Here is a 114256-nt window from a genome sequence, read left to right on the forward strand (position 1 = left end):
TGAGCTACCGATTCCCGACCGATCGCAAACCCCATCTGCGCCTGCCGGCGCCATGCTGCACGCGGTCGACCAATCGTAGAAGCAACGCGGAAGCAAGCGAAAAAGGAGCGACCATGTACGAGGTTCAGAAGCGCGACGGCAAGATCGCGGAATTCGACATCGCCAAGATTTCAAGCGCCATCGCCAAGGCGTTCGACGCCTTGGGCAAGCAGTACCATCCGTCGACCATCGACCTTCTGGCCCTCAACGTGACCGCCCATTTCGAACCGAAGATCAAGGACGGTATTGTCAGCGTGGAGGACGTGCAGGACAGCGTGGAGGAGGTGCTCTCCACAGCCGGCTACGCCGATGTGGCGAAGTCCTACATCCTGTACCGCAAGCAGCGCGAGAAGGTGCGCAACGCCAACGCCACGCTGCTCGACTACAAGGACCTCGTGGACCAGTACGTCAAAGTGGAGGACTGGCGCGTGAAGGAGAACTCCACGGTCACGTACTCCGTGGGCGGCCTCATCCTGTCGAACTCCGGCGCCATCACGGCGAACTACTGGCTCTCCGAGATCTACGACGACGAGGTGGCGAAGGCGCACCGCGACGCCGACATCCACCTGCACGACCTGTCCATGCTCACGGGCTACTGCGCGGGCTGGTCGCTCAAGCAGCTCATCCAGGAGGGCCTCGGCGGCGTGCCTGGCAAGATCACATCGAAGCCGGCGAGCCACCTGTCCAGCCTGTGCAACCAGATGGTGAACTTCCTCGGCATCATGCAGAACGAGTGGGCCGGCGCGCAGGCGTTCAGCAGCTTCGACACCTACCTCGCGCCGTTCGTGAAGGCGGACGGCCTGTCCTACGAGGAGACGAAGCAGTGCGTCGAGTCGTTCGTGTTCGGCGTGAACACGCCGTCGCGCTGGGGCACGCAGGCGCCGTTCAGCAACATCACGCTCGACTGGGTGTGCCCGGCCGACCTGCGCGACCAGCCAGCCATCGTGGGCGGGCGCGAGCAGGGCTTCACCTACGGCGACTGCCAGGCCGAGATGGACATGGTGAACAAGGCGTTCATCGAGATCATGATCGAGGGCGATGCGAACGGCCGCGGCTTTCAGTACCCCATCCCCACCTATTCCATCACGCGCGACTTCGACTGGAGCGATACGGAGAACAACCGCCTGCTGTTCGAGATGACCAGCAAGTACGGCACCCCCTACTTCTCCAACTACATCAACTCCGACATGGAGCCCTCCGACGTGCGCTCCATGTGCTGCCGCCTGCGCCTCGACCTGCGCGAGCTGCGCAAGAAGTCGGGCGGGTTCTTCGGCAGCGGCGAGTCCACGGGCTCCATCGGCGTCGTGACCATCAACATGCCGCGCATCGCCTACCAGGCGGTGGACGAGGCCGACTTCTACCGACGCCTCGACCATCTCATGGACGTGTCCGCGCGCTCGCTGCACACGAAGCGCGAGGTCATCACGAAGCTGCTCGACGCGGGCCTCTACCCGTACACGAAGCGCTACCTGGGCACGTTCGAGAACCACTTCAGCACCATCGGCCTCGTGGGCATGAACGAGGCGTGCCTGAACGCCAGCTGGCTGCGCGCCGACATGACGCAGGAGGCGGCGCAGGCGTTCACGAAGGACGTGCTCAACCACATGCGCGCCCGCCTGGCCGACTACCAGGAGGAGTACGGCGACCTGTACAACCTCGAGGCCACGCCGGCCGAGAGCACCACGTACCGCTTCGCCAAGCACGACAAGGAGCAGTTCCCGAATATCGTCACGGCCAACGAGAACGGCAAGCCGTACTACACGAACTCGTCGCATCTGCCGGTGGGCTTCACCGACGACATCTTCAGCGCGCTCGACGTGCAGGACGAGCTGCAGACGCTCTACACGTCCGGCACCGTGTTCCACGCGTTCTTGGGCGAGAAGCTGCCCGATTGGAAGGCGGCCGCCACGCTCGTGCGCAAGATCGCCGAGAACTACAAGCTGCCGTATTACACCATGTCGCCCACGTACTCCGTGTGCAAGAACCACGGCTACATCGCCGGCGAGGTGTACGAGTGCCCGTGCTGCCACGAGGAGACCGAGGTGTACTCGCGCATCACCGGCTACTACCGCCCGGTGAAGAACTGGAACGACGGCAAGTCTCAGGAGTTTGCCGACCGCGTGGAGTACGACCTGGGGCATTCGCATCTGACGCGCGAAGGCGCCGTGGCCGTGACGGCGGCAGCCGAGACCGCCGGCCAGGCAGGCTCGCACGTGACGGTTTCGGGCATCGAAGAGCCGGCGACCGCGCCCGAGCACAGTGCGCTGCCTGCTGGTTTGTACCTGGTGGCAACGCGCACGTGCCCGAACTGCAAGTTCGCGGCGGCCGAGATGGATGCCGCCGGCATCGCCTACGAGGAGCTGTTGGCCGAGGAGAACGTGGAGCTGGCGCAGCGCTATCGCATCATGCAGGCGCCGACGCTGCTCGAGGTGGGTGCGGACGGTACCGTGGAGGTGACGGCTGGCGCGGCGGCGGTGTTCCAGAAGGTCAACGCGATGCGCGCCCAAGTGGTGGCGTAAGGCGCCGAGCAAGCAAGCAGGTTGAGGGCCGGGTCGATGCGATCCGGCCCTTTTTGATGGAGGGCGATGTTCGCTACACTGTGTGTAGCGAACTCGGAACACGCTGAGTTCCGAATTGTGCGTACAGCGCGCGCACAATTCTCAAACTCGAGGAGAGGGTTCTTCGCATGTTGTGTACCGAATTCGGCACTCAGCGAGGGCCGAATTCTAAATGAACAAAATTAACGTACAAACGTTCTTTTTATGTGGTAGAATAGCTTCAGAAACGAGCCAGTGCAAGCGCATTCCGAATCCGCTCGTCGTCGGGATGCCCATAGATGGCGGTGGGTTCCGCGCCGCCCGTACCACGCTTGCAAGATCCTCGAAGCCAACGGAATGCCCTTCGCGCCGCCGCGCTTGCGCGCGCATGCGCGGCGCGCGCCGGAAGGGGACGAGAGGAGCGAGGCATGGACGATCCGATGGCGAGGAAAGACGCGGCAGTGTACGACTCGGTGCGCGGCGCGCTCGAGGCGGCGCGGAAGAAGGCCGCGGTCGCCGTGAACGATGCCATGGTGGAGGCGTACTGGGAGATCGGCCGCCAGATCGTGGAGGCGCAGGGCGACCGTGCCGAGTACGGCAAGCATCACATGGAGTACCTGTCCGAACGGCTGACGAAGGAGTTCGGACGGGCGTACACCAAGCGGAACCTTCACTACATGCGGCAGTTTTACTTGGCGTTTCCAATTGTGAACACACTGTGTTCACAATTGAGCTGGTCTCACTACCGCCTGCTCATGCGCGTGGAGGACGAGAAGAAGCGCCCGTTCTACATGCGCGAAGCGGTCGATCAGCGCTGGACGGTGCGCCAGCTCGATCGCGAGATCCACTCCTTCTATTACGAACGCCTCTTGGCGACGCGCGAGGAGAGGCGCGAGTCCGTCCGGCAGGAGGTCAAAGTGCTCGAGCCGCCCACCAAGGCTGATGGCCTGCTCAAGGACCCCTACGTGCTCGATTTCCTCGACATGGGCGGCCGCACCGACTACCGCGAGGACGATTTGGAGCAGGCGCTCATGAACCGGCTGCAGGAGTTCCTCCTAGAGCTCGGCAGGGGCTTCGCATTTGTCGCGCGCCAGCAGCGCATCGCCGCGGAGACGGAGAGCTACTACGTCGACCTCGTGTTCTACCACTGCATCCTGAAATGCTACGTCCTCATAGACCTCAAGACGGGCAAGATCACGCCGCAGGACGTCGGTCAGATGGACTTCTACGTGCGCCTGTACGACGACCGCTGCACGCAACCGGACGACAACCCCACTATCGGCATCATCCTCTGCGCGACGAAGGACGCAACCGTGGCACGCTACTCGGCCCTCGCCGATGACAAAGGCCTGTTCGCGGCGCGCTACACGCTGTGCCTCACCACCGAGGAGGAGCTAGCGCGTGCCCTCGAGCCCACAAGCGCGTTGTTCCTCGAGTAGGGTGCGGGAGACGGTATGAACGGCCTGCTCCTGCGCCCGGCGCCTTCGCTTCGGCTGTCTAGTTGCCGGTTATTTCGGTGAAGGTAAAGCTGGTCGGGTTGCCCAGGTCGGGGGCTTCTATGAGATACGACTTGGTTTGGGTCGAGCCGTCGGCGAACGTGGCCGTCGCGCTGAGTACCGAGCCTGTCAGCTCGCGTGCGGCCCCTTCTTCGACGGCGGCATCCAGTTGTGCGGCAGCCTCGTATGAGTGACCCTCGGCCATCAGGTGGCGATACGCCTCGAGGCCCGATTCCGAAAGGGGGAACCCAACATATATTTCAACGATGCGCGTGTTGTCGATCGATTCTTGGTGGCTGAAGTCGAACGTGGCGGTCTTAGGATAATGGTATACATGGACGCCCTCCGCTCGCTGCTCCTGCGTGACGGTTGTGTCGATGATCTCGAAATAGCTGCGTTCTCCCTCGATCTCGTAGGTTATGGTCTCGATGTTGTTTCCGGTGCAGCGTATGTTGAAATGATACTTGTACCCGGCCCATTCGTAGCTCCAGAACGAGTCGTCGGCGGGGTTGTACCACGGCCCGCTGTAGCCTCCGCCGCCTTTGAATTGACTCGTATCGAGCTCCAATGAGTTCTCTTTCGCTACAGGTTCTTTTGCAGCGTTCTCGTCCGGCGACGGGGGCTCTGCCATGAGGTCGTTGACGATGCCGAACCCGCCCGGCGAGTTGAGGGCGAGCGCGGTCGTGCCCGCACCGAGCAGCAAGGCAGCGCAGGCGGCTATGACGAGGATCCTGGCCCGATGATGCCTGAAAAACACAGACGGGCGGCTGGGGCCCTTTCCCGTTGCTGCGGTGCTCGCACCGCCACGACGCGCGTGGGCTTCCTTGAGGACGGCCTCTCTCAACTGCTTGGGAGCACGCAAATCGCTCATCATGGCTTGGTAGTCGTCGAGGGTGGGAGGTTGAGGACGGTTATGCTGTTCGGCCATGGTCCGGCTCCTTTCTCGACTCGATGCTGCCAGCTTGCTCAAGCTGCTCGTCCAGCAACGTTGTCCGGAGGCGCTCGCGCGCCCGGTGGAGGCGGGTGCGGACGGTGCTCGGCTTGCAGCCTGCAATGCGGGCGATCTCCTCGGTCGAATAGCCTTCTGCGTAGTGCAGGTGCACGGTGGTGCGCAGGTCGGGCGGCAACGCGCCGACAACTTCCCAGATATCCGCCCGGAAGGCATCGGGCGCGGGAATGTCGATGTGCTCCTGCTCCAACCCGCCGGTGCGGCGGTTCCAGCTCAGCCGCGCGATATCGTGGCAGCGGTTGATGGTGACGCGCAGCAGCCACGCCTTCAGGTGTTCGTCGCTCTCGAAGGCGGCCGTGTGCTCCAGCAGGCGCATGAACACGTCTTGGTACACGTCGTCGGCGTCGCTCGGCGAACCCGTCTGCGCGAGCGCCACTCGATACACCGTGTCGCCCAACGCATCCATGGCGCGTTTCAGGAACGCGTCCGAACGAAGCGGGCAAGGGTTGTCGGCCGCATCGGTACGGCCCGTTTTGCGCTTAAACGGAATGTGCATGCATTCACCTCTCTGCAGACAATACGGGAGAGGCGTCCCGATTGTTCCGAAGAAAGGCAAATAATTGCTCCACGCGCTGGCCGTTCAGTTGCTTTCAGTAAGAACCCGATGGCTTAGCTTAAGGATGAAGAGGCAAGCTATCCTCGAATCGAGAGCATGCTGCAAGAGGCGGGCCGATCGAGTCCCCCGGCACGTCGTTTTCGAAACGGGGGACTCGGGCTCGTCGGTCCACCTCATTTCGCTCATCCCCCGACGATCTCGGTGATAGTGTAAAGCGTGGGCCGATTTGCCGTCGGGTTGACGGTCATCTCGGCCTGGAAGGCGGCGAGGCGCTGGTCGAAGTCTTCGACCGGGGCAATGCGGTATGCCTTGGTCTCGGTAGAGCCATCGTCGAACGTTACGGTCAGCGTGAAGGGTGACTGGGACAACATGTCGCCGTAGCTGCGCAGGATTATCCGCCCCAGTTCGTCCATGAGTTCTTTGTGCGCTTCGTCTGAGAGCAGCTCGGGGTGCTCACTGCGCGGGATGCGCAGGCTTTCACCGTCGTGGGCCAGCTGCTCGTAGATGGCTTGCTGCCTTGCAGCATCCTCATCGAGGATCTCCTGGATCTCGCAGGCCCGCTCGTTCACGGGGAAATAGGCAACCAGGTTGCGCTGCATTTTCGCCTTGTCGGAAGCTTGGTCGTCGTAGGCTATGGTGAAGCTGTCCTGTTGCTCGAAGTTGACATTCTCGTCTCCGAACGGCCCATAGGTGCGGTTTTCGCTGGTGAAGTGCACTCTCTCACCGTCTATTGCATAAGTGACGGTTTGGATGTTGTTTCCGGTGCAGGTGAGATCCAAGGCGTAACGTACCTGGGCGTAGTAGGTGCCGTCGCGGCCGACCGAGGAGGGCGAGTCTCCTTCTTCGTGCGACAAGCCGGTTTCAACGTCGTAGGTTCCGCACCCCCAGCCACCTAAGGAGCCGAAGTTTTTGAACTCCAGCGTGGCCGACTGTCCTGACGCTCCCTCTCCCTGCTCGGCGGCGTAAGCGGCCAACGTGAAGAAGTTGCCGGTTTTCGGAAGCGAGGCGTTTACCGTGTTTCCGGTGGGTGTCTGGCCAGGCAAGGGGATTGCACTGCCGGCGAATAGGAGAGCTGCTGCAATGACGGTTGCGCAGGCACCGGCAAGGGCGACTCGCGCCCAAGGTCGGCGATGCCTTGCTTCGGGCCGTGCCGGGAAGTCCGGGAAATCGCAGGAGGCTGCCTTGTCCTGAGGTGCTTCCGATGCTTGTGCGACGGCGTGCGTCACGCAATCTTTTACGTGCTTGGGGAGCTCAACGTTGTCCATCAGCGAGCGGTAATCGTCCAAGTTCGTCCGTTTCATGTTCGACCTCCTGTTCCAGATCGAGTTTGAGCCTCTTGCGGGCCCGAAAGAGGCGGGTGCGAACGGTTGCGGGCTTGCAACGTGCTAGGCTGGCGATCTCGTCAACCGAGTAACCTTCGTAATAGCGTAGGTGCACGATGAGCCGCAGCTGCTTGGGAAGGCGGCTGACAGCTTCCCATACGTCGCTTTTCACCAGCTCTTGCACGGGCGCCTCGAGGTTCGCGAGTTCGGGTGCCGCGATATCGGTAGCGCTGACGCGTCGCTTCCAGGCTGATCGGCGCAGCTCTCTGCAGCGGTTGACGGTGCAGCGGATCAGCCAGGCTTTCAAATGCTCGTCATCGCGAAATGCCACAGAGACGCCTATAAGGCGCATGAACACGTCCTGTGCCACATCGTCCGCATCATGTGGAGAGCGCGTTTGGCTCAGGGCAAGCCGATACACCAAGGCGCCCCAAGCGTCCATAGCGTGCTCGACAAGCTCGGCGGTTCTTCGGTCTACGCTCATTTCCTCACCACCCCCTTCGCCTAGTAACATGAAGCATGGGGGTTCGATGTTCCGAGAATGGGGAAAAGGCTCGATTATACGGTACGGAGACGTCAAATGCCGCGCAGCTGGGTGTTGGGGATGGCTTTGCGCAGTTCGGGAAGGAGGGCCTCGAGGTCGGCGGGATCCCAGGCATGCAAAGCGCCGGGGCCGGCAAGTACGGTGTCGGCATCGGCGAAACTCTGCAGGTGCCAGGCGCGGGCGCCGGCGATCCAGCAGGAGAGCGCGATGAGATCGGCGGGCTCGTGAAGCTCGCGCACGACGGTGGTGCGGAACTCGTAGGGCACGGCGTCGGAGTGCAGGTAGTCGATCGATGTGGCGACGGGAGCCACGTCGAAGCCGGGCACGCCGATGGTTTCCGCGTAGCGACCGGGCGCATTCTTGACGTCCATGGCCACGAAGTCCACGAGCCCGCTTTCGACGAGCTCGCGCAGTCGGTCGGGAAAGCTGCCGTTCGTGTCCAGCTTCACCGCGAAGCCCGCACGCTTGATGCGCGCGCAGAAGTCGGCCAAATCAGGCTGGAGCAGCGGCTCGCCGCCGGTGATGCACACGCCGTCGAGCAGGCCGTGCCGCTTGTCCAGGAACGCGAAGAACTCCTCGACCGGTGTATCGCCGGTTGCATCGCTCGGGTCCAGCACGAGCGCGGCGTTGTGGCAGAAGGAGCAGCGGAAGTTGCAGCCCGGAAGGAACACGGTGGCCGCCGTGTGCTCGGGGAAGTCCAGCAACGTTAGCTTCTGCAATCCGGCTATTCTCATGGGTCGGCTCCTTGGACAAGAGAACGGGGGCCCGAATACCGATCGGGCTCCCGACATCATAGGACGCGCGGCTGCATTCCGCAAATTTGCTATGCAACTTCGGTAATGGTGAAAAGCGGCGTGGTGAGGGCCGGGTCGGCTTCGTCGTGGTCAGGCATCATCATTATGGTTTGATAGGCAAGAAACTTTTCTTCGAAACCATCAACGGGAGCGATGCGGTAGTTCTTGGTTGTCGTGGTTCCGTCGGTGAACGTGGCGGTGATGGACAGCGTTGCGTTTGCGAGTTTTTGAGCAGCCGCGGTCACCTTGGACGTAATCCAGGCATTGTTGTTCTCGGGGTTATCCATGACTTCTTTGTAGTAGGCGTTGTTGAGCTCGATATCCCGGGCGTTTAACTCGCGCCATTGTGCTTCGATGGCAGCGCGTTTGTCGGGGTCCTCGGTTGCGCTGCGTTGCTCACTCAGCTCTGCCATCTGTTGCGAAAGCTCCATCATAGCTGGATCGGCCATATTGACGAGTATCTCGCGATGAAGCCCCTCGGGGTTTTGGTTGTCGTAGTCTACCTCGAACCGTTCGGGTGATTCCATGTCGGGGTGTAATGCGTCTTGAGACATGTCGAGGCTCATGAAGCTCACATCACCGCCATTGATGGTGTAGGCGAGGTGCTTGATACCTTCTCCGTTGCAGGTGAGGTTCATGCTGAAGCGCATGTTGTATCCGCCGGTGCCCGCAAAAGTAATTCCCGATTCGTCGGCAGACAGCTCCACGCTTTGCCCGATTTCAGCCGCTTCAGCTACTTTGAGGCCGAACAAATCTGCAAAGGAGGGTGTTGCTGCCATTTCTGCTTCTCCGTTCCCAACCAAGCCGGGCAGTCCCAGCGCGATGGCCGTGCCGCCCAAGCCCAGGGCCAGCACGGTGCAGGCGGCTAGGGCGAAGCCCTTCATGCGGCTGCGCTTCACGGAGAACACGGGACTTGCGGTTGCCTCGCGTGCCGGGGCGGGAATGCTCGGCAGCGGCGAACGGGTTGCGCCGGTTTCACGGGCGCTGCAGCTTGCCGCTGCGGCTGATTCGACCTTATCGGCAGCCAGCCGGACGCGGGCCTGTTCGAGCACCTGGTCGGACAGATGGGCAGGCACATGGGTGTCGTGCATCATGGACTGGTAGCGGTCCAAGGGGTCAGTACTCATAGGGTGCCTCCTTTCAAGGGGAGGATGGAGGTGGTCAATCGGGGGGGGGGGCTATTCGGCGGTCAGGGCTGCGGCGTTGGGCGGCCGCGGCAGGGTCGGCGTGCCGCTGGTCGCGGACGCGTTTCCGCTGCTCGGGAGCGTTGCGGGCGCGCCTTCGGCAACGTCGGCCTCCATCAGCTCCCTGATGCGCGCCCGGGCGCGGAACAGCCAGGTACGCGCCGTCGCGGGCCGGCAATCCAGTGCGCTCGCTATCTCCTCGGTCGAGTAGCCCTCCACGTAGTGCAGGTGCACGGCCGTGCGCTGCTGCTCGGGCAGCTGGCCCACGGCGTCCCAGACGGCGGCGTCCTCGTCGTCGCGCGCGGGGGAGTCGGGCGCGTCCCATTCGGGGTCGAGTGCGACTGTGCGGCGCTTCCAGCCCGACCGTGCCAGGTCGCGGCACCGGTTCACGGTCACGCGCAGCAGCCATGCCTTCAGATGCTCGGGGCTCTCGAAAGCCGTGCCGCTGTCCAGCAGCCGCAGGAACACGTCTTGGTACACGTCCTCCGCGTCGGCGCGCGATCTGGTCTGGCCGAGCGCCAGCCGGTATACCGCATCGCCCCAATCGGCCATGGCCTGCCCGAGTAACGCCTCGGGATGCGGGTTCGCCCCGCTTTGCCGCAGCGCCGCGGGCTCTCGCAACGCCCCGTCTTCCGCTCGTTCATGGTTCGGCATGGTTTCACCTCCTTGAAGAAGCATACGATCAAGGGGGAGTGAATGTTTCAGAGAAAGGAAAAGCCGCACTAAAAAGAACCGTGTGCTCGGTTCTGTGTATCCATCTTAGTATCATAATATAGTATGATTGCAGCAAGCGCCGCAAGCGCACGCGGCGACAGAGAAGGGCAGCGCACATGGACGAGTTTCGCATCGACCCCAAAAGCCCGGTTCCGGTATGGGCCCAAACCAAAAGCAGGTTGCTCTACCTTATCTTGAGCGGCCGCTACCAGGAGGGCGACAAGCTCCCCACGGTCCGCGACCTGGCTGTCGAGCTGAACATCAACTACAACACGGTCAACAAGGCCTATCAGGACCTCGAGCGCGACGGCTACGTGCTCACCACGCGAGGCAAGGGAAGCTACGTGACCGACAAAGCGCGCGAGGGCTTCTTCGCCATCGAAAGCGACGTGGATTTTCTCATTCAGGAACTTATAGAAAAGGCCACGGCGAAGGGCATGACCGGCGAGGAGCTGGCTATGCGCCTCGTCGGGCGCCTAAGGTCCGAGGGCAGGATAAGCGCGAAGGCCGTCGAGGAAGTGCAGGAGAGCATGCAGGAGGTGGGGTAATGACCGCTTCCGAGAATCTCGAACCCGTCATCCAGCGGAAAGACGAGCTCGAAGAGGAGAAGACTCCCGCCCGCAAGAAGCCCACATGGCTCAAGCGCCGGGGTGCCCTCGTATTCAACCTGGCTGTTTTCGCCGTGGTGGCGCTGCTGCTCGGCGGCGCAGGCATGCTCGCCTTCGGTCCCTGGGCCATCCCCTTCGCGTTGGTGCTCGGTGCATTTGCGGCGAATGCCGTGCATATCGCCTTCGTATGGGAGAGGGCGGTTATCTTGCGGTTCGGCAATTTCTCCCGCATCGCGGAGCCCGGCCTGTACTTCACCATTCCCATCGTCGAGCAGATCGCCCTCCATGTCGACCAGCGTATCAACGCAACCTCGTTTCTGAACGAGCGGGCGCTCACGTCCGACCTCGCCCCGGTAGACGTGGACGCGGTGGTGTTCTGGATGGTGTGGGATGCCAAGCAGGCGTACACGCAGGTTGCCGACTATCCCAGCGCCGTGTCGTGGTCGGCGCAAACGGCTTTGCGCGACGCCATCGGACGCATCAGCCTGACCGACATGCCGGTAAAGCGCCTCCAGATCGACCACGAGGTCCAGGAACGGCTCGATCGGAAGGTGGCCGATTGGGGCATCAGCATCATCTCCGTGGAGATCCGCGACATCGTGCTGCCCGACGACCTGCAGGGCGCCATGTCGAAGGCGGCGCAGGCCGAGCGCGAACGCGACGCGCGCATCATCCTGGCCGAGGCGGAGAAGGAGGCGGCGTGCATGTTCGTGGAGGCCGCCGAAACCTACGAGGAGAGCGAGGTGGCGCTTCAGCTGCGTATGGCCAACCTGCTGTACGAGGGAGTGAAGGATCACGGCGGCCTGGTGATCGTGCCCTCATCGTTCGCCGAAAGCACGGCGGTCATCGAGAAGCTGGCGCGTTTGGCTAAGTAGCGAGGAGCCCGCTACGGCCGCAAGGTTCGTTGTCGAAAGGACGGATGTTCGCGCGCATCCGTCCTTTGCTTTTACTACAGCACTTAAATGACCTTCGCAATCATCTTAGAATCTTACAGTTGTAAGACAATATGATTATGTGATACTATGCTCGATACAGAGCCAGGTAGCACCGAGGGGAAGAAGGTGCGCCAGGCGGGCCATCGTCATCTTGTTCGGGGGAGCCATGATGCGAGCAGAAGCCTTTACCGTGCTGTCGTGGTGCTTCGCGCCGATAGGCCGCGAGGAGTGGGAAGCTGCGACGAACGCCCAGACGTGGACGGAGTTCCTGACGTTCCTGGGAAGCGAGACCGACCCTTCCGCGCAACGGGATGCCGCTCTCGGCCATCTTGCCGTCCCCCCGACCTACGAGGAGAAGACGCGCTTCGCGGCGCGCCACTTCACCGGCGGCCTGCCCGCATCGGCGCTTCCAGTGGAATCGCTGTACGTTCCGTCGTTAGCCGGGCAGGCGTGCGGGGAATACTGTCGGGAGCCGGCTTGGTATATGCGCGACCTGGCTGCGTCGCTCGGCCTTGAGATACCTGCCGCCTTCGCGGCGTATCCCGACCATCTCTCCATCGAGTTGGACATGGCCGCATTCCTGTGCGCTGCGAATTCCGACTATGCGCGCGATTTCGCGGCGCAGCGCTTCGGGTGGCTGGCCGACTACGCCGCCCGGTTGAAATCCCTTAACGCCAACGCATCGTTTTACGTTGCTGCCATAGAGGTGCTCCAGTGCGTCATCGATGCGTGGTGCAAGGATCGGTAAGCAAGGAAAGCGGGAAAGGGAGAAAAGGGAGGAGCGTGGCTATGTTGGACGCTAAGCTTTCAAGGCGCGGCTTTCTTGCCGGTGCGGCGGGGGCCGCGGCGGCGCTGGGCGCTTCGGGCTATCTGAGCTACGGTGCGTGGGAGAAGGCCCATGCGGCCGAAGCGGAAGCCGAGCCCCAGTTCGCCGGACACAGCGCGTGCGGAGGGTGCTATTCGAAATGCGCTTATTCCGCCTACGTGAGGAACGGCCGCTTGGACAAGATCGTGGGCGACAAGGAGCATGCCTTCGGCGTGGGCAAGCCGTGCGCCCGCGGCTACGGTTGGTCGCAGCTGGCGTATTCCGCCAACCGCCTGACCGACCCGCTGAAGCGTAGGGACGACGGCAGCTTCGAAGCCATCAGCTGGGACCAGGCCTACCAGGAGATAGGCGACAAGATCAAGGAGATCATCGCCACGTCGGGCCCCCAGGCGCTCGCGCTTGTGGAAACGGGCTCGGTGTCCATGGACTTCTACGTGCAGCGGCTGTTCACGGCGCTCGGGTGCGCGAACATGTACCGCCACGGCGTGGCGTGCAACCTCGCACGCAACTCGGGTTTGCTACAGACCATCGGCACGGGCGACTTCGGCGCCGACTACGGCAATGCCAAGGCGGTCATGTTCATCGGCCGCAGCTTCGCCGACGGCATCCGGCCCGTGTTCGTGGACGAGGTCAAGGCGGCACGCGACAACGGCGCCTACCTGGTGATGGTGGATCCGCGCTACAACTCGTCCATGGGGTTCTGCGACGAGTGGGTGCCCATCAATCCCGGCACCGACTTGGCATTCATCTTGGCCATGGCGCATGTGGTGGTGCGCGACGGCCTGGAGGACAAGGCGTTCATCGCTTCGGAGACCGTCGGGTTCGACACCTGGGCTGAAAGCCTCAAGCAGTACACGCCCGAGTGGGCGGAGAAGATCACGGGCATCGCCGCCGCTGACATCGAGCGTTTGGCCAAGCTGCTCGCCGAGAACGCCCCCGCCGCGTCCATCGACTCCGGGTGGCGTGCGGTGACGGGCTGCTCGTACGTCAACTCCGGCGAGACCGCCCGTGCCATCGCGGCGTTCAACGGTCTTTTGGGATGCTGGAACAAGCCGGGCGGCGCCCTCCTGTTCCCCTCCGCTCCCGCGTTCGGCAAGCTGGACGACCCGCGTTTCGCCAATCCGCCGGCGGTGAAGGAGAAGAAGCTGGGAACCAAGGAGTACCCGGTGTCCCTCTACAGCATGGTGTCGGCGAACTTCCTGATGGAGCAGGTGCGGGACGGCAACGTGCGCGGCATCATGTTCTGCCAGTCCAACATGGTGGGCGGCTACTCGAACCCCAAGATCCTCGAGGAGATACTGACCGGCGCCGAGTTGAGCGTGGATATCGACGTGCAGATGACCGACACGGCGCGCTGCTGCAAGTATGTCCTGCCCGACACGAGCTTCCTCGAGCGCGACGACCTTCCGTGGAGCTTCTCGTACACCGTGCCGTGCCTCACGCTGCGCAGCCAGGTCATCGACGTGATCCATCCCAACACGCGCCCCGTCCACCAGATTGCCAAGGAGCTGGCCCAGGCGTGCGGCGTGGGCCAGTACTTCGACTTCACACTCGACGAGCTGGCGGAGGCGCAGCTGAACACGCTCGGCCTGACCTTGGCCGAGATGCGCGAGAAGGGCTCTATCTCGTATCCCGAGAAGGGCGTGGACTTCGACGCCCCCATTAAGTGGGGGACCGCATCCGGTAAGTTCCAGTTCGCCAATGAGGACATGGCAAAGGTGGGGCTGACGCCCGACGTCAATTGGATCGAGCCCTTGGTCATGCCGTCCGGCGACGAGTTCCGGCTCATCGGCGGCAAGCAACCCATCCATTCCCAGTCTTGGACGACCGACATTCCCGAGCTCATCCAGATCACCCACGACTACGATCTCACGCGCATCTGGATGAACGCTGCGAAGGCGGCCGAGCTGGGCATAGCCGACGGCGACGAGGTGGAGGTGTACAACGATCTGAACAGCGGCAAGGTGCGCGTGAAGGTCACGGAGCGCCTGAATCCCACCTGCATCTGGATGCCGAGCGGCTACGGCTGCAACTCGCCCGACCTCACCAACGCCTACGGCGTGGGCTTGAGCTTCATGAGCTTCGTGCCGTTCCAACGGGACCCGTATTACGGCGCCACCATGAGCCAGGAGGCTCTGGTGAAGGTCAGGAAGGTAGGTGCGTAAATGACTCGCTACGGAATGCTCATCAACACCCTGGACTGCATCGGATGCTACACCTGCCGCGTGTCGTGCCAGCGGCAGAACGGCCTCGTTCCCACGGAGGCTTTCATCCATTTTCTCGATTCCGAAAGCGGCACGTACCCGCACGTGAAGACGGAGGTTGTGCCCGTCCAGTGCATGCACTGCGACGACGCGCCCTGCGCGAAGGCGTGCCCCACGAGCGCAACGTACGTTACCGATGAGGGCATCGTACGAGTTGACCAAGAAAAATGCATTGGCTGCAAGTACTGCATGGCCGTGTGCCCCTACCAGGCGCGCGTGATCAACGAGACCACGGGCACGGTTGACAAGTGCCGCCTGTGCGCAGCGGAACTCTCCACGCAAGGCACGCCCAACTGCAGCTGCGTGTCGGCCTGTCTCACCGGCTGCCGCATGGTGGGCGATCTCGACGACCCCGAGAGCGACATCGCGCAGGCTGTCGTCAGCCTGAACGCCCGCACCCTTACGGGCGACCCTCAAGCCACGATCTACTATGTGAGGTGATTGGAATGATCTGGGGTCCCTTGATTGCCTGGTATCTGTTCCTTGCCGGTTTGTCGGCGGGTGCGTTCGCGGCAACGGCCTATATTGGGCGTAAATATCCTCAAGCGCGCAGGATCTGCTTCCTCGGGCGTATCGTCGCGCTCGCGGCCTTGTGCGTCGGCCTCGTATTCCTCATGGTGGACGCAGAGGCGGGCCTGTCCGATCCGGGGCGCTTCTTCCTGCTGTTCGGCAACCCGGCATCGGTCATGACCATCGGCGTGTACATCATCTGCCTGTATATGGTGGTGCTGGTCGTCTCGATCGTGTTCGATGCGATGAAGAAAGCCCAGCCGCGTGCTCTGGCGGCGGTGGGATGCGTGCTGGCGCTGTGCCTGGCGGCCTATACCGGCTTTCTGCTGGGCGCCGCCACGCCGTACCCGCTGTGGAGCAACGCGGCGCTACCGGTGCTGTTCGTGGTGTCGGGCGCTTCGGCGGGCTTGGCCGCGGTGCTCATCGTAGGGCGCATCGTGAACGCCGGCCAGGTTGCCCGTATGCGCGAACTCGGCCGTTTCGGCGTCGTGCTGCCGCTGGTGGAGGCGTTCGTCCTGTTCTGCATGCTCGTGTCGGTGGCGACGGGTTCTGCCGATGGCGCGGCCTCGGTTGCCTCGCTCGTCAGCGGAGAACAAGCGCTGGCGTTCGTGGGCGGGGTGGTGGTGCTGGGCCTGCTGGCGCCGTTCGTGATCGAGCTGGTGCAGTCGCGGCTGAAGGCCCCCCGTGCAGTGCTGGGCTACCTCGCCGACGCCGGCGTGCTGGTGGGAGGCTTCTGCCTGCGCTACACCGTCGTGGCCGCCGCGGTGTTCACGCTTTGCGTGTGAGCCGCGGGCAAGGCGCTCGGTGCTGAACGTTCTCAATGGGGAGGGGCGAGGCCCCTCCCCATTGAGAACGACCGGCGCCTATCCGAGTGTTCCGATGCGGAAGGCCAGCACGCCGGGCATGTCTTCGTGGCCGTAGTACACGAATGAGAATCCGGGGTTGGCCAGCATCTCATCGCTGATCACATACAGCACCGATACCTCGCGCGTCTCGCCAGGTTCCATCATCTGGAAGTAGTAGTGCGATTCCCAGGCGGGTCCATCGTGGCCGCTGCGCCAGATCGCCTCGGAGAGCATGTCTCTCCCGGAAGTGTACCGATTGTCGCCGTCCGGCTGGAGCGTGACGAAGAACCCTTGGGTCAGGAACACGTCGGCCTGCTCGCTGGAGTTGTTCGTCACCGTCTTTGTGAGCTGCACGTACGAGAAGCCGGGCGACAGCGTTCCGTCGGCCGCGATGGAAAACTCGCCGCGCACGTCGATGCTGCCGGTCTCCTCGTCGCGTTGGCCGCCGCTGCCTTCGTAGTACAGGATGAGGTCCTCCACCGCCACGCCCTCGGGCAACCCGTTCAGGCGTTCGACGCGCTCGAACGTGGTCGTGGTGTCCGCCTCGTGGTACGGCTGCATGGACGCGAGGTCGGCGACGTTGCCCTTCTCGATGGTCGGGCCCGGCGGCACGTTGGACTTGCTGTTGGATGCATTGCCATCGGGCGAGGTCTCGGGTGGCGGTTCGAGCTCCCGCGGCTGCGTGAGCGGTTCGGTGAGGAAGGGGTACGACGCCTCGCCGCAGGGGAACGGCTCGTCCGTCTCGCTCGCGACCGTGCCGTACAGCGTGTGGATGGAGGCGATGCCCTGGTTGTAGGCCTCCCAGAACTCGTCTGTGGTCTTCTTCGCCTCGGTGGTGATCTGTGGCACCAGCTCCAGCACGTGGTTCACTCCGTCGGCGGTCTCGACGATGTTGGCCTTGAAGTCGGCGGCGTGCAGGTCCACCACCTGCGTGGCCGTGCGGCCGTCCGTGAACGTGACGGTGATGGTGAGCTGTGCGCCGTCGAGCGTGTCGAGGGCGGCGTTCATGCTGGCCAGCCCGTCAAGTTCCCCGCGATCGTTCTCAACGGCATCGAACGGCTCGTTCGTCCACAGCCCGAACCGGTACTCGCTTGCGCTCGCTTCGGGCGCGTCCATGGCGGAGGTGTCGACCGTGGACCCGAGCCGCTGGTAAAGGTTGGACTTGCCCGTTCTGCTGGGGTCATTGCGGTCCTTCCCCACGTTTTCGTCGCCGGGTTCGATGGTGCCGTAATACAGAACGCCGGCCACGTAGTCGTACTTTCCCAGCAGCTCTCCCTGCCCGATCTTATAGGGTTTCCAACTGCTGACTTCCTTTACAAACTCCGGGTCGCTCTCGCGCGACCATACCTTGCTCGTCACCCGGTACAGCTCGCCGCGCGACACGTTCGCCTGGACGCGGGCGATGTTGTCGCCCTCCACGCTGAACACGCAGCCGGTGTAGAAGCCCTCGTTGGCGTACTCGTCGCCTTCGGGCGGGATCATGCGCTGCGTCTCCGTCTCGCAGTTGAAGACGATGGTGCCGTTCGAGCCGGTGGGGAACAGGGTGTCGTCAACCGCGCCGTAGGCCTTCACGGCGAACGCGGTGGGGGATATCCCTGCAGGCAGGGAACCGCTTCCCTGCGGCCACGCGAGCGAGATGCCCACGACCGCCGCGAGTGCGGCCAGGCAGGCGGCCAGGGCGAGCCTGCGGATCGCGGGCCGTTTGGCGCGCGGACGAGCGCTGGGCTTGCGGGCGGATCCGCTGTGCGAAGATGCGCCCGGGCCCGCGCACGGCCGTGCCTCGTTGCAAGCTGCGCCGCTGCCTGCGGGCATCTTCCCGGTTGCGTCTGCGGTCCGTCGTTCGGCCGCCGCCTTCTTCAGCACTTCGTCACGCAGGCGGTCGGAGGTTCTCACCTCCTGCATCTTCGCAGCATAATCGTTGAAGGGGTCGTGGCTCATAGTCGGCCTCCTTTCCGGAAGACGGGGAATCGGTGGTTGCGGGGCGCGCTGGTGAGCGCCGATCGTCTGGGGGCCGGGTGCTCGCGAACGCGCTGCGGGCGGGGCGCGAAAAAGCGGAGCCGTCCTTTGCGGGCGAAACGCCTGCAGGTTGGCAGGGCGCAGGGCGGCCTGCGAGGTTCGCGGTCTCGAGGGCGGCCTTCAGGTGCTTGCGGGCGCGGTGAAGGCGCGTGCGCGCCGTGGAGGGGCGGCATCCCACGAGGGCCGCCGCCTCGTCGGTGGAATAGCCCTCCACGTAGTGCAGATGCACCACGGCGCGCAGGTCGGGCGGGAGGGCGCCGATGGCGTTCCAGATGTCTGATTCCAGCAGGTCGGGCGCCTCGATGGCCAGGGCCGTATGGCGTTCTGCAAGCGGCTCGTTGCGGCGTTTCCATCCCGAGCGCCCGATGTCGCGGCAACGGTTGATGGTCACGCGCAACAGCCACGCCTTCAGGTGCTCGTCGTCGTTGAATGCCGTGCGGTCCTTGAGCAGGCGGACGAATACGTCTTGGAACACGTCCTCGGCGTCGGAGGCGTCGCGCAGCTGGCTTAGCGCCAGCCGCAGCACCGTGTCGCCCCAGCGGTGCATGGCATCTTCGAGGAACGCGTCGGGCCGCAGGTCGTCGGCGCCCGCCGAGTCGTGGTTGCGGGGGATATGTTCGGGCATGGATTTCACCTCCTCGACCATAACACGAACGAAGCGCCGCGATTGTTCGCGGTCACGGAAAACGTTCCGGCGCGCCCTCTGCAAGCAGATGCCGATCATGCGGATGCGGCCTGCAGAAGAGCGGCCGCCTTTTGCGCTTGCCGAGAATAGCCCGGCGCCCAGCGGACGCGAGCGTTTCTGCACGCTCTCCGTTTTCTTCTCATGCACGGTTCGTTCCCTGCGGTGACAGGGCCCGCCGATTGTGGGACAATGGGGCGTGAAATATTACTCTTCGCATGTGAGGTATGAGCGCCCATGTCTGCCCAGTTCAACATCAAGGCGGCCGACCCTGCCGCCGTCGCGCGCATCGAGCGCGGACTCGGTCTGCCACGTTTCGTGGCCGCGACGCTCGTCGCGCGCGGCATATCGGAGCCCGCCGAGGTCCGCAGCTTCCTGGAGCCCTCGCTCGACCGCGATTGGCTCGACCCCTACACCATACCCGGGCTGTCCGAGGTGGCTGACGCGTTGGAGCAGGTCATGCGCGTCGACGGCCGTATCCTCGTGTTCGGCGACTTCGACCTCGACGGCATCTCGGCCACCTCCGTGCTCACGCGCGGCCTGCGGGCGCTCGGTGCGCACGCCGACCCGTTCATCCCGCGGCGCTTCGAGGAGGGCTACGGCCTGACCGAGGCCGCCTTCGAGCGCGCCCGTATGCTCAACCCCGACTTCATCGTCACGGTGGACTGCGGTATCGCCTGCAAGGCGGAGGCGGCCGCCATCGTGGCCGCCGGCGTGGGCCTGGCCGTCACCGACCACCACGAGCCGGTCGACCTCGTGCCCGAGGGCGTGCCGGTGGCCGACCCGAAGTGCGACGAGAGCTGCGAGAGCGCCATCCTGGCCGGCGTGGGCGTGGCCCTGAAGCTCGTGCAGGTGCTGGGTGGCCGTTTCGGCTACCCGCATCTGTGGCGCAGCTACACCGACCTGGCCACGCTTGGCACGGTGGCCGACCTCATGCCCATGCGCGGCGAGAACCGTGCGCTTGTGGCCGACGGCATCCGTCGCATGAACGATGCGCCGCGCCCCTGTATCGCGGCGCTTCTGGGCTCGAGCGGCGCCGCCGACAAGCCCGTCTCCGCCACGAACCTCAGCTTCTCGCTCATCCCGCGCCTGAACGCCGCCGGCCGCATGGGCGACGCGCAGCTGGCGCTCGACCTGCTCATGACCGATGACTTCGACGCCGCCTGTCGCCTGGCGGCCGAGCTGGAGGCCGTGAACGACCAGCGCCGCACCATCGAGGCCGAGCTCTCCGAGATCGCGAAGGCCCAGGCCGCCGACGTCTACCGCGGCCAGCGCGCGCTCGTGGTGTCGGGCGACGGCTGGCACGAGGGTGTGAAGGGCATCGTGGCCAGCCGCTTGGTGAACACCTACGGCGTGCCCAGCCTGCTGTTCACCATAACCGGCGACGAGGCGCGCGGCTCGGGCCGTAGCGTGGGCCAGGTGAATCTCTTCAAGGCCGTGGAGGCCGCATCCGACCTGCTCACCCGCTTCGGCGGGCACGAGGCCGCCGTGGGCGTCACCCTGCCCACGTCCAACCTGCCGGAGTTCGAGCGTCGCCTGTGCGCCTACATGGACGAGCTGCCCGAGGGCGCGTTCCACCCGCTCATCGAGATCGATGCGTGCGTCGCACTTGGCGAGCTCACGCTGGAGAACGTGGAAAGGCTGGACGCGCTGGCGCCCTTCGGCCAGGAGAACCCCGTGCCGTGCTTCCTCGCGCGCGACGTCACGCTCACGAACTGCCGTGCGGTGGGCGCGGAGAAGAACCACTTCTCGTGCACGCTTTCCGACGGGCGCAACACGGTGGCCGGCATCATGTTCCACTGCACCGACATCGAGGCGCTCATGCACACCGACAGCGTGGTGAACGCCGCGTTCGAGGTGCAGATAGACGAATGGCGCGGTCGCCGCTCGGTGAAGGCCATGCTGCAGTCGCTCGCGCCCGCGCGCACGTGCTGCGCGCTGGAGGCGTGCCTCGACCCGGTGGAGCGCTCGTTCGTGGCCGACCTGTACGCCACGAGCGATGCGGAGCTCTGCGCCGACGTGGCGCACAACCCCGAGGACATCGAGGCCTACGAGGCGGCCCGTGCGGCGAACCGTGCGTGCTGGGAGCGCCGCGCGCAGGAGGACCCGGTGGGCCTCGAGGCCGACATCGTGCGGGCCATCATCGGCGACGGCTCGCTCCACGCTTCGCAGCGCACCGTGCTCGACCACCTGGACGCAGGCCGTTCCGTGCTGGCCGTCATGGCCACGGGACGCGGCAAGTCGCTCATGTTCCAGGTGCATGCGGCCGAGCGCGCGCTGCGCGACCGCACGGCCAGCCTGTTCGTGTATCCGCTGCGCGCGCTCATCGCCGACCAGGCGTTCCACTTGAACGAGGCGCTGGAGCCCTTCGGCATCGCCGTGGCGGTGCTCACGGGCGAGAGCACGCCCGAGGAGCGCCGCCAGACGTTCGCGGGGCTCGCGGACGGCTCGGTGGACATCGTGCTGACCACGCCCGAGTTCCTGGGCTACCACGCCGACGAGTTCGCGCGCCCGGGCCGTGTGGGCTTCGTGGTGGTGGACGAGGCGCACCACATCGGCCTGGCCCGCGCGGGCCAGCGCCCCGCCTACGCCGCCATCGGGCAGGCTGTGGAGCGCCTGGCCGCCGGCGCCCGCGAGGCCGGCCGTCCCGCGCCCACGGTGCTCGCGCTCACCGCCACGGCCGACGACGGCATCGCCGACGCCATCCGGGGCGCCCTGCCGCTGGACGAGCTCGTGCTCGACGAGACGGAGCGCGCGAACCTGGGCGTGGACGACCGGCGCAACCTGAAGAACCGCGACGACTACCTGGCGAACCTCGTGGCCGGCGGCGAGAAGACAGTCGTGTACGTGAACTCGCGCGAGCAGTCGGTGGCGGTGGCGCGCACGCTTCGCAAGCGGGTTCCGCAGATGGCGCCGCTCATCGGCTTCTACAACGCGGGCCTCACGCGCACCGAGCGCGCGCGGGTGGAGCGGCTGTTCCGCACCGACGCGCTCAAGGTGCTCGTGGCCACGTCCGCGTTCGGCGAGGGCGTGAACATCCCGAACATCCGGCACGTGGTGCTGTACCATCTGCCTTACAACGAGGTGGAGTTCAACCAGATGAGCGGCCGCGCGGGACGTGACGGCGCCGCCGCGCAGGTGCACCTGCTGTTCGGCCGCGGCGACGCGGGAATAAACGAGCAGGTGCTGCGCGACATGACGCCCGACCACGACTGCCTTGCCCAGGTGTACCGCCGCCTGCGCGCCCTGCAGCGCGACCATGGCGACGGGTTCTTCACGTTGGGCAACGTGGATTTGGCCAAGCTCGCCAGCGAGGGCGGGCATGCGGTGAGCCCCCAATCGGCGGCATGCGGCGTGGCCGTGTTCCGCGAGCTGGGCCTCATCGAGACGCACACGGCCTACGCGTCGGGCGAGATCACCCGCTCCATCCGCGTGGTGGACACCGCCAGCAAGGTGGAGCTCACCGACAGCGTGCGCTACCGCGAGGGCTTGGGAGAGCGTGCCATATTCAGCGCGTTCCGCGACTGGGCGATGGGCACCGATGCGGCCAGCTTGCACGTGCGCGTGTCGCGTCCCATCCTGCCGGGTTCCGCGCCCCGCAGGATACGCTAGGCCAAGGGAAAGGAGGCGCACCGCAATGGGTAAAGCCGATCACAAGCGCGAAGAGCTGCTGGGCGAGCCGCTCGAGCAGGCGTCGCATAAGCAGACGGTCGAGGACGACCTTCTGGGCCGCCCTCACGTGGCCCAGAAGGCGTTCGCCTCCGAGGGGCGCGCCGACGCGCGCAACCCGCACCGCACGGAGACGCCCGAGGAGCGTTTCGCCGAGCTGCAGCGGCTCACGTCCGCGTACCTCTCCGAGCCCGACCAGGCGCTGCTCGCCAAGGCGTTCCAGTTCGCCAGCGAGGCGCACGAGGGCCAGTGCCGCAAGAGCGGCGAGCCGTTCGTGGCGCACCCCGTGGAGGTGGCCATCATCCTGGCCGACCTGCGCATGGACGTGGAAACGCTCTGCGCGGCGCTTCTGCACGACACCGTCGAGGACACGTGCGTCACCGCCGAGCAGGTTGCTGTCGAGTTCAACGAGCAGGTGGCCCAGCTGGTGGAGGGCGTGACGAAGATCACGCGCATCGAGGTGGAGAGCCTCTCCGACGAGCAGGCCGCCACCATCCGCAAGATGTTCGTGGCCATGAGCAAGGACATCCGCGTCATCGTCATCAAGCTGGCCGACCGCCTGCACAACATGCGCACCCTGGGCGCCCTGCGCGAGGACCGCCGCATCTTCAAGGCGCGCGAGACACTGGAGATCTACGCGCCCATCGCGCACCGGCTGGGCATCAACAACATCAAGTGGGAGCTTGAGGACCTGTCGTTCTACTACCTGGAGCCGAACAAGTACAAGCAGGTCAGCCGCATGGTCACGGAGAGCCGCGCCGAGCGCGAGGGCTACCTGGACCAGATCATCGGCATCCTGCACGACGAGATGGAGAAGGTGGGCATCCAGGCCCAGATCATGGGCCGCCCGAAGCACCTCTACTCCATCTACCAGAAGATGACGCAGAAGGGCAAGGGCTTCTCCGAGATCTACGACCTCATTGCCGTGCGCATCATCGTGCCGTCGGTGAAGGACTGCTACTCGGCGCTCGGCGCGGTCCATACGCTGTGGCACCCCATGCCCGGCCGTTTCAAAGACTACATCGCCATGCCGAAGTACAACATGTACCAGAGCCTGCACACCACGGTCATCGGCCCGGCGGGACGCCCGCTCGAGGTGCAGATCCGCACCGAGGACATGCACCGCCAGAGCGAGTACGGCGTGGCCGCGCACTGGCGCTACAAGGAGAAGGGCGGCAAGAGCGGCGATGCCATCGACCAGCAGCTGGCGTGGCTCCGCCAGATGGTCGACTGGCAGGACGAGACGCAGGACTCGCGCGAGTTCCTGAAAGACCTGAAAGTGGATCTGGCGCCGTCCGAGGTGTTCGTGTTCACGCCGAAGGGCGAGGCCATGAGCCTGCGCGCCGGCTCAACGCCGGTTGATTTCGCCTACGCCATCCACACCGAGGTGGGCAACCACTGCGTGGGCGCGAAGGTGAACGGCGCCATCGTGCCGCTTACCTACGAGCTGCAGCTGGGCGACCGCGTGGAGATCCTCACGCAGAAGAGCGCGAGCCCTTCGCGCGACTGGCTGAACCTGGTGAAGACGCCGAGCGCACGCAGCAAGATACGCTCGTACTTCAGCAAGGTGAGCCGCGGCGACGATCTGCAGAACGGCCGCGACAAGCTCACGCGCGAGATGCGCAAGCATGGCCTGGGTATCTCCAGCGCGCAGTCCATGCGCGCGGTGAAGTCGGTGTCGGAGCATCTGGGCTACAACGATCCCGACGACATGCTCGTGAACATCGGCACGGGCAAGGAGAGTGCCCAGCACGTGGCGAACCGCCTGCTCAAGATACTGGTGGACAAGGGCAACGAGGCGGCCGAGACGGTGGGCCTGGGTGCGGGCGACATGTCCACGGGCAAGCTGCCGCCCATGCTCACCAGCGTGAAGCGCCCGAAGAAGCACGAGGCCCACAGCTCCAACGGCGTGGTGGTGAAGGGCATCGACGACGTGCTGGTACGCCTGTCCCGGTGCTGCAACCCGGTGCCGGGCGACGAGATCCTCGGGTTCGTCACGCGCGGCCGTGGCGTGTCGGTGCACCGCGCCGACTGCCCGAACGCGCAGGACCTCATGACGGAACCCGAGCGCATCATCGAGGTATCGTGGGAGAACGAGCCGTCGAAGAGCACGTCGTACCAGATCGAGGTGTTCGTGGAGGCGCTCGACCGCATGAACCTGCTGCGCGACGTGGCCGTGACGCTGTCCGAGGTGGGTGCGAACGTGCTGTCGTCGTCCACCACGTCGCATCGCGACGGCATGGCCGAGATGCGCTTTTTGTTCCAGGTTTCGGACATCAAGCACATCGACCTCATCCTGAGCAAGCTGCGCGGCATCGAGGGCGTGTTCGATGCCCGCCGCATGCTCCCCGGCGAGAGCGGCAAGAAGAAGAAATAGGGAAGGAACACCCCCATGGCTTACCAGGCAAAAGGAACGTGCGTGTCGGTGGAGTACCTCGTGCTCGGCATGCTTGAGAACAACGTGTACCTCATCTCGGACGGCGAGTCCACCTTGGTGGTCGACCCCTCCTGCAAGGCGGATGCCATCTTGGAGGCGCTCGACGGCCGCAAGGTGGACGCCATCGTGCTCACGCACCGGCATTTCGACCACGTGGGCGCGGCGCGTGCCCTGCGCGAGAGGACGGGCGCACCCGTCATCGCCTCCGCCGTCGACGCCCCGGTGATCTCGGGCGACGAGGAGCTGCCGCGGGACGACCGGCCTTTCGAGACATGCCCGGTCGACCATACCGTGAAGGATGGCGACAAGGTCCAGGTGGGCGGCATGGCGTGGAAGGTCATCGCGACGCCCGGCCATACGAAGGGGGGCATCTGCCTGTACCTCGACCCGGATTGCACCGGGAACCCGGCCGCCGCTCCCGTGCTCGTGTCGGGCGACACGCTGTTCTGCGGCACGGTCGGCCGCACCGATTTCATCGGCGGCAGCATGGACGACATGCGCCGCTCCCTGAAGCGCCTGGCCCAGCTGCCCGACGATACGGTCGTCCTTCCCGGCCACAACGCCCTCACCACCATCGGCGCCGAGCGAGGCCGCGTGTTCAAGCTGTACGCATAGCTCTTCCTTGCGCTCTGGGAGGGGTCATGCCTCTCGGAGCGCTCTCCTTCCGGCACGATTCGAGGCGTGCGGCAGAAGGGGCGGGACGAAATCGGAGGCTATGGCATGTTTTCGACGGGGAATCCTTGGGACGGCTTTTCGCCATCAGGGGTTTCCCGGTTTCGCGCCGACAGAAGCTCGTCCAAGCATGCCAAGCCTCAAATCTCGTCCAAGAGTGCGTTCCCCAAGCCTTGCGGTGCCCGCTACCTGCTTCGCCCTATCGGCGCCGCCGCACGCTCTGGCCCGTTGCGCCGCCAGCACCGACCTGTCTGTGCCCATGTGGCCGCGCTGCGCATGTCCGCATCCCGTGTTCGTGCCTCGCGCAGCGCTGCGTGCCTGCTCCGCCCCATTGGCACGCAGCGTTGGGTTTGCGAATCAGCTCCCTCTTACCGGCGCCTCCCCATCCACGCCGCCACGACCAGACATACCGCGCAGAACGCGCCGAACAAGGACAGCCCCGGCAGGTTCGAGCCGAAGACGGCCGTGCTCGCGGCCAGCACGAGTGGAGGAAAGAAGCCGCCCAGGCCTCCCCACATGGACACCAGGCCGTTCACCGGGCCGGCTTGTCCCAGGAAGTACGTGGGCACCAGCTTGAACACCGCGCCGTTGCCGATGCCGCATGCCGCGCTGATCAGATAGATGCCTGCCAGGTACACGGGCAGGCCAGGTGCCAGCGCCAGCACCGCGGCGCCCACCGCGAGCGCAGCGAACACGACCGCCAGAAGCCGTAAGCAGTCATACCGGTCGGCCAGCCAGCCGCCCAAGACGCGCAAGGTTGCGGCCGCCACGATGAATGCGCTGGTGAGCATGCCTGCCGTCACGCCGTCCAGCCCATAGTGCATCACAAGGAAGTTCGGCAGGTACACGGTGAGCGCCACGAACGCTCCGAACGTCACGAAGTAGAACAGCGACAGGGCCCACAGGCGCCCATCGCGCCACACGGTTTTGATCTGGGCCACGATGGGCGTCCTCACGCGCGGCTCGGCGCGGTCGCCCAGCACGAGGTTCACCGCTATGGCCGCCACGAGCAGCACCAGGTACAGCTTCACGGCCACACGCCAGTCCCAGGCCGCCGCCGCGAGGGGTGCGAGCCACGTGGTAAGCGCCGTGCCCATGTTGCCGAACCCGTACACTCCGTTCACGAAACCGTGACGCTCGCGCGGGTAGTATTTCGGCAGCGACGTCACGCCCACGGAGAACACGGAGCCGCCTATGCCCAGGAACACCCCGCCGGTGATGAGCGCCTCGTACGTGGTGGCCTCGCTGATGAGCCACACGGGGAGGAGCAGGCAGACGAAGCTGGCCAGGAACACCGTGCGTGCACCCAGCCGGTTCGTCAGGTAGCCCAACGGCACGCGCAGCACCGAGCCCAGGATCACGGGGACGGCCGTGACGAGCGCCACCCGATCAGGCGGAATGGCAATGTCCTGCAAGATGTACGGCAGCAGCGACGACATGATCACCCACACCATGAAGCCCACGATGAGGTCGCCCGTCTGCAGCGGCAGCTGTATGCTCTTCTTCATGCGTTTGCTCCCCTCGAGCAAAGATGTCCCCCTCGTGCCGCCGGAGGCATCGGCCTCCCTGCGCGGCCCTCGCCTCCAATCCATAGCGACATGCTTATATATTAGCAGTCGGCGCACGCGGCCCTTTGCCGAATGCCCGGTATTTTCTTTTCGTATGGGCCCCTTTACGCGAATTTTACCAAACGGTTCGTCCGCCGACGTAAAAAGCAGGTTGCTCCCCTAGCTCTTTGTTAGATTTACGTTAAACTGGTGAGCTGCTGGCCTTTTTGCTGTTTTGTCGAGAGGGAACCTGTGACCATAGAGTGGGCTACGTTCATTGCCGAGCTCGCCTCCAACCCGGTGCTGGTGGCCGTGACGCTGCTCAATATCGGCGTCATCGTCGTCAACGGCGCCACCGACGCCCCCAACGCCATCGCCACGGTCGTCTCCACGCGGGCCATGAAGCCCAAGCTGGCCATCCTCATGGCGGCGGTCTGCAACTTCCTGGGCCTGCTGCTCGTCTCGCTCGTCACGTCCGCCGTCGCGCACACCATCTTCAACATGGTGGATTTCGGCGGCAACTCCCAACAGGCGCTCATCGCGCTTACGGCCGCCATGATCGCCATCATCGTGTGGGGCGCGGCGGCCTGGTGGTTCGGCATTCCCACGAGCCAGTCGCATTCGCTCATCGCCGGCCTCACGGGTGCGGCCATCGCGCTGCAGGGCGGCTTCGGCGCCATCAACGGCGGCGAGTGGATGAAGGTGGTGTACGGCATCCTGCTGTCCACGCTGCTGGGGTTCTTCCTGGGTTGGGCCAATTCCAAGATCGTCGGCCGCGTGTGCCGCAACATGGACCGCAAGCGCACGACGAAGGTGTTCCGCTGGGCCCAGGTGGCCTCGGGCGCGGGCGTGGCGTTCATGCACGGCGCCCAGGACGGGCAGAAGTTCATGAGCATCTTCGTGCTGGCCATCACGCTGGCCACGGGCGTGGGCCAGGCCGACCAGATGGTCCTGCCCATTTGGCTCATGTTCTTCTGCGCGCTGAACATGGGCATCGGCACGGCTGTGGGAGGCGAGCGCATCATCAAGAGCGTCGGCCTCGACATGGTGAAGCTGGAGCCGTTCCAAGGGTTCGCGGCCAGCGCCGCCACGTTCTTCTGCCTCATGCTGTCCACGTTCGCCGGCTTGCCGGTTTCCACGACGCACACGAACACCACGGCCATCATGGGCGTGGGCGCCGCCAAGCGCAAGAGCGCCGTGAAATGGGGCATCGCCGTCGACATGGTGAAGACGTGGGTGCTCACGTTCCCCGGATGCGGCCTGCTCGGGTTCGCATTCGCCCACTTGTTCCTGTTCTTCTCGTAAAAGGAGAGTTCAATGTCCAAGAAGCACAAGTTCGATTACTTCGACGCCTTTGAAAAGCAGTCCGCGATGGCCGTGAAGGAGGCCGAGCTGCTTATCGAGGCTATCGAGAACTTCACCGAGGCCGAGGACCTGCGCGGTATCATGGAGCGTGCGCACGAGCTCGAGCACGAGGGCGACGAGGTCAACCACGCCATCTTCAAGACGGTGGCCACCGACTTCATCACGCCCATCGAGCGCGAGGACATCATCGAGCTGTCGCAGTACCTCGACAACATCATCGACTACATCGAGGACGTCATGCAGCGCTTCTACATGTACGACGTCCACTTCATGCACCACGATGCCGAAGAGTTCGCCTGCCTTATCAAGAAGAGCTGCGAGGCGCTCGACAAGGCCATGGTGGACTTCCGCAACTTCAAGAAGTCGAAGACGTTCAAGCAGCTCATCGTGGACGTGAACACCTACGAGGAAGAGGCCGACCGGCTGTACCTCAAGGTCATCCGCAAGCTGCACACCGAGGACAACGACAACCCCATGCGCGTGCTGGTGTGGTCGCAGATCTTCGACCGCATGGAGAAGTGCTGCGACGCCTGCGAGCACGTGGCCGACACCATGAGCACCATCCTGCTGAAGAACGTATAGCGTTTCGCGGGCCTTCCGGCCCGCGAAACCCCTGCCGACGCTGCGGAGCCCCCTGGCACCCGAGCTTGTCACGATCCCGTAGGTTCGCGTACCGCAGTACGCTTCACCTCCGCGATCCTGCCAATCTCGGGTGCCAGGGGGCTCCTCGCTGACTTACTACGCCAACCTGGGCGGCTGTTATGCGCCCTCCGGGCGCATGGGCGGGTCGCTTCGCTTCCGCCCGCCAACCTGGGCGGTTGTTCTCGCGCTTCGCGCGAGGCGCAGGTCGCTTCGCTCCTGCGCGGAGGCTCCTCGGCTGACCGCCCCTTACGAGTGCGGCTCGAACGGGTCGCGGGGCTCGTCGTCCTCGCCGCCCATGATGCGGCGCAGCTCCTCGCGGTCCACGTGGATGCGGTCGCTCGGGTCGCTGGGCGCGGCGTCGGCCGGGGCGGCCTGCGGGGTTGCGGGCGCGTCGTGCTGCGCGGCCGCCTCGGTCCCGCGCATCTCGACCGGCGGCAGGGGCGACGTGCTGCCGGGCGAGCGCCACAGCCAGCGCAGTCGCTCGTAGGCGCGGCGGCGCTCGCGCTCGCGCTCCACCTTGCCCTTGGGCGGGCGCACGCGCCGCGCCACCGACTTCACGGGGCGGGCCACGGCGCTCGTCACCACGTCCGTGTAGTCCTTGGGCGGCGTGGTCTTCCAGCCGAAGAACAGCGACGCGTAGCGCAGCCCCAGCACGATGGCCACGCAGGCGTAGGGCGCGTACTGGTCCAGCACGTGGTTCTGCGCCATGAGCGCGTACACCGTGGAGCCGATGAGCGCGGCCGAGCCGTACATGGCGCCGGCCTGGAACGCTTCCGGCTCGCGGTTCATGAAAACGTCGCGCAGGATGCCGCCGCCCACGGCGGTCACGGTGCCCAGGATGATGGAGGGCACGACGTCGAGCCCGGCCGACAGGCCCTTGCCCACGCTGATCACGGCCCACAGCGCTACCGAGAGGTTGTCCAGCAGCGCCACCACCGGGTCCAGGTACGTGGCCAGCTTGCCGAAGTAGAACACGATGACGCCTGCGCCCGCGCAAGCCAGCAGCAGCTCGGGTTTCTGGAATGCGTAGATGCCGTAGTTCTGCATGAGCAGATCGCGCATGATGCCGCCCGCCAGGCCGGCGGTGAGCGCGATGCACACCACGCCGAAGATGTCGTAGCGGGCGCGCACGGCGCTCATGGCGCCCGACAGGCCGCCCGTCAGCGCGGCGGCCAGCTCCAGCCAGAACGGGATGGTGAGGACGACTTCCAGCATGGCGCGCTAGGCGCCGCGGGGGGCGGGGGTGTTCGGGGCGGCCGCGTTGCGGCCAGAGGGCTCCGTTGCGTTCGCCGTCTCGCCCTCTGCGCCGTGCGCCGTGCCGCCGTCCTCCACCGACACGAGCGTGGCCACCACGGGTCGGCCCGAGAAGTCCAGCTCGCCGGTCAGGGCGCGCGCGGCCCCCAGGTCGAAGTCGTCGCGGTCGAAGGCGTCGATGTTCTCCTCGGCCTTCTCGAGCGCCCGGCCGTACAGGTCCCAGAAGCTCGCCGTGCTCACCTCGCCCGTGTACGGGTTCTCCCAGGCCTCGTGGGCGCGGTTGTCGTAGATGCTCTCGGTGAGCGCCACGGGACGATGGCTCATGGACTGGTAGAACGAGTAAGGGCGCACGAATCCCTCGATGCGTCCCAGCAGCGCACGCTTGGCGCCGGTCCTGGAGTAGAACAGCCGCTGCACGCGGCGGAAGTTGCGTACGGACCGCGCGAACAGGTCGCGCGGCACGATGCGCCCGTACACCGTGAGCGCTGCGTAGGAGTACATCTTCGACACCACGCCCAGCACGAAGTCGCTGGCCTGCAGGATCTCGCGCCACGGCTGGAACGTTGCCACCGTCTCGCCGCGCTTCTCGAACAGCACGAGCTCGTCCAGCTCGCTTTCGATGACGGCGTGCACCTCATGGGCGTCGTCGCGCGAGAGGCCCGGTTCGCCGGCATCGGTGAGCAGGTACTCGTGGAAGAACACGAGCGGGTGCATGGTGGAATCCAGCGTGTAGTGGCACAGGAAGCCGAACGCGTAGGCGCGCCCGACGGGCAGTTCGTCGTCATCGAGGATGCCGAGGGAGTCTTTGAATGCCTTGATGAGCTCGCTCGGCTTCTCGCCGTGCATGACGTTGCCCAAGCGGTTGTGCTCGTGCAGGCGCGGGTCGGCAACCGCGTAGAACAGGGGGTCCGGACCTTGGTTGCCCAGCAGGAACGCCTCGGCCTCGTCGCGGGTTCCGCCGACGTTGCGGAAGATATGGTCGTAGACGTCTTGGCCGAAGAAGTCGTGCGTGATGAGAGCGGGCATGGCGCGGTACCCCGTTTCTGACGTGAAATTTACCCGTGTCGCTTAGCGCTATCATATACAATGAGGCGGTGCTTGTTAACCGTCGGTTTCCCAGTTGTGAAGAACGTTTCCAGCTGAACGGCGGTGGCGAGGCGCGCGGGGGCGCGCGGGACGAGAGGAAGGCGCACCATGGCGCGAGCGAAGTTGACGAGGCAGGAACGCAGCTGGGTTCTGTACGACGTGGGAAACTCGGCGTTCGTGCTGCTGGCCACGGCCCTTATTCCGGTGTACTTCGCCTCGATCGCCGAGGAAGGCTCGTCGGTGGTGGTGGCCTGGGGCTACGCCGAGACGGTGGCGTCGCTCATCCTGGCCCTGCTCATGCCCGTCCTGGGCAGCCTCGCCGATCTCAAGGGCAACAAGAAGAAGTTCTTCGTCGGCACGGTGGGCACGGGCGCCATCGCGCTGGCGGCCCTTGGCATTCCCACGGCTGCCATGGCGTTCCTCGTGCTGTATGTGATCGCGTCCATCATGCTGAACGGCTCCATGGTGTTCTACGACGCGTTCCTCGTGGACGCCACCTGTGACGAGCGCTACGACGAGGTGTCGTCGCAGGGCTACGCATGGGGTTACATCGGCTCGTGCGTGCCGTTCATCGCATGCTTGGCCGTGGTGTTGGGTGGGCCGTCTATCGGCATCCCCATGGATATCGGCATGAAGATAGCGTTTCTCATCACGGCTGCGTGGTGGGTGGCGTTTAGCATCCCGCTCATTCGCGACGTGCACCAGACGCACTACAAGGAGCGTGCCGAGCACCTGATCCGCGACACGTTCGGCGGCCTGTGGAAGACGGTGAAGCGTATCTTCAAGGATCGGCGGCTGCGCTTGTTCATGCTGGCGTTCTTCTGCTACATCGACGGCGTGCACACCATCATCAAGATGTCCACGAGCTATGGCACCGATCTGGGGATCGATGCGACGCAGCTCGTGCTGGCGCTGCTGGTGACGCAGTTCGTGGCGTTCCCGTCGGCCATCGCCTACGGGCGATTGTCCGGCAGGTTCGGCACGAAGCGCATGCTGCTCGTGGCCATCGGCGCGTACTTCTGCATCACGCTGTTCGCGGCGTTCTTCCTGCGCGAGGCGTTCGAGTTCTGGATCCTCGCCATCTGCGTGGGCCTGTTCCAGGGCGGCATCCAGGCGCTCTCGCGCAGCGAGTTCGGCAAGCTCATTCCCAAGGAGCATGCCAACGAGTACTACGGCTTCTTCGACATCTTCGGCAAGTACGCCGCCGTCATGGGCACGTTTCTGGTGAGCGTGTTCACGCAGCTCACCGGCAACTCGTCCATGGGCGTGCTGTCCATTGCCGTGCTGTTCGTGGTGGGCTTCGTGTTGCTGTGGCGGATGCCGGAGAGGGAATAGGGAGGCTGCGGCGCGGGCGCACCGTCGGTCGGCAGGGGAGAGACGCGACTGCCGCCGGTCGTCAGCTCCGTTATCGTCAACCGGGAAAGCAAGGCCTTTTGCCCCCGTTTTGTCCAATGGCACAAAACGGGGGCTTGCGATTGTCCCGCTTGTCCAAAAGAGGGCGGGGGCGTGCAGGATATCCTCTTGGTACGAGAATTCGACCGAGAGGAGCATCCCATGTTGGAGAAGTTGGACGAGCAGGCCACGTCGGCCCTGCTCTCGCTGGATTCCGGAGACTTGGCGTACTGCCTGAAGCTGACGAAGCGCTTCGAGCAAATGGGCGTGAGCCCCCAGCATGCCAGCAACGCGCTCTGCACGCTGGTGGATAACGGCAACTTGGAAGATCTTTACCAGGCTGGATAGGCAATGCTTTCCCCGGTAAAGCGCAGACCGGCCCGCAGGATGCCGGCCAGCAACGGTGCCCGCTGGCGCGCAGGGGTGGCGCGCGGTCCCGCTGCCGTCGGGGTGCATCGCCCTGCCCGTAGGACGGCGCACCCCGACGGCAGCGACGCATTTGGTGTAGTATGGGCCCATCGTCGAGAGGGGTTCAGGTGTGATAACCGTTGCGGACATCATCGCGTTGCCGGCGTTCGAGCGCATCGAGCTGGCGGCTCCGTGCGCGGGGGCGGGCACGCGCGAGGTGCGCAACGTGGGCATTCTGGATCTCGCACCAGACGAGCAGGCGTATGCCGATTACCTGCCAGGTGAGTTCATTGCGTCGAACCTCGGTTTCGCACGCGACGACGCGGCGCTTGCCGAGGCTTCGCTCCTCGCGCTCATAAAGAGAAACGTGGCGGCGGTGGCCGTGAAGAACGTGCACCACCCTCATCTGAGCGAGGCGGTGCGCACGGCCAGCACGTCGGCCGGCGTGCCGCTGTACCTCTACGACGGTGCCTACCACGAGGTGCTGGCTTATCAGGCGCTCGACCTCATTCGCCGCGACGGCGAGGAGTCGGACAAAGGGCGCATGGTGGATGCGCTTCTGGCAGCTCGCGATAGCCAGGGCACGCGCGCCAAGCTCTATCAGCTCACCGGAGCCATGGGCGCCACGCTGCAGTGCCTCGCCGTGGCGCCGCGCAACGCCGACGAATGCTCGCTGTACGCCGCGCTCGATGCGCTTGCGGAGGTGCTGCGCGCGTTCAAGGCCGATTGGGCCAGCGTGGACACGGTGTTCGCCTGCCGCTACCACGACCTCCTGCTTGCGTTCGTGTCCTATGCGCAGCCTCCAGCCTCCGTTCGCGCGGCCTCCGAGGCCGACTTGGTGGCGCGCATCCAGGGCATCGGCCCTCTGTGGCTCGGGGTGGGGGAGGAGGGTCCCTTGTCCGACGGCGACCTGAGCGTGCGCGAGGCCCTGGCCGCGCTCAAGACCGCTCGCATCGAGGCCGATGCGGTGATGTGCTGGGCCGACCTGCATCACGACGCCTTCCGCGCCGCGGCGGCCGCCAGCCGCCTGTTCGGTCGCACCGCCGCGTTTCATCGCGCTCTGCTGGAGGAATACGACGCGGAAAACGACGCCGAGCTGGCCCCCACGGCCGAAGCCCTCGCCCGCGCCTACGGCGACGTGCGCGCGGCCGCCGAGCAGCTGCACCAGCATCCCAACACCGTGCGCTACCGCCTGCGCAGGGCGAAGGCGGTGCTCGGCATGCCCGACGCCCCGGACCGCGAGTTCGCCTTCCTGCTGGGCCTTATCTTCCTCGACCGCACGAATCCGCTGCTCGGGCGCTGACGCCCGACAGGTCGGGCGCACGCATCCCCACCGGATAGTATCTTCGTTCCAGTTCCCCCTTTCGCTTTCCCCGTGAAAAAACGCCTGCTCGCGGGTGTTCGGTGCGCGTGGAGGCCGGCTCTTTGGTATAGTGGAGAGCCAACTGGGCCAATGACGAGAAAGAACGCCATGTCGCTAATCGTAGCAAAATTCGGGGGAACCTCAGTTGCCTCGCCCGAGCGCATCCAGATGGTGGCGAAGAAGGTCATCGCGAAGAAGCAGGCCGGCCACGACGTGGTGGCCGTGGTGTCCGCCATGGGCAAGACCACCGACGAGCTGGTGGGCCTCGCCCGCGCGCTCAACCAAGATCCGCCCGCCCGCGAGATGGACCGGCTGCTGTCCACCGGCGAGCAGGTGTCCATGACGCTTCTGGCCATGGCCATCGAAGCGCGCGGCTACAAGTCCATGAGCTTCACGGGCCGCCAGGCCGGCATCGAGACCGACGGCATGCACGCGAAGGCCAAGATCGTGAAGGTGCACAACGAGCGCATCATGGAGGCCATCGCCGCCGGCGCCATCCCCGTGGTGGCCGGCTTCCAAGGCATCGATGCGAACGGCGACATCACCACGCTCGGCCGCGGGGGCTCCGACACGACGGCCGTGGCCGTTGCCTGGGGCATCGGCGCGGACGTGTGCGAGATCTACTCCGACGTGGACGGCGTGTACACGGCCGACCCGCGCGTGTGCCCGCGCGCCAAGAAGCTCGACGCCGTGTCCTACGATGACATGCTGGAGCTGTCCGGCTCGGGCGCGGGCGTGCTGCAGATGCGCGCCGTGGAGTTCGCCCGCAAGTACGACGTGGTCATCCATTCCCGCTCGGCGTTCTCCGAGGCCGAGGGCACCTACATCAAGGAGGAAACCGACATGATGGAAGAAGCCGTCATCACCGGCATCGCGCACGACACGTCCGAGGTGAAGGTGACCATCCGCGGCGTGCCCGACATGACGGGCGTGGCGGCGAAGGTGTTCAGCGCGCTGGCCGGGAACAACGTGCGCGTGGACATGATCATCCAGAACATCTCGGAAGACGGCTTCACGGACATCAGCTTCACGTGCGCCGGCGCCGACCTGGCGCTTGCGCGCGAGACCATCGAGCGCATCCTGCCCGACATCAGCGCCCGCGAGTTCGACGTGGACGAGGACATCGCGAAGGTGAGCCTCGTGGGCACGGGCATGAAGTCGTCGCCCGGCGTGGCGGCGCGCGCGTTCACTACGCTGGGGGAGAACCAGATCAACATCCTGGCCATCTCCACGTCGCCCATCCGCCTGTCCGTGGTGGTGGACGGCTCGCAGGCCGCCGAGGCCGTGCGCTGCCTGCACACGGCGTTCGACCTGGACAGCGACAGCGTGTTCGAGGAGACGCAGCTTTCCGCCGAGGAGATCGCCGCGAAGATGAACAAGGGGAGGTAGGGGAATGGGCGATGCATCCGTAAAGGCATTGTATATCATGCTATGATGGAAAGGGTCAGCGGACGTAAGTCCTGAGCGTCGGGCGGCACCTTCTTTTAGAAAGGAGGTGATTCGCTTGGGTGTCACGCTTGCATTCCTACAGCTTGCAGCTTCGGCTGTTGCGCTGGCGACTGCGGTCGTCGGCCTGCTGCGGGAGGCGATGGCGCTCGCCAAGGCGCTGATGGCGCACCAAAAAGATGACCGCTAGCAGGAACTAGCGGTCATGCTCCCTTAGCGGTGCCGCCTGGTTCCTACCTCAGGCAGTCCGCTGACTTCTGCAGTATAACCGCAACGAGGGTGTTTTTGCAAACGGTTCGGGGCTTGTGCAGCAAAGGAGCAAAAAATGGTTTGGACGAAGGAAATGCCGGCGAATCCGGTGGTGGCGGTGGCGGGAGCTACAGGAGCCGTGGGCAGCGAGTTCCTGAAGGTGCTGCACGACCTGGACTTTCCGGCGAGCGAGGTGCGGGCGCTGGCGTCGGCGCGTTCGGCGGGCAGGAAGTTGCCGTTCGCGGGCTGCGGGCAGGTGCCGGCGGGCGAGCTCACGGTGCAGGAGATGTGCCCGGAGTCGTTCGAGGGCGTTGACATCGCGCTGTTCAGCTGCGGCGCGGGCGTGTCGAAGGAGCTGCGCGAGGCCGTGACGGCCGCCGGCGCGGTCATGATCGACAACTCGAGCGCGTTCCGCATGGACGAGGACGTGCCGCTGGTGGTGCCCGAGGTGAACCCGGGCGACGTGGCCTGGCACAACGGCGTCATCGCGAACCCGAACTGCTCCACCATCCAGATGGTGGTGGCGCTGAAGCCGCTCTACGACCTCTCTCCCATCACGCGCGTGGTGGTGTCCACCTACCAGGCGGCCAGCGGCGGCGGCGCGCCGGCCATGGCCGAGCTGTACGACCAGACCAAGGCGTTCCTCGACGGCACGCCGGAGGACGAGCTGGAGGTGAAGGTGTTCCAGCACCGCATCGCGTTCAACTGCATCCCGCATATCGACGTGTTCCTGGACGACGATTCCACCAAGGAAGAGTGGAAGATGGTCGTGGAGACGAAGAAGATCATGGGCGACCAGGGCATCAAGGTGGCCGCCACCTGCGTGCGCGTGCCCGTGCTGCGCTGCCATGCGGAGTCGGTGAACGTGGAGTTCGCCGGCGACGTGGGCGTGGAGGCCGCGCGAGCCGCCCTCGCGGCGACCGACGGCATCACGGTCATGGACGACTGCGCCACGAACACCTATCCCATGCCGGGCATCCTGGCCGGCACCGACGACACCTACGTCGGCCGCCTGCGCCGCGACGACACGGTGGAGCACGGGCTGGCCATGTGGGTGGTGGCCGACCAGATCCGCAAGGGCGCCGCGCTCAACGCCGTGCAGATCGCCCAGCTGCTGCTGCCGTAGAGCGGCGCCCGCCTGCGTCCGCCCAGCGGAGCCGGCCCGCCATGCGGCCCGGCTCCGTTCTTCGCGGAACCTTCGCGCCCCGGAGGCGCTGTCACCGCTCCCGAAGGCATCGCGCGGGGCGGCGACGTTCAACTTAGGCTCGAATCGCACGCATGTCGATCGCGCGCAGTCGTGTTCTGCGTGCGCGGCGGGCAATTTTGCGCTACCATATCAGGTAGATGCCGTTTGGCGAAAGACGGGGATTTGACGCATACACCGAGCAACGACTGGGGAACCTTGCCCTCGCGGGGCGCCGCTCTCCGTGCGGAAGCGCCCACTGCGGCCGGGCCTGCCTCGCCGCTCACGCGCCGCCGCTTCCTGGCCGTCTCTGCTATCGGCTTGGCGACGGCCTTCGCCTCTTTCGCGCTTTCCGGCTGCTCCACCAGCAAGAACATCGTCGTCGGCGAGACGGCCGACGTGGAGGTCGACACCCGGCTCACGTTCTTCGGCTTCAAGTACGAGTCGATCAACGTCATGGCCATCGAGGACATCCTGCGCGACTTCATGGATGTTCATCCGAACGTGTCCGTGTCCTACGAGGGCATCAAAAGCAGGCCGTACTACGAGGCGCTTGTGAAGCGCCTGGATTCCGGCACCGGCGACGACGTGTTCATGATCGACCACGACACGGCGCTGTCGTTCGAGAAGAAGGGCTACCTGGCCGACTTGACCGACCTGCCCACCATCCCCACGTTCAGCAGGCTGGCCTTTGACCAGATGGAGGCCGAGGGCGCCATCCTGTACGTGCCGACGTCCATCTCCGCGTTCGGCCTGTACTGCAACACCGACCTGCTGGCTGCGCACGGCATCGAGGTGCCGCGCACGCTGGCGGAGTTCGAGCGCGCCTGCGACGCGTTCCTCGCCGACGGCGTCACGCCGCTCGTGGCGAACAACGACATCTCGCTCAAGACGCTCGCCATCGCGCGGGGCATGGCGGAGGTGTACGCCGCCGACAACGTGCGCGAGCGCGTTGTCGCTCTGGGCGCCGATCCCGATGCGCTGGCCGCGCAGCTACGCCCCGGCTTGGAGCTGGTGGAGCGCATCGTGGAGCGCGGCTACGTGGACGCGGGAACGGCCCTTGAAACGGAGAAGACCTCCGACGACCTGGACCAGTTCGCCACCGGCAGCTACCCGTTCATGCTCACGGGCGCCTGGGCCTCGGTGCGCATGCACGATATGGCGCCGGATATGGCGTACGAGGTGCATCCCTATCCGGTCCTCGAAGACCGGCCCGTGCTCGTGGTCAACGTCGACACGCGGGTGAGCGTGAACGCGAACGGCGCCCACGTCGAAGAGGCCAAGGAGTTTGCGGCCTTCCTCACCCAGCCGTCCGCCATCGAGCGCTTCGCGAACAGCCAGTGCTCGTTCAGCCCGTTGGAGGGCAACGCCGCCCCCGACGACGCCTCGCTGCAGCCGTTGGCCGGGGCGTTCGCCGCGGGCGCAGTCGTGGGCTCGGACGATAACATCCTCCTGCCCGTCTGGGGCGCGCTGCGCCAGAGCGTGGTGTCCCTGCTTGAGGGCGCGACGGTCGCCCAGGCCGAGGGCCAGCTGCGAAGCCTGCTGGCCGAGGGGGCGGATGCGTCCTGATGAAGTCGCGCAAGACGCTCATCTCGATCCTCGTGGCGGCGGTGTCCGTGGCCGTGATCGCCGGCACGATGCTGTTCGCGCGCTTCGTGCAGGACTCGTTGTGGGAGAAGTCCGTGACGGACGTGCTGGAGGTTACGGCGCAGGGCCAGCATGCGCTGGACACCTACTTCGAGAAGGACCTGGACACGCTCGACCTGCTCGCGGCCGAGCTTTCCGTGCAGCGTCACGACGACGAGGACCGGTTATTCGAGAAGCTGGCCCTGTTCGGGATGAACGACGACGGCACGGTGTACGTGTGCGTCGACTTGAGCACGGGCGCGGTGTACCGCACGGACAACGCCAACGCGTCGAGACTCACGGATGAGCAGATGGCCTCGACCGACGCGGCCGCCGATCGGGGCGTGCTGGAACCGTTCCTGGACGAGCGCACGGGCGGCAACATGATAGGCGTGTACGAGCGCTTCATGTTCTCTGACGGCACGCCGGGCATTGTGCGCAAGGCGCGCCCGCTCGGCGACGTGCAGGAACGGTTCTCGCTGTCGTTCTACAACGACAGCGGCTTCTCGTATGTGGTCAACGACGAGGGCGAGGTGGTCATGCGCTCGCAGCACCGCGACAGCAACCGCACGTTCTCCAGCATCTACGACATCGTGGGCTTCGAGGGCAACGCCGAAGCGGATGTCGCCTCGTTCCGCACCGCGCTCGAGCAGAACGTCAGCGGTGTGGCGCTGTTCTCGTATTTGGGCGAGGAGTACGTGTTCTGCTACACGCCGCTTGAGGGTACGGACGGTTGGGACGTGGTGTCCATCATACCGAACGACGTGGTCATGGAGCAGGCTAACGCCATCATCAACGCCACACTTCTTTTGTGCCTGGTCATCATCGTGGGGCTGGGCATCGTGCTGGCGGTGTACTGGCGCGGCAGCCGCGCGCACCGCAGGGAGATCGAGCGCATGGCGTTTTACGACGGCCTCACTGGGCTGCTCAGCGCCGACAAGTTCGCGCTGGAGGGCGACGTGCGGCTGGCGGAGCGCGCGAGGGCCGACAGGGTTGGCGGGAGCGCAGGAGGCGGCATGGCCGCGGCGTGCATCGACATAGACAACTTCAAGCTCATCAACGATGTGGACGGGTACGCGCGGGGCGACGAGGTGCTGCGGGAGCTCGCCGCCATCCTGTGCGAGGAGGCGGGGAAGGACGGCATCGCGGCGCGCCTGTCGGCCGACTACTTCCAGCTGCTGGTTCCGTACGCGCGCCGCGAGGATGCACTGGAGGCCTGCAAGCGCATAGCCGAACGGGCGCGCGGCATCGCAGGCAACGGGAAGCCGCTTGCCCTGCACATCGGCCTGTGCTGCTCGGAGGACGCGCCCGAGGCGCGCGACGCGAACGAGCTCACCGACCGCGCGCGCATCGCCCAGGTCGAATCGCGCAAGCGCGGCGAGACGCCGTGTGCCTACAGCAAGCCCATGCGCGACGCGCTGTTGCGCCGGGCCGACCTGGAGCGCACGATGGAGGGCGCGCTGGAGCACGGCGAGTTCTTCCACCTCGTGCAGCCGAAGTACGACGTGACGGGCACGCGCGTGCTGGGCGGAGAGGCGCTCGTGCGCTGGGACCGTCCCGACGAGGGTATCGTGGGCCCTGGCGAGTTCATCCCGCTGTTCGAGCAGAACGGGTTCATCCTGCGGCTCGACGAGTTCGTGTTCGAGAGCGTGTGCCGCGACCTGCGCGCACGCCTGGACGCCGGGCTGCCCGTGGTGCCGATCTCGGTGAACGTGTCCCGCCTGCACCTGCACCGCCCCGACTTCCTTTCCACGTACGTGCGCATCAAGGACGAGCACGGCATCCCCGACGGGCTGTGCGAGCTGGAGCTGACGGAGAGCATCGTCATCGAGGACCTGCACGGCATGTTCGACATCATGGACGGCATGCGCCGCGCCGGGTTCCGCTGCGCCATCGACGACTTCGGCTCGGGCCAGTCGTCGCTCAACGTGCTGAAGGACCTGCCCGCCGACGTGCTGAAGCTCGATCGCGACTTCCTGCTGGAGGGGTCGCTTCCCGGCACGGAGGAAACGGTGGTGCGCACGGTCATCACCATGGCCAAGGAGCTGCGCATGGACACGGTCATGGAGGGCGTGGAAACGCCGAAGCAGCTGGCGTTCCTGCGCACGACGGCGTGCGACATGGTGCAGGGCTTCGTGTTCTCGCGCCCCGTGCCCCCCGAGGAGTTCTACCGGCTGCTGGACACGGTCGCACCGGACGAGGGTGCGCCCCGAGACTGACCGTCGACAAGCTTCCCCGTGCTCTTCGGCGGTGAAAGGGTGCTACTTCCGCAGCATGCGGTAGCCGATGCCCACATGGGTTTGGAGGTAGGCGGGGTGGGCCGGGTCGCGCTCTATCTTCTTGCGCAGGGTGGCCATGAACACGCGCAGCGACGGCAGGTCGCTGGCCAGGGCGTTGCCCCACACCTCCTTCAGAATGGCGTTGTGCGTGAGCACCTTGCCGGTGTTGCGGGCCAAAAGCGCCAGCAGCTTGTACTCGATGGGGGGTGAGATGAACCTCTTCGCCGGCGAGGGTGACGGTGCGGGCGGCGTAGTCGATGCGCAGGTCGCCGTTCTCGTAGATGGGGCCGTCCCGGTCGGCGCCGGCATCCGCCGCCAAGCGCCGCGTGGCCACGCGCAGCCGCGCCAGCAGCTCCTCCACCGAGAACGGCTTGATGAGGTAGTCGTCGGCGCCGGCGTCCAGCGCGGCCACCTTGTCGGCGTCCTCGGTGCGTGCGGACACCACGATGATGGGGGTGTGCGACCACGTGCGCACCTGGCGGATGAGGTCGATGCCGTCGGCGTCTGGCAGCCCCAGGTCGAGGATGATCACGTCGGGGTTCTTCGTGGTGGCCTCCAGCAGGGCCGCTCCTCCCGTGCTCGCTTCGAGCAGGCGGTAGCCCTGCACCTTGAGCGCCGTGGCGATGAGGCTCTTCACGGCGCTGTCATCCTCCACTATGAGGATGGTGAAGGCTCCGCGGCCTTCGGCTGCATCGGTCATGCGCCTCCTCCTTCGTCGTCCGGGGTGCGGGTTGTCTCGGGCGGCCTCGCGGCATCCGCTGCGGGACGGCCCTCTGTCGCGGCCGTCGCACGTTGCTCGGCCTCCGCGTGGTTCGCCTCGTATTCTACCGCAGGCAGCGTGAACGTGATGACGGTGCCTGGACGGTCGGGAGAGGTGCGCTCGCTCTCGGGGAGCGCGTCGACGGCGATGGTGCCCCCGTGTATCTCCACGATGGACTTGCACAGGGCCAGTCCGAGGCCCATGCCGCGTCGCGCATCGCTGCCCACGTTCTTCCCCTTGTAGAACATCGTGAATATCTCGGTGCGGTCGGCCGGCGCGATGCCGGGGCCGTCGTCGGCCACGGACACGGCCACGAGCCCCGCAGTGCCCGGGCGCTGCCCGCGGCCTGCGCGCCGCGCCGATACGGTAATGCGCGAGCCTTCCGGCGTGTAGGTGACGGCGTTGTTCACCAGGTTGATGATGACCTGCATGATAAGGCGCCCGTCCATCTGGGCCATGAGCAGCGGGTCGTCCACCTGCACGCGCAATTCGTGCAGCGCGGCCTTGCGGTTCAGGTGGTGGAGGGCCTCGCGGACCACGTCTTCCACCAGCTCCGGCTCCGTTTTGAGCGCCATGGTGCCGTTGTCCAGCCGCGTGACCACCAGCAGGTTCTCCACGAGGTTCACGAGCCACAGCGCGTCCTCGTAGATGTCGGTGTAGATGGCGCGCTTCTTGTCGTCGGAGAGCGCGTCGGCGCTCGAGAGCAGGATCGACGCGTCGCCGGAGATGCTGGTGAGCGGCGTGCGCAGGTCGTGCGAGATGCTGCGCAGCAAATTCGCGCGCAGGCTTTCCTGCTCGGCTTTCAGGCGGATGCGGTGCGCGTCCTCGGCCGACCGCTCGCGCTCCACGGCCTGGCCGCACTCGTCCAGCATGACCAGCAGCAGGTTCTTCTCGAACGCGTCCAGGTCCTCGTCGGCCAGCACGATGCCGGCCACGCCCACCACGGTGTCCTTGCCGCGTATGGGCAGGTAGAGGCACCGTGCGTTCATGAGCGTGCCCGTTCCCGTGCCGGCGCGCTTGTTGTTGCCGGCCACCCAGGCGGCCACGGCGCGTTCGTCGTCGCTCACCAGCGACGTCATGGTCACGTCCTCGTCAGGGTTGCCCGAGGAGAACAGGCTGGGGTCGAGCAGCCGGCCGCTGGGGGATACCTGGTAGATGACGACGGTGGTGCGCAGCAGCTTGATGACCTGCTCGGCCGTGGTGGACAGGATGCTGTCCACGCCGTTGGCCTCCTGCAGGCGGTGTTCCGTTTCCAGCAGCACCTCGGTACGATAGGCCTTGCGGGCGTTCATCTGGGCCTCGCGGCGCGTGCGGATGGTGAGCGACGACACCACGGCGGACGTGACGAACAAAAACGCGAACGTGAACGGGTAGTTCAGTCCGTAGGCCGTCAAGGTGAAGCGCGGCGTTTGGAAGAAGTAGTTGAACAGGATGACGGCCAGCGGCGAGGCCACGATGCTGTAGAAGAAGCTGTCGGCCTTGAGCGAACCTAGCAGCACCGCCACGAGGTAGACGGCCAGGATGGTGCTGCCGGCGAGCCCGGCCTCGTGGAACGCGAGCCCGAGCACCGTGGCGCCCAGCAGAGCCAAGAACGCGGCGGCGAAGTCGGTGCGCGTGGGCTTGAAGCGCGTGGCCAGGCGCGGGCCGGACGTGGGGCGGGCCTCGTGGCGGTCGGCGATGACCACGACGTCGGCCGTGCAGGACAGCTTCGCCAGGCGACTTCCCACGGACTCACGCGGGAACAGGTTGGGCAGTGCGCGCTTGCGCTGGTTCTCGGACGAGCCGATGACGATTTTCGAGATGGTGCCCGAGAGCGCGTACTGGGCGATCTGGAGAGCCAGATCGCCGCCGTAAACGGTCACGACGTGCGCGCCCAGCTCCTCGGCCAGCTCCACGTTCGCGTGCAGCGCCCGGGCGTCTTCCTCGGAGAGCTTCTGGTCGTCGACGGGCTCCATCACCAGCGCCGTGAGCGTGCCGCGGTAGGCGGCGGCCAGGCGCGCCGCGGCGCGAATGACGGTGGCGTTGCCGGCGGAGGGGCTCACGTGCACGAGCACGTCATCGCCGGCGTCGCCCGCTGCGCGCCCCAGACCGCGCTCGAGGTTGCGGTTCAGGCGGTCGGCCGTGCGGCGCAGCGCCAGTTCGCGCAGGTAGGCGAGGTTCTTCTTTGAGAAGAAGTTCGCGAGCGCCGTCTCGGCGCGCTCGGCGCCGTAGATCTTGCCGCCCTCCAGACGCTCAAGGAGGTTGTCGGGGTCCAGGTCCACCAGCTCAACCGATGAGGCATAATCGAAGATGCGGTCGGGGATGCGCTCCTGTACCACCACCTCGGTGGTGGCGGACACCTTGTCGTTCAGGCTTTCCAGGTGCTGCACGTTCACGGTGGTGAACACGTCGATGCCCGCGTGCAACAGCTCCTCAACGTCGCGGTAGCGTTTGGCGTGGCGGCTGCCGGGGGCGTTCGTGTGGGCCAGCTCGTCCACGAGGATGAGGCCGGGCTTGCGCGCGAGCGCCGCGTCCACGTCGAACTCGCGCAGCGAGATGCCCTTGTACGGCATCTCGCGTACGGGCAGTTGCTCGAGGCCGTCCAGCAGGGCGAGCGTATCGGGGCGCGTATGCGGCTCGATGTAGCCCACCACCACGTCGCGTCCGTGGTCCTTCGCCACATGGGCCGCCTCCAACATGGCGTAGGTCTTGCCCACGCCGGCTGCATAGCCGAAGAATATCTTGAGGCGACCGCGCTGCTCGTTATCGCATGCACATGCGCCCGCATCTGCCGAAATAGCCCGCAGCAGCTTGTCGGGGTTCGGCCGAATCGGTTCTGTCGAGGATGTCTCCATAGCGGGCCCATCATACGCCAGTGCCTATGAGCGCGGCATTAAGGTCATGGTTCTGGCATTAAGAAAGCATGAAGATCGTGCGGTAGCGCGCTTCGGGCGGCGCGCCGCTCTGCTGCAGCACGCCGCCCGCTACCAGGGAAGCCTGATGCGCCATGTGCGGCCGGCGCGCTCGACCAACAGCAGGAACGAGACGAACGCTCCCGCTCCCGCAAGCGCTGCAATGCCCAGCAGCGCGAAGAGCAGATCCAGTGCCGACATCGCGAACTCCTTTCCCCAGTGCGCGCGTACAGCTTAGCCAAGGGGGCGTTAAGGCGCGTTGAAGAAGCTGGCGCCGGCGATTAAGATCGCGTTAAGGAGCGCTGCGCGCCTGTCCGCGACGGGGCGGCCGCATGCGCTATACTGATGCCCATGAAGAAGACGAGACTCGATACGCTGCTCGTTGAGCAGGGCTATTTCCCCGATGCGGATGCCGCGCTGCGCGCTGTGCTGGCGCACGAGGTGAAGGTGGACGACGTGTACGCCTCGAGCGCTGCCCTGAAGGTGGCGCCCGATGCCGAGATCGTGGTGCGCGGGCGGCGGCGGTTCGTGTCGCGTGGCGGCCACAAGCTGCAGGGCGCGCTCGACGCGTACGGGCAGGATGTGTCCGGCTTGCGCTGCATCGACATCGGCTCGTCCACGGGCGGCTTCACCGACTGCCTGCTGCAGGCCGGGGCGGCCAGCGTGGCCTGCGTCGACGTTAACTACGGACAGCTGGCGTGGTCGCTTAGGCAGGATGCGCGCGTGACCGTGTTCGAGCGCACGAACATCAAGCTGGCCGACCCCGCCGCGCTCGGCGCGCCGTTCGACGTGCTCGTGGCCGACTTGAGCTTCATCGGCCTGGCGCAGCTCGCGCCCGTGTTCGCGCGGCTCTCCCGGGAGGGGAGCGTGTTCCTGGGACTGGTGAAGCCGCAGTTCGAGTCGCGCCCCGGCGAGACGGAGGGCGGCGTGGTGCGCGACGAGGCCGTGCGCGGGCGCGTGGTCGAGGAGGTGCGCGCGGCCCTGGAGGACGCCGGTTTCCACACGACCGGCGTGGTGGAGTCGCCCATCACCGGCCCCGAGGGCAACGTGGAGTACCTTGTGCGCGCAGTGTACAAGAGGAGCGCCTGACCGCCCCGCACCCCGCACCCCGCACCCCGCACCCCGCACCCCGCACCCCGCACCCCGCACCCCGCACCCCGCACCCCGCACCCCGCACCCCGCACCCTCGTGCTCATTGCTTATGATGCGGTAACGGTTTCCCCTTCGGGCGCCCTGGTGTGCCATACTCGCTGGACGACAGGGGGAAAGGACAAGATATGAGCGTGCTCGGCAATATACTGTGGTTCGTCTTCGCGGGGCTTTGGCAGGGTGTGAGCTGGATCCTCGTCGGCGCACTGTGGTGCATCACCATCGTGGGTATCCCGGTGGGCACGCAGTGCTTCAAGATGGCCGGGCTCGCGTTCTTCCCGTTCGGCAAGGAGGTCGAGTACGGCGGCGGAGCCGGCTCCGCCATCCTCAACGTGCTCTGGTTCGTTTTCGGCGGCGTCTTCCTCGCCCTCGAGGCCCTGATCAACGGCGTGCTGCTCTGCATCACCATCATCGGCATCCCCTTCGGCCTCCAATGCTTCAAGCAGGCGAAGCTCGCGCTGCTGCCCTTCGGCGCCGTCGTGCGGGGAAAGTAGCGCGCCCGCTCATCGTCCCCGCTCCTCTTCCCCTCTTGCTTTTTGGCACTGCGTCTTTGCTCTCTGCCGTCCGCTCCCTGCTTTCTTTCCGCCGGCTTCTTGCGCTGCCGCATTGATTCCGAAATTGTCTTGCCTGCATTCCTGCCGTCCGTTATAATGTTGTACGTACAACAAAGGAGGTAGCATGGCCGACGCAATGGTGACGGCGCGCATGTCGTCGGAGAAAAAAGAGGCGGGCAACCGCATACTCGAGCAGATGGGCACGAACGCCTCGCAAGCGGTGAACCGTCTGTACGACTACGTGATAGAGAAGCGCGAGCTGCCGTTTTTCGATCGGGAAGAAAGGAGGCGCTATACGCAGGAGGAAATCGCCGAAGCGATCGCCTGGGTCGACGGCCTTTCCCAGAAAAGGACCACGGGACGCTTTTCAGATATGACCGTTAAGGAGGCAAAACGGGAGCGCTTGATTGCCAAGGGGCTCATGCAGCCAGGTGGCGATCGATGAGGCTTTTCGTCGACACGAACATTATCTTAGACTACCTCGACGAACGCCCCGGATACGTCGGGCCCGCCCGCAAGCTCATGATTCTGGGCTTCTTGCATGAGTTCGATCTGTGGATGAGCGCCTCCCAAACAACGGATCTGTTCTATTTGCTCACAAACGGAGGTCGAGCTTCCGAGGCAACGGAAGTAAAGAGAACCATGCAACGCGCCCGACAATTCATCCGAGTTTGTTCTCTCAACGAGGCCGATGTCGATGCTGCGCTCGACTCGACGTGGAACGACTTCGAGGATGCGTGCGTTTACCAGTGCGCGCTCAAGCTGAAGGCGGACGCCATCATCACGCGCAATCGGAAAGACTTCGAGAAATCATCCATCAGGGTATTAGATTGCGAGGAGCTGTTCGATTACCTAGCGGAAGAGAAAGGGCTCGTCTACGAAGAAATACCGTTCTGAAGGCTCCGCTCCTGGGCCGTGCACCTAAGGGTTGTCATACCGCAATGGTCATGGTGCAATGCTGGGAGGCGATCCGCGGTTGTCGCCTCCCAAGAAACAGGGAACCGGTTACGCCCTAGTTCTTCAGCGAGTTGAGCGGCGCGGGCATGCGGCCGCCGCGGTGGGCGAACACGCTGCCGGCGTATTGGTTGACCGGCATGACCGGCGCGTAGCCCAGCAGGCCGCCGAAGTCGAGGCGGTCGCCCACGGTCTTGCCGATGGCGGGGATGAGGCGCACGGCGGTGGTCTTGCAGTTGATCATGCCGATGGCGCACTCGTCGGCGATGATGCCGAAGATGGTCTCCACGGACGTGTCGCCGGGCACGGCGATCATGTCCAGGCCCACCGAGCACACGCAGGTCATGGCCTCCAGCTTCTCGAGCGACAGCGCGCCGTCCTCGGCTGCGCGAATCATGCCGGCGTCCTCGGACACGGGAATGAACGCGCCCGACAGGCCGCCGACGGACGACGACGCCATGACGCCGCCCTTCTTCACCGCGTCGTTGAGCATGGCGAGCGCCGCCGTGGTGCCGGGTCCGCCGCACTGGCCCACGCCGATGGCCTCGAGGATCTCGGCCACCGAGTCGCCCTCGGCCGGGGTGGGGGCCAGCGACAAGTCGAGGATGCCCTGCTGCACGCCCAGGCGCTTCGACGCCTCGCGGGCCATGAGCTCGCCGGCGCGCGTGATCTTGAACGCCGTGGCCTTGATGGCTTCGGCCACGCTCGTCAGATCGGCGTCCTTGGGCAGGTCGGCCAGCACGGCGCGCACCACGCCGGGCCCCGACACGCCCACGTTCACCACGGCGTCGGCCTCGCCCGAGCCGTGGAACGCGCCGGCCATGAAGGGGTTGTCCTCCACGGCGTTGCAGAACACCACGAGCTTGCCGGCGCCGATGCACTGGCGGTCGGCCGTGGCCTCGGCCGTCGCCTTCACGATGCCGGCCATCTTGAGCACGGCGTCCATGTTGATGCCCGCGCGCGTGGAGCCCACGTTCACACTCGAGCACACGTTGTCGGTGACGGAGAGCGCGTGAGGGATGGAGTCCATGAGCTTGTGGTCGGCGGCTGACGCACCTTTGTGCACGAGCGCGCTGAAGCCGCCCACGAAGTCCACGCCCACCTCCTTCCCGGCGCGGTCCATAGCCACGGCGATAGGCGTGAGGTCGGTCGCGTCGGTGGCGGCGCAGATCTCGGCGATGGGCGTGACGGAGATGCGCTTGTTCACGATGGGGATGCCGTACTCGCGCTCCAGCTGCTCGGCCGTGGGCACCAGTTGCTCGGCGGCCGAGGTCATGCGGTCGTACACCTTGCGCGCCATGACGTCGATGTCGGCGTCCGTGCAGCCTCTCAGGTTCAGCCCCAGCGTGATGGTGCGGATGTCGAGGTGCTGCTTGCTCACCATGGCAAGCGTTTCGGCGATTTCGGCAGGCGTGATCTGCATGGCCCCGTCTTTCTCTCTGGCGTGCTCGGAATGCGTGCCGAACCAGTCTAGCAAACCGCGCGTGCGGCGGCGGCACCGTTCGTTCGATTCCGAGGTTTCTTCTCACGAGGAATGCGAAAAAAGAACGGACGTCTCATATGGAACATCGCAGCGAGATTGCAGGAGCCGGTGATGGGGCGGCGAAGGCGCAACGGGCGCACGTCGGCTCGACGCGAGAGAGGGGGTCGGGGGCGGGTGCGAAAAGAGGGGAAGGCTGGGCGGAAGGAGGCTAGGCGGGGCCGGTGCTCACCTCGCCGTAGGGCAGCTCGCGGCGCGTCTTGTCGGGCAGCTCCACCACCAGCTTGAAGTCCTCGGTCAGGTCGACGGCGCGGGCACGCACGCGCGAGCCGTTGCGCGCCACGACGATGGGCTGGCCCAGCAGGAAGCACCGACGGCGGTACTCGTCGTAGAACGAGCGGTGGGGAAGGCTCTCGTAGAGGCTCCAAAAGCGCGCCAGCATCTCGGCGGCCAGCTGGCTGCGCAGCGCGCCGACGGCCTCGTCGCACACGGCACCGGCCACGTCGGCGATCTCGCTGGGGAAACCGGAGGCAGGCACCCGCACGTTCACGCCCATGCCGAGCACGGCGTGCTCGAAGCGTCCCGACTCCATGTCCACTATGCCCTCGGTGAGGATGCCTGCCACCTTGCGGCCACGGCAGAAGATGTCGTTCACCCACTTGATGAGGGCCTCCTCGTCGGTGACGGCCTCGATGGCCTGCGCGCACGCCACGGCAGCCGCGCAGGTGAGGTACTGGGCGGCGTCGGCCTGCAGCCGGGGGCGCAGCACCACGCTCAGGTACACGCCCGCGCCGGCGGGGGAGTAGAACGTCTTGCCCAGCCGCCCCCTTCCGGCCGTCTGTTCCTCGGCCACCACGACCACGCCCTCGGGCGCGCCCTCGAGCGCCCGGCGCCGCGCTTCGGCGTTTGTGGAGTCCACACTCTTGCGCACCGTTATATCGAACGGATGCCCGTCCGGAAGGAATCGCTCGATGCTGGCCGGCGACAGCAGGTCGTTCTCCTGCGCCAAGCGATATCCCCGGTTCGTGGCCGCCTCAACAACGTACCCTTCCGCCCGCAGCGCCTCAACGGCCTTCCATACCGCGTTGCGGGTCACCCCCAGCTCCTCTGCCAGCCATGCTCCCGACACATGCCGGTCCCGCTGGCACTCCAGCATCCGCAGTACGAGCTCTTTGGTTCCCATCGCGCGCCTCCCTCGTTCGTCCGCTTCCATCCTAGAAGTGCGGTTCCCACGCTGTCAACGTGTATGATAAAGAAAGGTGACAATGAGAAGTGCGCAACCGCTCTTTTATGAGATACGAATCGAAAAATGGAACGAATGTTTCACGTGAAACATCAGGCTTATGCTCTGCGCAATGAAAGATTCGCGCGGAGTCCGGTCCGGCCTTCAATTCGTGGGATGAAGCGTTTATGCGGAATGAAAAATCCATGTCCCGAAAAAGCAGAAGCAGAAGCAGATGCAGAAGGGGGAGGGGGCTCTGCGCATCGGCTTCGCCGGCGGTCTTTTCCAGCGGCTTTTTCCGGTTGATTTTTCGTCTGCCGGCTTGGGGTCTCCGGTTACGGTCGGATTTGGGTGGGGAAAGTCCGGGAATCGGGGAGCGGCGTTGAAATTCTGCGGTTATCCTCGTACAATGGGCGCTATTGAACAAGTTGTCTATTATTGGCCGAAATGTTCAAAAGCGTGTAATTCGCCTGTTCGACCTGCCGGTATCGGTTGAAACGAAGGGAGCCGCATGACGACGGCTGTTGCTGGAAAAATGGCTCGGGGCACCGCGAAATCGGTCGCGCCGGTCGCGGTCGCGCCCGTTCCCGCTGCTGCGAAGCCGGACGATGGCTCCCGTTCCGTTCCCGCGTGCTGCGAGGACCGGCGGATCACGCGGTCGAAGCGGGCGCTGCGCGACGCGCTCATCGAGCTCATGGAGGAGCGCGGCTTCGACGGCTTCACGGTGAACGACCTGTGCGTCCGGGCCGACCTGAACCGCGGGACGTTCTACAACCATTACCACGACAAGGAGGCGCTGCTCGCCGCGTTCGAAGGCGAGATCATGCACGACCTCGAGCGCTTCCAAGTCCAGATGCAGGACCTTACGGTGCGCAGCCTTATGACGTACCGTGCGCGCAAGAAGCCACTGCCGTTTCTCGTGGAGCTGTTCGACTACCTGCGCGAGCAGGGCGACTTCCTGCACGCGGTGCTCGGCCCCGGTGGCGATGTGCGCTTCGGCCCGCGCCTGCGCGACTCGGTGTGCGCCAACCTCGTGCAGTCCATCCTGCACGAGCGCTACCGCAACGATCCCACGCCGTTCGTCGGCTACTACGTGGCGTTCTTCGCCTCGGCGTACCTGGGCGTGATCGAGCGGTGGATCGAGACGGGTATGCAGGAGAGCTCGGAGGAGATGGCGTTGATCGCCATGCGGCTGTTCTTCATCAAGCCGGGCGAATCGATCAAACTGTAGCGCCTCGAAGCGCAAGCCGAGGAGGCGGACTCTGTGAAGGAACCTATGAAGGAGAGCGTCATGGCGAACGAGCCCATGGACACCAACGAAGAGCAGGCAGGGCGCGTGGAGGCCCGGAACGAGGCTGCCGGCCAAGGGTTGGCGGGTGGAGACGGCGCGGAAGGGCCGGCTGAGACGGCGGCTGAAGGCGCTGCCGTGGAGCCCGTCCCGCTGCATATCGGCATCGACGTGGGGTCCACCACGGTGAAGCTGGCCATCCTCGATGCAGCGAACGACGTGAAGTTCTCCGTCTATCGCCGCCACCACGCCGACGTGCGTGCCACCATCGTGGAAGTGCTCTCGGAGGCCGCAGCCGACTTCGGCGACAAGCGCATGACCATCGCCATCACGGGCTCGGGCGGCCTGCTGCTCGCCCAGTGGCTGGGCATCGAGTTCGTGCAGGAGGTCATCGCGTCCAAGACGGCGGTGGAAACCTTCATCCCCGCCACCGACGTGGCCATCGAGCTGGGCGGCGAGGACGCGAAGATCATCTACTTCGACCAGGGCATCGAACAGCGCATGAACGGCACGTGCGCCGGCGGCACGGGCGCCTTCATCGACCAGATGGCCGCGCTCTTGAACACCGATGCCGGCGGCCTGAACGTGCTGGCGCAGGGCGCGACCACGCTGTACCCCATCGCCAGCCGCTGCGGCGTGTTCGCCAAGACCGACGTGCAGCCGCTCATCAACGAGGGCGCGCGCAAGGAGGACATCGCCGCGTCCATCTTCCAGTCGGTGGTGACGCAGACCATCAGCGGCCTGGCGTGCGGCCGCCCCATCCGCGGCCACGTGGCGTTTCTCGGCGGCCCGCTGCAGTACCTCCCCGAGCTGCGCAAGCGCTTCTACGAGACGCTGGAGCTGGACGACGAGCACATCGTCGTGCCCGACAACGCCCACCTGTTCGTGGCCAGCGGCTGCGCCATCGCCGGCGCGGCCAGCGAGACGACGCGTGCCGAGCTTCTGGGCGACGTGCTCGACCGCCTGAAGAGCCTCGGCGACATCCAAGGCTCCGAGGTGGTGCGCCTGCCCCCGCTGTTCGCCAGCGAGGACGAGTACGCCCAGTTCAAGAGCCGCCATGACGGCGAACGCGTGCGCCGCGGCGAGCTCATGGACTACGAGGGCACGGCCTACCTTGGCATCGACGCCGGCTCCACCACGTTCAAGGCCGCGCTCATCGGCGAGGACGGCGCGCTTCTGTGGTCGCATTACGCCAGCAACAAGGGCGACGTGCTGGGCTGCGCCCGCACGGCGCTCACGAACCTGTACAACGCCATGCCGGTGAACGCCGACACCGGCGAGCCGCTTGTTCGCATCGGCCACGCCACGGTGACGGGCTACGGCGAGCACCTGCTGCTGGAGGCGCTGCGCGTGGACTCCGGCGAGATCGAGACGGTGGCGCACCTGCGCGGTGCGCAGGAGATGCTGCCGGGCGTGGAGTTCATCCTGGACATCGGCGGCCAGGACATGAAGTGCCTGCGCGTGAAGGACGGCGTCATCGACCACATCATGCTCAACGAGGCGTGCAGCTCGGGCTGCGGCAGCTTCATCGAGAGCTTCGCCACGGGCCTCAACCTGGACGTGGCCGAGTTCGCGCAGACGGCCGTGAGCGCCGAGCGCCCCGTCGACCTGGGCAGCCGCTGCACCGTGTTCATGAACAGCCGCGTGAAGCAGGCGCAGAAGGAAGGCGCCACCGTGGGCGACATCGCCGCGGGCCTTGCCATCTCAGTCATCAAGAACGCGCTGTTCAAGGTCATAAAGATCCGCGACCCGCACGACGTGGGCACGAAGGTCATCGTGCAGGGCGGCACGTTCCTGAACGACGCCGTGCTGCGCGCGTTCGAGCAGCTGTCCGAGGTCCAGGCCGTGCGCCCCGACATCGCCGGCAACATGGGCGCGTTCGGCGCCGCGTTGCTCGCTCGCGACCGCTGCCACGAGGCCATGGCGCTCGAGGCGCGCAAGGCCAAGGCGGGGGCGGCGTGGAGCTCCGAGAACGACGAGCTGGCCGCGCCCGCCGCGGTGTGCTCGACCCTGCTCTCGCTCGAGCAGCTGGCGGCCCTCTCTCCCACGCACAAGACCGTGCGCTGCAAGGCGTGCTCGAACCACTGCCTGCTCACCGTCAACGACTTCGGCGTGGACGACGTCACCGGCAAGCACCGCCGCTTCATCACGGGCAACCGCTGCGAGAAGGGCGCGGGCACGTTCGACGAGGCCAAGGCCGCCGTGCCGAACCTTTACGAGTACAAGAGCCAGCGCCTGTTCGGCTACGAGCCGCTGCCCGCCGACCGGGCGACGCGCGGCAGCGTGGGCATCCCGCGCGCGCTCAACCAGTACGAGAACTACCCGTTCTGGTTCACGTTCTTCACGAAGCTGGGCTTCCGCGTGGTGCTGTCCGACCCGTCCACGAAGAAGACCTACGAGGCGGGCATCGAGTCCATGCCGTCCGAGAGCGTGTGCTACCCGGCCAAGCTTTCCCACGGCCACATCATGAACCTGCTGGACAAGCATCCCGACTTCATCTGGTTCCCGTGCAGCAAGTGGGAGCGCCAGGAGGACGAGGGCGCGGGCAACCACTTCAACTGCCCCATCGTGGCCAGCTACCCCGAGGCGCTGCGCCTCAACATCGACGAGCTGCGCACGTCCGACGTGAAGCTGCTCACCCCGTGGCTGCCCTACGACCAGAAGGAGCACCTCAAGAAGCGCCTGTTCGTGGAGCTGGTGGAGGCGCACCCCGAGCTCATGGGCACGGCGGGCGCGCCCACGCAGGCCGAGGTGGACGCCGCCGTGGACGCCGCGTGGGCCGAGGACGAGGCCTTCAAGCGCGACATCCGTGCGAAGGGCGAGGAGGCGCTCGTCTGGATGGAGGCCACGGGCACGCACGGCATCGTGCTGGCGGGCCGCCCCTACCACAACGACCCGGAGATCAACCACGCTATCCCCGAGCTCTTGACCAGCTTCGGCCTGGCGGTGCTCACCGAGGACTCCATCGCGCACCTCGGCACGTTGGAGCGTCCCATCCGCCTCGTGGACCAGTGGATGTACCATACGCGGCTGTACGCGGCGGCGAAGGTAGCCACCGAGCGGCGCGACCTCGACCTCGTGCAGCTGAACAGCTTCGGCTGCGGCCTCGACGCGCTCACCACCGACCAGGTGCAGGAGATCCTCGAGCGCGCGGGCAAGGTGTACACCGTGCTGAAGATCGACGAGGTGTCGAACCTGGGAGCGGCGCGCATCCGCGTGCGCTCGCTCTTGGCGGCGCTCAAGGACCAGGCCGACGAGCAGGCCGACGCCGAGCGCATGCCGCGCGGCTGCCCGGCGCTCAGCATCGACCCCGAGAAGTTTGCCGCCACGCCCGAAGCTGCCGTCCAGGCAAAGTCCGGCCAGGCCGAGGCCGTAATCGCACGCGAGCTGACCGGCGCAACCCCCGAGACGTTCACCCAAAAGGCGGCGCCCGAGGTCATCGCGCGCTTCAAGCAGCGCGAGGGCGCCACTACCGAGTTCCCGCGCGCGGTGTTCACCGAGGAGATGAAGGAGGCCGGCTACACCATCCTGTGCCCGCAGATGGCGCCCATCCACTTCGAGCTGCTGGTGAAGATCTTCCACCGCAACGGCTACAACCTGGAGCTGCTGCCGTCGGTGGACCACGGCGCGGTGGACGCGGGCCTCAAGTACGTGAACAACGACATATGCTACCCGTCCATCCTGGTCACCGGCCAGATCATGGAGGCCGTCATGTCGGGACGCTACGACACCGACAAGCTGGCCGTCATCATCACGCAGACGGGCGGCGGTTGCCGCGCCACGAACTACATCTCGCTCATCCGCAAGGCGCTCGCAGCCGTGGGCCTGCCGCACATTCCGGTGATCGCGCTGTCGTTCAAGGACCTGGGCGAGAGCAACCCGGGCTTCAAGGTGACGCCGAGCATGCTCCTGCAGGCCGCGTACTCCATCTTCTACGGCGACCTGCTCATGATGGCGCTGTACCGCACGCGCCCCTACGAGGCGGAGCCGGGCAGCGCGAACCGCCTGTTCGACCACTGGATGTCCGTGTGCCAGGACCAGCTCATGCGCGGGCTCAAGCGCCGCGAGTTCAAGGACACGGTGCGCCGCATCGTGGAGGACTTCGACACGTTGCCGCTGGTCGGCGAGGGCACGAAGCCGCGCGTGGGCGTGGTGGGCGAGATCCTCGTGAAGTTCCACCCTACGGCGAACAACCAGATCGTGGACGTTATCGAGCGCGAGGGTTGCGAGGCCGTGGTGCCGGGCCTGGCCGAGTTCTTCCTGTTCGGCATCGCGGGCGGCATCTTCCAGAAAGACCCGCTCGGGCGTTCGGCGAAGGGGGCGCTGGGCAGCCGTATCGGGCTCTGGGCCATCGCGAAGCTGCGCGCGCCCGTGACGCGCGCGCTCAAGGCTTCGAGCCGCTTCGAGCCGCCGGCCGACATCTACGAGCTGGCCGAGTATGCGAGCGAGATCCTCAGCTTGTGCAACTCGATGGGCGAGGGCTGGCTGCTCACGGCCGAGATGGTGGAGCTCATCCGCACCGGCGCGCCCAACGTGGTGTGCACGCAGCCGTTCGCGTGCCTGCCGAACCACGTGGTGGGCAAGGCCGTCATCAAGGAGCTGCGCCGCCGCTACCCGGACAGCAACATCGTGGCCGTGGACTACGATCCCGGCGCGTCGGAGGTGAACCAGCTCAACCGCATCAAGCTGATGATCAGCGTGGCGAAGGCGAACCTGGCCGAGAAGGAGGCCGAGGCGGAGGCGGCGCGCGACCGGTTCGTGGACGCCGCCCGCCCGCACGCAACCCAAGAGGACGCCGGCGAGCTGGAGATCGAGACCGAGAAAGCGTAATGCCGAGGGGCCGCCGCCGAAACGCCGCGGCCCATTCGCCGAATTCGGGGGGGGGGGGGGCTTCATGCGCCGTATCCTGTATACTCGGGAGAAAAGCTTCGCGGGGAAGGCGGCGCATATGCGGAGGATCGAAGCGTTGGCGGCCATGGCGGCATGCGCATGCCTGTGCGCGGCACTTTCTGGATGCGCCGTGAAGGAGCCTGCGGCCCAGGAGGAGGCGGATCCGGCTCCGCAGGCGGCCGTTCAGCCGACCCCCGATTTCAAGGAGTCCGCGTCCGGCGACCCTCGGCTGCGCGAGGGCAAGGAGGAAGTTACCGTGCTCGTGCTCAACGCGAGCAGCGCGGAGGGAGCGGCGCGCAAGGCTGCCGAGAAAATCGAGGCGCTCGGCTTCGAGCACGTCACGACTGGCAACGCCTCGTATTATCAGACCGGGAACCGGGTTTCGTATCACCACGAGGAGCATCGCGCGGAGGTGGACGAGGTCGCGGCGCTGTTCGACTCGCTTCCGCCCTACGATCCCTATTGCTACGAAGATGCGAAGAGCGGCGGCTGGAGCATGGACTACGACATTCTCGTCATGGTGGGCTGACCGTCAGCTGCGGACGACACGGTCAACTGTTCTCAGGGAAGAGGACCGTCGGCGCAAAGCGTCACTATTGTCGCCGTGCGGGCGCGCAGCCGGTGCGGAGGGACTTCGCGGATTCGCAGGCTTCCAGTCACCGTTTTGACAGCTGTGAAGCTTTTCGGCGGGAAACAGGCGTTTGGCGCTCTTCACGACCTGCGTAAACGCGGAGAAGATGACTGCCTGGCTGCCGAAATCGAGCTCCAAGCGAACGAAAAGACTTCAGAGCGGTTAAAACGGTGACTTCGAGCCCTGCTTTTCGCGTAGCGACTTAGTCAGCTGTGGCGAACAACTCCGTCTACTAGTCCCATGAACGCGTCGGCCATCGCCTCGGGCGACTCCCTCGCGCCGCTCTCGAGCCAGCAGAGCAACACGTTGTAGAACGCGCCCGCGTAGAAGTACACCTCGTAGCGCGCGGGCGAGCTCAGGGGCATGTCGCCCCACGCGGCTATCTCGCAGTCGGTGACGAGGTCGAGCAGCGACGTGGCGGCCTTCGCGCGGTGGAAGGCCAGCACGAGCTTCGCGTTCTCCCGGTAGAAGCGAAACTTGTACTCCACGAGCGCGCGGTCGCGGAAGCCCTCGCGGCCCTCCGGCTTGCCCGCATGGTAGCGCTCGGTGACCTGGCGGATGCCGTAGTCCACCAGCTCCTCCACCGAGGCGAAGTTGCGGTAGAACGACGCGCGCGCCACGCCGGCCTGCTCCACGAGCTCGGTGACCGTCACCTTCGACCAGTCCTTGCGGCCGGCGAACTCCACGAGCGCGGCCAGCAGCCGGTCTTTCACCTGCCGATTCGCGAGCTTCCTCTTGTCCATGAGACACATCCCCCCGTTTTGTCCCGTCGCGGCAGTTGACGGCATCGCGCAACATGATACAAAATGTATCATATCAGGTAGAGCAGGGCAACGGTTCTTCCCGATGCGCGTTGTCGCCCGAAAAACGCGGCTTTCGCTTCAAAATCGTGCTTTTCGGGCGACAACAGGGCTTAGCGAGGCGCATGCGAAGAACCGGTCAAAGAAGGGGAAGACGCCATGATCCTGTACTTCAGCGGCACGGGCAACAGCCGGTGGGCGGCGCGGCGGCTCGCCGACGCCTTGGGCGACGCCGAGGTCGTGTCCATCAACGATGCCTTGAAAGCGGACGAGGCGCCCACGCTGCGCTCGGAGCGGCCGATAGCGGTGGTGGCGCCGACGTACGCGTGGCGCCTGCCGCGCGTGGTGGACGCGTGGCTGCGCCGCGTGAGCTTCGAGGGCAACCGCGACGTCTACTTCGTGTTGACCTGCGGCGGCGCCGTGGGCAACGCGGCGAAGTACGCGCGAAGGCTCTGCCGGGTGGCGGGCCTGCGCTTTCGCGGCTTGGCCGAGGTGGTCATGCCGGAGAACTACGTCGCGCTCTACGACGTGCCCGACGAGGAGGAATGCCGCAAGCTGATGGCGCGGGCGGGGGAGCGCCTCGACCAGCTCGCGGCCCTCGTGCAGGCGGGCGTGCCGTTTCCCGAGGCGCCCCCGACCATGAAGGCGCGCTTCCGCAGCGGCCCGGTGAACGCCGCGTTCTACCCGGTGCTCGTGCACGACAAGGCGTTCGCCGCCTCGGACGCGTGCACGTCGTGCGGCCTGTGCGCCGCGCGCTGCCCGCTGAACAGCATCGTGCTCGAAGGGGGCCGGCCCGCCTGGAAGGGCGAGTGCACGCACTGCATGGCCTGCATCGGCGGCTGCCCGACCGAGGCCATCGAGTACGGCGAGAAGTCGAAGGGCCGCCGCCGCTACTACCTGGAAGAGGGCGCGGTCGCCTCGTAGGGCAAGAGTCTGCCCTTGCCGTTCAACAGCTAAGACGTTTCCGGTCGACGGCAAGGGCAGAGCCCATGCCCTACGGGCGGTGCTCAGAGAGGAGTTTCCATGCGCTTCCGCCACGAGATAACGATCGACGCCGCACGCTGCATCGGCTGCGGGCTGTGCCGCGACGACTGCCCGGCGAGCAACCTCGCCGTGGAGGGCAAGAAGGTGGCGCCGCTCACGCAGGCCTGCATCATGTGCGCGCACTGCGTGGCCGTCTGTCCGACGAGCGCGGTTTCCATCAGCGGCTTCGACGAGGAGCCGCGCCCGCTCGACGGCGCGGAGACGCTCGAGCCTGCCCGGCTGCTCGCTGCCATCGGCGCGCGTCGCAGCATGAGGCGCTTCGCCGAAGGGCCCGTGTCCGACGAGGCGATCGCCGACATCGTGGAGGCCGGCCGCCTCACGCCCACGGGCAAGAACGCCCAGGACGTCTCCTACATCGTGCTGCGCGAGCGCCTCGATCGTTGCGAGCAGCTGGCCGTGCGCCTGTTCCGCCGCATCCTGCCCTTCGCCCGCCTCGTGGACGCTACGGCGCGCCGCACGGAGGTCGACGAGCATTTCTTCTTCAAAGGCGCGCCGGCCGTGATCGTGGTGGTGGCGAAGGACCAGGTGAACGGCGCGCTCGCCGCTTCTAACATGGAGCTTGCGGCCCAGGCGCACGGCCTTGGCGTGCTCTACAGCGGCTTTTTCGCCTTGGCGGCCAAGCTCTCGCCCGCGCTGCGCCGCGAGCTCGGACTCGCGCGCGGACGGAAGGTGGTCACGGCGCTCGTAGTGGGCCACCCCGTCGTGACGTACCGCCGCACCGCTCCGAAGGAGGCTGCGGACGTGCGCTTCCTGTGAGAGCGTGCCGCATGCGGCGGTTCCGTGTCCGTTCCGTAAATTGTTATCAAAAAAGTATCATTTTGCGGTAGCATGAGGCCCGAACAAAAGCCGCCGTCTGAAAGAAGGAACCATGGCCTCCCTCTACGATTTCACCGTCAAGAACCAGCAGGGCGAGGACGTCTCGCTCGCCGACTACCAGGGGCGCGTGCTGCTCATCGTGAACACCGCCACGGAATGCGGGTTCACGCCCACCTACGCCCAGCTCGAGGAGCTGTACCGCAGCCTGCACGAGCGCGGCCTCGACATCCTCGACTTCCCGTGCGACCAGTTCGGCCACCAGGCGCCGGGGACGGACGAGGAGATCGCGCAGTTCTGCACCTCGCGCTTCGGCGTGACGTTCCCGCAGTTCTCGAAGATCGAGGTCAACGGCCAGGACGCCGACCCGCTGTTCGCCTACCTGCAAGGGCAGAAGGCCTTCGAGGGCTTCGACGAGGGCCACGAGCTCACCCCGATCCTCGAGGACCTGTTGGCAAAGGCCGACCCCGACTACGCCTCCAAGCCCGACATCAAGTGGAACTTCACGAAGTTCCTCGTCGATCGCGAGGGCAACGTCGTCCGCCGCTTCGAGCCCACGGCCTCCATCCCCGACGTCGTGGCCCCCTCCGTGGAGGAGCTGCTGTAGCCTCCGCCTCCAACGCCTGCGCCAACTTCGCTGCCGCATCGCATTCGATGCGGCAGTTTTTATCCGAACGAATATTCTAACTCCCCCTTTGACGCACAGCTCGGCAGCTTGCCGATGGAGGCTTCCGCGTCGATCGGCCCGGATCCGCATGCGGCCCGCTGCCCGGTCGGCCGCCGGCGCCCCTCTTCGCGTTTTCTGCTCCTCCGAGTCACAGTTTTGACCGCTCTGAAGCCCGCGCGGGCGGCCTGGCGGGAGCCCGCTTCGCGCCACCTGGGCGAACGGCCTCGGCCGGCCGCCGCTCGGGCGTCCAGGCGGCCCGCAGGGCGTCAGAAGGCTTCAGAGCGGTCAAAACTGTGACTCGGAGGGGCAGAAACCCGAAGGGCCCCTCCCCTTTGGCGCACGGCCCGCCCGTCCGGGCGCCCGATTCGCGCGCGGCGCCTTCCGAATCGGGCGATTGCGCGCCAAAGGGGGAGTCGGAACGGATGGTTCACGCGAAACATCGAGGCTCGATGCGGCCCCTGCAACCTCTTCGCGACAAACCGCGTGCGATCTGCCATCATCGGGTGGTGGAACGGCGGCGGCATCAGGCGTATCGTGTCATGGCGAGGAGTAGGAAAAACATGATCGGTTCGAACATTCAGAGCGGACGCAAGATGATGGGCCTCACGCAGGAGCAGCTGGCCGAGCGCTTGGGCGTGGCGCGGCAGACCGTGGCGAAGTGGGAGGCGGGCGATTCCGTTCCCGATCTCGCGCACGCGGGCGCGCTGGCCGAGGCGCTCGACGTGTCGCTCGACGCGCTCGTGGGCTTTGACCCGCAGGGCACGATGCTGCCCATGCCGCCGCGTGGCAAGCACCTGTTCGGCACCGTCACGGTGGGCGAGCGCGGGCAGATCGTCATCCCGAAGCAGGCGCGCGAGCTGTTCGGCATCGAGGCCGGCGACGCGCTTCTGGTGTTCGGCGACGAGGAGCAGGGCCTCGCCATCCTGAAGGCCGACGAGTTCATGGACCGCGTGTCGACGCTCCGCAGGATGATCGAACGGTAGCCTCGCCTGCCCCGAAGGCGGCGGGCGAGAAAGAGGGGCGCCATGGCGCGCATCGGAAAGAAGGCGGGCATGATCGCAGTCTTCGTCATTGCAGCTATCGCGCTCGCGGCGGGCATTGCCCTCGCCGCGTACGTGGACAACAACCGCCACGGCGAGGCGCGCGACCTCGCGAAGGCGTCTGCGGCCTGCTTCGTGGAGAAGCAGGTGGAGTTGGCTAGGACAGGGCTGGGACAGGGGCGGCTGGGACAGGGGGACGGTTCTCTTGTCCCCGAACTCTGGGGACAAGAGAACCGTCCCCCTGTCCCAGCCCTGTCTCCCACGACCCTCAATTACGCCGAGGGGCCCGACAACGGGCCGGCGCTTGTGCTCGTGCACGGCCAGGGGATGCAGTGGGAGGACTACGCGCGCGTGCTGCCCGAGCTGGCGAAGCGCTACCACGTGTTCGCCGTCGACTGCTTCGGCCACGGCGAGTCCGCCCACGACTCCGCGCTCTACTCGTGCCAGGCCATCGGCCAGGAGCTCAAGGACTTCGCCGCTCAGGAGATCGGCGGGCCCTACCTCGTGTCCGGCCATTCGTCGGGCGGCGTCGTGGCCGCCTGGCTTGCCGCGAACGACGCCGAGCATGTGACGGCCTGCCTGTTGGAGGACCCGCCCTTCTTCCGCGTCACGCCCGAGGAGATGCAGGCTCCGCCTGGCTGCTTCGTGTGGAAGGACGCCTTCGAGGTCGTCCACGCGTACCTGGGCCAGGACAAGGTGGCCGACCCGGCCGTGTACTACGCGCAGCACTCCTACCTGTTCGGCCTGTTCGGCGGCTTGCAGCCCAAGATCGCGGAGTGGACGGCGGCCGAGCGCGCCGCGACCCCCGACGCGCACCTCACGCTGGCCTGGGTGCCGCACGACTGGGTGCGCGGCCTGTACTTCTACGACGACTTCGACGTGCGGTTCGCCGAGACGTTCCACGACGGCTCGTGGTTCGCAGGCGTCGACCAGGCCGACCTGCTCTCCCGCATCGCCTGTCCTGCCGTCTACCTCAAGGCGAAGACGAAGTACGGCGAGGACGGCCTTTTGCTGGCAGCCAACTCCGACGAGGACGCCGCGCGCGTGCAAGAGCTCGTCGGCGCCTGCGAGACGATCGTCGTCGAGTCGGGCCACGACATCCACTACGATCACCCAGAGGCGTTTGTGGAGGCCATGGACAGAGTGGCCGGAAATAACTGATCGAACGGCGCCGCGTGGCGGGTGCCTGTGGGCGCGAGGCTACGCGGGGCAAGCGCCCGGTTCCGACAGCAGTTCGAGGAAGCAGGCGAGGGCGGTGGCATGCGAGGCTCCGCCGCTTCCGGCACCGGCGGGCCGCGCGCCGGCATCCGGGCGTCGGCCTGCGACGCGCGCCTGCGCGGGGTCGCGAATGGGGCCTTCGTCCCGGTAGAGCGCGTGCCAGCTCAGCTGCAGCCCGTCGGCGGCAGCCGAGGGCACGAGGGCCATGCGCTCTTCCAGCCGGTGCGCGAGGGAGTCGTCCGACGCAAGGTCGTCCTCGGACAATAGGTGGATGCCGTCGCCGTGGCCCATCAGGTAGAGCTCCTCGTAGCGGGAGCAGGGCAGCAGCTTGACGGCCGGCCGGAAGCCGCGGCTTCGGCAGGCGGCGGCGAACGTGTCCCTCAACGGCTTGCAGGCCTTGTGCGCGAACAGGAGGAACGTCTCGTGGCGCAGGGATGCGAGCTCCGCCTCCGGCAGTCCCGCCGCCTCTCGCGGCAGGCCGAACACCAACCGGCTCCCCGGTCGCGAGATCGCCGCCATTCCCACGCCGGCAGGGGGCTTGAAGGCCGGGGCACCTGCTTCCGGCGTGGCGACCCGGCCGTCCTGCCCGTCCTCGCTGACGCTTCCCGCCCCGCAAGGACGAGCCTCTTTCACCAACTGCACGAACGCCACGTCGCAAAGGTCCTCGGCCACCGCCTCTCCCGGCGTCTTTCCCGCGGGCGGTGCCACGTACTCCACGATGGTGCGCGGATGTGCGCGTACCGTTCCGTCCGCTGCGGCCGCGAGTCGCGCGGACAGCGGCCTGAGCGCGGGCGTGTCATGGATGCGGATGCGCGCGGGCGCCACACGGCGCAATTCTGCCAGCTCGTCCTGCATGCCGGTGTAGAGGTCGTCCATGCGCAGGGCGGTTTGGAGCACCGTGTCGCCCGCCGGCGTCAGCCTCACGGGCAGGATGTCGGCCACCAGCTTCACGTTCAGCTCCTTCTCCAGCGCACCCACGTGGCGGCTTAGCGTGGGCTGTGACAGGTTGAGGGCCTTGGCCGCGGCAGAGTAGCTGCCTTGCAGCACGACTTCGGCGAACTCGCGAAAGACGTTGATGTCCATGCTCCCCTCCTGTGGCACGGGGTTCCACTCGTCCTTTCCATCCTACCACGAATTGACGCTTATAGCGGGCATTCCGAAGGCGAACATGCTTTGCCGGAGGGGAAGGCCGCCGCCCGGCCATCTGGCCGCCGAAGCCCCGCCCGTGCCCTTGCGTTTTCCGCATACCGGTATGCAGGTTTTGCCCGCATGTGGGCCGAAGCGCATGGCCCCATCCGATACTCGCATTTTATCTATGCAGGTCAGCCCTCGTATACTGCAATCGCAGACTCCTTTTGCGGAGCATAGCGCGCAACTTCACGGGGAGTCGCATGCTCGAGACGAAACGGAGGAAGGGGAGCATCATGGCGCAGGAAAAGGGCGTTTCACGTCGGGACTTCTTCAAGGGGGCCAGTGTCGCCGCGGCGGGGGCCGCCATGGCGACGGCGGGCTTGGGCCTCGCGGGGTGCGCGGGCGGCGGGGGAGCATCGGCCGACGCGGAGCAGTGGGACCAGGAGGCAGAGGTCGTCATCGTCGGCTACGGCGGAGCGGGTGCGTGCGCGGCCATCGCGGCGGCCGACGCGGGCGCCAAGGTGCTCGTGCTGGAGAAGAACGCCGAGGACAAGCACCTGTGCAACACCGTCATGTCGGGCGGCATCTACCACTCTCCGGACCCCGACGGCGACAAGGAGGCCCTGAAGCAGTACCTCAAGGCCATGTTCAGCGGCGAGAACCTGGACACGAAGGCCGAGGGCGAGCAGTCGCCCCTGTTCGTCGACGACATCGTGGAGAAGTTCGCCGAGTACTCGCCGAAGAACGTCGAGTTCATGCAGAGCCTCGACCCCGACTACAAGGTCATCGAGCGCGGCGGCGCGGCGTTCCCCGACTTCCCCGGCGCGAAGGAGAGCGGCTACAAGAGCTACAACTCCACGTACGGCAAGTCGGCCACCGGGCCGGACTATCCCACGCTCGACCTGCCCAAGGAGGACACGGCCGCCGGCCTGGCATTCTTCAACTGCCTGAAGACCGGCATCGCCGCCCGCGCCGACAACATCACCATAGCCTACGAGACGCCGGGCAAGAGCCTGATCATGGACGACGAGGGCGCCGTCATCGGCGTGGTTGCCACGCAGGGCGACAAGGACATCCGCGTGAAGGCCGGCAAGGGCGTTATCCTGACCACCGGCGGCTACGAGTACAACGAGGAGATGCGCCGCGCATTTTTAGAGGGCCAGGGCATCACGGGCTGGGCGTTCTACGGCACGCTGTCGAACACGGGCGACGGCATCCGCATGGGCTGCGAGGCGGGCGCTCAGCTGGCGAAGGTGGGCAAGGCCGCGTCGCGCCTGATCTGGTCGTGCCCGGACGTGCAGGTGGGCCCCATGAACGTGGGCTCGATCACCGACTCCGTGGGCGGAGCCGGCACCATCGTCGTGAACTCCGAGGGCAGGCGCTTCATGGACGAGACGCTCATCACGAAGGACCCGAGCCGCTACTTCTCGTACAAGAACGCCGTGCACATGGACATCGTCACGCTGGAGTTCCCGAACACGCCGGCCTACATGATCATCGACGAGACGAAGCGCAAGGCGGGCCCGCTGGTGAACACCACGCTCTCCACCTGCGGATTCGGCATCATCGATTGGGATAAGGACAATCAGAACGCCATCGACAACGGCTGGCTCATCAAGGCGGATTCCATCGAGGAGCTGGCGCAGAAGATTCGCGACACGCACGAGCTGAACGAGGGCCGCATGGATCCGGCCGTGCTCGCCGCCACCATGGAGCAGTACCAGAAGATGGTGGACACGGGCGCCGACGAGGAGTTCGGCCGCACGAGCGCCACGAAGAACGCGCTCACCGGCGAGGTGGTCGACCCCGGCTTCCAGGCCATCAGCACACCGCCGTTCTACGCCATGCCGCTCGTGGCGGGCGGCCCGAACACGAAGGGCGGCCTGCAGGCCGACGGCGACCGGCGCGTCATCGACTGGAACAACGAGCCCATCCCGCGCCTGTACACGGCTGGCGAGATTTCCTCGTGCTTCAAGTTCGTGTACCAGGGCGGCGGCAACGTGACCGAGTGCATCGTGTGCGGCCGTATTGCCGGAGAGAACGCGGCGGCCGAAACGGCTTGGGACGCGAAATAGCCTGAAGCGCCCGCGGCGCGGCGGGTCGGCCTGCGGGCGGGCCGTGCCAGCGCCCGCCCGGCGCCGCTTGGCGCCGGACATCCGTACCGGATCCATGCCACCGGCGGGGATACCCTCCCTCCCCATTCCCCGCCGCGTGGCTGGCTCACCATCGAGGGAGATAAGCCCATGAGAAACGTGAAGGCCGGCATCGCGTCGGCCGTGTGCGCCGTGTGCCTTCTGGCGGCCGTTGCGGCCGGGGCGGGCTGTGCGCCGAAGGCCCACGAGGGCTCGCTGGCGAAGGATGCCTCCATAACCGTCGACTTCACGTGGTCGGCCGACGCCAACTGCGCGACCTGCCATGCGACGGAGGACGGGTCGCTGGAGGGCATGCCGTGCTACGGGGCCCTGTCCGCCGCCGGAGGGAACACCTGCTCCGTGTGCCATGCCGACGAGGTCGGCTTGGAGAAGGCCCACGAGGGCGCCACGCCCGACCGCGCGAAGGAGCGCGCCACGAGGCTGCGCGACACCGCCATCGACGAGCAGGCATGCTTCGCCTGCCACGGCAGCTACGAGGAACTGGCGGCCAAGACGGCCGACTCGGCCGTGCTGACCGACGCCAAGGGTACCGTCGTGAACCCGCACGCCCGCCCTGTAGGCGAGGGCCATGCCGGCCAGACGTGCGCCGACTGCCACGCGCTGCACTCCGGCGAGCCCGTGCAGGATACGGCGCCCGAGTTCTGCATCAGCTGCCACCATACGAACGACTACCAGTGCCACACCTGCCACCAATAGGAAAGCGAACCTTCCGCATGCGCCTCTGCGCGGCTGCGGGCGCAGCAAGCCCCATTTTGACTGCAGCGCTCGATGGCGCCAGAAACGCCGCGGTGCCCGATGGGCCAAGTGCGCGCCGGCGTCCGGCCGCGCTCTGGTACCGGCAACGGTTCTATGACCGTTTCGCAAAACGTTAGCAAAACGGTATTATTTAGGGGCACGATGGATACCGACTTGAAAAGGGCCGGCCGCGCGACTTCCTTGCGGCGTTCGGCGAGGTCTTGGACGGGCGGTCGTAAGGTGCGGTCGGCAGACGCCGCAATGCCGCCGTCAGCGGGCGGCGAGCAGCGTGCCCACGATGGCGTCAATGTCGAGCACTGGCAAAGTCTCGGCATCGAAGCCCTGCGGGAAGCGCGTCTTCAGCGGCGCGTGCTTCGTCTCGTCCAGGTTCACCACGTACGGCGTGCCGACGAACCTCAGCCCGAGCAGGTTATCGCCGCTCCGCACGATCACGATGTAGGACGATTCCTCGTCGGCGGCGCCACCGGTGTCGAGCACCGGCACAAGCTCGTAGCCGCGTGGGAGCACGCCGCTGAACTCATGGGGAAGGAAGGCCAGGGATCTGATCTCGCTGGCTGGCACCACCTCTTCGATTGAGGTGAACGCGATGGCCATGTTGCCGCTCTCCGTGAGAATGACGAGCGCGTTTGAACGTCGGAGATCCTGCTCGTTCCCGCTGATGAGCTTCTCTATCCATCGCAGGCGCTGCTCACGATCGCGCACGGGAACCCTCCTCCTTAAAAACCGCGTTCAACAGGTGGCGAATGCTTATCACGGCGCAGGGTGCGCCGTCTTTGAGGCGCGAGTAGCCGAAGCAGCCCGCCCTGCGCAGGGTGCCGTGGTCGAGCAGCGGGGGCAGCTTGCTTACGGAGATGCGCTCGTAGCCGTCCACGGCGTCCACGGCAAGACAGCGCAGCTCTCCCAGTGCTTCGAGGAACAAGGCGAATGCGGGACTTTCCGCCTCCAACGGCGAACCTGAATCGGGCCCGTTCAGCAAATTCGCGCGTCTGCCGTCTTCGCCTGTATAGAAGACGGAGCTTGCTCGCATACGGCTTTCAGATCGAGCCTCCCGCCCGTCCTCGTCCCTCCCGATCCGCTCGGCGCGATATGCTTCGAAGTGCCCGATCTGCTGGGCGGGCAAGGCGAAGCGCATCGACCCTGTGCGCAGAAGGGCCGCCTCCATGATGGTGAACGGCACGGGGAAGTGAAGCGCTATCTCCAGCGTGCCGTGGTCGGTGTTGCGCACCTCGCCGCGGCCGCCTATGTGCTGCAGGATAGAACCGATTTCATTGAACTGGGAAAACATACTCGAAACAGGGTTTTCGACAGCCGCGACGAAGCCGGGGAGCAACAGAAGGGCGCCTATCTCCTCCTCGGTGTAGGTTTCGAGCGGTCGCGTCAGCAGCCCACGCTCCAAAGCCTGCTTGCCGATGATGCGAGAGTCGAACGGCCTTCCGTCGTGCTCGATCCGGCAGACCACTTCCGAGCCATCGCTTTCCAAGCGCAGGCGCAGCGTTGCACGCGGGGGCTTGCCTGTCGCCATGCGGTGCTCGGGCTGCTCGATGCCGTCACGGAGGCACGACCGTATGACGCGCTTGATAATCTCCTTCATCGAGGCCAGTACCGATCGATCGAGCGCTATATGGCCGTCTACGATATCGAGGTCGACAAGCACGCCGAAACGGCGGCCGTAGTCGGCAACGAGGGTTTTGAGCGACGGGGCCATACGATCGAAGGGCTCGATGCGGGAACGCGCGACGGCTGTTCTCAGTTCGTCCACTACCTGGGCATGCGAGAAGACAACGCTGCTCAGCTCGCGGTCTTGCGGCTGGTTCTCGGCATGTTCGTGCAGCTTGCGGTGCACTTCCTCGAACTTTGCGAGGAGGTTCGTGAGATCGCCGCCTCCTCCGTCCAGCTTGCCTTCGTCGGCAAAGGTGGAAGGCGATGCGAACGCGGAATCCTCTATTCCGTCGGCTTCCAGGTCCTCCTTCTCGTAAGCCGGCAGGGAAGCGTGGTCCTCGACAAGGGTGCAGTGATCCACGAAGAACGAGCTTTTTATGGTCAGCAGCACCTGCTCCGGGGTGGGCGAGCTGAAGCGCAGGTACAGCCCATGGTCTCGCAGGAAAGCAATGGTAGACCGGTCGCTTTTCACGGAATGCGGATGGCAGGAGAGATTGTCGCAGAGCGGCGCGATGCGGCGCATAACCAGCGACGCGCGCGTGTTCTCAAGCCCGCAATTGGGCTTGAGAACGACCCGCACCGTGAGCTCCTCGTGCCTAACCGCCTTCATCTCTGCTCGCTTGACGCTTCGGGCTGCGCGAATGTGCAGCGGTTCTTCCCGGTTTCCTTGCCGTGGTATAGCGCGCGGTCGACGAGCACGAAGTTCTCGGCGAACGTGAGATCCGGATCGAAAGAGCTCAGGCCGAACGTGAGCGTGCAGGAGAATTCGCCTGCACCGTCGTCGATGCGGTATGCGGCCACTTCCTCGCGCATGCGGTTGCATAGGCGCAGCGCTTCGTGCTCGGGCATCGAGGACAGGACGATGAGCAGCTCCTCACCGCCCCAGCGGATGACGGGGTGGTTGCCGGCCAGGTCGTCGAGGATGTCGGCGATGCACACGATGGCGATGTCGCCCGACTGGTGGCCGCGCACGTCGTTGATGGCTTTGAAGTCGTCGATGTCGCAGAGGGCGAGCACGATATGGGACTCGTCCCCGGTTTCCCGCATCTTCTGCTCAAGATAGTCCGTGAGGTAATGGCGGCTGAACAGGCCGGTCAGCTGATCGCGGAAGGCCAGGCCGCGCATGGTGTCCAGCTGCTCCCGCAGCGCAGCGTTCGCCGCACGCAGGCTCAGGAACTCGGCGCGCTCCGGTTCCGCGAAAAAACTCGGCAAGGGGCTTTTGGCGGCTTGGTTGGTCACCGCGCATCGCCGTCTTCCCTGTTTGCGGTTTCCTCGAGCGTGAAGCGGTTGATGAGGTGCTTGAGGTTGCGGGCTTGCTCGGCCAGTTCCTCGCCGATGACGGCGCTCTCCTCCGAGGCCGCAGAGTTCTCCTGTACCACGTCGGACAGGCTGTCCATGCTCTCCTGTATCTGGGATACGGCTTCCAGCTGCTGTGCGGATGCCCGCGCGATAGCGGACATCATCTCTTTGACGCCTTCCGTGGCGGCTACGGCGCTCTCCATGCTCGTCGAGGTCACCCTGATGAGCGCGCTGCCGTTTTCCACGCTCGAGGTGGCGCGCACGGCCAGCTCGTCGGCTGCGCGCGCCACCTCGCTTACCTGGGTGGCCAAGCGACGGATCTCCTCGGCCACGATGGAGAACCCGCGGCCGGCTTCGCCTGCGCGCGCCGCCTCTACCGAGGCGTTGAGGGCGAGGATGTTCGTCTGGAACGAGATGTCTTCAATGGTGTTCGCCAGTTGCGAGATGCTGCGGGTGCTCACTTTGATGTCGGCGATGACTTCCACGGCTCGGGATATCTGGTCGTTGCTGTGCTCGACGGCGGACAGTACGTCTGCCGTGTTCTCGTTGGCTATGAGCACGCTCTCGTTGTTCTCCTCCACCACCTGGGTGATGTCCTGCACGCTGGTGGCCAGCTCCTCAATGCTCATAGCCTGCTCGGCCGATCCCTGCGCGACCGTTTGCGAGCCGTCGGACATCTGGGACGACGAGCGCTCCACCTGCTCCACCGTTTCCTTCAACTGCTCGACCATCAGGCGCAGCGCCGCCACCGTCTTGTTCATGGACGCGGCGAGCGCCCCCAGCTCGTTGTTGGAGCTCGGGTTGACGTGCACCGAGAGGTCGCCCTCGGCCACGCGCTTCGCCATGCCCTCGATCTCTTCCACCGGCACGGCGATGGCATGGGAGATGCGGCGCCAGAGAACGACGACCAGTCCGATTGTGATAAGGCCGATCAGCACGATGATGGCCGAAGTTGCGATTTCCACATAGGTGGTTTCCTGGGAATAGTCGACCGACTTCTGCTCGGCGGCGTCGACGATATCGTCGGCCAGGCCGAGGGTGGCATTCTTCTGGGGCAGGTAGCTCTGCTGGAAGAGCGTGTTGGCCTGGTCGATGTCGCCCGCACGTATCTCGTCCACCACCTTGTTGCGCACGGACAAGAGGCTCTCGCTTGCCATGGCGAACTGGTTGAGCACGTCCAGATCCGTTTTGAAGTTCGTCGCGACGGCGTTGTACTCGGCCTCGCGCTCGATGGCCAGCTGCTCGATGTCGGCGATCAGTTGCTCCCTTTCCATGGGATCCTCCGAGATGAGGCACTGTTTGAGGTAGATCGATATCTGCTCGATGGTGTTGCGCAGCGATATGGCGCTCTTGGACACCTGATAGGGTTGCTCGTAGAATGCGGTGGTCATTGCCGAGTTCTGGTGGACACCGAAGATCGACACGCAGATGGAGACCGCGAACAGCGCGATGATGGTGACGTACGACATCATGAGGATGCGGCCGATGCTCGCGTTTTTGAAGGACTGCTTCATGAGATGATCGCTTCCGGTTGCTTTTGGTATACGGAGTCTTTTTGATAGACGAACTTGGCTCGGCTGCGGATGATTTCCGAATGGCCGAGGATGAGGTAGCCTGAAACGGCGAGGTGGCGGTGCAGGTTGTCGAGCACCTTCTCGCGCGTTTCCCTGTCGAAGTAGATGATGACGTTGCGGCACATGATGAGGTCGTAACGGCGTCGCAGCGCGTCGGGGTCGTTGAGATTCGCCTGGGCGAACGTCACGCGACGGCGTACAGGGCCGGTTACCGTGTAGTTGCCGTCGTTGTGCGTGAAGTAGGACGACAGCCAGCGTGGTGGAACTTTCTCCACGTGGGCAGGTTGGTAGGTTGCCCGACTCGCCTTCTCGATGGCTTTCCCGGAGATGTCGATGCCGGTTATGCGCACAGGGGGCAGGTTGCGTCCGCGGCCGTAGTCCTCCGCGATCATGGAGGTGGTGTAGCATTCCTCGCCGGTGGAGCAGCCCGCGCATAGGATGTTCCAGGTGCGGCGCGGTCGCGAGGCTTCCAGCTCGGGAAACGCCGTGGTGCGCAGGAAGTCGAACTGCCTGCTCTCGCGCAGGAAGTAGGTGTAGTGGGTCGTGACGAGGTCGATGAAGCGGGCGTTGACTTCGTTGTCGGTTCCCGCTTCCACTGCGTCGAGGTACGAGGAGAACGTGGAAAACCCAAAACGCTCCCGCTCGCGCGAGAGCCGGCAATCGAGCAGCACCCGTTTTGATCGCATGTTCAGTCCGATGGTGCAGGACAGGTACGTGCAAACTCGATCGAACTCTTTGTCGGTTAAGTGGTCCAAGTGCCATTCCGTTGGGTGGATACGTGTTCTTGCAGCTTAGCATGCGATGTAAAGGGGTGCTAGGATTAACCAACGGCGATGGCGAAATAACGCCCGGAATACTGGAAAAGCCCGGTCACCCTGCAAGGTGGCCGGGCTGGGAGGATTGGATCAGAACGGGTAGGGATGCGGGGCGTGCTGAACGCTCGTCCAGTGGGTCCTCGTCATCTCCTCCAAGATCCAGCGGCCGTTGAAGCGGCCCAGGCCGGAGTTCTTCTCGCCGCCGAAGGGCACGTGCTGCTCGTCGGCCACGGTCATGTCGTTCACGTGCGTCATGCCCGCGTCGATCTTCAGGGCGAACGCGGTGGCGCGCTCCACGTCGCGACCGACGACGGCGGACGACAGGCCGTAGTCGCTCATGTTGGCGAACCGGAGCGCCTCGTCCTCGCCGTGCGCCACGATGATGGGCGCCAGCGGCCCGAAGCTCTCCTGCATCGCGATGTCCCAGGTGGGATCGACATCCCCGAACACGACGGGCGGCATGACCAGGCCTTCGGGCTCGCCGTCAAGCAGCACGCGGGCGCCCTGGTCCTTGGCGTGCTGCACCTTCCTCACCAAGCCCGCAAGCTGGGACTGGTTGATAATGGGGCCGATATCGGTGGCCGGGTCCAAAGGGTCGCCGCACACGAGCTTGCGCGCGCGGTCGACGAAGCGCTCGGTGAACTCGTCGACGAGGGAGGCGTCCACGATGATGCGGTTCGTGCTCATGCAGATCTGCCCCTGGTGCAGGAAGCGGCCGATGATGGCTATGTCCACGGCCTGCTGCACGTCGGCGTCGTCCAGCACGACGAGCGGGCAGTTGCCGCCCAGCTCCAGCGCCACGCGCTTGAGCAGCTTGCCGCCGGCCGTCTTCGCGCCGATGCCGCGCCCCACGGCGGTGGAGCCGGTGAACGAGATGAGCTTCGGCACGGGGTGCTCCACGAAGTAGTCGCCTATCTCGCTGCCGCGCCCGATGAGCACCGACAGCAGGCCCTCGGGCAGCCCCGCCTCCTCGTAGATCTTCGCCAGCAGGATGCCGCCCGTGACGGGCGTGTCGCTGGCCGGTTTCAAAACGACGGCGTTCCCGCAGGCCAGTGCCGTGGCGACGGAGCGGTTCGACAGGTTCATGGGGAAGTTCCACGGGCTGATGACGCCTACCACGCCCAGCGGCTGGCGGTATACGCGGTTCTCCTTGCGCGGCGTGTCGGAGGGGAAGATATCGCCGTGCATGCGGTAGGGGAAGCTCGCGGCCTCTTCGGTAATGTTGCGCGCGGCGCCCACCTCGAACTCCGCCTTGGCGCGGATGCTGCCGGACTCGCGCTGGACCCAGCCGATCAGCTCGTCGTGGCGCGCGTCGAAGATGTCCACGGCGCGGCGCAGCACGGCGGCGCGCTCGGCGGGCAAGGCGGCGGCCCATTCGCGTTGGGCGCGCTCGGCGGCGGCGTAGGCCTCGTCCACGTCGGCGCGGTTCGCCAGCACGTGGGTGGAGAGGATCTCCTGGCTGTAGGGGTTCACGTCTTGGGCGGACTCGCCGCTCGCGCCGTCGCGCCAGGCTCCGGCTATGTAGAGCCGGTCGAGGCCATCGTAGGGCTGGGGGATTGCGGGGGACGATGCGTTCGGGGAAGGTGCCATGGCGTTCTCCTGTTCTCGGAGCGCGGCGGGATCGGGTTGTGCCGTCGCGCGCAGGCCAATCCGTTCAGTATAGGAGCCTGCGAGCAGGAGGCATCTATCTGCGGCGAACGGTTGATTGGCGGAAAACCGGTGATCACCGGTGAGAGAGGTTATGCTTGCGTGGTCGCAGGGCCTGGCGAGCGGGCCGTGACGGCGGGGTACGGCGTGCCGGCTGTTGCCGCAGGGGATTAGGGAGGGCGCGCGGGCACGCGGGCGAGCGCGATCGCGCGGCGAGCGGACATGCGGGGCTTGCAGCCCAGCGGCCCCCGTGCCCCACCGTTTCGGGCCGCCTGCGCGGCCGTGGTCGTGGTGGTTTGGCGGACGTGGCCGCTGGGCGGCGGACGCATGCTGGGCGCGCGGACCGAAGTGTGCGATTATGAAAGCACACAGCGGCGCAGCTGCGCGGACGACGCGGCGGAAAGGAGCGGACGGCATGGGATGCATGGGGAGCTTGGCCTGCACAGGGGACGGCCCGCTGCCGTTCATCGTGGCCGGCGTGGTGCTGGTGGCGGCGGCGGTGCTGGTGGTGGCGTTCGTGCTCATGCGGCGCAACCGCTAGCGGGGGCGGGGAGCAACCATGGACGGGAAGCTGGTCATCTGCCCCACACCGCTTGGGAACCTTGGCGACATGACCGAGCGCGCGCTGGCGGCGCTGCGCGCGGCCGACGTCGTGTGCGCCGAGGACACGCGCGTGACGGGGCGGTTGCTGGCGGCGTACGGCATAGAAAAGCGGCTGGAGCGTTTGGACGAGGCCCTGATCGGCGGGCGCGGCGCGGGCATCGTGCAGCGCGTGCTAGACGGCGAGACCGTCGCTTACTGCTCTGACGCGGGCATGCCCGGCGTGTCGGACCCGGGGCTGCGCCTCGTGCGCGCGGCCCGCGAGGCGGGCGCTGCCGTGGAGGTGCTGCCGGGTCCCACGGCCGCCGCGACGGCCTACGTGGCCAGTGGCTGCGACAATCCCCGCTTCTACTTCGGCGGCTTCTTCCCGCGCAAGGACGCCGAGAGGGCCGCGCTGCTGGACGGCCTGCGCGCGCTCGATGCGGCGCTCGTGTTCTACGAGAGCCCGAACCGCCTTGCCTCGGCGCTCGCCGCGCTGGCCGCCGCGCTGCCGCAGCGCGAGGCCGCCGTGTGCCGCGAGCTCACGAAGCTGCACGAGGAGGTGGTGCGCGGGCCGCTGCCCGATTTGCGCGACGAGTTCGCGGAACGAACGGGCGCGGGAGGGCGCGGCGTGAAGGGCGAGATCGTCATCGTGGTGGATGGCCCGAACGCCGCCGAGGGCGCGGCTGCCGCCGAGGGTGCCCAGCAGGCCGCCGCCGTGCGCGCCGCCGAGCTGAAGGCGGCAGGCGCCCGCAACAAGGACATCGCCCGCGCGCTGGCCGACGAGTTCGGCATCGCGCGCAACGCGGCGTATGACCTGGCTCTCAAGGCGTGAGCGGCATGGCAGGGCGCGGTGCGGGCCGCACGGGGGCGCAGGCTCCCGCGCGTTCGGGACGGGCGGCGGCCAAGCGCCGGGGTGCGACCGCGGCGCCGGCGCCGACGGTCCTTGTGGTGGACGGGCTGCCCGTGCGGCTCGCGCGCAAGCGCATCAAGAACGTGAACCTGCGCGTGAAGGCCGACGGCCAGGTGGAGGTATCGGCCCCGCTGCATGCCACCGACGCGTTCGTGGCGTCGTTCGTGCGCGAGAAGCGCCCCTGGATCGAGGCGAAGCGTGCCGAGATGGCCGCCTCGCCGCGGGCGGAGGCCGCGGCGGCATCGCCCGAGGAGGTGGCCGCATGGCGCGCCGTGGTGGAGGCATGCGTGCCGCCGCTCGTGGCCGCTTGGGAGCCCATCATGGGCGTGAGGGCGGGGCGGCTCGCCTACCGCAACATGACCAGCCGCTGGGGCAGCTGCCAGCCGGCTACCGGGCGCATCTGCATCAATGTCCGTCTGGCGCTCTACCCGCCCGAGTGCCTGGAGTACGTGGTGGTTCACGAGCTGTGTCACCTGCGGGAGCGCGGCCACGGCCAGCGTTTCAAGGATCTCATGGACACCTATATGCCCGATTGGCGCGAGCGCCGCGCGAAGCTGCGCTAGGCCCGCTGCGTGAACGAGAGCGCCCGTGCATCGACCGCCTGCATCCAGGCGATGTACGTGTCGGGGCAATGGGACGTGAACGCCAGCCCCAGGTCCACCTCCAGCAGCTCCCGCACGGCCGTGAAAATGCCGAAGGGGTTCAGCAGGCTCTCCAACGTGGGGAGGCTTTGCGAAGCCTGGGCGTCGAACGAGTCGAGCCGTTCCAGCGCGTCGGGGCTGTAGGAGTCCAGCAGTCCCGTGTTCGCCTGGTACGCCTGCTGCATGAGGGCGAGCGACGACGCGAAGCGGGTGCTGGCATAGCCCGGCAGCTCAACGGTGGTGCCGTAGCGCCCGTAGCCCCAGGCGGGGAGCGGCAGTTGCGGCACGAGGTCCGAGGGGTTCACGATGTTGAAGATGCCCGCGTACGCGTCGTCGCCCTGGTTTGCGGACTTCGTGGGGCACGGTGCGGCGAACGTGTAGGCGTAGATGGCGTCGGCCGACGCCAGGGCACCGGGTCCGTCCGCCCGGTCGATGAGGTCGGCAGCCAGCAGGTTGGCGATGGCACCGCCGCGGCTGTGGCCGGTCACGAGGATGCGCGTACGTGCCGGGTCTGCGCCGATTTCATCCAGGTAGCGCTCGAGCGCCTGCGCGACCTCCTGTTCGGCCGTCTTGAAACCGCGATGGTCGGCGTCGGGCGATGCCGCATCCGGCAGGTTGAAGTTGCTGACCCATTCCGCGCCGTAGCTTCCGCGTATGCCCACGAACACGAGGGTTTCAGGCGAGCTGCCCGTCACCGGGCTGCTTGAGGAGGAGCCGCCCGCAGCGGCGTCGCCGTGGCGGGCGGTCTCGATCCTGCGGTTGGCGAACGTGTAGGCGGCCACGTCGTGCGAGCCGTTGACAAGCGCGGCCAACTGGTCGAGCACGGCGCTGCGCAACTCGTAGGAATCGGTGCGCACCTGGGAGAACCCGAGCGCGCTCAGGGCCCGCTCGGCATAGGGGATGCGGTCGCCGCTGCCGGAATAGAAGTGCGATTCGGAGTTGCATACGGCGCTGAGCACCGCGCAGTTCGTGGCAATGCCGTGGTGGTAGCGGCGGGAATCGCCGGCGAACCAGGCGTCGTCCAGCTCGACGCTCGTGGACGTGCGGCCCGACGGGTTGCCCGGATCGTGCGCGGCCACGGCCTCGCTGCAGTAGTCCACCATGATCGGGCCGTCAGGCACGTCCGCCGCCGCGAAGGCCGGCATCTCCGCATGCGCGGCGGGCATCAGGCCCACGGCCCCGCCCACGAAGTAGGCTTGGACGACGAACAGGCCGACCAGCGCCAGCGCGGTGAGCGATGCGTTGATGACGGATGCGATGGGGCGGCGCGGCCTCGCCATGGGATTCCTTCGGACGGTCGGCTCGGGTACGTTCGAATCAGTATAGGAACGGGCACCCGGACGATACCTATTCGTTGACAAAGCGAAACAAAGCTGAAGCTTGCGTGCCGAAGGTGTGGAGGGCGGACAAGTACCGGACGGTGCGTTGCAGACGTCCCTCTGGCGGGAGGAGCATAGGGTGACATCGGACGGCGTCGGGAAGAGCTGGGCGAGCGTCGGGCGGGGACGAAGTCGAATGCGCGACGAAGGAGAAGCAGGGCGCACGCTTGATCGGCAAACCAGGTGCTCAGGCGGCCTCGGGCAGCGCGGCGGTCGCTTGGCGGCGCGCCTTGACGTACGCGTCGATGGCGTCGGCGGTCTGCCCCTGCTGCTCTTCGGCCGAGACCGTGGCCGTGCCGTCGCCTTCCTGGGGGCCGTAGGCGCCGAAGCCCGCGTGGTTGCCGCCGACGATCTCGATCGTCCGCGCGCCCTCTGGCATGAGCGCGGCGCTGTCGGCGAGTTTCCCGCGGTTGAGCACCTGGTCCTCCGAGCCGTACACGACGAGGGCGCCCAGGTCGCTGGCGGAAAGGTCGCTCGCGGTGTACGCGCCCAGCAGCACGAGGCCCGCGAGTGCGCCGTCTTCGGCGTGGTCGGCCGCGTAATGAGCCGCCATGGAGCCGCCGAGCGAATGCCCGCCGACCCACCACTCGCTCACCTGGGGAAAAGCTGCACGCACCTCGTCGGCCGCATCGATGCCGAAGAATGCGAAGTTGAAGGGCATCTCAACGACCACAGCCAGGTAGCCGCGTTCGGCCAAATCGCGCATGAGCGGGGCGTATGCCGTGTACTCCACCTTCGCGCCCGGGTAAAACACCAGCCCCGTCTCGGCCGCAGGGTCGCCGAAGGCCACGTAGTGTGCTCCCTGCTCGACGGGAAGCTGCGCTGTGGACGCAAGGTTCTCGTGCCCGGCGTCTGCGTCGCGGTAGTAGTCGCTCGCATACACGAGGAACGCCGCCACCGCCAGCACCGCCGCTACGACGAGCGCCACGAGCACGATGGCCACCCGCCGCGGCCAACGTCGGCGCGGCGCGGCGGCGCCGGTCGTCGAAGCCGCAGCTGCATTTCCCGCCGCGTCCGAGGCGCTGGATTCGGCGACGGCCTTTCGGCCCTCGAAGTTGTTCTCGTTGCGTTCCATGCCCCTGATGATAGCAGGTTCCCGCCGCGTGCGCCTCTTCGGGTTCGCTTCCATGCCACGCCGTCGACGCCCCGCATTCCTTGCGTTTCTTGAATGTGACAAGTATACTTGGCACAGTGATAATAAAACTTGTCACTAGCACAAACGAATGTTTCAAGTGAAACATTCGGAGGGTCGAACGAGATGGCTCGGGAGGTGCGGCATGGACAAAGAGGAGATCTTGGAGAAGAACCGCGAGGACAACCGTGGGGCTGACGAGCGGTTCCGCATCCTGAACCAGCGTCAAAGCTCGGTCATGGTCGGCGCCATGCTTGCGGTGTGGGCAGCGCTGTTCCTGTGGGATTTCGCTCACGGGCAGGATACGAGCGCGCCTGCCGCCATCATGCTGTCAGGCGTTGCGGCCATGGGCTTCTTCCAGTTCTACCAGATGCGCATGAAACTCAGCCTCGTGTGCGGTTTGCTGGCAGCGTTCGGCGTCGTCTCGTTCGCAGCAAAGCACATCATGCTGACGATGTAGGCGCAGGTTGCTATGATAAAGCTGCCTTCCTTCGGAATAGATAAGGTGCATGACAACGACGGCGAACTGGAGCTGCGCAATCGCCTGAAAGCGGCGCGCGCCGAAGCGGGGCTGTCCCAGACCGACCTCGCACGTCTCGTCGGCGTGTCGCGCCAGACCATCTCTTCCATTGAAACGGGCCTGTTCAACCCTACTGCCAAGCTGGCGCTCGTCCTGTGCATCGCGCTCGACAAGAAGTTCGAGGACCTGTTCTATTTCGAGTAATCACCTCAATTGAGGTGATTTTCCTAGACATCGACCTGTTTATCATATATAGTAGTCACATCAATTGAGGTGAATTCAAGCGAGGGTCGATGCCGGGCAAAGTAGCCGAAAGATGGAAGGTCGAAGCCGTGCTGGCCTTGGTGCGGGCTGTACCTTATGAACGATTCGTCATCGCCGGATTGGGGAACCCGCAAGGAAAAACGAGGCGGTTCATGCAGCTTGTCGGATTCAACGGTCGGCAGGTTCATGAGACCGTTTGCGACTTGCGCGTTTCCAATTATTCTCTTCCCGACGATAAGGGACGTCCTCACGACGTGTGGGTGTTCGGCACCTATGTGCCCGTGTACGAGGTGTACGTTAAGCTGGCTGCTTTCTTCTCGTCGGGATGCGTGCAAGCGGTGTGCGTCTCGTTTCATGAAGCCGAGCACCGATTGTCGTATCCGTACCGAAGGGAGGGTCCCGAACTTGTCTGAAACCGTGAGAACCGTCTGCGATGCCTGCTACAACGAGGTCGATGCCCCGGTGGTTGCGGTTCGCGAGACGGTCGATGTCAGGGGCGTCTCCGTAACCGACGAGTTCTGGTATCCTATTTGTCCCTTGTGCGGCAACCGCATCGGTCATGCGGCAACCATGGATCGCAATTTCGAGAAGATGTATGCGGCCTACCGCGAGGCCCGGGACGTCCCCCGGCCCGACGAGATCGTGGCCTTGCGGCGGCGCTACGGGTTCTCGCAGCGCGTTCTCGCAGCTATCCTCGGCATCGGGGTGGCCAGCGTGCAGCGCTACGAGGGCGGTGCCCTTCCCTCGGAGTCGCATGCCGAGCTGCTCCGCCAGGCGCGCGACCCCCAGATACTGCGCGAGCGCCTGCGCGGCGGCGCCCCGCGCCTCGGCGAGCGGGACCGGGAGCGCGCGCTGCGGGCCGTCGAGCAGCAGGCGGCCAGCAGGATAGACTATGCCGTGGTGCGCCTCGACCTGCTGGATTGCCTGCCGCGCACGGCCACGCCGGAAACGGGCTTGCGTGCCTTCGACGCCGAACGTCTGCGAGAGGCGGTGGTCTACCTCGCGGCGCACGTGGGGAACCTGTTCGTGACGAAGCTCAACAAGGTGTTGTTCTACCTGGACTTCTCGGCCTACCGCGACGAGGGCGCCGGCTTCACGGGGCTGCGCTACGCCCGTGCCGACTATGGCCCGGTCCCCGATCAGTACGACCTCGTCATGGCCGCGCTCGTGGACGGGGCGACGCTTGCGTACCGCGAGCAGGGCGACGGGCGCGTTATCGTCGCGCGCCGAGGCGCCGACCTCTCCGCCTTCTCCCCCCAGGAAGTCGCCCGCCTCGACGCTGTGGCCGCCTTCGCGAACGGCTTCGCCACCACCGCGGAGCTGTCCGCGTACTCGCACGAGGAACGCGCCTGGCTCGAAACTCCCTCGGGGGAGGTGATCGGCTACGACCTCGCCCAATACCTGCGCCTGCCCGAACCGTTGCCCGCCGAAGGCGCCCGCGCATAGGGCGCTTCCGCCTCCTGGATTCGCCCGCAGGCGTTCCCGTTTCGTGTGCACGGGGCGAGATGCGGTTCTTCGCGCGGGGCCCTCGTGCTAGAATAACTGGACGATGCGGCATCATGAGTCGCACGCAGACCGAAGGAAGAGGAAAGCACCATGTCAAAGGGAACCTACTCGTTCACCACCCCCATCTACTACGTCAACGCGGCCCCGCACCTCGGCACGGCGTACACCACCATCGCCGCCGACACCGTGGCGCGCTACCAGCGCATGAACGGCTACGACGTCGCGTTCGTCACGGGCATGGACGAGCACGGCCAGAAGGTGGCCGACACGGCCGCCGCCAAGGGCATGACCCCGCAGGCCTGGTGCGACTCCATGGAGCCTGCGTTCCGCGAGGCGTGGGACCTGCTGGGCATCACCTACACCGACTTCGTGCGCACCACCGAGCCCCGTCACGCGAAGAGCGTGCAGAAGTTCTGGCAGGACCTTTACGACAAGGGCTGGTGCTACAAGGGCAGCTACGAGGGCTGGTACTGCGTGCACGAGGAGACGTACTACGCCGAGAGCGACCTCGAGAAGAACGAGGAGGGGCAGCTCGTGTGCCCCGACTGCAAGCGCCCCGTGCAGAAGGCGGGCGGCGAGGAGAACTGGTTCTTCAAGCTGTCCGAGTTCGGCGACAAGCTGCTCGCGTTCTACGAGGAGAACCCCGACTTCATCCGTCCCGAGACGCGCAAGAACGAGATCGTCTCGTTCGTGAAGAGCGGCCTGAAGGACCTCTCCATCAGCCGCTCCACGTTCGACTGGGGCGTGCCGCTGCCCTTCGACGAGGGGCATGTGGCCTACGTGTGGGCCGATGCGCTCCTGGCCTACCTCACCGGCATCGGCTACGGCGACGAGGGCGAGCGCGCCGGCGAGTTCGACGAGCGCTGGCCCATGCAGTACCACTTCGTGGGCAAGGACATCACGCGCTTCCACTGCGTCATCTGGCCGGCCATGCTCATGGCGGCCGGGATGCCCATCACCCACACGGTGTTCGGCCACGGCTTCTTGCTCACGAAGGGCGAGAAGATGTCCAAGTCGAAGGGCAACGGGCTCATGCCGGCCGACCTGTGCCGCGTGTTCGGCGTGGACGCGTACCGCTACTACTTCATGAGCGACGTGCAGTTCGGCGCCGACGGCTCCATCTCGCTCGAGCGCATGGTGCAGGTGTACAACGCCGATCTGGCGAACACCTGGGGCAACCTCTGCAGCCGCGTGTTCAATATGACGAAGAAGTACTTCGACGGTCAGGTGCCGGAGGTGCCGGCATCCGCCGCGGCGCTCGTGGAGGCCAACCCGCTGCGCGAGATATCGGACGAGCTCTACGCCGAGTACGACCGCGCCCTCGGCGACGTGGACTTCACGGCCGCGGCCGCCGCGGTGCAGAAGCTCGCGGGTCGCGTGAACCTGTACGTGGAGGAGTCCGCCCCGTGGAACCTGGCGAAGAGCGAGGAGACCGCCGACCAGCTGGCGGCCGTCATCTACAACGCGCTGGAGGCCATCCGCATTATCGCGCTGTACCTGGCGCCGTTCATGCCGAACACGTCGGCCGAGGTCTTCCGCCGCCTGAGCCTTGGCGACGTCACCGCCGTGACCGACATCGAGGCGGCGACCGCTTGGGGCCAGCTGCCCGCCGGCAACGCGGTGGAGATCGGCGACCCCCTGTTCCCGCGCCTGGACATGGACGCCGTCGACCTGGACATGGAGTAGCCTTCCGTGGCCGACGAAACGCAAACCGACCCCGTGTTCTTCGATACGCTGTTCCACCGCAAGCGCAAGCACGGCAAGTGGGACACCGTCGACGCGCCCCAGCTGGAGGGCCTTGTGGCCGACACGCATGCGCACCTGCAGCTGTTGGACGACCCGGCGCTTGCCTTGGCGCGCTGTGCCGCGCACGGCGTCGGTTTCCTCTGCACCATAACCGATGTGTACGAGGACGGCCCCGTCACGTACGACCGCCTCGATGCCTGGAGGCACGAGGCGGCGGTCGACGTGGCCAAGCTCGTCCACCGATGTTGAGGCGACCCTTGCCCGCGCGTGCCGCGGGTGCGCATCGCAACCGGCTGCCATCCCCATAACGCGAAGCACTACGACGACGCGCTGGAGGCCGTCCTGCGCGAACGGCTGGCCGACCCGCGCACGGCTGCGGTGGGGGAGATCGGCCTGGACTTCCACTACGATTTCTCGCCGCGCGACGACCAGCGCTCGGCGTTCCGCCGCCAGCTGCGCGTGGCGAAGGAGTGCGGACTGCCCGTCATCCTGCATGTGCGCGAGGCGCACGACGAGGCGCTGGCCATCATGCGCGACGAGGGCTTCCCCGAGGCGGGAACGCTGCTGCACTGCTTCAACTTGGATTGGGACGTGCTCGAGCCATGGGTCGAGGCAGGTTGCTACGTGGCGTTCGGCGGACCGCTCACGTTCAAGAAGAGCGACGACACCCGCGAGGCTGCCACCCGTGTGCCGGCAGACCGCCTGCTCACCGAAACGGACGCGCCCTACATGACGCCCGAGCCCCTGCGCGGAACCGTCTGCGGGCCCGAGCACGTCATCTTCACGGCCGAGCGCCTGGCCGAAGTGCGCGGCTGCGCGCCCGGCGAGGAACGCGCGGCGCTGCTGCGCCGGCTTTTGGAGAACGCCCGCAGCCTGCTCGACCGCGAGCCGACGGTTTGGCAGCAGCAGGCCGCCCGCCAGTTCTACGCCGACGCCTTCGCAACGCTGGGCGGAGCGGCCCCGGCCGCCGCCGACGGACAATGAGGAGCTGCCCTATGAACCGCCTGATCATCGTAGGTTCGCCCCGCATCGACGGCCGTAGCGCGCACCTTGCCGACCTGCTGTTCGAGTCGTGCATCGACGAGTGCTCCGACGACGAGCTGGCGCTCGCACCGGTGTCGACGCTTGCCATCGAGCCCTGTCAGGGGTGCGATGCGTGCAAGGCGCTCGCCGCGCTTGCTGCAGGCGGCGAGGAGGCTGAGGACGGGCAGGCGGACGAGGCGCCCCGCCGCTGCGTCATCGACGACGACATGGCGGAGGTGTACGAGCTGATCGACGCCGCCGACGAGCTGGTCGTGGTGTCGCCCGTGTACTTCGCCGGCGCCCCCGCCCAGCTGAAAGCCCTGCTCGACCGCCTGCAGCCCTACTTCTGGACCGACGAGCGCCATCGGGAGAAGCGTCCGGCCACGCTGCACGTGGTGGGCGAGGGCGGCGACCCGCACGGTTTCGAGCCGCTGGTCGGCGTGGTGCGCTCGTCGCTGTCGTGCGCCGGCTTCGCCCTCGAGCGCGTATTGGACTGGGTGGGCAGGATCGACGAGGAAGGCGAGATCACGGCCGAGGCCGTCGAGCATCCGCTGGCGCCCCTGCCAGGGCGTTCCGCATCCGCCCCCGCAGCGTCCACGCCGCTCGGCGATGCCGAATCGGCGGGGCCGGCCGATGACGGCAAGGGTTACGCTCCCGCCCCCGTGTCCGACGCCCCGTCCCGTCCCGCGCTGCGCCTCTCGCCGGAAGGCGAATCCTCCCCAGCGGCCGGCAACCCGCCTGCGAAGAACGCCTCCCGCGGCAAGCAGCACGCCTCCGGCACCGCCCCGCAGGGCACGAAGCGCCCCAGGCAGGGATCGGGCAAGCAAGGCTCCCGCAAGCCAGCCGCCGGCAAGCAGGGCCCCGGCAAGCAGGCCGGCCGCCCGAAGCAGGGCGGCAAGCGCCGTGGGTAAGCTATCGCCGCTCGCAAGCGCTTCCGCCACGCGCGCCGTGCTGGAGGCCCACGGCCTGACCGCGAAGTACTCGCTCGGGCAGAACTTCCTCGTGAACGACGCCATCCTGCAGAAGATCGTCGCGCTGGCCGAGGTTGCGCCCGTCGACACGGTGCTGGAGGTGGGCCCCGGCATCGGTACGCTCACCATGGCTCTCCTGCAGCATGCGGGCCGCGTGGTGTCCGTGGAGCGCGACCCCGACCTGTCCGCTGTGCTCGCCGAGACGCTCGCGCCCTGGGCCGACCGCTTCGCCCTCGTGCAGAAGGACGCCCTCGACTTGACCGTTGACGACCTGCGCGACGCGCTCGGTCGGCTCGACCCTCCCGAGACCGCCCCCGGCAAGCTCGTGGCGAACCTGCCCTACGCGGTGGCCGCCACCGTCGTGCTCGACTACTTCGAGCGGTTCCCCTCGCTGGGAAGCGCCACCGTCATGGTGCAGAAAGAGGTGGCCGACCGCATGGCCGCGGTTCCCGGCACGAAGAACTACGGCGCCTACACCGTGAAGCTGCGCCTGTACGCCGAGCCGGCCGGACGCTTCGGCGTGGGTCCGGGCAACTTCTTCCCGCCGCCGCGCGTGGAGAGCGCCGTGCTGCGCCTGGATCGCCGTCCGCTGTGCGGCGCTGGCGGGGAACCGCTTGCCGCGTCCACGCTCAAGGCTGCCGCTACTATGGCCGACGCCGCCTTCGCGAACCGCCGCAAGACCCTCTCGAACTCCTGCAAAACCTACTTCGCCTCCCGCGGGGCGCAAGGGGCACGCATCGCCGCCGCCCTCCCGCAGCTCCTCGAGCAAGCTGCCGTCGATCCGAAAATTCGCGGAGAGGCATTGGCTTTGGAGGATTTCATTCGCCTGGGAACGGCGCTGGAGGCATTGGGCGCATAAGGGGCGCGGGAGACGTAGAAAGGCTCCCCGTGTGCCGAAGGCGCCTGAATACCGAATGGAGCCGAAAAGCTCATAGCCGATTCAGCCGAAAATAGTTCCTGAACGGCCGGCCGTCAACTTATGGTTTGCGAAAAGTAACATATCCGTGCAGATTCTGTAGAGTATTGACCAAGGTGGTATAATCTCGCTTTGTGATTTCTGCATAACGGCACACGCGAGAAAGAGTGAGCATGGATTTAGCTAAACAGGCCAAAATCGTCGACTCCATTCATGATACGTTACATGACTTCGTCGGTCAACGCCTGAAAGTGCGCGCCAATATGGGTCGCTCGAAGATCGTCGAGAGCGAAGGCGTGCTCATGCAGGTGCATCCCCAGCTGTTCATCTTGGAGGTCGACCGCAAGCGCGGGCGCACGGCACGGCAGTCCTACCAGTACGTGGACGTCCTCACCGGCATGGTGGAGCTCTCCCAGAACGGCGAGCCGCTGTTCGAGCCCTTCGTCCCGGAGAACCCGCTGGCCGACGCCTCGACGGCAGTCGACGAGCGTGAAGAGGAGACGGTGCTCTCCTAGCGCTCCTCTCACGAAAGACGCCTTTCGGAAGGCGTCGCAAGCTGCTCTCAAGACGGGCGCCGCATTGCGCGGTGCCCGTCTTGCATGCGGTGCCCGCAACTCGCTGACGGGAAGAGGGGGCGAGGCCGGTGGGGGACCTTCCCTACGCTGAATGCACCTTGCCCGCCGCGTCTACGAAGTGCGCCTCCATGATGGCCGGATGCGACTGCGCGAATGCCCGCCCGCGTTCGATGCCCAGCGCCAGCAGCGTGGTGGAGTACCCCTCGGCGTCCAGCGAGCGGCGCGCGATCACGGTGGCTCCCGCGGCATCCGTTTCTACCGGCAAGCCGGTTTCGGGGCAGAGTATATGGTGGTAGAAGGCGCCGTCGCGCTCGAAGCAGCGTTCGTACACCCCGCTCGTGACGGCCGAGGCGTCGCGCACCGCCACGGTGCCCACCACGCCCTCCTTGTCGCGCGGGTCCTGCAGCCCTATGCGCCAGGGCATCCCGCCCGGCTTCTCGCCATGCGCCACCACGTTGCCGCCGAGGTTCACGATGAACGCCTCCAGCCCGTGATCGGCCAGCAGGTCGGCCACGGCGTCGGCGATCCATCCTTTCGCGATGCCTCCCACATCCACCGCAGCCAAAGGGTCTTCCAGCTGCGCGAACGCCTGTCCGCCTGATCCGGTGACTCTATGTGTTTTCCCGCCCTCCGCGGCCGTCGCGGTCGGCTCGTCCCACACCCGCAGCGTGCGCCAGTCGACGTGCGCAAGCGCCTCGTCGATACGCTTGCGTTCGGGAACCGTTCCTTCGTGGAAGTTCCAGAGCCGCACGACGGCACCCATGGTGATGTCGAACCGTCCCTCGCTGTCCGCGCAATAGCCTTGGGCCGCGCGCAGCAGTGCGGCCGTGTCGGTCGCGATGGGCACGGGACGCCCCTTCGCGGCGTTCAGCCGGGCGATATCGGAGTGCGGCAGCGTGCGCGAGAGGCGCCGCTCGAACGAGCGACATGCGGCGCGTGCGGCAGCGTATGCCGTGCGACACTGCTCGGGAGTGCCGAATGCCTGCAGGGTGACGACGGTGTTGAACGCGTAGAACAGCTCCGTTGTCATTCCTCGCTCGTCGGGACCCGTCGTTTGGACGAATTCCTCCAAGGGGATGGGGTCGGATGTTTCCTCGAAGCTCATGCTCCCAGTATAGGCCAAAGGCCCCCTGCTGGAAGGCTGATCCGGATCGGTGTGCAACGCTGCAGCAGGCAAGCACGAAGCCTCGGCTGGAAAAAGGGGAAGGGCCGCTGCCTTAGCGGGCCCTTCCGCATGCGGTGTCGAGCTTAACCTTCGTGCGATGTGCGCTCGGATTCTGCGATGCTCTGGCGGGTGGCAGCGGCGCATTCGGCTATCCGGCGCAGCACCTCGTCGCGCATAGCGGCTACTTCTTCGGGAGTGTCCGCCGTGGAGAACAGCGCTTTTGCGGCTTCGCCGAAGGCGGTCAAGTCGGCGGCGCCGATCTCGGGATTCGTCTGAACGGGCATGATGGTGGCTTCTCTTTCCATAACGTGGTTGGACACAAGGGCTCGCAGGTTAGCGAGCCGAGGACCCGGCCGGGTGCGGGGGGGGGGGGGGTTCTTTGCATGATCTCATTTTGATCGCCCCTTTCCGATGCGGGAGGCCGAACGCGCTGTCGCGGTGCGACAACGAGTCGCCTCGATAGCGTTGCTGGGGTAATGTATCATACTACATTAATCATTAAACGATAAATAGCGAACGGAAGCCGAGTTGTAGCGAACGGCATCGGCTTGTTCGGCTCGATTCCCCTTTTGAGCAACTGCGCTTTTCGCCTGAACTGATCGACAAGGCATAATCGAACCTATAGAATAACGGTTGACAACGGGTGCGTATCTGCCGCTTGCTCCTGGAGACGGCAAGCGGCTGGGGGAAGGCGCGAGGAGGCTCCATGAGGTTCAGAGACCAGGTGGTCGCGTTTGATTTCGCTGGCATTCCCATGGTCGGCAACATGAATACGGGATACGCCATCGGCCTGACCGCCGAAGGGGCTGACGTGTGCGAGCGCCTGCTTCGGGAAGAGGTCGCGGAAACCGAGGTAGCCGCCGTCGATGCGGCTCTGCTCGAGCATCTGGTGCGCGGCGGGTTCTTCAGCGACGAGAAACCGGCCGATGCCGTGGTGTCCGCCTACCTGCACGTCACGCAGCGCTGCAACTTGAACTGTGTGGGCTGCTACTCGTATGACGACCAGCGCAACTGCCTGCCCGATGCCCCGCTCGACGCCATCGAGCGCGCGCTCGACGAGCTGACGGCCGCCGGCCTGGCCACGCTCATCATCTCGGGTGGCGAGCCGTTCCTGCGCGACGACCTGCCCGACATTGTGGCCTATGCGAAGCGCACCTGCGGCATCAAGGCCGTCACCGTGCTTTCGAACGGCACCTGCCTTGCCGAAGGGGCCCTGGCTGCGCTCGCGCCGAACGTCGACTGCGTCTCCATCTCGTTCGACGGCTGCTCGGCGTCCGCCCCCGCCTACATTCGGGAAGAGCAGCGCTTCGACGAGCTGGTGGCCGCGGTCAAGGCCGTTCAAGCCGCCGGCATCCAGGCCCACATCATTCCCACGGTGCATGCCAGGAACATCGACGATTTGGCCGAATACGTTCGCCTGTCGAAAGACCTGGGCGCTACTTTGAACTTCAGCCTGCTCACGTGCGCGCCCGACGACGAGCTGGCCGCCCTGTTGCCCGACGAGGAGGCCCTGCGTAAGCTGGGCGCGAGCATCCTCACGCTGGACGGCGGAAAGCCGCTCGCCCTCATGGACGCCCCCGTCGGCCTGAACCTCACGGTGAAGAGGAACTGCGGCGCCGGCTACCGTGGCGTGAGCATCGCCGCCGACGGCACCGTCTACCCGTGCCATATGCTTCACCGCCCCGAGCTGGCGATGGGCAACGTCTTTGACGGCACGCTTGCCGAGGCGCTGGAGAGCGAGGTTTCCGCACGGTGCCGCGCCCTGGATGCCGCCAACTTCGAGGGCTGTGCCACATGCCGTTACGAGCGAATCTGCGGGGGAGGCTGTCGAGCCCGCTCGCTGTTCGCATCGGGCAGTCTGGAGTCGCCCGACTCCTACTGCGCGATGACCCTAGAGTTCTACGACCGTTTAGGAGCGGCCATGAACGCTGCAATAGAAAACAAGAAAGGAGGTGTGTGATATGCTGTTTTACAGTGAGGTTGAGCCGCGCTCGGTTTGCTATCCCATTGGCATTGTCGGGGGTATTTGCATAGCTCCTGGCATTTAAATTGTTTCGTCGAATCGAAATCCATGAGAGAGCTCTTTCTTTTGAAGGGGCTCTTTGCATTTTCAGATGAGTCGTATCTGGTTGGTAGTATTATTTTCAAAACGAGTTCGATAAGGGATTGGAACGGAAATGTTTAACAGTGAAGTGGATGAGACACGAGTATCTCTATTGCGCATTAACAAAGTATGTGCAGGTATTAGTTTGGCTGTTAAAATGGTTTTTGCCATCATATGTGTTTTTTGGCTGTTTGTAATAGGCTCAATGCTAATAACCTTTTTTAGTTCTGGAGATTTATCGGTATCTGGTATCATTCCAATAATTTTGCACATTATGCGCGGGGTAGTTATAGCGGTACTGTTCATCATACTGATTGGAATCTTCTCTGAAGCAGCTAAAGGCGAGTCGTCATTTACAATAAAGCAGGTTAGAAGGTTAAGACAAATGGCCCTGGCTCTTCTAATCTATGCAATTCTGGAGCTGGTTTTTTCTGCGAGTTCAGTTATGTTTCAGCTTGGCAACCTTAATTCCGGATATCTCTCTACTAGTGGAAGTGCAATTATTACTGTTGATTTCGCACCGCTAGTTGCTTCTGCGGTTATATTTGCGTTTTCATTTGTATTCCAATACGGCGTCCTTCTACAAGAGTTTTCGGACGAAACCCTCTAGGCATCAGCGATGTCCATCATCCTTCATCTGGATCGCATCATGGCTGATCGCAAGATGTCGCTCAACGACCTTGCGGATAAAGTCGGCATCACCAACGTGAACATGTCGCGCATAAAGACCGGCAAGATCAAGGCCATCCGCTTTTCCACGCTCAACGCCATATGCAAAGTCCTCGAATGCGAACCAGGCGACATCCTAAAATACCTCGACGACGATGACGATCTCGATCCCTCCGAAGAGGGCGAGGGCATCTAGCGCCTGTCAACACCCGCACGTTCTATGAACATTTCAAATCCCCATTTGACAAACGCCCCCAATACCGGCAAAATAAGTCCTCGCGCGAGAGCGCACATAACCCGTGGGGATGTAGCTCAGCTGGGAGAGCATCACGTTCGCAACGTGGGGGTCGTGGGTTCGAATCCCATCATCTCCACCACGGAAACTAGATCGGGTCGGAAGCTTGCTTCCGGCCCGATTTTCGTATGGAAGCTCTTTCTTGTCCGAGGGATGTACCTATTGGAATGCCTCCCAAAATGTGGTATAAGAATAGTGGTGGTTCCGAAAGGAGCTACTTCCAAGAGCCGGGGGAAGTCCCCCGGCAATTTCTTTTATGGGGGCCAATTGAGAGAGCTGTCGATCTTCGTTGACGAGTCAGGCGAGTTTGGTCCGGTCTCGAAATACTACCTGATAACTCTAGTCTTTCATGACCAAAGTGCAGCCATAGACTCTCACCTGGACAAATATCGACGCGTTCTGAACGATTGCGGAATGATGGACATAGCGTTTCACCTGTCGCCGCTCATGAACGGCCATTGCGAATATGCGGATCTCGGTTTGGGGGTCAGGAAAAGACATCTCTCGAAGTTCTTAGTTTTCACGCAGAGTCTTCCTTTCACGTATCAAACATTCGCATTCAAGAAGACGGGGTTTGACGGAGCGGACAAGCTGCTTGTTCGCATGAAACGGGATATCACCTCGTTTTTGTTCGATCACCTTGAATTCTTCCAAGCGTTCGATAAAGTTAAAGTATATTACGATGACGGCCAGCAGGCTGTCAGCGAAGTGATCCACGAAGCAATCCGCTATACGCTGTCGAAAGATGCGTACATGTTTAAGGACGCACATCCCTGCGATTATTGCTTATCTCAAGTTGCGGATTTCGCTTGCGGGATAGAGCTGACCGCTTTGAAGTATGATGCTTCTGAAGCCACTGCTACTGATGCAATATTTTTCGGCGGCTCAAATTCGTTCAAAAAGAACTACTTGAAAAAGATCCGCAAAAAGAGAATGGGATAGCTCGTATTCGGAGCAGGCCGTATGCGAGCGACAAGCAAAGGACGCGTCACCACTTTAGTTACTAAGGCAATTGTGATGGTGTGCGTACCTTCTGGGAGAGCATCACGTTCGCAACGTGGGGGTCGTGCGTTCGAATCCTGCCATCTCTACAGCGGAGACTCGATCCGCCTGGAAGCTTGCTTTCGGGCGGATTTCTGTAAACGAGTTGGTATTCCACACTTGATCGAGCCTCCCGTCCTCACTCGTCTTTGTAGAACTTGTTCAGGTTGATCGTCTCGCCTTGGAACTTGATCATCGTCCAAATCGCATAGGACTGCACGACCAAGATGATCCCGACGGTTGCGGAGACGAAAGACAAGAGGGCCTCCATGCTTGGATTGGGGGAGTTGGCGGCGAATGCGGCGGCGTATCCAAGGATCAGGATGACGGCGCTTGCCTTTTTGCTTGCTATCTCGGACGCCTTGATGCGCACCAGCTCGGTGGGCACCGAGTCTTCGGAAACCTCCCTCAAGAGCACCGGGGTCCCGAGCGTTCTGCGAAGCTGTTTTTCCTCGGACTCGCCGAAAACCTCGAGCACGAGGACCAGCGCTCCCGCGCATTGGGCGGCTATGGCAAAGATGTGCGCCACGTTCTCGGTGTTGCCCAACTGAGAATACGAGTACCAGATGCTCAGCAGCAGCACGACAACCGCCACCAGGCTGAATATGATGCAAACGACCTTCTCGTTAAACGAGGTCGAGAACAACTTCGCCCGAAGCGACCCTAGTTTCGTGACGTCGTCTTCCTGCATCTGCTCTCCTTAGCCAGGGGACCGGCGGTTTCGCTTCGCAAGTTGTGCCGCAAGAATGCAAGCGCGCCTTAAGGAGCCAGTTGCCTCCGCTCGGCATTATAGCCTGATCCCCGATGCGGGTCGGACGGCGAGCCGCCGTTGCATACGATTCCCACCGACAAAGCCGTGGGCGTCCATGCGGAAGCGGCGTACGCGCATCAATGTGAGGTCTTGCCGACGTGGCACCCGTTCCGTCGATCCGCCGCCCCAAGTTGGACCTCTTCGGAGGCGTTGCGCCCATGGCCTGCAAAGGGCCGAGGCGGGTTTTTCCCTATCCCGCCCGTGGGAATTCCCGACGTGGGTGCGGCGGCTCAATATTCCCTGTTCGAAAAGTGTATATTTCGTGAAGGAGAGATCTACTGAAGGTCGAAGGGAGGAGATGCTTGATGAAAGCCATCTTTGCGAGCAAGAAGACGAGATTAGGGCTTTCCCTCACCTGCATCTGCGTTCTGGTCATGGGGTTGGCGGCGTGTGCGCCCCAGCAGCCCAGCAGCGAAGAAGCGAACAAGGGAGCCGAATCCGTGGTGGACTTCAAAATCCCCGCGGCGAACGAGAACGGCATCATCACTGCCGATGCGTGGCAAGAAGTGTACCCCGACGAGTACGCCACGTACAAGCAGAACGAAGAGAACAAGGATCCGGGCGATTACACGCAGATCTACCCGCAGATCCAAACCATTTGGGCGGGCTCGGCTTTCTCGAAGTTCTACGCCGAGCCGAACGGGCACGTCTACTCGCTGACCGACATCAGCGAGACGGGGCGCAACCCTAAGACGGCGAACTGCCTGACGTGCAAGTCGTCTGAGTTCATCCTGAAGCAGAACGCCGACCCCACGCTGAACACCTCGGACATCCACGAGATGGAGGCCCAGGTCACCGAGCCTATCAGCTGCTACGACTGCCATGAGAACAGCCCGGCCGAGGGCTCCAAGGCCATCCGCCAGTTCTTCGTGAACGCGGTGGGCGACGACGCGAGCAAGGTGCCCGAGGGCGCCATGTCCTGCGGCCAGTGCCACAACGAGTACCTGTTCCCGAACGAGAACAAGTCGGCCGAGAACCCGTGGAAGGGCCTGGCCGAGGCCACGCCGGAGAAGGTGCTGGCGTACGAGAACTCCATCAACTACGTCGACCACACGAACCCGACGAACGGCACGAAGCAGATCAAGGTGCAGCACCCCGAGTTCGAGACGATGTACGGCGGCGACATGGCCCCCATGGCCAAGCAGGGCTACAGCTGCTCCGACTGCCACATGGGCACGACGAAGAACGCTGACGGCAAGGAGTTCGACAACCACAACTGGTCGAGCCCGCTCGACAACGAGGAGCTCATCGCCAACGACTGCTCGCAGTGCCATGCCGACATCAAGGCCGAGGTCGCCGCGAAGCAGAAGGTTGCCATCGACCGCGTCAACAGCATTGGCAACAAGCTGGTCACGCTGAACAACAAGCTCTCCGAGATCGTTGCGAACGGCTCGATGGGCGAGGATCAGCTGAACAAGCTCCGCGACCTCAACCGCACGGCTCAGTTCTACTGGGATTGGGTCATGGTAGAGAACAGCGATGGCGCTCACAACTCCGCGCTCGCCCAGGACACGCTCAACAAGTCCGAGGCGGCGGTGGATCAAGCTCTGGCACAGATCTAAACGAAACGCGACCGGTCTCTCCGCCGCGCTGGAGAAGGGAAGGCCCTCCGCTTTCCCTTCCCGGCGTATTGCACCAAAACTCGGCCGCAACGGGCGTGCCTCACACGAAATTGGGGGCAAAACGGGCTAATTCCCCCCAAATGGGTGATAGGCGCATCGCCGGTCGAGGGCTAGTATGCATGAGGTAACGTGCCTGTGTCGAAGGTCGGGCGGGAAACCCGCGAGCCAGCCGGAACGCACGGGCAATCGAGGATGCAAGAAAGGGGGTTATGGAGATGAGCGAAGAGGAAACCAAAGTGGAAGCCGCCACCGAGACAGCCGCGACCAAGGACTCCACGACCGATGTGGAAACCACGGATGAAGCCGTGAAGGCGGAAGGCGCCGAAGCCGGCGAGGCCGCTCCCAAGAAGAAGGGGAAGAAGTGGCCGATCGTTGTCGGCGTCGTGGCGGTTGTTCTGATTGCAGCCGGTGCCGGCTTCTGGGTTTGGCATGAGCAGCCGAGCTTCTGCAATGCCATTTGCCACACGCCGATGGATCCGTATCTGCCGACGTACGAGGCGGAGCCGGGCCAGGCGGCTGTGGACAAGTGGGGCAACGACGTTGAGGACGCCAGCGGCATGATGGCCGCGGTGCACCGCGTCTCGAAGGATCAGGGCGGCGCCGAGGCCACGTGCATGAGCTGCCACGTTCCGACGATCGGCGAGCAGGTGTCCGAGGGCATGGCATGGATCACGGGCAACTACTACTACCCGCTCGAGGAGCGCGACGTCGACCAGCTGGTAGAGGCGCGCGGCTTGGAGAGCGGCGACGAGTTCTGCCTGAACGAGTCCTGCCACAATCTCACGCGCGAAGACCTGAAGCAGGCTACGTCCGAGCTGGGGCAGTACAACCCGCACCAGCCGCAGCACGGCGAACAGGAGTGCAGCAGCTGCCACAAGGCGCACCGCGCATCGGTGAACGCCTGCACGCAGTGCCACAGCGAGTCCTACGTGCCGGAAGGCTGGCTGACATACCAGCAGGCCAGCAAGCTTACCGCGTAAGGTTCGCCAGCGCCGAATAGCGTCCTCGGACGCAAACCGCATAACGAAGAGGGAGCCCGCCTCAAGCGTCTTGCTTGGACGGGCTCCCTCTTCAAAGGCTCGACGAACGGAAACGGCAAACCGGGCCGCATGGTCGGCGGGGGTTTGCACCGTGCCGAACGGGGAAAACCCGCGGCAACATGGTGAATCTTTGAATTCACCGTGCTTCCGTTCCTCGGAACTTTGGGGTACGTGACAATTGATCGTAAGACTCTTGAGGAGGAGGCGAGCGTGAACACGAAAACGAAGCGGCGGCTCGTGGTGGTCACCGGCATCATCGTCATCGTGCTGGTCGTTGTCCTGGCCGTCGTCGGGGGCAGTTCGTCGGCGAAGTCGGTGACGATTGCCGACATGGCGAACGGGCAGTATGCCGACCAGAAGGTCCAGGTGTCGGGCAACGTGGTGGAGAACTCCTTCTCCACGGAGGACAACGTGCTCACGTTCGATATGTACGACCCTGCGGGCGATCAGACGCAGTACCTGCGCGTCAAGTACGAGGGAGGCGTGGCGGCCACCTTCGGCAACGACGTCACGGCCATCTGCACGGGCAAGGTGGGCGCCGACGGCGTGCTGCATGCGACCGAGCTCGTGACGAAGTGCCCGTCAAAGTACGAGAATTCCAGCAACGCGCTCGGCGTGGCGCAGCTTGCGGATTACGGGGACAGCGTTCTGGACAAGCCCGTGAAGGTTACCGGCACGGTGAAGGACGGTACGCTTGCCGCGGCGGGACAGGGCGACCGCTTCGTCCTCGTGGACGCGGAGGGCGCGCCCGAGCTGTCCGTGCTGTTCGACGACGCGCTGTCCGACGAGGTGAGGGACGGCTCCACGCTCGTGCTCACCGGCTCGCTCAACGAAGACGGGAAGTTCCATGCCACCGAGGTCTCGCTCGCTGGATAGCATGAGCGGCCCGGCCATCTCGTAAGCTTGGCGGCCGCGCGCGCGGCCGCAACGAAGGGAAACCTACATGTCAACATTCGGTCTGATTGGACTGCTCATCTCGTTTGCGGCTGTCGTCGTGTCGATCGTCTGCCTCGTGGCGGGCGCGATTGCAGGGCACAAGCGTGCGAGCGGCGTGGCGGAGACGCTCACCTGGGGCGGCCATGTGGCGGCCCTCGTGTCCGCGGTGGGGCTCACGGCGTGCTGCGGCATCCTCGTGTACTGCTTCATGACGGGCGACACGTCCATCGAGTACGTGGTGCGCTACCACAGCAATGCGGCAGGCGCCGATGCATGGCTCTACCAGCTGGCGGGCCTGTGGGCCGGCCGCGAGGGCTCGCTTCTGTTCTGGGCCTGGCTCATCTCGCTGTTCAACTCCGTGGTGGCCGTGCGCAACCTGAAGCGGCAGGAGAAGCTGGATTCCATGGCGCTGCTCGTGGCGCAGATCGTGCTGGCGGCGTTCGTGGGCGTCACGCTGTTCTCCGAGAGCAACATGCCGTTCACGGCCCTGGCCGCCCAGTACCTCGACGCATCGGGCAACCTGCGCGGCGAGGCGGCGCTCTGGGGCATGAACACGCTCTTGGAGCACTGGGCCATGGCCATCCACCCGCCCACGCTGTTCGTGGGCTACGCCGGCCTCACCATCCCGTTCGCCTATGCCATCGCGGCCGTCATCGTGAACGATTCCTCGAAGGCATGGGTCGTGCGCTCGCAACGTTACGCGCTGTTCTCCTGGCTGTTCCTGGGCATCGGCATCGGCCTGGGCGCCGTATGGGCCTACGTGGTGCTCGGCTGGGGCGGCTACTGGGGCTGGGACCCCGTCGAGAACGCGAGCCTGCTGTCGTGGCTCGTGGGCGTGGCGCTCATCCACAGCTTCACCGTGTACCGCCAGCGCGGCGCGTTCAAGCGCTGGTCGGTCATGTGCGCGTGCCTCACCTTCGCGTTCGTTATCGTGGGCACGTTCATCTCGCGTTCGGGCCTCGTGCAGTCCGTGCACGCGTTCGAGGGCGACAACGTGTCGCTCGTGCTGTTCGGCGGCCTGATTGCCGCGTCGGTGCTGGCCGGCATCGTGGGCCTCATCGTGCGCTGGAAGTCGTTCGGGCCTGCCAAGGCGGGCGGCGACGATATCTCCAGCATGATGTCGAAGGACGCGGCCTACTACTTCAACAACCTCATCATGATCGTGTTCACCCTCATGCTCACGTTCATGACCATCGCGCCGGCGCTGCCGTTCAACCTGAAGTTCTCCACGGGAACCTACGACGCCATCGCGCGGCCCTTGGGCGTCCTGTACCTCATCGTACTCACGGTGTGCCCGCTGCTGTCGTGGGGCAAGACCGAGGGCAGGCAGTTCTGGAAGCGCGCCCGCATCCCCGGCGCCTGCGCGCTCGTGCTGTTCGCGGTGCTCATGTTCTACTTCGCCACGTACCTGCTTCCCAGCTACCAGGCGAACGTCGCGTACTACCAGGAGCTGGCGGCGCAGGGCAGCGTCTCTGCCTCCGATATGCTGTCGACGTTGAGCCCTGCCTGGTACTATAACGGCCTTGCGGTCGTGGGCCTGCTCGTTGCCAGCCTGCTGCTGTTCAACTCGCTGTTCATGCTGGGCCGCGGCATCCGCGCCTACCGCGAGAAGCACGGCGGCAACGTGTTCGGCGCCGCGTTCGGCATGCTGGCGAACCGCGCCGCCTCGTTCGGAGGCTTCGTGTCGCACCTGGCCATGGCCGTGATCCTGGTGGGCTTGATCGGCTCTTCCATGTACGTGACCGAGCGCGTGGGCTACGTGGGCTACGACGAGGCCACGGATTCGACCACCGAGGACTTCACCATCCAGGACTTCACGCTGAAATACACGTCGAACACCATCGAGGAGATGGCGAACGGCGACGACATCCTGTACACCGTGAACTACGACGTGTTCAAGGATGGCGAGTTCGTGGGCTCCGTGTCGCCGGCCGTGCAGCTGGTGCAGTCCACGCAGCAGCAGAAGCTCGTGGCGGGCGTGATCTCGTTTCCCACGGAGGACCTGTTCGTGGTGTACAAGGGCGTGAACACCAACGGCGACTTCTCCATGGACGTGCGCGTGAACCCGCTCATCACGCCCGTGTGGGTGGGCTTCGGCCTGCTGATGGTGGGCGTTCTGATAGCCACCGCTGGGCGCCGTGGCGCGAAGCGCAAGTTTGACGAGGAGCCTTCCGGCGACGATCTGCCGCACGAGGCTTCGGCCGCGAAGGTCGAGGGTTCGAGCGTGGCTTTCGAAACCGTTGCCGACGTGGTTACGGCCGACGGTGTGGTCGAGGCGGTGGTCAAGGGGGCCGTTGACGTCGCTCTGGGTTCCGCGTCGGTTGCGGCCGCATCGAAGGCCGACGAGAAGAAGAGGGAAGAGGCGTAACGCGCCATGGAAGCTGCGGTTGAGCCTGCGATCAGGACGAAGAAGCTCTCGAAGGTGTTCGGCAACCGCAAGGCGGTCGACAACGTGACCATCGAGGTGCCGCAAGGGGCGTTCCTGTCCATCTTCGGCCCGAACGGGGCGGGGAAGACGACGCTTCTGCGCGTGCTGTCGACGTTGTCCCGCGCCACGTCCGGCATGGCCACGCTGATGGGCGTGGATTTGAAGGACGAACCCGACAAGGCGCGCGACCACATCGGGCTCATCTCGCACAACTCGATGCTCTACCCGGATCTCACGGCGGAGCAGAACCTCATGATCTACGCGCGCCTCTACGGGGTGGCGAACCCCGAGGCGCGCGTCATGGAGCTCTTGGAGGCGGTGGAGCTGAAGCACCGCCGCCTCGACGTGGTGCGCACGTTCTCGCGCGGCATGACGCAGCGCCTCTCCATCGCCCGCGCGCTCATCCACGACCCCGGCGTGGTGTTCCTGGACGAGCCGTACTCGGGCCTCGACCCGCATGCGGTGGAGATATTCGACGAGCTCATCGAGCAGCAGCGCGAGGGGCGCACGTTCGTCATGGTGAGCCACGATCTGCAGAAGGGCTTCGCCATGTGCACGCACGCGCTCGTGCTGGCGCGCGGCCGCGTGGTGGCCTTCGACGAGAAGGGCTCGTTCGACTTCGACGAGTTCTCGGCGCTGTACCGCTCGACCGTTGGCATGGGGGTGGCTTGAGATGGCGGCCGAGAAGGGGGCGCCCGTGCGCACGGCGGGCGGCGTGGCGCTGAAGAAGCCCTCCACGTTCCAGCAGTACAAGACGCTTCTGCGCAAGGATTTGGAGCAGGAGTTCCGCACGAAGGAGATGCTCACGTCCATGGGCATCTACGCGCTGCTCGTGATCATCGTGTACGGCGCGGCGCTCGCGCAGACCTCGCAGACCACCGACGTGCTGCAGATGAGCGGCGGCCTCCTGTGGGCGCTCATCGTGTTCACGTCGCTGCTGGGCCTCAACCGCTCGTTCGCGCACGAGAAGGAGCAGGGCTGCCTGGAGGGCATCCTGCTCGTGCCCATGGACCGCTCGGTGGTGTTCCTGGCGAAGGCGACGTCGAACCTGCTGTTCCTGCTGGTGGTGGAAGTGATAGCCGTGCCGCTGTTCTACTTCTTCTTCCTGACCACCACCACGCCCTCGGAGAGCTTCTGGCTGCTGGTGGTGCCGCTGCTCGTGGGCACCGTGGGCGTGGCGGGCATCGGCACGCTCCTGTCCACCATCACCATCAACACGCGCGGCAAGGACGTCATGCTGGCCGTGCTGTTCATCCCGCTGATCTTCCCGCTGCTCTACGCCTGCGTGTCGGCGACGACCGCGGCCATCGTGGGCGCGGAGGGGTACGCGGACGTGATGCTGACGTCGCTGGTGCTCGCGGGCGGCTACGACGTGATCATGATCCTCGCATCGTGGGTTCTGTACGATTTTGTAATCAGCGCTTAGCGTTCCGGCGGCCTAACGGCCGTCGGAACTGCCCGACGCTGCGAGGCGCCGAGGCACCCCGCCTTGCCGCTTCTTCGCTTGCCCTCACGTGCGAAAGCACGCTCGGCCGCGAAGCACGGCAATTCGGGGCACCTCAACGCCTCTCGCTGACAGGGCAGGACCTATAATAGTTGGACGAGTAGAGAGAAGGGGTGTTCATGTCCGAAAAGAAAAAGGCGCCCAAGCTTCCGGAGGCGGGGCAGTGGCCCGACCGGATTGCGCCGGCGGTGCTCGTGGCGGGCATCGTGCTGTCGACGGTGGGCTTGCTGCTGGCGTTTTTCTGGGCCTCGCCCGTGAACGGCGCCGCGGTGAACGGCGTCGAGATGATCGGCGGGCAGATGGTCACCAACGTGCTGCTGCTGTCGCAGAAGATCTTCTACTTCCACATGCCGGTGGCCATCACGTCGTTCGTGGCGCTGGCGTTCGCAGGCTACTACGCGGTGCGCTTCCTCATGACGAAGAACCGCCGCTTCGACACCTGCTCGAAGATAGCGATGGAGGTCGCGCTTTTGTTCGTGGCGTGCACGATGATCACGGGAGACTTGTGGACGAGGTTCGAGTGGGGCGTGTGGTGGACGTGGGATCCGCGCCTGACCACGTACCTCATCCTCATGCTCATCATCATCGCGTACTTCATCCTGCGCAACGCCATCGACGAGCCCGAGCGCCGCGCCACCTACGGCGCCGTGCTCGCCATCATCGCGCTTATCGACGTGCCGATCTGCTTCATGGTGACGCGCCTCATCCCCTCGAGCATCCACCCGGTGGTCGTGCGCGAGGGCGGCATGTCGGGCGACATGGGCATCACGCTCATGTTCTGCCTGGCCGGCATTGCCATGGTGGGCTTCGCGCTGTACCGCCTCCGCTTCCGCCAGGTGCGCTTGGCCGAGCGCGTGGAGGCCCTGAAGGAGCAGTTGGAGGACTGATTGGTTCCCCCGTTCTGCCGAACGGCAGAACGGCTCGACGCTGCGGCGCTCCGCAGCACCCCGCCTCGCCGACGTTGAAACGACCTATGAGTTGAGAAGGAGATTGACCTATGAATCCGGTTCTCGTTGAGATTTACAGCACCGTTGCCCCGTCCATGCCGTTCATCATCGGCGCGTACGCGCTCATGTGGGTGGCCATCCTGGTGTACGTGCTCATCATCATGTTCGGCTTCAAGAAGGCCGAGAAGCAGATGGCCGTGCTGGAGGAGGCCCTGGCCGAGCAGCAGGGCAGGTAGCCGTCTGATGACGGCCTGTCCGCTCGTGCTACAATAGCCCAAGCGATTTTCACGAGGCGCCGCAGGATCGCGGCGCCTCTTCTGTTGTCGGAGAAGAAAGGTTTCCATCCATGAAGGCTCTCATTCCCGCGGCCGGCCTCGGCACGCGCTTCCTGCCCGCCACGAAGGCCCAGCCCAAGGAGATGCTGCTCGTCGTGGACCGTCCGGCCATCCAGTACGTGGTGGAGGAGGGCCTGGCGTCGGCCGCCGACGAGGTGGTCATCATCAACAGCCGCGAGAAGAAGGCCATCGAGGAGCACTTCTCGCCGAACCCGGAGCTCGTGGCCACGCTGCGCGCCCGCGGCAAGGACGCCTACGCCGACCTCGTGGAGCGGGTGGGCGCCTACAACGTGAGCTACGTGTACCAGGACGAGGCCCTGGGCCTGGGCCATGCCGTGCGCTGCGCGGCCGAGAAGACGGGCGACGAGCCGTTCTACGTGCTTTTGGGCGACGTGCTGGTGCCCGACAACCAGATGCTGCCGCGCATGCAGGAGGTGTCCGACGCGCACGGCGGCGCGAGCGTTATCGCGGTCATGCCGGTGCCCGACGACCAGGTGAGCCGCTTCGGCGTCATCGCGGGTGCGGCCGTGTCCGACGACGTGTGGAAGGTCGACGCGCTGGTGGAGAAGCCGGCGCTCGAGGACGCGCCGTCGAACCTGGCCGTGTTCGGCCGCTACCTTTTGAGCGCGCGCGTGATGGAACTTCTGGCCGACGTGGAGCCCGGCGTGGGCGGCGAGATCCAGCTGACCGACGCGCTCGACGCCGTGCTGCGCGAGGAGGAGATGTACGCGCTGGCCATCGATCCCGCCGACGGCTTCGACACCGGCACCGTGGAGAGCTGGCTCGAAACCAACAACGTGCTGTTCGCCCGCAAGAACGGATAGCGGGCGATCGGGCGGTCGAGCAGAGCATTTTACATGGAATGAACGCAGATCGTTATCGTGTTGTGACAACTGCTGTACAATAAACCAGTTTGAGTGTTGCCCGCCGCCCCGCGCGGCGGGTTTTCGATAGCGGCGCCAAGGAGCAAGGAACCACCACTATGACGGACTTCATGAACGAATACTGCATGCACACCGCCACGTGCGGCGAGCTGCGCAAAAGCGACGTGGGGCGCGAGGTCGTGCTGACCGGCTGGGCCTGGCACAACCGCGACCACGGCGGCCTCATCTTCATCGACCTGCGCGACCGCGCGGGCTACACGCAGGTGGTCGTCGACCCCGACTGCGTGAGCGCCGACGACTTCGCGAAAGCCGAGCACCTGGGCCGCGAGTACGTGCTGAAGATCGCGGGCACGGTGCGCGATCGCGGCGCGGAGGCCGTGAACCCCAACATGGCTACGGGCGAGATCGAGGTGCTGGCGAAGTCCGTCGAGGTCCTGAACACGAGCGTCACCCCGCCGTTTGCCATTGAAGACGGCATCGAGACGGACGAGACCACGCGCATGAAGTGGCGCTACCTGGACATCCGCCGCCCGGAGATGTTCGAGGCCCTGCACCTGCGCCACAAGGTGGCCCAGGCCATGCGCGGCGCGCTGAACGAGCGCGGCTTCCTCGAGGTGGAGACGCCCATCCTGGCGAACTCCACGCCCGAGGGCGCGCGCGACTACATCGTGCCGAGCCGCCCGAACCCGGGCCGCTTCTACGCGCTGCCGCAGAGCCCGCAGCAGTTCAAGCAGATGCTCATGGTGGGCGGCATCGAGCGCTACTACCAGATCGCCCGATGCTTCCGCGACGAGGATCTGCGCGCCGACCGTCAGCCCGAGTTCACGCAGGTGGACATCGAGATGGGCTTCGTGCAGGGCGAGGACGTGATGAACCTCATGGAGGACGTCATGGCCGAGACGCTGCAAGCCGTGGGCGTCGACCACGAGTTCCCGCTGCAGCGCATGCAGTACCGCGAGTCCATGGACCGCTTCGGCAACGACCGTCCCGACACGCGCTTCGGCATGGAGCTCGTCGACATCACCGACATCGTGAAGAACACGGGCTTCAAGGTGTTCTCGAGCGTGGCGCAGTCCGGCGGCGTGGTGAAGGCCATCAACGCGAAGGGCGCGGGCGACTGGAGCCGCGGCGATGTGGAGAAGCTGGCCGACATCGCGGCCGAGAACGGCGCGAAGGGCATGGCCTGGATCGCGTTCACGACCGACGGCAAGGAGAAGAGCCCCATCATCAAGTTCTTCAGCGACGAGGAGTTCGCCGCGCTGAAGGAGGCCATGGACGTGGAGCCGGGCGACCTGCTGCTGTTCGCCGCCGACACTTACGAGGTGGCGAGCGCCGTGCTCTCCGCCCTGCGCCTGCACATGGCCGAGGCGCTGAACGTGCCGCGCGAGGGCCATCAGCTCTTGTGGGTGGTGAACTTCCCCATGTTCCGCTACGACGAGGACGAGAAGAAGTACGCCGCCGAGCACCATCCGTTCACCCATGTGCTGGACGAGGACGTGGACAAGATCGAGAGCGACCCGCTGGCGTGCGGCAGCTACAGCTACGACCTGGTGATGGACGGCTTCGAAGTGGGCGGCGGCACCATCCGTATCCACAATGCCGACGAGCAGCGTGCGGTGCTGCGCACGTGCGGCCTCACCGACGAGGAGATCGAGGAGAAGTTCGGCCACCTCATCCATGCGCTCGAGCTGGGCGCTCCGCCGCACGGCGGCATCGCGCTGGGCCTCGACCGCCTGGTCATGCTGCTGGGCGGCAAGGCGTCCATCCGCGACGTCATCGCCTTCCCGAAGACGAGCTCCGCGAGCGACCCGATGACGGGCGCCCCGAGCGCCGTGACGGGCCGCCAGCTCAAGGAAGTGAACCTGCGCACGCTGTAGCGCTTGCACGCTCGGCGGGAACGCGGTACAATCCTGCCAACGGCAGCGCCCGCCAGCGCGGGTGGTGCGTGTTATCTAGTTAAGCCGGTCGTCCTTGGTGTGGGGGCCGGCTTTACTATTTCCATCGTCACCATTTTCAAATCGCCTTACTGCAAAGAGTGTCTTCAACACGATCAGCCAGAACCAGAGGTCAACCTGATCGACAACGAGTGTTGCGTGGATATCGAGCATGCCCATAGCGGCACCGTCCTTTCCGGCACCACCCAGCAGGCGAACACTGCCGCCAAGGAAAGTATAGCATGATAGCATTATTGTCTGGCACATGAAGGCTATGTGCTTTTGGTTGCGCGCGAGGCCGGGAGAGGGCGCTCGCCCCCGCTTTCGACTATACTTAAGCACCGTATGAACCGAGTACCTCGGATGGGCCGGGCGGCGCCATGTTCCGAACCTGGTCAGGTCCGGGAGGAAGCAGCCATAAGGGACCGCTGACGAGCGCCCTGCCTATCCGGGTTACTCGGTTCCGTCAGTCTGACGACCGACGGAACGGCTCGACGCTGCGAAGGGCTGTGGTACCGGAATTGCCCCTTTCACGCTTGCCCTCACGTGCCAAAGCACGCTCGGCCGCATGACGGGGCAATTCCGGTACCACAGCCCTTCTCGCTGGCATGTCCGGGCTGGTGGTTTGGCAACCTGTGGCACTGAAGGGCGTACATGGACATCATCAATTTCTTCGTCGACCTGCTCAGCGATCCGCGCGGGGCCATTGCAGGCTGGATTATCGCGCTGGGCCCGGTGTGGGTGTACTCGCCGCTGTTCCTCATCGTGTTCGTGGAGACAGGGCTCGTGTTCTTCCCGTTCCTGCCGGGCGACTCGCTGCTGTTCGCGGCCGGCGTGTTCTCGGCCGACGGCGGGGGCTTGAACGTATGGGCCACGCTCATCGTGTTCTACGTGGCGGCCATCCTGGGCAACACGTCGAACTACTGGATCGCGCGGTTCTTCGGCACTCGCATCATCGACTCCGGCAAGGTGAAGGCGCTCACGCCCGAGCGCATGGCCAAGCTCGACCACTTCTTCGCGAAGTACGGCGGCCTGACCATCGTCATCACGCGCTTCATGCCGTTCTTCCGCACGTTCGCCCCGTTCATTGCCGGTACCGGCCACATGAATTTCGCGAAGTTCACGCTGTTCAACGTCATCGGCGGCGTGTCGTGGGTGAGCTTGTTCGTGCTGGTGGGGTACTTCTTCGGCGGCATCCCGATCGTGCAGGAGCACTTCGAGGTCATCGTGCTGGGCATCGTGGCCGTGTCGGTGGCACCGGCCATCATCGGCGCGGTTAAGGCCGCCCTGGGCTCGCGCAAGAAGAAGGCGGACGACGGACGCACGCAGGTCCAGGCCGAGATCGACGCCGACGTGGCCGAGGAGCGGGAGCTGCGCGCCGCGCATGCGGCCGTGGCCGAGGAGGCGGTTGCCGGCAAGCATGCGGCCCCTGCAGCGGCAGGCGCGGAGGCGCCGCGCGGCGCGCATGCCAGGGCGGATTCGAAGACGGAGTAGCAGGGAAGCGAGCATACGCGATGGCAGAGGCACTTTACCGCAAATACCGGCCGCAGATCTTCGAGGACGTCGTCGGCCAAGAGCACATCGAGCGCACCATCAAGAACGCCATCGAGCAGGACAAGGTGAGCCACGCCTACCTGTTCACGGGCCCGCGCGGCACCGGCAAGACCACCACCGCGCGCCTGCTGGCGAAGGCGCTCTTGTGCGAGAGGGGCCCCACGCCCGAGCCCGACGGCACGTGCGACGACTGCGTGATGATCGCGAACGGCGAGCATCCGGACGTCTACGAGCTGGACGCCGCGAGCCGCACCGGCGTGGAGAACGTGCGCGAGGAGATCATCGGGCGCGTGCAGTTCGCCCCCACGCGCGGACGCTACAAGATCTATATCATCGACGAGGTCCACATGCTGTCGACGGCGGCGTTCAACGCGCTGCTGAAGACGCTCGAGGAGCCGCCGAGCCATGTGGTGTTCATCCTGGCCACCACCGACCCGCAGAAGGTACCCGAGACCATCCACTCGCGCTGCCAGCGCTTCGACTTCCGCCGCATCTCGTCGGAGTCCATCGTGTCGCGCCTCGGCGCCATCTGCGTGGCGGAGGACGTGGAGTTCGAGGGGGAGGCGCTCGACCTTATCGCGCATCGCGCCGAAGGCGGCATGCGCAACGCGCTCACCTCGCTCGAGCAGCTCATCGCGTTCGGCGAGGGCAAGGTCACGCTGGAGGTGGCCGAGCGCATGCTGGGCGGCGTGGACACGAGCGACGTGGCCGAGATCGTGCGAGCCATCGGCACGCGCGATGTGGCCGCCTGCTTCCGCTGGACGGCCGACTACGTGGAGACGGGCGCCGACCTCGCGCAGTTCGTGCGCGACCTGGCCGAGCACGTGCGCAACATGTACGTGCTGACGCTGGCAGGCGCCGACGTGGCGCTGGAGGTGAGCGACGCCACGCGCCGCGAGCTGGCCCACGAGATGCAGTGGTTCGGCCCCGATAGGCTCTCTCGGCTGCTCGGCGTGCTGGGCGACCTCTCGGCCGAGCTCAAAACGTCCACGAATCCGCGCCTGTCGTTCGAGATCGCGCTCACGCGCATGGTGCGCCCGGATTCCGACCTGACGCTCGAGGCCCTTGCCGAGCGCATCGAGGCGCTGGAGAGCGGCCATTCGGCCGTTGCGCACGTGGTGTCCGCCGCAGCGAGCCAGGCCCAGCCGGCGATGCCGGCGGGCACGCAGGGGGCGTCATCTGCCGATGCGCGCGCGGGCTTTTCTGCGGGTGCGGGTACCGCTGCCTCCGGGGCACCGGGCGCGGCCTCCCTCGGCGCGCACGAAAGCGCCCGAGCAGGGCAACCTGATCGCGCGCGCGCGGGCGGGGAGTCCCCGGCCGCGCAGGCGTCTCCCGCCTCGCACATGCCGGAGCCTTCCTTCCCCGCAAGCGCGCAGGGGTCCGCCCCGGTGCCGTCCGGAGCATCCGCGCCCGCAGGCGTTGCCGTCGCTGCCGATGCGGCCCAGAGCGCCCCGCCCGCGCAAGCCGATTCCGCTGCCGTGCCGGCAGCGAGCGGCGCCGCGCCCTCTGCCGAGCTCGCCGCAAGCCTCCAGAACCCGGCGGCACTCCAGCGCATCTGGCAGGCGACGCTGTCCACGCTCAAGAAGAACAAGGCGGCGTACGGCGTGCTGTTCCTGAACACGAAGGCCCTCTACCGGGCCGACAAGGGCCTGCTCGTCATCGAGTTCCCCGCGGAGAACTCGTTCGCCTTCAAGGCCGTGCAGAAACCCGACGTGCAGGACGCCGTCCTGACGGCGCTCACGCAGGCGTGTGGCGCGGCGCTGCCGTTCACGTACACCCAAGGGTCCGACGGCGCGGGGGCTGCAGCCTCGGTCGCCGGCGCAATGCCGTCGGCTGCGCCCGCAGCGTCCTCGGCGCCTGCAGCTTCTGCGTCCCAGCCGGCCGCGTCGGCCCCCGCGCAGGCGGTCGCTTCGAATCCGGCAGCCGCCGCGCTCGCACGGGCCGCGGCCTCTTCCGTGCCGGAGCAGGCCGCTTCCGAGACGTCGGCCGCAGCGGCCTCCCCGGGCGCCCGGCACGCCGCATCGCCGGCTTACGCGGTCCCGGAGCCCGATCCGGCCCCTGTCGATGCCTACGACTTCCCCCCGTACGAGGACGAAATGGTTCCCTACGACGATTACGGCACCGTCGCCTCGCCGGGTGCCCCGTCGCCCGGCGGCACGGCGGCTCCCGCGGCCACCCCGGGTGCCCGGCCAGCCGCCTCGGAGAGCCGGCCGGTCGCGACGTCCACGACGCCCGACGTCGTCCCGACGTCTGCCGCGACGCCCGCGCCGCGCCCGGACCTGCCGCCGGAGCCCGATACGCGCACCTCGCCTTCCGTGGACATGACGGCTCCCGCGCAGTCGCCCGGAGAGCTGGAGGCCATTTTGGCGGCGGGTTTCGGCGATGGCGTGATCGTCGAAGAAGTGAGAGAATAGCGCGAAGCAACGAAGCAACAGGCGGCATCCGAAAAACGACGACCGATACCGACGAGCAAAGAGCAGATAGGAGAGCACGATGGCGAAACGAGGCGGGTTCCCCGGAGGCGGCGGCATGGGCAACATGGGCGCCATGATGAAGCAGGCCCAGAAGATGCAGGCCGAGCTGGCGAAGGCCCAGGACGAGATCAAGGACATGGAGTACGAGGCCACGGCCGGCGGCGGCATGGTGAAGGTGGTGGCCACCGGCGACATGGCCATCAAGAGCATCGTCATCGACCCCGAGGCCGTGGACCCCGAGGACGTGGACATGCTCCAGGACATGGTGCTGGCGGCGGTGAACGAGGCCCTGCGCGGCATGTCCGACGTGAGCGCCCAGCGCCTGAACTCCGTGACCGGCGGCATGAACATCCCCGGCCTGATGTAGGCGCGGTCGGCAGCCATGTACGCAGCGCCGTCCATCCAGAAGCTCCTCGACGAGCTTGAGCGTCTGCCCGGCATCGGCCCGAAGTCGGCGCAGCGCATCGCCTACTGGATACTCAACACCGACAAGGCCACGGCGCTGCGCCTGTCCGAGGCCATCGCCGAAGTGAAGGACCAGGTCCACTTCTGCCGGCAGTGCTTCAACTACGCCGAGGACGACCTGTGCGAGATCTGCCGGTCGTCCCGGCGCGACGCGAGCATCATCTGCGTGGTCAGCGAGCCCCGCGACATCCCGCCCATCGAGCGCACGGCCGTGTTCTCGGGCGTGTACCACGTGCTGGGCGGCGCCCTGTCGCCCATGGAGGGCATCGGCCCGGACAACCTGCGCATCGCCGAGCTCATGAAGCGCCTGGCGTCGGGCGAGGTGCAGGAAGTGGTGCTGGCCACGAACCCGAACGTGGAGGGCGAGACGACGGCGGCCTACCTGGCGCGCCTCATCAAGCCGCTCGGGGTGAGCGTGACGCGTCCCGCCAGCGGCCTGCCGGTGGGCGGCGACCTGGAGTTCGCCGACGAGGTGACGCTCGGCCGCGCCATCGAGGCGCGCCGCCCGCTGTAGCTCGGACGCGCGACCGAGTTTCCGAGCGACCGAGCGGGGGTTTTCTGCTCGGGGCATGAGGAAGGCCAGGGCGCGCGTCGTCGAATCGAACGGGATGGACGCGCCGAGTCCGAACAGGCAAGAGGCCGCCACGCTCTCGCGCGGCGGCCTCTTCGCACCCAAGAAAAGACGAAGGGTTCTGCCCCCTCCAAAAAACAGAACCCCTATCTTTACCGAAGCAACAAAGCCTCTGTAAATGCAGAACTCAGTATACCACCCTCCTTCACAAAATAACAACACTTTTTTTCGGCGAAAGAACGTCCCGTGGTCGGAGGCGCGCGAAGGTCCCGGGCAATGGCCCGGTAACCGTGTCGTTGCGGCCTTGCAACGAAAAGGGCGACGGCTGCCCGGTTCGTGGCATGCTGGATGCGATGACGGCTGCGCGCATGGTTCTGCCGAGGTAGCGCGAAAGGGATCCTCCTCTGCCTGCGGGGGCTCGCCCGTCGCACCTGCAGCCAACAAGCTCCGACCCGAAGGAAGCGAAGCCATGGAACGTTCCCGCACCAGCCTGCTCGCCCCGCTCCTCGTCATGCTGGCGCTCGCCGTGGCGGCATGCTGCGTCGCGCTCGTTCCGTGCTCCGCCTTCGCCGCCGTGCCGACGAAGGTGCTCGGCAACGGCGTTGACCTGGTAGCCCATCCTGGGCAACCCGGCGATCCCCTGTACTACGACGGTGCGGGCACGCTCTACCTGACGGGCGCGACGATCGACCGGACCACGTCCGTCACCACGCCCGACGGCGACGAGGTGGCCTGCGCCCTGTACGCCGACGACGATCTGAACGTGGTGCTGGCAGGCGCGAGCACGCTGGCGTTCCACGACTCGCAGGACTCGCCGGACGATCCCACCACCGGCCTCTACGTCCAGGGTGCGGCCACGCTCTCGGGTGGCGGCTCTCTGCGTGCCGACAACGGCTACCGCGTGTTCAAAGGCATCGTTGCGAGTCGGGGCATCGAGGCGTCGGGCGTCATGCTTGTGCTCGATTGCGTGGCGAACTGCCTGGTGGTGGACGACGAGGGGGGAGATGTCGTGCTCTCCGGCTGCACCGTGGCTCTCGATTGCAGCTACGAGGCCAAGGACTCGCCCTTCGGCGCGAACGCCATTCTCGTGACGGAGGGAACGTGCAACGTCGATGGCTGCGACCTCGCCGTCGTGGCGAACGGGCGGCTGGGCAACGCCATGCGCGCGAACGAAGGGCTCGCCCTCTCGTCCTCTCGGGTGGAGGCGCAGGGGCAGGTGGGGGCGCTGTACTCGGAGGGCCCGGTGCGACTTGCGGATGTGACGGGCTCGCTGAGCGGCCTCGTGCAGGGCGGGATCTACGCTGCGCAGGACCTCTCGTTCACAGGGGCATGCGCGTTGGAGGTGTCGAACCTGCTGGAGGGCCCGGGGGAGACGTCGGCGGCCATCCAGGCGGCGCGTCATCTGTCTTTCGACCTGGCGCCCGGCGGCTTCGTCACCGCTCGCGGGTCGGCAGAGGGCTACACGAACGACTTCGAGCACGTGCCCGCCATCATGTCGTACGGCCTGGACGGCCCCTCGTTCACGCTCGCCGCGAGCAACGTTGTGACGGAGCCGGCTGGCGGGAAGGTCGTCTCCGCCACGTTCGATCCGTTCGAAGCCTTCTTCACCACGGCGGCGGACGGGTCGTTCGCCCGCACCGTCACCATCGCCTACCGGGCGAAGCCCGTGCCCACGCCCGTGGACTACGCGGTGCCCGCCGTACGCAAGGCCCTCGCCGGCGACGAGCCCGCCGCAACGCCCGTGTTCACGTTCGCCCTTGAGGCTGCAGCCTCCGGCCAGCCCCTGCCGGACACGATACGTGCCAGCGTGCGCGGTGCGGGCGTGGCCTCCTTCGGCACCATTACGTTCTCGCAGGCCGGCGTCTACCGCTATACCATTGCCGAGGTGCAGGACGTGCAGCGCGGGTGGACGTACAGCACCGCGGTGTACGAGCTGTCCGTGACCGTGGAGGAGACTGACGAGGGGCCGCTAAGGGCCGTGGGCGCGCTCACGCTCCGAGGGCAGCCCGTCTCCGAGCCCCTGTTCCAGAACGCCTACCGCAAGCCCGGCGTGCTTGCCGACACCGGCGACCCGTTGGCGGGCGCGTCGGTTGGAGCGGCGGCAGCGGCGGCGGCGATAGCGTTTGCAGCGAGTCGTATCGCGGAAAAGGGCGCCGAAAGGAGATAGGGGAATGCCGGGACGGGCGCTGCGCCATGCTATACTTATGCGCCGAAAGGACGGGTGCATGAACATGGTGAACATCCCCAGCCCGGCCCTCGCTATCGTGGGCCGCCATAACTCGGGCAAGACGACGCTTATCGAGCAGCTCATAGCCGAGCTGGTCGCGCGCGGTTACGACGTGGGCAGCGTGAAGCACCACAGCCACGTGGGCTTCGACATCGACTATCCCGGTAAGGACTCGTACCGCCACCGCGCCGCCGGGGCGAGCGAGACGGTGATCGCCGCGCCGGGGCAGATGGCGCGCATCAAGACGGTGGAGGGCGAGATGGAGTGCTCCGACATCGTGCGCAGCATGCACGGGCACGACATCGTCATCGTGGAAGGCTACCGCAAGAGCGGGCTGCCCACCGTGGAGATCATGCGCTCGGGCAACGAGGCGGACGCGCGGGTGGCCGACGTGTTTGCGGAAGGAGCCCGTCGCGGCTGGCCGCTGGGCACCGACTTCACCCAGTTCTCGCGCGGCACCGTGCCGCCCGCGGACGACGAGGACGCGCGCGAGGCGCTGCGCCGCGTCATGGAGGGCGACGACGTGCCGGCCGACGCTTCGGCGGTGAGCGCCCACTTCAAGACGCAGCACCCCGACCACGTGGACATCTCCAACAAGCTGCCCACGTCGGACACGGTGGCCGTGGTCACCGACATCGCCGAGGCCGTGCATGCCGCCAAACTGTACAACGTGCCGTCGTTCGACCTGTGCGACGTGGCCAGCCTCGCCGACTTCGTGGAGGAGCACTACGTGCGCCCGCGTGTGACCGTGGTCATCCAGGCGGGCGGCGAGAGCCGGCGCATGGGGCGCAGCAAGGCCACCGTGCCCTTCGCGGGGCGCCCGCTCATCTGCCGCCTCGTGGAGCGTTTGGCGCCGGTGTCCGACGACCTGGTCATCACCACGAACGAGCCGGACAACCTGGCGTTCCTGCACGCAGAGTTCCCGCAGTACCGCATCCAGCTCGTGTGCGACGCGTTCGACTACCGCGGCGCGCTGCCCGGCCTCTACACGGCCATGCAGGCCGCCCGCAACCCCTACGTGGCCGTGGTGGCGTGCGACATGGTGTTCGCCTCGGGGTCGCTCGTGGTGGCCGAGGCTCTGGCCATGAACGAGTCGGGCGCCGACGTGGTGGTGCCCGTGAACAAGCACGGCTACGAGCCGTTCCACGCCCTGTACCGCCGCATGGCCTGCCTGCCCGCCGTGCGCCGCGCGCTCGACCGGGGCGAGAAGCGCGCCCAGGCGTTCTTCGACGACGTGAAGGTGCTCGAGTTCCCGCAGAGCAAGGTGTTGGAGGCGGAGCCCATGGGCGGCTGCTTCATCAACGCGAACACGCCCGACGAGCTGCACGCGCTCGAGGAGTCGTTCCTGGAAGGATAGGCATGCCCAACCTCATCGACATCGTGGAAGTTGCCGAGGCCCTGGAGAGCAAGGCCGTGTTCTTGGCGCCCGACCGCTGCACGGTGGTGCGCAACCGCCATTCCTCGTGCCGGAAGTGCACCGACGCGTGCCCGACGGATGCCGTGGGTGCGAAGGACAACGTGCTCGCCCTCGACAACGAACGGTGCGTGGCGTGCGGAGCCTGCACGACCGTGTGCCCCGCCGAGGCGCTCATCCCGCTCGCACCCCTCGACGAGGACCTGGCCGCAGCGGTGGCCGACGCCGTGGTGGCCTCGGGCGGGCGCGCCGTGTTCGCGTGCGCCCGCATCGCCTCGAAGCGCAAGGGCGACCCGACGAAGTTCGCCGAGGTGCCGTGCCTTGCGCGCATGGAGGAGAGCGTGCTGTTGGAGCTGGCGGCCCGCGGCGTGGAGGACATCCTGCTGGTGGACGGCACCTGCGCGACCTGCAAGTTCCGTGCCTGCGTGCCGGGCATCGACGCCACGGTGGCCTCGGCGAACCAGCTGCTTGCCGCCCAGGGGTCGGGCATCTGCGTGGAGCGCGCCTCGGCGTTTCCGGACGACGTGCTGCTGGAGGACGCGCGCAGCCTGCTGGGCGCCTCGCGCCGCGGCTTCTTCTCGCAGGCCAAGGGCACGGCGCTGGACGCGGCCGGAAAGACGGTGGAGGTTGCCTTCAAGAAGACCGGCATGGCGAACGCGCCGTCGCTGCGCGATAGGCTGCGCATGTCCGATGCGGGCACGTTGCCCCAGTTCAATCCTGTACGGCGCATGCACGTGCTGGATGCCATGGACAGCCTGGGCCCGTCGGTGGTGCCCGAGATAGACACGCGCCTGTTCGGCAGCGTGCACGTGGACGGCGAGGCGTGCTCGTCGTGCGGCATGTGCGCGGTGTTCTGCCCCACCGGCGCGCTCAAGAAGAGCGACCTCGTGCCCGAGGAAGGGGAGGGCAGCTTCCTGGAGTTCTCGGCAGCCGACTGCGTGCAGTGCAACCTGTGCGCCGACGCCTGCCTGAAGGGTTGCCTGACCGTGAGCCCCATCGTGTCGACCGACGAGCTGTTCGACTTCGAGCCGCGGCTGATCCACCTGCCGAATCCGCCTGCGCGCCCGGGCATCCTGTCGAGCTTGAAGCGGTAAGCCGCGCAGGGTCGCCGACGGAGAATTCGTGCCTTTCATGAACTGTACCTTCTCTTTGTACAGAACATACTGTATAAGTTAGGTGAACAGTTAAGCAAACCTTCGGCGCAGGCGCCGAGTGCGAATGAAGGCGGGCGGGTCTACATGAACAGCGATTTCATCGTGGCGGTACATGCGCTGGTGTTCCTGAACCACAAGAAGAGCGTCGTGTCGAGCGAGGCCTTGGCGGAGAACGTGTGCACGAACGCCGCCCGGGTTCGCAAGGTCATGGCGCCGCTCAAGCGGGCAGGGCTCGTGGAGACGCGAGAGGGCAACGAGGGAGGCTACCGGTTCGCGGCCGACCCGGCCGGAACCGATCTGGCGTCCATCGCCGAGGCCCTGGGCGTGCGCTTCGTCGAGGCGCGCTGGCATAGCGGCGATGCCGACAAGGAGTGCCTCGTGGCTTCCGGCATGGGCGGCATCATGGATGACGTCTTCGCCGACTTGGACGAGTGCTGCCGTGAGCGCCTGAAACGAGTGACGGTGGCGTCTATCGACGGCCGCATCTTCGGCGGGGCGTCTGCGGCAAAGTCCGCGTAGGGTCGCCCCCCCCCTTTTTTTTTCGCGTTCGGCTTCGTGCCGACGACGACCGATGAGGAGCAAT

At 65.7% G+C, this 114256-nt stretch carries 101 protein-coding genes, 1 tRNA gene, 1 other RNA gene and 1 pseudogene; 72 read left to right on the top strand and 32 right to left on the bottom strand.

The window, feature by feature from the left end:
- Positions 1–113: 113 nt before the first annotated feature.
- On the top strand, positions 114–2558 hold the full coding sequence (locus LB310_RS06040) for a ribonucleoside triphosphate reductase (protein ID WP_278805145.1): 2445 nt from the start codon (positions 114–116) through the stop codon (positions 2556–2558).
- A gap of 446 nt (positions 2559–3004) precedes the next feature.
- Complete coding sequence (locus LB310_RS06045) at positions 3005–4015, top strand: YhcG family protein (protein WP_278805147.1); 1011 nt, start codon at positions 3005–3007, stop codon at positions 4013–4015.
- Positions 4016–4073: 58 nt separating this feature from the next.
- Here the strand turns inward: LB310_RS06045 and LB310_RS06050 are convergent, their stop codons facing one another.
- The 7 genes from LB310_RS06050 to LB310_RS06080 all read right to left on the bottom strand — a co-directional run bounded on the left by LB310_RS06050 (position 4074) and on the right by LB310_RS06080 (position 10135).
- Entirely contained in the window at positions 4074–5000 is a 927-nt protein-coding gene (locus tag LB310_RS06050) for a hypothetical protein (RefSeq protein ID WP_278805150.1), read from the bottom strand.
- Positions 4984–5577: an RNA polymerase sigma factor gene (locus tag LB310_RS06055; protein WP_301154742.1), complete on the bottom strand. Its 594-nt coding sequence runs from the start codon at positions 5575–5577 to the stop codon at positions 4984–4986. The genes LB310_RS06050 and LB310_RS06055 overlap by 17 nt, the downstream gene beginning before the upstream one ends.
- Before the next feature lie 242 nt (positions 5578–5819).
- Complete coding sequence (locus LB310_RS06060; protein ID WP_278805153.1) at positions 5820–6938, bottom strand: hypothetical protein; 1119 nt, start codon at positions 6936–6938, stop codon at positions 5820–5822.
- The gene (locus LB310_RS06065; RefSeq protein WP_278805155.1) at positions 6889–7443 is read right to left on the bottom strand and encodes an RNA polymerase sigma factor; all 555 of its coding nucleotides are present in this window, start codon (positions 7441–7443) and stop codon (positions 6889–6891) included. Before LB310_RS06065 ends, LB310_RS06060 begins: the two co-directional genes overlap by 50 nt.
- A gap of 92 nt (positions 7444–7535) precedes the next feature.
- The gene (locus tag LB310_RS06070) at positions 7536–8237 is read right to left on the bottom strand and encodes an anaerobic ribonucleoside-triphosphate reductase activating protein (RefSeq protein WP_278805157.1); all 702 of its coding nucleotides are present in this window, start codon (positions 8235–8237) and stop codon (positions 7536–7538) included.
- Between the two features lie 89 nt (positions 8238–8326).
- Complete coding sequence (locus tag LB310_RS06075; RefSeq protein WP_278805159.1) at positions 8327–9424, bottom strand: hypothetical protein; 1098 nt, start codon at positions 9422–9424, stop codon at positions 8327–8329.
- Between the two features lie 51 nt (positions 9425–9475).
- Complete coding sequence (locus LB310_RS06080) at positions 9476–10135, bottom strand: RNA polymerase sigma factor (RefSeq protein WP_278805161.1); 660 nt, start codon at positions 10133–10135, stop codon at positions 9476–9478.
- A 176-nt stretch (positions 10136–10311) separates the two neighbouring features.
- Here LB310_RS06080 and LB310_RS06085 point away from each other — a divergent pair, with 176 nt between their 5' ends.
- From LB310_RS06085 to nrfD, 6 genes are all read left to right on the top strand, one after another.
- Entirely contained in the window at positions 10312–10743 is a 432-nt protein-coding gene (locus tag LB310_RS06085; RefSeq protein ID WP_278805163.1) for a GntR family transcriptional regulator, read from the top strand.
- Positions 10743–11678, top strand: coding sequence for a slipin family protein (locus tag LB310_RS06090; RefSeq protein ID WP_278805164.1), 936 nt, complete (start codon positions 10743–10745; stop codon positions 11676–11678). The genes LB310_RS06085 and LB310_RS06090 overlap by 1 nt, the downstream gene beginning before the upstream one ends.
- 226 nt (positions 11679–11904) lie before the next feature.
- Positions 11905–12486, top strand: coding sequence for a molecular chaperone TorD family protein (locus LB310_RS06095; RefSeq protein ID WP_301154743.1), 582 nt, complete (start codon positions 11905–11907; stop codon positions 12484–12486).
- Between the two features lie 41 nt (positions 12487–12527).
- Positions 12528–14729 carry a molybdopterin-dependent oxidoreductase gene (locus LB310_RS06100; protein WP_278805167.1) on the top strand — a complete coding sequence of 734 codons (2202 nt, stop codon included), beginning with the start codon at positions 12528–12530 and terminating at the stop codon, positions 14727–14729.
- Positions 14730–15269 (top strand): 4Fe-4S dicluster domain-containing protein, encoded by a 540-nt coding sequence (locus LB310_RS06105; protein WP_278805169.1) that lies wholly within the window; start codon positions 14730–14732, stop codon positions 15267–15269. It begins immediately after the preceding gene.
- 5 nt (positions 15270–15274) lie between these two features.
- Entirely contained in the window at positions 15275–16123 is an 849-nt protein-coding gene (nrfD, locus tag LB310_RS06110; RefSeq protein WP_278805171.1) for an NrfD/PsrC family molybdoenzyme membrane anchor subunit, read from the top strand.
- Between the two features lie 78 nt (positions 16124–16201).
- Here nrfD and LB310_RS06115 read toward each other — a convergent pair whose 3' ends face one another.
- Both LB310_RS06115 and LB310_RS06120 read right to left on the bottom strand, forming a co-directional pair.
- Entirely contained in the window at positions 16202–18121 is a 1920-nt protein-coding gene (locus LB310_RS06115; protein WP_278805173.1) for a hypothetical protein, read from the bottom strand.
- Positions 18051–18824, bottom strand: a complete 774-nt coding sequence (locus LB310_RS06120) for an RNA polymerase sigma factor (RefSeq protein WP_278805175.1) — start codon at positions 18822–18824, stop codon at positions 18051–18053. The genes LB310_RS06115 and LB310_RS06120 overlap by 71 nt, the downstream gene beginning before the upstream one ends.
- 294 nt (positions 18825–19118) lie before the next feature.
- Between LB310_RS06120 and recJ the strand changes: the two genes are divergently transcribed.
- The 3 genes from recJ to LB310_RS06135 are packed head-to-tail and all read left to right on the top strand — an operon-like array spanning position 19119 to position 25602.
- On the top strand, positions 19119–22493 hold the full coding sequence (gene recJ, locus LB310_RS06125; RefSeq protein WP_278805178.1) for a single-stranded-DNA-specific exonuclease RecJ: 3375 nt from the start codon (positions 19119–19121) through the stop codon (positions 22491–22493).
- Between the two features lie 25 nt (positions 22494–22518).
- Positions 22519–24927, top strand: a complete 2409-nt coding sequence (locus tag LB310_RS06130) for a bifunctional (p)ppGpp synthetase/guanosine-3',5'-bis(diphosphate) 3'-pyrophosphohydrolase (protein WP_087190101.1) — start codon at positions 22519–22521, stop codon at positions 24925–24927.
- A 15-nt stretch (positions 24928–24942) separates the two neighbouring features.
- Entirely contained in the window at positions 24943–25602 is a 660-nt protein-coding gene (locus LB310_RS06135; protein WP_278805182.1) for an MBL fold metallo-hydrolase, read from the top strand.
- Positions 25603–26027: 425 nt separating this feature from the next.
- On the opposite strand, the gene LB310_RS06140 is transcribed toward LB310_RS06135, so the two are convergent.
- Positions 26028–27167 (bottom strand): MFS transporter, encoded by a 1140-nt coding sequence (locus LB310_RS06140; RefSeq protein ID WP_278805183.1) that lies wholly within the window; start codon positions 27165–27167, stop codon positions 26028–26030.
- A 291-nt stretch (positions 27168–27458) separates the two neighbouring features.
- Between LB310_RS06140 and LB310_RS06145 the strand changes: the two genes are divergently transcribed.
- The gene (locus LB310_RS06145) at positions 27459–28511 is read left to right on the top strand and encodes an inorganic phosphate transporter (RefSeq protein ID WP_087190099.1); all 1053 of its coding nucleotides are present in this window, start codon (positions 27459–27461) and stop codon (positions 28509–28511) included.
- A gap of 12 nt (positions 28512–28523) precedes the next feature.
- A complete protein-coding gene (locus LB310_RS06150) occupies positions 28524–29153 on the top strand; it encodes a DUF47 domain-containing protein (RefSeq protein ID WP_096227290.1) in 630 nt (209 codons plus the stop codon).
- A 306-nt stretch (positions 29154–29459) separates the two neighbouring features.
- On the opposite strand, the gene LB310_RS06155 is transcribed toward LB310_RS06150, so the two are convergent.
- Positions 29460–30428 carry a TRIC cation channel family protein gene (locus tag LB310_RS06155; protein WP_278805186.1) on the bottom strand — a complete coding sequence of 323 codons (969 nt, stop codon included), beginning with the start codon at positions 30426–30428 and terminating at the stop codon, positions 29460–29462.
- A gap of 6 nt (positions 30429–30434) precedes the next feature.
- A complete protein-coding gene (locus tag LB310_RS06160; RefSeq protein ID WP_278805188.1) occupies positions 30435–31493 on the bottom strand; it encodes a zinc dependent phospholipase C family protein in 1059 nt (352 codons plus the stop codon).
- Positions 31494–31661: 168 nt separating this feature from the next.
- Here LB310_RS06160 and LB310_RS06165 point away from each other — a divergent pair, with 168 nt between their 5' ends.
- From LB310_RS06165 to LB310_RS06200, 8 genes are all read left to right on the top strand, one after another.
- Complete coding sequence (locus LB310_RS06165; protein ID WP_087190096.1) at positions 31662–32888, top strand: MFS transporter; 1227 nt, start codon at positions 31662–31664, stop codon at positions 32886–32888.
- Positions 32889–33107: 219 nt separating this feature from the next.
- On the top strand, positions 33108–33293 hold the full coding sequence (locus tag LB310_RS06170) for a hypothetical protein (protein ID WP_087190095.1): 186 nt from the start codon (positions 33108–33110) through the stop codon (positions 33291–33293).
- 190 nt (positions 33294–33483) lie between these two features.
- Complete coding sequence (locus LB310_RS06175) at positions 33484–34656, top strand: PucR family transcriptional regulator (RefSeq protein WP_278805192.1); 1173 nt, start codon at positions 33484–33486, stop codon at positions 34654–34656.
- A gap of 168 nt (positions 34657–34824) precedes the next feature.
- On the top strand, positions 34825–36105 hold the full coding sequence (locus LB310_RS06180; RefSeq protein WP_087190093.1) for an aspartate kinase: 1281 nt from the start codon (positions 34825–34827) through the stop codon (positions 36103–36105).
- Between the two features lie 115 nt (positions 36106–36220).
- The gene (locus LB310_RS06185) at positions 36221–36352 is read left to right on the top strand and encodes a hypothetical protein (RefSeq protein ID WP_264465274.1); all 132 of its coding nucleotides are present in this window, start codon (positions 36221–36223) and stop codon (positions 36350–36352) included.
- A gap of 135 nt (positions 36353–36487) precedes the next feature.
- Positions 36488–37537: an aspartate-semialdehyde dehydrogenase gene (locus tag LB310_RS06190; RefSeq protein ID WP_096227285.1), complete on the top strand. Its 1050-nt coding sequence runs from the start codon at positions 36488–36490 to the stop codon at positions 37535–37537.
- A 243-nt stretch (positions 37538–37780) separates the two neighbouring features.
- On the top strand, positions 37781–39163 hold the full coding sequence (locus LB310_RS06195; RefSeq protein ID WP_278805195.1) for an ABC transporter substrate-binding protein: 1383 nt from the start codon (positions 37781–37783) through the stop codon (positions 39161–39163).
- The gene (locus tag LB310_RS06200) at positions 39163–41439 is read left to right on the top strand and encodes an EAL domain-containing protein (protein WP_278805196.1); all 2277 of its coding nucleotides are present in this window, start codon (positions 39163–39165) and stop codon (positions 41437–41439) included. Before LB310_RS06195 ends, LB310_RS06200 begins: the two co-directional genes overlap by 1 nt.
- A gap of 42 nt (positions 41440–41481) precedes the next feature.
- Here LB310_RS06200 and LB310_RS06205 read toward each other — a convergent pair whose 3' ends face one another.
- The 4 genes and pseudogenes from LB310_RS06205 to LB310_RS06220 all read right to left on the bottom strand — a co-directional run bounded on the left by LB310_RS06205 (position 41482) and on the right by LB310_RS06220 (position 45351).
- Positions 41482–41676 (bottom strand): helix-turn-helix domain-containing protein, encoded by a 195-nt coding sequence (locus tag LB310_RS06205; RefSeq protein ID WP_301154744.1) that lies wholly within the window; start codon positions 41674–41676, stop codon positions 41482–41484.
- 220 nt (positions 41677–41896) lie between these two features.
- Positions 41897–42199 (bottom strand): annotated as a pseudogene (locus LB310_RS06210) (response regulator); the annotation flags it as partial.
- Complete coding sequence (locus LB310_RS06215) at positions 42196–45093, bottom strand: sensor histidine kinase KdpD (protein ID WP_301154745.1); 2898 nt, start codon at positions 45091–45093, stop codon at positions 42196–42198. The gene LB310_RS06215 and the pseudogene LB310_RS06210, both read right to left, overlap by 4 nt.
- A 129-nt stretch (positions 45094–45222) precedes the next feature.
- Positions 45223–45351, bottom strand: coding sequence for a hypothetical protein (locus LB310_RS06220; RefSeq protein ID WP_264465275.1), 129 nt, complete (start codon positions 45349–45351; stop codon positions 45223–45225).
- Positions 45352–45501: 150 nt separating this feature from the next.
- Between LB310_RS06220 and LB310_RS06225 the strand changes: the two genes are divergently transcribed.
- The 4 genes from LB310_RS06225 to LB310_RS06240 all read left to right on the top strand — a co-directional run bounded on the left by LB310_RS06225 (position 45502) and on the right by LB310_RS06240 (position 47750).
- On the top strand, positions 45502–46239 hold the full coding sequence (locus LB310_RS06225) for a TlyA family RNA methyltransferase (protein ID WP_087190281.1): 738 nt from the start codon (positions 45502–45504) through the stop codon (positions 46237–46239).
- A 188-nt stretch (positions 46240–46427) separates the two neighbouring features.
- A complete protein-coding gene (locus LB310_RS06230; protein ID WP_096227282.1) occupies positions 46428–46793 on the top strand; it encodes a YccF domain-containing protein in 366 nt (121 codons plus the stop codon).
- A gap of 184 nt (positions 46794–46977) precedes the next feature.
- Positions 46978–47298 carry a type II toxin-antitoxin system RelB/DinJ family antitoxin gene (locus LB310_RS06235; RefSeq protein WP_087190087.1) on the top strand — a complete coding sequence of 107 codons (321 nt, stop codon included), beginning with the start codon at positions 46978–46980 and terminating at the stop codon, positions 47296–47298.
- Positions 47295–47750 carry a PIN domain-containing protein gene (locus tag LB310_RS06240; protein ID WP_087190086.1) on the top strand — a complete coding sequence of 152 codons (456 nt, stop codon included), beginning with the start codon at positions 47295–47297 and terminating at the stop codon, positions 47748–47750. Before LB310_RS06235 ends, LB310_RS06240 begins: the two co-directional genes overlap by 4 nt.
- A 115-nt stretch (positions 47751–47865) precedes the next feature.
- On the opposite strand, the gene LB310_RS06245 is transcribed toward LB310_RS06240, so the two are convergent.
- Positions 47866–49230 (bottom strand): PFL family protein, encoded by a 1365-nt coding sequence (locus LB310_RS06245; protein ID WP_087190085.1) that lies wholly within the window; start codon positions 49228–49230, stop codon positions 47866–47868.
- 268 nt (positions 49231–49498) lie between these two features.
- Positions 49499–50470 (bottom strand): biotin--[acetyl-CoA-carboxylase] ligase, encoded by a 972-nt coding sequence (locus LB310_RS06250; RefSeq protein ID WP_224767874.1) that lies wholly within the window; start codon positions 50468–50470, stop codon positions 49499–49501.
- A 550-nt stretch (positions 50471–51020) separates the two neighbouring features.
- Here LB310_RS06250 and LB310_RS06255 point away from each other — a divergent pair.
- From LB310_RS06255 to LB310_RS06265, 3 genes are all read left to right on the top strand, one after another.
- The gene (locus tag LB310_RS06255) at positions 51021–51740 is read left to right on the top strand and encodes a TetR/AcrR family transcriptional regulator (protein WP_224767873.1); all 720 of its coding nucleotides are present in this window, start codon (positions 51021–51023) and stop codon (positions 51738–51740) included.
- Between the two features lie 60 nt (positions 51741–51800).
- Entirely contained in the window at positions 51801–56627 is a 4827-nt protein-coding gene (locus tag LB310_RS06260; protein ID WP_238386262.1) for a 2-hydroxyacyl-CoA dehydratase, read from the top strand.
- A 118-nt stretch (positions 56628–56745) separates the two neighbouring features.
- A complete protein-coding gene (locus tag LB310_RS06265; protein WP_123649912.1) occupies positions 56746–57216 on the top strand; it encodes a LytR C-terminal domain-containing protein in 471 nt (156 codons plus the stop codon).
- A 308-nt stretch (positions 57217–57524) separates the two neighbouring features.
- Here LB310_RS06265 and LB310_RS06270 read toward each other — a convergent pair whose 3' ends face one another.
- Positions 57525–58061 (bottom strand): TetR/AcrR family transcriptional regulator, encoded by a 537-nt coding sequence (locus LB310_RS06270; protein ID WP_157007559.1) that lies wholly within the window; start codon positions 58059–58061, stop codon positions 57525–57527.
- A gap of 216 nt (positions 58062–58277) precedes the next feature.
- On the opposite strand from LB310_RS06270, the gene LB310_RS06275 reads away from it, so the two are divergent.
- The 5 genes from LB310_RS06275 (at position 58278) to LB310_RS06295 (ending at position 62843) form a co-directional block, all read left to right on the top strand.
- Positions 58278–59042 (top strand): EFR1 family ferrodoxin, encoded by a 765-nt coding sequence (locus tag LB310_RS06275; RefSeq protein ID WP_087192018.1) that lies wholly within the window; start codon positions 58278–58280, stop codon positions 59040–59042.
- Positions 59043–59141: 99 nt separating this feature from the next.
- Complete coding sequence (locus LB310_RS06280) at positions 59142–59918, top strand: nitroreductase family protein (protein ID WP_301154746.1); 777 nt, start codon at positions 59142–59144, stop codon at positions 59916–59918.
- Between the two features lie 112 nt (positions 59919–60030).
- The gene (locus LB310_RS06285) at positions 60031–60582 is read left to right on the top strand and encodes a glutathione peroxidase (protein ID WP_087192020.1); all 552 of its coding nucleotides are present in this window, start codon (positions 60031–60033) and stop codon (positions 60580–60582) included.
- A 509-nt stretch (positions 60583–61091) separates the two neighbouring features.
- A complete protein-coding gene (locus LB310_RS06290; RefSeq protein ID WP_338016441.1) occupies positions 61092–61625 on the top strand; it encodes a helix-turn-helix domain-containing protein in 534 nt (177 codons plus the stop codon).
- A 42-nt stretch (positions 61626–61667) separates the two neighbouring features.
- Entirely contained in the window at positions 61668–62843 is a 1176-nt protein-coding gene (locus LB310_RS06295) for an alpha/beta hydrolase (protein ID WP_301154747.1), read from the top strand.
- Between the two features lie 39 nt (positions 62844–62882).
- Here the strand turns inward: LB310_RS06295 and LB310_RS06300 are convergent, their stop codons facing one another.
- Positions 62883–63983 carry a LysR family transcriptional regulator gene (locus LB310_RS06300; RefSeq protein WP_087192023.1) on the bottom strand — a complete coding sequence of 367 codons (1101 nt, stop codon included), beginning with the start codon at positions 63981–63983 and terminating at the stop codon, positions 62883–62885.
- A gap of 341 nt (positions 63984–64324) precedes the next feature.
- Here LB310_RS06300 and LB310_RS06305 point away from each other — a divergent pair, with 341 nt between their 5' ends.
- Positions 64325–66106, top strand: coding sequence for an FAD-binding protein (locus LB310_RS06305; RefSeq protein ID WP_301154748.1), 1782 nt, complete (start codon positions 64325–64327; stop codon positions 66104–66106).
- A gap of 168 nt (positions 66107–66274) precedes the next feature.
- Positions 66275–66880, top strand: a complete 606-nt coding sequence (locus LB310_RS06310) for a cytochrome c3 family protein (protein WP_087192025.1) — start codon at positions 66275–66277, stop codon at positions 66878–66880.
- Between the two features lie 309 nt (positions 66881–67189).
- Here LB310_RS06310 and LB310_RS06315 read toward each other — a convergent pair whose 3' ends face one another.
- The 6 genes from LB310_RS06315 to LB310_RS06340 form a co-directional block, all read right to left on the bottom strand.
- Positions 67190–67642, bottom strand: a complete 453-nt coding sequence (locus tag LB310_RS06315) for a bifunctional autolysin (RefSeq protein ID WP_087192026.1) — start codon at positions 67640–67642, stop codon at positions 67190–67192.
- A complete protein-coding gene (locus LB310_RS06320) occupies positions 67629–69209 on the bottom strand; it encodes a chemotaxis protein CheA (protein ID WP_087192027.1) in 1581 nt (526 codons plus the stop codon). Before LB310_RS06320 ends, LB310_RS06315 begins: the two co-directional genes overlap by 14 nt.
- Positions 69206–69838, bottom strand: a complete 633-nt coding sequence (locus LB310_RS06325) for a GGDEF domain-containing protein (RefSeq protein WP_224768038.1) — start codon at positions 69836–69838, stop codon at positions 69206–69208. Before LB310_RS06325 ends, LB310_RS06320 begins: the two co-directional genes overlap by 4 nt.
- Positions 69835–71412 carry a methyl-accepting chemotaxis protein gene (locus tag LB310_RS06330; protein WP_087192028.1) on the bottom strand — a complete coding sequence of 526 codons (1578 nt, stop codon included), beginning with the start codon at positions 71410–71412 and terminating at the stop codon, positions 69835–69837. Before LB310_RS06330 ends, LB310_RS06325 begins: the two co-directional genes overlap by 4 nt.
- On the bottom strand, positions 71409–72227 hold the full coding sequence (locus tag LB310_RS06335; RefSeq protein ID WP_087192029.1) for a protein-glutamate O-methyltransferase CheR: 819 nt from the start codon (positions 72225–72227) through the stop codon (positions 71409–71411). Before LB310_RS06335 ends, LB310_RS06330 begins: the two co-directional genes overlap by 4 nt.
- Before the next feature lie 150 nt (positions 72228–72377).
- Positions 72378–73877 carry an aldehyde dehydrogenase family protein gene (locus LB310_RS06340; RefSeq protein WP_087192030.1) on the bottom strand — a complete coding sequence of 500 codons (1500 nt, stop codon included), beginning with the start codon at positions 73875–73877 and terminating at the stop codon, positions 72378–72380.
- A gap of 472 nt (positions 73878–74349) precedes the next feature.
- On the opposite strand from LB310_RS06340, the gene LB310_RS06345 reads away from it, so the two are divergent.
- The 3 genes from LB310_RS06345 to LB310_RS06355 are packed head-to-tail and all read left to right on the top strand — an operon-like array spanning position 74350 to position 75989.
- Positions 74350–74475 (top strand): hypothetical protein, encoded by a 126-nt coding sequence (locus LB310_RS06345; RefSeq protein ID WP_264465277.1) that lies wholly within the window; start codon positions 74350–74352, stop codon positions 74473–74475.
- A gap of 18 nt (positions 74476–74493) precedes the next feature.
- Positions 74494–75348, top strand: coding sequence for a 16S rRNA (cytidine(1402)-2'-O)-methyltransferase (gene rsmI, locus LB310_RS06350; protein ID WP_123674465.1), 855 nt, complete (start codon positions 74494–74496; stop codon positions 75346–75348).
- A gap of 5 nt (positions 75349–75353) precedes the next feature.
- On the top strand, positions 75354–75989 hold the full coding sequence (locus tag LB310_RS06355; protein ID WP_123674466.1) for a M48 family metallopeptidase: 636 nt from the start codon (positions 75354–75356) through the stop codon (positions 75987–75989).
- Here the strand turns inward: LB310_RS06355 and LB310_RS06360 are convergent.
- Entirely contained in the window at positions 75986–77347 is a 1362-nt protein-coding gene (locus tag LB310_RS06360; protein ID WP_301154749.1) for a lipase family protein, read from the bottom strand. The genes LB310_RS06355 and LB310_RS06360 overlap by 4 nt on opposite strands.
- A 286-nt stretch (positions 77348–77633) precedes the next feature.
- The gene (locus tag LB310_RS06365) at positions 77634–78521 is read right to left on the bottom strand and encodes an alpha/beta hydrolase (RefSeq protein WP_123674468.1); all 888 of its coding nucleotides are present in this window, start codon (positions 78519–78521) and stop codon (positions 77634–77636) included.
- A 202-nt stretch (positions 78522–78723) separates the two neighbouring features.
- On the opposite strand from LB310_RS06365, the gene LB310_RS06370 reads away from it, so the two are divergent.
- From LB310_RS06370 to LB310_RS06415, 10 genes are all read left to right on the top strand, one after another.
- Positions 78724–79038, top strand: coding sequence for a DUF6442 family protein (locus tag LB310_RS06370; RefSeq protein ID WP_123674469.1), 315 nt, complete (start codon positions 78724–78726; stop codon positions 79036–79038).
- A gap of 12 nt (positions 79039–79050) precedes the next feature.
- Positions 79051–79302, top strand: a complete 252-nt coding sequence (locus LB310_RS06375) for a helix-turn-helix transcriptional regulator (RefSeq protein WP_123674470.1) — start codon at positions 79051–79053, stop codon at positions 79300–79302.
- Positions 79303–79391: 89 nt separating this feature from the next.
- Positions 79392–79775: a toxin gene (locus LB310_RS06380; protein WP_123674471.1), complete on the top strand. Its 384-nt coding sequence runs from the start codon at positions 79392–79394 to the stop codon at positions 79773–79775.
- On the top strand, positions 79768–80808 hold the full coding sequence (locus LB310_RS06385) for a type II TA system antitoxin MqsA family protein (RefSeq protein ID WP_241557755.1): 1041 nt from the start codon (positions 79768–79770) through the stop codon (positions 80806–80808). The genes LB310_RS06380 and LB310_RS06385 overlap by 8 nt, the downstream gene beginning before the upstream one ends.
- Positions 80809–80958: 150 nt before the next feature.
- A complete protein-coding gene (gene metG / locus LB310_RS06390; RefSeq protein WP_123674473.1) occupies positions 80959–82554 on the top strand; it encodes a methionine--tRNA ligase in 1596 nt (531 codons plus the stop codon).
- A 6-nt stretch (positions 82555–82560) separates the two neighbouring features.
- The gene (locus LB310_RS06395) at positions 82561–82863 is read left to right on the top strand and encodes a nitrate ABC transporter substrate-binding protein (RefSeq protein ID WP_087192038.1); all 303 of its coding nucleotides are present in this window, start codon (positions 82561–82563) and stop codon (positions 82861–82863) included.
- 18 nt (positions 82864–82881) lie between these two features.
- Positions 82882–83598: a TatD family hydrolase gene (locus LB310_RS06400; protein WP_123674474.1), complete on the top strand. Its 717-nt coding sequence runs from the start codon at positions 82882–82884 to the stop codon at positions 83596–83598.
- An 11-nt stretch (positions 83599–83609) separates the two neighbouring features.
- Entirely contained in the window at positions 83610–84548 is a 939-nt protein-coding gene (locus LB310_RS06405) for a flavodoxin family protein (RefSeq protein ID WP_123674475.1), read from the top strand.
- The gene (gene rsmA / locus LB310_RS06410) at positions 84541–85467 is read left to right on the top strand and encodes a 16S rRNA (adenine(1518)-N(6)/adenine(1519)-N(6))-dimethyltransferase RsmA (RefSeq protein WP_123674476.1); all 927 of its coding nucleotides are present in this window, start codon (positions 84541–84543) and stop codon (positions 85465–85467) included. The genes LB310_RS06405 and rsmA overlap by 8 nt, the downstream gene beginning before the upstream one ends.
- A gap of 230 nt (positions 85468–85697) precedes the next feature.
- Positions 85698–86039 carry a Veg family protein gene (locus LB310_RS06415; protein ID WP_096227258.1) on the top strand — a complete coding sequence of 114 codons (342 nt, stop codon included), beginning with the start codon at positions 85698–85700 and terminating at the stop codon, positions 86037–86039.
- 142 nt (positions 86040–86181) lie between these two features.
- Here LB310_RS06415 and LB310_RS06420 read toward each other — a convergent pair whose 3' ends face one another.
- Positions 86182–87129 carry an FAD:protein FMN transferase gene (locus LB310_RS06420; protein WP_301154750.1) on the bottom strand — a complete coding sequence of 316 codons (948 nt, stop codon included), beginning with the start codon at positions 87127–87129 and terminating at the stop codon, positions 86182–86184.
- A 218-nt stretch (positions 87130–87347) separates the two neighbouring features.
- Positions 87348–87548, bottom strand: a complete 201-nt coding sequence (locus LB310_RS06425) for a hypothetical protein (RefSeq protein WP_087192044.1) — start codon at positions 87546–87548, stop codon at positions 87348–87350.
- A gap of 422 nt (positions 87549–87970) precedes the next feature.
- On the opposite strand from LB310_RS06425, the gene LB310_RS06430 reads away from it, so the two are divergent.
- The 5 genes from LB310_RS06430 (at position 87971) to LB310_RS06450 (ending at position 91274) form a co-directional block, all read left to right on the top strand.
- Positions 87971–89224: a radical SAM protein gene (locus LB310_RS06430; RefSeq protein WP_123673789.1), complete on the top strand. Its 1254-nt coding sequence runs from the start codon at positions 87971–87973 to the stop codon at positions 89222–89224.
- Between the two features lie 217 nt (positions 89225–89441).
- Entirely contained in the window at positions 89442–89978 is a 537-nt protein-coding gene (locus LB310_RS06435; RefSeq protein ID WP_301154751.1) for a hypothetical protein, read from the top strand.
- 9 nt (positions 89979–89987) lie between these two features.
- A complete protein-coding gene (locus LB310_RS06440; protein ID WP_087191364.1) occupies positions 89988–90233 on the top strand; it encodes a helix-turn-helix transcriptional regulator in 246 nt (81 codons plus the stop codon).
- Between the two features lie 105 nt (positions 90234–90338).
- Positions 90339–90414: transfer RNA gene (locus LB310_RS06445), tRNA-Ala, on the top strand.
- Between the two features lie 71 nt (positions 90415–90485).
- Positions 90486–91274, top strand: a complete 789-nt coding sequence (locus tag LB310_RS06450) for a DUF3800 domain-containing protein (RefSeq protein WP_338121281.1) — start codon at positions 90486–90488, stop codon at positions 91272–91274.
- A 238-nt stretch (positions 91275–91512) separates the two neighbouring features.
- On the opposite strand, the gene LB310_RS06455 is transcribed toward LB310_RS06450, so the two are convergent.
- Positions 91513–92064: a hypothetical protein gene (locus tag LB310_RS06455; protein ID WP_123673785.1), complete on the bottom strand. Its 552-nt coding sequence runs from the start codon at positions 92062–92064 to the stop codon at positions 91513–91515.
- Between the two features lie 425 nt (positions 92065–92489).
- On the opposite strand from LB310_RS06455, the gene LB310_RS06460 reads away from it, so the two are divergent.
- From LB310_RS06460 to aspS, 10 genes are all read left to right on the top strand, one after another.
- On the top strand, positions 92490–93746 hold the full coding sequence (locus LB310_RS06460; protein WP_096227253.1) for an ammonia-forming cytochrome c nitrite reductase subunit c552: 1257 nt from the start codon (positions 92490–92492) through the stop codon (positions 93744–93746).
- Between the two features lie 275 nt (positions 93747–94021).
- On the top strand, positions 94022–94786 hold the full coding sequence (locus tag LB310_RS06465; RefSeq protein WP_096228587.1) for a cytochrome c3 family protein: 765 nt from the start codon (positions 94022–94024) through the stop codon (positions 94784–94786).
- Positions 94787–95056: 270 nt separating this feature from the next.
- A complete protein-coding gene (locus LB310_RS06470) occupies positions 95057–95722 on the top strand; it encodes a cytochrome c maturation protein CcmE (RefSeq protein ID WP_087191368.1) in 666 nt (221 codons plus the stop codon).
- 67 nt (positions 95723–95789) lie between these two features.
- Positions 95790–98150, top strand: a complete 2361-nt coding sequence (locus LB310_RS06475) for a heme lyase CcmF/NrfE family subunit (protein WP_231897346.1) — start codon at positions 95790–95792, stop codon at positions 98148–98150.
- A gap of 6 nt (positions 98151–98156) precedes the next feature.
- On the top strand, positions 98157–98882 hold the full coding sequence (locus tag LB310_RS06480) for an ABC transporter ATP-binding protein (protein WP_123673783.1): 726 nt from the start codon (positions 98157–98159) through the stop codon (positions 98880–98882).
- Between the two features lies 1 nt (position 98883).
- Positions 98884–99636 carry a heme exporter protein CcmB gene (locus LB310_RS06485; protein ID WP_096227250.1) on the top strand — a complete coding sequence of 251 codons (753 nt, stop codon included), beginning with the start codon at positions 98884–98886 and terminating at the stop codon, positions 99634–99636.
- Positions 99637–99833: 197 nt separating this feature from the next.
- On the top strand, positions 99834–100601 hold the full coding sequence (locus LB310_RS06490) for a cytochrome c biogenesis protein (protein WP_096227249.1): 768 nt from the start codon (positions 99834–99836) through the stop codon (positions 100599–100601).
- A gap of 110 nt (positions 100602–100711) precedes the next feature.
- Positions 100712–100897, top strand: a complete 186-nt coding sequence (locus LB310_RS06495) for a hypothetical protein (RefSeq protein ID WP_096227248.1) — start codon at positions 100712–100714, stop codon at positions 100895–100897.
- A 110-nt stretch (positions 100898–101007) separates the two neighbouring features.
- Positions 101008–101820, top strand: a complete 813-nt coding sequence (locus LB310_RS06500; protein WP_123673781.1) for a UTP--glucose-1-phosphate uridylyltransferase — start codon at positions 101008–101010, stop codon at positions 101818–101820.
- A gap of 158 nt (positions 101821–101978) precedes the next feature.
- Entirely contained in the window at positions 101979–103757 is a 1779-nt protein-coding gene (gene aspS, locus LB310_RS06505; RefSeq protein ID WP_096227246.1) for an aspartate--tRNA ligase, read from the top strand.
- A 75-nt stretch (positions 103758–103832) separates the two neighbouring features.
- On the opposite strand, the gene LB310_RS06510 is transcribed toward aspS, so the two are convergent.
- On the bottom strand, positions 103833–103994 hold the full coding sequence (locus tag LB310_RS06510) for a hypothetical protein (protein ID WP_154270426.1): 162 nt from the start codon (positions 103992–103994) through the stop codon (positions 103833–103835).
- 181 nt (positions 103995–104175) lie between these two features.
- On the opposite strand from LB310_RS06510, the gene ffs reads away from it, so the two are divergent.
- The 9 genes from ffs to LB310_RS06555 all read left to right on the top strand — a co-directional run bounded on the left by ffs (position 104176) and on the right by LB310_RS06555 (position 114192).
- An RNA gene (gene ffs, locus LB310_RS06515) (signal recognition particle sRNA small type) lies at positions 104176–104267 on the top strand.
- 201 nt (positions 104268–104468) lie between these two features.
- On the top strand, positions 104469–105308 hold the full coding sequence (locus tag LB310_RS06520; RefSeq protein WP_096227245.1) for a VTT domain-containing protein: 840 nt from the start codon (positions 104469–104471) through the stop codon (positions 105306–105308).
- 20 nt (positions 105309–105328) lie between these two features.
- A complete protein-coding gene (dnaX, locus tag LB310_RS06525; RefSeq protein WP_301154752.1) occupies positions 105329–107782 on the top strand; it encodes a DNA polymerase III subunit gamma/tau in 2454 nt (817 codons plus the stop codon).
- A 79-nt stretch (positions 107783–107861) separates the two neighbouring features.
- Complete coding sequence (locus tag LB310_RS06530; protein ID WP_278805728.1) at positions 107862–108209, top strand: YbaB/EbfC family nucleoid-associated protein; 348 nt, start codon at positions 107862–107864, stop codon at positions 108207–108209.
- Positions 108210–108224: 15 nt separating this feature from the next.
- Entirely contained in the window at positions 108225–108821 is a 597-nt protein-coding gene (gene recR / locus LB310_RS06535; RefSeq protein WP_096227242.1) for a recombination mediator RecR, read from the top strand.
- 526 nt (positions 108822–109347) lie between these two features.
- A complete protein-coding gene (locus tag LB310_RS06540) occupies positions 109348–111045 on the top strand; it encodes an FctA domain-containing protein (RefSeq protein ID WP_278805727.1) in 1698 nt (565 codons plus the stop codon).
- 58 nt (positions 111046–111103) lie between these two features.
- The gene (mobB, locus tag LB310_RS06545; protein ID WP_224767909.1) at positions 111104–112462 is read left to right on the top strand and encodes a molybdopterin-guanine dinucleotide biosynthesis protein B; all 1359 of its coding nucleotides are present in this window, start codon (positions 111104–111106) and stop codon (positions 112460–112462) included.
- 2 nt (positions 112463–112464) lie between these two features.
- Complete coding sequence (locus tag LB310_RS06550; protein WP_301154753.1) at positions 112465–113613, top strand: 4Fe-4S binding protein; 1149 nt, start codon at positions 112465–112467, stop codon at positions 113611–113613.
- A gap of 144 nt (positions 113614–113757) precedes the next feature.
- On the top strand, positions 113758–114192 hold the full coding sequence (locus LB310_RS06555; protein ID WP_096227240.1) for an Rrf2 family transcriptional regulator: 435 nt from the start codon (positions 113758–113760) through the stop codon (positions 114190–114192).
- The last annotated feature ends 64 nt before the right edge of the window (positions 114193–114256 follow it).

The sequence above is a fragment of the Gordonibacter sp. RACS_AR49 genome (assembly GCF_030418435.1).
GTDB classification, from domain to species: Bacteria; Actinomycetota; Coriobacteriia; order Coriobacteriales; family Eggerthellaceae; genus Gordonibacter; species Gordonibacter urolithinfaciens.

Bases quoted from the DNA above. Each gene is read 5' to 3' on its own strand.
- LB310_RS06430 (WP_123673789.1), top strand. From the start codon at position 87,971: ATGAGGTTCAGAGACCAGGTGGTCGCGTTTGATTTCGCTGGCATTCCC.
- LB310_RS06105 (WP_278805169.1), top strand. From the start codon at position 14,730: ATGACTCGCTACGGAATGCTCATCAACACCCTGGACTGCATCGGATGC.
- LB310_RS06170 (WP_087190095.1), top strand. From the start codon at position 33,108: ATGTTGGAGAAGTTGGACGAGCAGGCCACGTCGGCCCTGCTCTCGCTG.
- LB310_RS06220 (WP_264465275.1), bottom strand. From the start codon at position 45,351: ATGTCGGCACTGGATCTGCTCTTCGCGCTGCTGGGCATTGCAGCGCTT.
- LB310_RS06130 (WP_087190101.1), top strand. From the start codon at position 22,519: ATGGGTAAAGCCGATCACAAGCGCGAAGAGCTGCTGGGCGAGCCGCTC.
- LB310_RS06080 (WP_278805161.1), bottom strand. From the start codon at position 10,135: ATGCCGAACCATGAACGAGCGGAAGACGGGGCGTTGCGAGAGCCCGCG.
- LB310_RS06450 (WP_338121281.1), top strand. From the start codon at position 90,486: ATGTACCTATTGGAATGCCTCCCAAAATGTGGTATAAGAATAGTGGTG.
- LB310_RS06255 (WP_224767873.1), top strand. From the start codon at position 51,021: ATGACGACGGCTGTTGCTGGAAAAATGGCTCGGGGCACCGCGAAATCG.
- LB310_RS06420 (WP_301154750.1), bottom strand. From the start codon at position 87,129: ATGACAACGGAGCTGTTCTACGCGTTCAACACCGTCGTCACCCTGCAG.
- LB310_RS06265 (WP_123649912.1), top strand. From the start codon at position 56,746: ATGCGGAGGATCGAAGCGTTGGCGGCCATGGCGGCATGCGCATGCCTG.
- LB310_RS06055 (WP_301154742.1), bottom strand. From the start codon at position 5,577: ATGCACATTCCGTTTAAGCGCAAAACGGGCCGTACCGATGCGGCCGAC.
- LB310_RS06305 (WP_301154748.1), top strand. From the start codon at position 64,325: ATGGCGCAGGAAAAGGGCGTTTCACGTCGGGACTTCTTCAAGGGGGCC.
- LB310_RS06520 (WP_096227245.1), top strand. From the start codon at position 104,469: ATGGACATCATCAATTTCTTCGTCGACCTGCTCAGCGATCCGCGCGGG.
- LB310_RS06190 (WP_096227285.1), top strand. From the start codon at position 36,488: ATGGTTTGGACGAAGGAAATGCCGGCGAATCCGGTGGTGGCGGTGGCG.
- LB310_RS06215 (WP_301154745.1), bottom strand. From the start codon at position 45,093: ATGGAGACATCCTCGACAGAACCGATTCGGCCGAACCCCGACAAGCTG.
- rsmI (WP_123674465.1), top strand. From the start codon at position 74,494: ATGGACGGGAAGCTGGTCATCTGCCCCACACCGCTTGGGAACCTTGGC.
- LB310_RS06240 (WP_087190086.1), top strand. From the start codon at position 47,295: ATGAGGCTTTTCGTCGACACGAACATTATCTTAGACTACCTCGACGAA.
- LB310_RS06480 (WP_123673783.1), top strand. From the start codon at position 98,157: ATGGAAGCTGCGGTTGAGCCTGCGATCAGGACGAAGAAGCTCTCGAAG.
- LB310_RS06510 (WP_154270426.1), bottom strand. From the start codon at position 103,994: ATGGGCATGCTCGATATCCACGCAACACTCGTTGTCGATCAGGTTGAC.
- LB310_RS06415 (WP_096227258.1), top strand. From the start codon at position 85,698: ATGGATTTAGCTAAACAGGCCAAAATCGTCGACTCCATTCATGATACG.
- aspS (WP_096227246.1), top strand. From the start codon at position 101,979: ATGACGGACTTCATGAACGAATACTGCATGCACACCGCCACGTGCGGC.
- LB310_RS06530 (WP_278805728.1), top strand. From the start codon at position 107,862: ATGGCGAAACGAGGCGGGTTCCCCGGAGGCGGCGGCATGGGCAACATG.
- nrfD (WP_278805171.1), top strand. From the start codon at position 15,275: ATGATCTGGGGTCCCTTGATTGCCTGGTATCTGTTCCTTGCCGGTTTG.
- LB310_RS06070 (WP_278805157.1), bottom strand. From the start codon at position 8,237: ATGAGAATAGCCGGATTGCAGAAGCTAACGTTGCTGGACTTCCCCGAG.
- LB310_RS06250 (WP_224767874.1), bottom strand. From the start codon at position 50,470: ATGGGAACCAAAGAGCTCGTACTGCGGATGCTGGAGTGCCAGCGGGAC.
- LB310_RS06260 (WP_238386262.1), top strand. From the start codon at position 51,801: ATGGCGAACGAGCCCATGGACACCAACGAAGAGCAGGCAGGGCGCGTG.
- LB310_RS06355 (WP_123674466.1), top strand. From the start codon at position 75,354: ATGGCAGGGCGCGGTGCGGGCCGCACGGGGGCGCAGGCTCCCGCGCGT.
- LB310_RS06460 (WP_096227253.1), top strand. From the start codon at position 92,490: ATGAAAGCCATCTTTGCGAGCAAGAAGACGAGATTAGGGCTTTCCCTC.
- LB310_RS06135 (WP_278805182.1), top strand. From the start codon at position 24,943: ATGGCTTACCAGGCAAAAGGAACGTGCGTGTCGGTGGAGTACCTCGTG.
- LB310_RS06060 (WP_278805153.1), bottom strand. From the start codon at position 6,938: ATGAAACGGACGAACTTGGACGATTACCGCTCGCTGATGGACAACGTT.
- LB310_RS06165 (WP_087190096.1), top strand. From the start codon at position 31,662: ATGGCGCGAGCGAAGTTGACGAGGCAGGAACGCAGCTGGGTTCTGTAC.
- LB310_RS06155 (WP_278805186.1), bottom strand. From the start codon at position 30,428: ATGCTGGAAGTCGTCCTCACCATCCCGTTCTGGCTGGAGCTGGCCGCC.
- LB310_RS06270 (WP_157007559.1), bottom strand. From the start codon at position 58,061: ATGGACAAGAGGAAGCTCGCGAATCGGCAGGTGAAAGACCGGCTGCTG.
- recR (WP_096227242.1), top strand. From the start codon at position 108,225: ATGTACGCAGCGCCGTCCATCCAGAAGCTCCTCGACGAGCTTGAGCGT.
- LB310_RS06495 (WP_096227248.1), top strand. From the start codon at position 100,712: ATGAATCCGGTTCTCGTTGAGATTTACAGCACCGTTGCCCCGTCCATG.
- LB310_RS06200 (WP_278805196.1), top strand. From the start codon at position 39,163: ATGAAGTCGCGCAAGACGCTCATCTCGATCCTCGTGGCGGCGGTGTCC.
- LB310_RS06285 (WP_087192020.1), top strand. From the start codon at position 60,031: ATGGCCTCCCTCTACGATTTCACCGTCAAGAACCAGCAGGGCGAGGAC.
- LB310_RS06095 (WP_301154743.1), top strand. From the start codon at position 11,905: ATGATGCGAGCAGAAGCCTTTACCGTGCTGTCGTGGTGCTTCGCGCCG.
- LB310_RS06235 (WP_087190087.1), top strand. From the start codon at position 46,978: ATGGCCGACGCAATGGTGACGGCGCGCATGTCGTCGGAGAAAAAAGAG.
- LB310_RS06045 (WP_278805147.1), top strand. From the start codon at position 3,005: ATGGACGATCCGATGGCGAGGAAAGACGCGGCAGTGTACGACTCGGTG.
- LB310_RS06100 (WP_278805167.1), top strand. From the start codon at position 12,528: ATGTTGGACGCTAAGCTTTCAAGGCGCGGCTTTCTTGCCGGTGCGGCG.
- LB310_RS06275 (WP_087192018.1), top strand. From the start codon at position 58,278: ATGATCCTGTACTTCAGCGGCACGGGCAACAGCCGGTGGGCGGCGCGG.
- LB310_RS06380 (WP_123674471.1), top strand. From the start codon at position 79,392: ATGCCGGGCAAAGTAGCCGAAAGATGGAAGGTCGAAGCCGTGCTGGCC.
- LB310_RS06425 (WP_087192044.1), bottom strand. From the start codon at position 87,548: ATGCCCGTTCAGACGAATCCCGAGATCGGCGCCGCCGACTTGACCGCC.
- LB310_RS06150 (WP_096227290.1), top strand. From the start codon at position 28,524: ATGTCCAAGAAGCACAAGTTCGATTACTTCGACGCCTTTGAAAAGCAG.
- LB310_RS06320 (WP_087192027.1), bottom strand. From the start codon at position 69,209: ATGAAGGCGGTTAGGCACGAGGAGCTCACGGTGCGGGTCGTTCTCAAG.
- LB310_RS06140 (WP_278805183.1), bottom strand. From the start codon at position 27,167: ATGAAGAAGAGCATACAGCTGCCGCTGCAGACGGGCGACCTCATCGTG.
- LB310_RS06115 (WP_278805173.1), bottom strand. From the start codon at position 18,121: ATGAGCCACGACCCCTTCAACGATTATGCTGCGAAGATGCAGGAGGTG.
- LB310_RS06225 (WP_087190281.1), top strand. From the start codon at position 45,502: ATGAAGAAGACGAGACTCGATACGCTGCTCGTTGAGCAGGGCTATTTC.
- LB310_RS06085 (WP_278805163.1), top strand. From the start codon at position 10,312: ATGGACGAGTTTCGCATCGACCCCAAAAGCCCGGTTCCGGTATGGGCC.
- LB310_RS06280 (WP_301154746.1), top strand. From the start codon at position 59,142: ATGCGCTTCCGCCACGAGATAACGATCGACGCCGCACGCTGCATCGGC.
- metG (WP_123674473.1), top strand. From the start codon at position 80,959: ATGTCAAAGGGAACCTACTCGTTCACCACCCCCATCTACTACGTCAAC.
- LB310_RS06365 (WP_123674468.1), bottom strand. From the start codon at position 78,521: ATGGAACGCAACGAGAACAACTTCGAGGGCCGAAAGGCCGTCGCCGAA.
- LB310_RS06550 (WP_301154753.1), top strand. From the start codon at position 112,465: ATGCCCAACCTCATCGACATCGTGGAAGTTGCCGAGGCCCTGGAGAGC.
- LB310_RS06555 (WP_096227240.1), top strand. From the start codon at position 113,758: ATGAACAGCGATTTCATCGTGGCGGTACATGCGCTGGTGTTCCTGAAC.
- LB310_RS06490 (WP_096227249.1), top strand. From the start codon at position 99,834: ATGTCCGAAAAGAAAAAGGCGCCCAAGCTTCCGGAGGCGGGGCAGTGG.
- LB310_RS06345 (WP_264465277.1), top strand. From the start codon at position 74,350: ATGGGATGCATGGGGAGCTTGGCCTGCACAGGGGACGGCCCGCTGCCG.
- LB310_RS06295 (WP_301154747.1), top strand. From the start codon at position 61,668: ATGGCGCGCATCGGAAAGAAGGCGGGCATGATCGCAGTCTTCGTCATT.
- recJ (WP_278805178.1), top strand. From the start codon at position 19,119: ATGTCTGCCCAGTTCAACATCAAGGCGGCCGACCCTGCCGCCGTCGCG.
- LB310_RS06370 (WP_123674469.1), top strand. From the start codon at position 78,724: ATGGACAAAGAGGAGATCTTGGAGAAGAACCGCGAGGACAACCGTGGG.
- LB310_RS06500 (WP_123673781.1), top strand. From the start codon at position 101,008: ATGAAGGCTCTCATTCCCGCGGCCGGCCTCGGCACGCGCTTCCTGCCC.
- LB310_RS06455 (WP_123673785.1), bottom strand. From the start codon at position 92,064: ATGCAGGAAGACGACGTCACGAAACTAGGGTCGCTTCGGGCGAAGTTG.
- LB310_RS06300 (WP_087192023.1), bottom strand. From the start codon at position 63,983: ATGGACATCAACGTCTTTCGCGAGTTCGCCGAAGTCGTGCTGCAAGGC.
- LB310_RS06465 (WP_096228587.1), top strand. From the start codon at position 94,022: ATGAGCGAAGAGGAAACCAAAGTGGAAGCCGCCACCGAGACAGCCGCG.
- LB310_RS06075 (WP_278805159.1), bottom strand. From the start codon at position 9,424: ATGAGTACTGACCCCTTGGACCGCTACCAGTCCATGATGCACGACACC.
- LB310_RS06435 (WP_301154751.1), top strand. From the start codon at position 89,442: ATGTTTAACAGTGAAGTGGATGAGACACGAGTATCTCTATTGCGCATT.
- LB310_RS06540 (WP_278805727.1), top strand. From the start codon at position 109,348: ATGGAACGTTCCCGCACCAGCCTGCTCGCCCCGCTCCTCGTCATGCTG.
- LB310_RS06440 (WP_087191364.1), top strand. From the start codon at position 89,988: ATGTCCATCATCCTTCATCTGGATCGCATCATGGCTGATCGCAAGATG.
- LB310_RS06375 (WP_123674470.1), top strand. From the start codon at position 79,051: ATGATAAAGCTGCCTTCCTTCGGAATAGATAAGGTGCATGACAACGAC.
- dnaX (WP_301154752.1), top strand. From the start codon at position 105,329: ATGGCAGAGGCACTTTACCGCAAATACCGGCCGCAGATCTTCGAGGAC.
- LB310_RS06230 (WP_096227282.1), top strand. From the start codon at position 46,428: ATGAGCGTGCTCGGCAATATACTGTGGTTCGTCTTCGCGGGGCTTTGG.
- LB310_RS06245 (WP_087190085.1), bottom strand. From the start codon at position 49,230: ATGCAGATCACGCCTGCCGAAATCGCCGAAACGCTTGCCATGGTGAGC.
- LB310_RS06120 (WP_278805175.1), bottom strand. From the start codon at position 18,824: ATGCCCGAACATATCCCCCGCAACCACGACTCGGCGGGCGCCGACGAC.
- LB310_RS06040 (WP_278805145.1), top strand. From the start codon at position 114: ATGTACGAGGTTCAGAAGCGCGACGGCAAGATCGCGGAATTCGACATC.
- LB310_RS06160 (WP_278805188.1), bottom strand. From the start codon at position 31,493: ATGCCCGCTCTCATCACGCACGACTTCTTCGGCCAAGACGTCTACGAC.
- LB310_RS06310 (WP_087192025.1), top strand. From the start codon at position 66,275: ATGAGAAACGTGAAGGCCGGCATCGCGTCGGCCGTGTGCGCCGTGTGC.
- LB310_RS06090 (WP_278805164.1), top strand. From the start codon at position 10,743: ATGACCGCTTCCGAGAATCTCGAACCCGTCATCCAGCGGAAAGACGAG.
- LB310_RS06065 (WP_278805155.1), bottom strand. From the start codon at position 7,443: ATGAGCGTAGACCGAAGAACCGCCGAGCTTGTCGAGCACGCTATGGAC.
- LB310_RS06340 (WP_087192030.1), bottom strand. From the start codon at position 73,877: ATGGCACCTTCCCCGAACGCATCGTCCCCCGCAATCCCCCAGCCCTAC.
- LB310_RS06290 (WP_338016441.1), top strand. From the start codon at position 61,092: ATGCGGCCCCTGCAACCTCTTCGCGACAAACCGCGTGCGATCTGCCAT.
- LB310_RS06050 (WP_278805150.1), bottom strand. From the start codon at position 5,000: ATGGCCGAACAGCATAACCGTCCTCAACCTCCCACCCTCGACGACTAC.
- mobB (WP_224767909.1), top strand. From the start codon at position 111,104: ATGAACATGGTGAACATCCCCAGCCCGGCCCTCGCTATCGTGGGCCGC.
- LB310_RS06405 (WP_123674475.1), top strand. From the start codon at position 83,610: ATGAACCGCCTGATCATCGTAGGTTCGCCCCGCATCGACGGCCGTAGC.
- LB310_RS06485 (WP_096227250.1), top strand. From the start codon at position 98,884: ATGGCGGCCGAGAAGGGGGCGCCCGTGCGCACGGCGGGCGGCGTGGCG.
- LB310_RS06360 (WP_301154749.1), bottom strand. From the start codon at position 77,347: ATGGCGAGGCCGCGCCGCCCCATCGCATCCGTCATCAACGCATCGCTC.
- LB310_RS06475 (WP_231897346.1), top strand. From the start codon at position 95,790: ATGTCAACATTCGGTCTGATTGGACTGCTCATCTCGTTTGCGGCTGTC.
- LB310_RS06330 (WP_087192028.1), bottom strand. From the start codon at position 71,412: ATGAAGCAGTCCTTCAAAAACGCGAGCATCGGCCGCATCCTCATGATG.
- LB310_RS06180 (WP_087190093.1), top strand. From the start codon at position 34,825: ATGTCGCTAATCGTAGCAAAATTCGGGGGAACCTCAGTTGCCTCGCCC.